The organism is Mesorhizobium sp. M7A.F.Ca.US.005.03.1.1 (genome assembly GCF_003997975.1).
Classification (GTDB): Bacteria; Pseudomonadota; Alphaproteobacteria; order Rhizobiales; family Rhizobiaceae; genus Mesorhizobium; species Mesorhizobium ciceri.
Map to the genome: position 1 here is coordinate 1 of NZ_RZRO01000005.1, position 105,292 is coordinate 105,292.

A 105,292-nucleotide genomic window follows, 5' to 3' on the forward strand; every position below is an offset into this window, starting at 1 on the left:
GCATCTTCCGCCCATGCCAGCAGCTACGCCGCCAGAGCGTCATCCGCAGCCTGCTTGATCAGCCATTCGATGTGATTTGACCACATCTGCAACACCTCGCGCTTCTCCTTGACGTTGCTATAGAGATCGTAGATTTCGCCAATGTCTCCGGTGCGGGCTCACAGCCCGTCCATATAGCCGCCAGTCTGCTGCCTTCGAGTGGCCCATGTTGGCCGCGGCCAGGAAGTGGCGACGATTGAAAGGACAAAATCAGTTGCCGAAACTCATCGCAGGTGACGGTCTGGTGGCAATTTGGGCACATCTTGTGTCTCGTCGCCAGTAAACACGGATGCCCGGCAGGAGCTGAGCTCGCTGCCGGCGGAAATCGTAGAGCGCCAGCGACGCATTCTGATCTTTCGTCAGGCAGTCGACCGCCTTGGCATACGCCTCGGCCTCCATCTCGATCGACCTGAACCGGTATCTTGTGCGCCATCCGGACGATCTGGGAAAGCTTGGCCGGGCCGGCGCCTTCCCAGGCGCACGGGAAGCGCGACGACCCATGTGGACCTTGGATTTCACTCCGCACTTACGCTGCTTTGGCCTTGTCAGCAGCCTGAGCATAAAGCGTGCTCAGCTTTCAGGCCGAGCACTCATCCATTGTTGACAGCACCTGTCGTCATTCAGGATCGCCCCATTCTCGCAGGCCGCTTGCAGCTTTCAGGCTGTTGTCAGCCAGGGCCGCCATAAAGGGTCTCGTTAAACAATTCAGGAGGCCGTTCCAATGAACAATCAGTTTGCGAGACTTTTTCGAGGACCAGGTATGCAGGCTTGTTTCAGGACAAAGAACTTTCTGGCGGCAACCACCGCGATGACGACGGTATTCCTGCCGGCTGTGTCTCTCGGGGTGGGTCTGGTAGCATTTCCAACTGGAGAAGCGTTGGCCGACGACCCGATTTCGATCCCGCTGGAGTATGTCGGGGAAGGCCATGACCGCCTGGGCATCTGGGCCAAGATCAACAATGGCAACGCGCAGCGATACGTATTCGACACGGGCTCGGACCAGCTCAACACGCAGATCGGGTCAGAGGTGACCGGGGTCCGCCCGATTGCCGACACGCCTTACGTATATACGTACGGGGACGGAACGTATGGTAATAAGCTTCAGAACGTGGAAATTGATAAATTTACATATGTCGATCCAGATCAAAAGATAACAATCGACGGGCCGTCTGTAAGCGATAAGAAATACCGGGCTGCTCGCATTCTCGATTTTGTCTATACCCATGCGTATTGCAAGGACAACAATCTTAAGTGCACGCCGGGATCCGTGACGGATGGACTTAAAGATATGTATGGTCAGGATCTCCAAGAACCTTATCACGCCGATAAGGAGCAGCGGGCGAAAATGACCGCTGGCAAGATGGCAGACGAAGGCGGCGATTTCGCAGGTACATTCGGGGCCGGCGATTTTCTTGGCAAGACAAGTGTCTGGGGCATGATGGGCAGTGTCACCAGGTCTGGCTACGTGGTCTCCGCCAATGTGAATCCGGATTCCGAGAGCGACCAAACGCCTGGCTGTTCCCCCTGCACGATTGTCAACCTCAATCCAAGCCTCCGGGCCCAATATACTAATGCCATGCCATGGGGAGAACCCGAGGAAAAAGATCAGGATTCTTATCAGAATTTTCCTGGCTCTGGCGCCAATGCCTCGACCGAATACGAAGGCAGCTACAATCTGCAGTACACGGTTAAGGATGGAGCCCCACCAATCACCGACCCCAACAAGACCGCGGTATTGCTCGACACCGGCACACCGGGCGGTGGCAGTCTGGAGATCAGTGATGCGATGCTGAAGCAATTTCAGGATGCGGGCGTCAAACTTAAAAATGTTCGGAGAAATGAGCAACGCGAGATCGTAAGCGCATCGGGCAACATCCCGAGCGTTACAATCGCAGGAACGGATGGCGATCCGGTAAGGCTGGACAATATCGACTTCACCTACACCAGCGGCACGACGGAACAACCCAATGACCAGACCAGTTTTGTTGCCGGTCTTGACTTCTTCAAAAACAGATCGGTCATTTTCGATCTGGAGAAGAAGTATACCGCTTATACGTCACATTTCGTCACTGCCAGCAACTTCTCTACCGATTCATCCGCACCCGAAGGGACCGGTCTGAGCAGGATCACGACGAGCATGGGGAATGAGGGCGGGTTCGGCATAGCGGGTGTCGTCTCCGGCTCCGGATCGCTGACGCTTGATACAAAGACGGTGGTCCGGATGACGAATGTCAACACCTACACCGGCGAGACGAATATTGCTCAGGATGCCTATCTCTCGCTTGCGGGGCTCGGCAACATCCAACGGTCAGCGAAAGTCGTTGCAGACGGCACGTTCGATATCTCCGAACATGGAAATGGCAGCGACTATTGGGGAATCTCCGACGCCTACAACGATGCCCGTATTCGTAGCCTGAGTGGCAGCGGAACGGTCGAACTGGGCAAGCGTACCCTGGTGCTAACGGATTCGAACGACACGTTCGCCGGCAGCATCAACGACCTCGACGTTGATAACAATAATATGGGCGGCAAACTATTCGTTGCCGGTGGCGTGCAAACGCTGAGCGGAAAGAACAATTTTTCCGGCATGACGACGGTCGGTTCCGGCGCGGGATTGCTGCTTGCCGATACAGGTGTGCTTTCCCATGATGCGACCACGTCCGGCTTTCTCGGGAATGACGGGCAGATCGGGGGCACGGCTATCGCAAACAGCGGCGGTGTCGTCGCAGGCGGCGGCACCTACGGTGCGGTCACCATTTCCGAGGGCGGCACGGTCGCTCCTGGCAGTGCGACCGATCCGAGCAGGATCGTCACCACACTGACTGTCACGGGCGATTTCGCGCAGCAGTCCGGATCGATCTATCAGGTCGACCTCGCAAGGTCGTCCGATCTCATCGATGTTGGCGGAGCAGCGGCGATCGACAGCGGCGCGCAGATCGAGCTGCTGCGGCAGGGAACGCTATCGGTCGATGCCCGATATACTCTGCTCTCCGCAGCAGGCGGCGTAAGCGGCACCTATGGCGGGCTGACGGGGGCTCTGGCGACAGACGCGACGCCCTTCGTCGATTTCCAGCTCGTCTACGATGCCAACAATGTCTATCTCGATATCAGCCGCACATCGACGGCGTTTGCCGATGTAGCCAGCACCTTCAATCAACGCTCGGTCGCCGCAGCGGCTCAGGCGCTTGGAAGCGGTAATCCGATCCAGGACAACATCCTGTTCCTGACGGCGCCGGAAGCCCGCAACGCTTTCGATATGCTATCAGGCGAGGTTCATGCTTCCATTCATAGCGGCCTCATCGAGGACAGTCATTCTGTACGCGATGCCGCGAGCGAACGGATCCGTGCGGCGTTCGACGGCGTCGGTGCCTCCAGCGTTCCGGTGATGACTTATGGGCTGGGTGGTCTGGAACTGGCCCCGGCAACGAGTGAGAATTTCGCCGTATGGGGCCGTGGCTTCGGCGCCTGGGGTCATCTCGACAGCGACGGCAATGCCGCCGGTCTCGATCACTCGACAGGCGGCTTTCTGGCTGGCGGTGACGCGGCTGTCGGCGAAAGCTGGCGGCTCGGCCTCATCAGCGGCTACAGCCATACCTCCTTGGAGGCGGACGATCGCGCGTCGTCGGGCTCGAGCGAGAATTACCATCTCGGTCTTTTTGCCGGCACGCAGAACGGCAATCTCGGTTTTCGTTCCGGCCTTGCCTATACCTGGCACAGCATCGAGACCGGCAGGTCCGTGGTCTTTCCAGGCTTCGCCGACAGCCTTTCGGCCGATTACGACGCCGGCACGTTCCAGGCCTTTGGCGAGCTCGGCTACCGTATCAATACGGCTTCGGCTTCCTTCGAGCCCTACGCTAATCTCGCTTATGTGAATTTTGACGCCGATGGCTTCACCGAGAATGGCGGCGCAGCCGCCTTGTCGAGCGGGGATCGCTCGAGCGACACGGCGTTTACCACGCTAGGTCTGCGTGCGTCGACGGTACTGACCCTCGGCACCGTGACTGCTACCGCGCGCGGCGGTCTTGGCTGGCGCCACGCCTTCGGCGACGTCAGGCCGGATACCGCTCTTGCCTTTGCTGGCGGTTCCTCCTTCGCCATCAAGGGCGTGCCGATCGCAAAGAACGCAGCTCTGCTCGAAGCTGGGCTTGACGTAAACATCACCGAGAACGCGACGTTCGGCATCGCCTATCAGGGACAGATCGCCTCGGATGCCCAGACACACGGGTTCAGCGCCAAGCTCGGCGTCCGTTTCTAAATCACCCGCAAAAGAGATTGGTTATGAAGTCAGTGAGTGCATTTTCTTTTACCGTCGTTCTCGGCTCAGCGACGGTGATGTCTGTGTCCGCCGCGCGAACGGACGATGCCTGCTACAACAAGGCACAAAGCCTATGATGACGCAATGTTCAATCGACGACCTGAAGCCAGTCGATGGCGAGCTTGACAAGCTCTACAAGGAGATGGAGACCCGGCTCAAAGAGTCCCGGCGCATGTCCAGGAACTGGTCGAGACCGCGAGGGGCTACAACGCCACCTCGGAGAACACGCGCGACGCCTACCCCAAGGATTGGCGGCATTTTTCCTCCTGGTGCCGGCGCGCTGGCTTCGATCCCCTGCCTCCGGGCTCGAAGGTGATCAGGCTCAATATCAGCGCCTGTGCCTCGGGCACCGCCGCCGGCGATCCGAAGCGTGGCGCCCCTGCCCTTTAGTTTGCGACCATCGAGCGGCGGCTTTCCGGCCTCGCCTGGAACTTTACCCAGCGCGGCCGGCCGTTGGACCGCGCGGAGCGGCATATCTATAAGGTTCTTGCCGGCATTCGCCGCAAGCACGCAAAGCCACCGCGGCAGAAAGAGGCGGTCCTGGCGACGATCTGCTGGCGATGATCGCCACGCTCGGCCACGACCTCAGGGCCTGCGCGACCGCGCTATTTTGCTCCTGGGCTGTGGCGGCGGCCTGCGGCGCTCCGAGATCGTCGGTCTCGACGTCATGCGCGACGACAACAGCGATGGCGCCAGCTGGATCGAGATTTTTGACGGCAAGGGCTGCTGGTCACCCTGCGCGGCAAGACCGGCTGGCGCGAGGTCGAGGTCGGCCGCGGCTCCAGCGACCACACCTACCCCGTAGTCGCGCTCGAGAGCTGGATCCGCTTTGGCCGCATCGCACGTGGACCCCTGTTCCGCCGCATCTTGTCGATCAGGTCGATATAATACGAAAAAGCCGCCGCCATTCGGGACGGGCGTCGGCTATCATGTCCAGCCATTATGCGGCGAGCGGATAGCTTTCGCCGGACCAGGCAGAGAACTTGGCGGCAAAAGCCTTCATCTCGTCGACCGCGAATGTGGTGCGCGGTTGCGAACTCGACTTGCTGGGCGAGAGGGACCTCGCCGAGAAAGGCGCTGACATGAGCGGGATGCTGCTTGGCCAAATCGAGATCCGCAAAGCAATCGGCCAGCGCCGCGTCGTCCAGCTGTACGCTGCAGGGCGCGTTCACGTCGTCAAGACGGATGCCAAATGCTTGCTCATAATGGCCGCAAGGTAATCGTTTCGGGTCGGAGACACAAGTTGCCGCCTCCTTCGCCGTAGAGTGGCCCGATACAATCACGATCGATATTGCCACCTCTTATCGATAGTGATCGCATAGTTCCCTGATTCGACTCTCAACCGCTCATATCAAGCGATTACTTCCATGTATCTGCTGCGCTAGCCCGTCCTGGCCTTGGAGTGTCGCTCCTCACCTCCTCCACCACTCACCAGCCCGATGGGAGTATCGCCCGCCAGCAGCTTCTCCTTGCTGAGCAGCGCGGCAACCTCAATCGCCTCGAAATCGGGCAAATCCCGCAGTGTGTCGAGGCCGAAGTGCAACAGGAAGGTCTTGGTCGTGACGTAGGTGTAAGGCGTGCCAAATTCAGCGGGCAGGCAGACGTTGACCCACAACAATCAAGGGGACGGTGCAGGCCAAGATTGCGGCAGGGCTTGGGCCCCCCACCCTTCTCCTCAGAACTCCGCTGCTTCCAGCTGGCGGCTGAAACTCACAGGCGCAGCCAGCTTGGTCTCTAACAGCATCGATCGCATCATGGTGTCTGCCATGAATCCGTGTGCGTGAAGCGCTCCAGAGCGAAGATGTTGGGCGTCAACCAGGTTCACTCCAATGAGCTTCACTTCTCGAGTTCTGCACAGTGTCCACGACTGGCGCCGGAGGTTGATCCGGTGATTAGGAGGAGCACTCGTTGTCGGATTCTCGACGATGTCGGACATGTGACACAACGCTTCCAGAGCGATCGCATTGTTCCGAAACGATTTTCCCAGTTGGCACGAAGGTTGCGGCCCTATGCGCAAAAGCACTGCGATGCCGCACCGACTGGAAGAACTCATCAATGATCACGCTTTTCGAACATGTGGGCGCCGCTACCGACACTGAGCGTTCCCGAGCCGACGGAAGCCTCTATCCCTTCTTTCTGAAGGCTGTCCGGACATGAACGCATTTGATGTCCGTCCAACGCTTGATGCTCCCGACGACGATCCCTATGTCTGGCTTGAAGATGTAGAGGGCGAGCGGGCACTTGCCTGGGCCGCCGGCCAATCGGCAAGGACTCTGAAGCACTTCGGTGGAACGCAGTTCGAGCGCGACCGCGCGGCTCTGACAGCCATTTTCGACAATCGCGACAATCTTCCCCTGATCGCGCGCCGTAGTCAGTACCTCTACAATTACTGGCGAGATGACGGTAATCCACGCGGACTGTGGCGCCGGACCACCCTTGCCGCCTACATGAAGGCGGATCCCCAATGGGAGCTACTGCTCGATCTGGATGCTCTCGCGGCTAGCGACGGAGAGGACTGGATCTGGGACGGCGCGTCCATCGAGCCGGAGAGACGGGAAAGAGCCGTTCTGCGCCTGTCGCGCGGCGGCAGCGACGCGGTCGTGCATCGCGAATTCGACCTGATTTCTCTGAGCTTTGTCGCCGACGGCTTCAACCTCCCCGAGGCCAAAGGCTACGTTAATTGGCTGGACCCTGACACGCTTCTGCTTTCCAGTGCGCTTGGTAATGGCATGGCCACCCGCTCCGGCTATGCGCGCACAGTTCGACTGTGGAAGCGTGACGCGGATCCCCTCACCACGCCGGCAATCTTCGAGGCCGGGTTCGAAAGCTTCCAAGTGTCTGGTCATTCGGACCGCACCGGCCGCAGCGAGCGCCTTTGGTTCATCGAGCAGCCGGCCTTCTTCGAGAAGATCAGCTGGATCGGCGATAGGAGCGGGCCGAGGAGGCAGATCGATCTTCCTCGCGACGCGTCGTGGCGGGTCTTCGGCGACTGGCTGGCGGTAAGGCCGCGCAAGCCCTGGACGGTGGGAGGCACCACCCATCCCGCCGACGCGCTGATCGTCATCTCGCTTTCCACTTTCCTCGCCGGCGGACGCCGTTTTGAGACCCTGTTTCAACCAGGGGAAAGGCGCTCCATGCAGTCATTCTTCTGGAATGACGGGAAGCTCATTATCTCTTACCTCGTCAATCTCGCACCGCGTTTCGAGATGTTCACTCCCGGCCACCAGGAATGGACGCGCCGAGTCCTGAACACCCTGCCCGCCGAAGGTACTGTCGACGTCTGGTCATTCGATGCGGCAGTTCACGAGACCAATGGAGAGGTCCTGATCTGTGCTCAGGATCCGATCACGCCGCCGCAGCTCTTGCTGTTCGATCTGAATGCCGCGCCGTCTCTCAGCGCTTCAGCAATCCTGAAGCGCAGCCCGGAGAATTTCGATGCATCCGGACTGGTGGTCACGCGCCACGAGGCAGTCTCTATCGATCATGAGCTGATCCCCTATACGCAGGTTGGTCCGGCGAACGGGAACGGAGATGCTCCGATTCACCTTTCCGCTTATGGCGGGTTCGGCGTATCATTCCTGCCCTACTACAACTCCCCGCTGGGCAAGCTGTGGCTCGAGCGCGGTGGCACGTGTGTCGAGGCGAACATCCGCGGCGGCGGCGAGTTCGGCACCCGCTGGCACGAAGCCGGGCGCAGGGAGGGCAAGCGTCTCGCCCACGACGATTTCGCCGCCGTTGCCTCCGACCTCGTGCGAAGGGGCATCACCCTGCCGAGGCGGATTGCCGCCGAGGGTGGCTCAAATGGCGGCCTGCTGATCGCAAACATGCTGACCCGCTATCCTGAGCATTTCGGGGCTCTGTTCTGCACAGCACCGCTTATCGACATGCGTCGCTACACCAAGCTCTTGGCGGGCGCGAGCTGGATCGACGAATATGGCGATCCGGACAAGGTTCACGATTGGGCTTTCCTGAAGGAAATCTCCGCCTATCACGCCGCAGCGCCGGGACAGCCCTATCCGCCTATCCTGATCGCCACCACGAAACGCGACGACCGCGTCCATCCGGGCCATGCGCGCAAGATGGCCGCAAAACTGCAGGCTCTTGGCTATCCCGCTTACTTCTACGAGGCCAGCGCAGGCGGGCACGGCTGCGGCGAGGACAATCGGGAGCAAGCCGCATTCATCAGTCTAGGCACCAATTTTCTCCGCAGCGCAATCGGCTTCAACGATCACCCTCCGGAGACGGCGGAACGCGTTGCAACGCAAGAGGGGCATTTGAGGTCCATCAACAATTCATTCGAGCAGGAGACGAAATAGTGCAGTGCATCCTTTCTGAACATCAAGGAGTGAATCTCATGGCGAGAACGCGAATGGGCGTAGCGCGGGCAACAGCAGCGGCGGTGGCCCTGATCATGGTGGGACAGCAGGCCGTCGCCGCGGAGCCTGCGCAAGCAGAGACCGTCCTGGCGGAGACGGGAGCCTCGGTCACCGAAGCGCCAATCCCTTGGCAGGTCCGCCTGCGGGCGTTGGGCGTCGTTACGAAAGATCTGGGCTACGTTGATACGCTTCCCGGCTCCGGTCTTTCGTATTCGGACACGGTGACGCCGGAACTCGATATCTCGTATTTCTTCACCGACAACATCGCCGCCGAACTCATACTCGGTACCACTTATGCCAACATCGCGGGCCAAGGGACGATCGGAGGGTTGGGCAACATCGGCAAAGTTTGGCTGCTGCCGCCGACACTCACGTTGCAGTACCATTTTACCGATCTCGGCGCGTTCAAGCCTTATGTCGGCGCCGGCGTGAACTACACGATCTTCTACAACCAGGACACTGGCAGCGCTGATGCTCTCAAGGTGAAGAACACGTTCGGCACGGCGCTGCAGGTCGGATTCGACTACATGGTGGACCAGCACTGGGGCCTCAACTTCGACGTGAAGAAGCTTTTCCTGAAGCCGGACTTCGACGTCACGGTGACCGGCGCGAAGCTGACGGGGAAGGCGGAGCTCGATCCCTGGCTGATAGGCGCAGGTGTCACCTACCGCTTTTGAATATCAGAGTGAAGTCTGCTTCCCGACTGCCGGTTTAAATGAAGGGCGCCTCGCGCGCCCTTTTTTACGGTCGACACTGCAGCGCAAGACCTCATGAAGCTATTGTCGGGCGGGGTTCTCTTCCGGCGGACCAAGAAGATGCACTGGCCAACCGGCCTTGCGCCTGAGGTGGAGTGCTTAGAAGCGCTTTGGATCGGGACGGGCTTTGGTATTGTGGGTGGAATGCTTCAGCCAGACCATTTGCCAGCATCGTCTCCCGGACGTCATGTGTGAGCTTCTTTGTCAGCGCAAGGCGAACACGGATCTCCTAGCAGGCCGTTGAAGAAGTGTCCCGTTTGGCCTTGAGGATTGCCTCGTCGCCGTTGTGATAGAAGGTGATGTCGATGGAGCCGTCGTCGAGCAGTTCAGCATGGCCGTCGCCTGTGACCTCGTCCATTTCGTCGAATCCGACCCATGTGAAGAAGACCGTCGACGGGCCGTAGCCGAGTTCGAGGGTTAGATGAGCCAAACGCCAGTGGGGCGTCCTGGGGACGACGCGCGCGAGATTCTGGTCGTGGTGGCCAGCCCAATACGATGTGAGAAGTTGCTGCCGGTGCGGGTACCGGAGGTCGCCGATAGTGACAGCCGATGTTCGACAGCGGCAAGGACATGCTCAGCCGTCAACGCGCCGAGGGCTTGGCCGGGAATGGTGGTGATGGAACCAATCCAGAAAGCGGCGGCTGCCCAGGAGAACGCCTTCGCGGGACTTTGACTCCAGTCCGCACACCCTGCTCAGATAGTCCGAAAAAGAGGTCAGAAGCGGAGCATCCGGATTATTATCTACACTGGGAACAGAAGCATGGAAGCGTTCTGGAGCCACTCGCCGCGCGTTTACCAGTGCCGACACTGCTCCAAGCTGACTATCTGCCATGACCACCTGCCGAACGTAGTCCGTTGATGCCACCGGTACCCTTCGCGGTCTGCTCCAGCGGGAAGATCGGGTCTGATCGACCCTGCTGACCTGTGCGGCGGCCTCTCTCGCTAGGGCGTCCCCCTTCCTGTCGTCCTCCTCCGCCGCTTTCGGCTGCTTTCGGCCCGCCGCCCTCGCCAAGGCGTCGTAGTCGGTAAGCGCGTCCTCCGTCTCCTTTAGGGGCTTCATCGCGTGACTAGAGTTTAGCGCGTGTTTGTAGGCGGCGGACCGAATGGTCGTCGAAATGCCACTCAGCGCCACCGCAAGATGCCCTAGGGCTTCCGCCTCATGATCTGACAGCGGCACGTCACGATTAGAGCCGATTGCCCTGCCTTCTTCCAGTTTCACAATGTTTGTAGTCATTTCCTGCTCCATCGCGTTGACTGAGATACGATGGAGACGGAAGTGGAGAACAAATTTTTACAAGCAACTAAGATGATATTCTCGTCAACGGGACAATAGTGGACGTTGAGGGCGGCGAACAGGGTGGTGGTGCCGTTGCGCTTGTAGTCGTGCCTCATCGTACCGAGCCGCCCCTTCTTCATCGGCAGGCCGGGTGGGTGCGGTCGAGCGCCGGATCTGGCTCTTTTCATCGACCGACAGAACGATGGCATGGGCCGGCGCATCGAGATAGAGGCCGACGACGGCGCGCAACTTGTCGACGAACTTCGGATCATTGGAGAGCTTGAACCTGGCGCCAGCGGTGGGGTGCGAGACCATGCGCCTTCCAGATGCGCCTGACGGCGCTGGCGCTGATTGCGGCGGCTTGCGCCATCATGTCGGCGGTCCAGTGGGTCCTCTCGCCCGGCGGATCGGCAAGCGTCAGTGCCACGACGCGCTCGCCGACATCGGGACCGAGCGGCGGAATGCGCCACTGTCGCGTCTTGTCGCGCAGCAGCCCGTCACAGCCTTCCGCGGCAAAGCGCTCCTGCCAGCGCCAGACGTCGGTCTTCGACTTGCCGATGCGGCGCATGACCTCGCCGGTGCCGACGCCGTCGGCGGGCAAAAGCACTATCTCGGCGCGCCAGACATGCTTTTGCGGGGCGTTGCGATCCCTGATCAGCGCCGTCAGACGGACGCGATCGGCCGACGAAACGGTGAACGATCTTCCTGTGCGCATGCGCCAGACTCGCACGCGCAGGCCAGAAAGGGAATCTCTGATTGGACTCCTATGTCAGGCGGGAACCACTAGACGCCGAGACCGCCGATGCAGACATGTTTGGTGTCGAGATAATCCACGATGCCCTGGAGGCCGCCTTCCTTGCCGAGGCCCGATTCCTTGACGCCGCGGAACGGCACCTCCGGCGTGGTGATCAGGCCTTCATTGACGCCGGTACTTCAGTCCTTCCATCACGCGGAAGGCGCGACCGAGATCGCCGGTGTAGAAGTAGGCCGCGAGGCCGAACTCGGTGTCGTTGGCGAGCGGCGTGCCCGACCTGAGACATGGGTGACGTTTTGTACCGGACACGGATGAAGTGCACCCCTCGGGTGAGCGTTTGCTCGATAATATCCACTGAAGTGAAGCAGTCGGTCTTAATGCTGGAACTCATGCCACCCGACCGACCCGGGAATTCGCAGCAGCGGCGCCGTCGAGTGCAGAACGAATGCCGTCAACCAAGGGGTCGATCTCGCTTTCGGTGATTATATAGGGCGGACAGATTCCAAGCACTTCTCCCATATTGCGGATCATGACGCCGTGCTCGCGGCACCGCCGCTCGACATCGCCGATCCTCAGCTCGGGCGCGAAGACGCGACGGGCGCACGATCCTCGACGATCTGAACCCCCGCGATGAAGCCGCGGCCGCGGGCTTCACCGACAAGCGGATGGTCGCCGAGCGCGTCCGCGAGGGCTCCATGCAAGTGATCGCCGAGACGACGCGCCTGGGTCACGAAATCGATCTCGCTGTAGATCCTGATCGCCTCGGCGGCGACGGCCGCTATCACCGGATGACCGGAGTAGGTGAAACCGTGACCGAACACGCCGACCTTGTGGGCCTCGTCAGCGGCGCATTGATAAATCTTGTCGAGATAATGACGCCGCCAATGGGCAGGTGACCGGATGAAAGCCCCCCGGCGATCGAGAGCATGTCCGGTTCCATCCCAAATGTCTGGCTACCAAACCAGTTCCCGGTGCCTCCGAAGCCGCAGACCACCTCGTCGGACAGCATGAGGATAATTTCTCACTTTCTTGCGAAGATCGGGGGTGTCCACGGTCATTCGTATTACGCGAGATCCGCGAGGCCAAAAACCATCATACCAGAGAGGCGAAACTGCTATCTAGGTGTTTAGATGCAAGAAATTAATCCTGCATTGTTCCCGCACCAGGAACACCCGAGAGGATACCAAGCAGTATTGAACCTTGTTGAAAATGCTCTCGGCGCGCTGGGCGTTATAATTTCTCGAAGGCGATCACAAGGACGTCGCGATAAGCGTACGGCATTTTCAGGTTTTCGGCCACAATCGACGATACATCGTGAAAGGTTTCGCGGTCGTTGCAGATCACAAAATCATTCGGGGAGTTCATTTCGACCTCGCCGAGGAACTCCTTTGAGGCGTCGGTGATCATGCTCATGCCGCCGGTGACGTTGACCCGCCCAATCATATAGCAAGCAATGAAGTCCACCCCGTCCTGGTGAAGGCCCTCGGGTGCCGGTTTGCCATTTACACCATCGCGCGCGACAATCCGGTAGGGATGGATCTTGATATTCCAACGATCATGTCGGGCGGCTTCACATAGAATTCTGCAGAAACCTGTCAGAATCTTTTCTAAGACGGGATGGTCTATAAAGGAGTTTTCAAGGGGCTCGAAGTGGCGCTTGAAGCCGCCATTCAGATGATTGACACTTTTTGATTGTTCGTAGGGGGCGTGGGGTAGGAGCCTAAAGATTCCGTCAGTCGCGTCATATTCAAAAGCGCTATAGCGCCGGTAACGATATGTTCCGCCGTCACGCATGTATTCATCGAGAAGAAGTCGATTCCAATGGTCAGCAAAGTTCTTCCAGGCTGCATCAATTTCGATGCCAAAGCAGGCTTCGGCGCGCTCGCCTTTTGAAAACCACCATCCATTTGTCACCAGACCGTCAGTGCATTGTTGACTGAGGTTGGCCGGCGCCTGGGGTGCGTTGTTTTCCACGGGTGTCTCCCTTTTGGTGACTTGGCGAGGACGGAACGCTTTGGACAACGCTATGTGGGTTGCGGCTTGGTATTCCCAAAGGTCGCGGTCCCTAATGTATCTCGGCGTCCTGGCTCGGATCGACCGAGGTAAAAAGCGTGTGTGATCGACTATGTAGCTGACGCTCCCGCTAACGCCCTCGAGGGCGGATGCAATGGCCCGTTCGCACATCTGGTGAATAGTACTGCCCCATGCACCTGAAACCGCCTCTTGGGACCAGGCTTGCTCAAGCCCTTGCTTCAAAACGATTGATGCCACGTCAAGAGAAGCGGTTTCGAGGTGACGCAGCGCGTCGAAGATAATGGCCGCGGCAGGGGCCTCGCGGACTTCGAGAACCTTTTGGCCGGTTGTGATGTGTTCAAGCCCGACAAAGCGGCCGTGCCCGAATTTGCCGACCGTGTTATTCAGGAACGGGATTGCGTCGACCAATGCAACATCACGGTCATCAATTGACACGAGACTTCCGTCTGCAAACCCGAGTTTGATCTCTACCGGCTGCTCTGCGGGAATGTGGCGCGTCCAAGCAAATGCCTCCTCGGGGATGGAAAAGTTCTCGGGATCTTCCAAAGGCCCCGACTCGAATTCCCGACACCAGAGGTTTTCGTCCGCGCTCCACGTGCGGTCCGCCACAAAAGTCGCTCCACACTTGGACAGGTCGGAGGTCTTCTGTTGTCGGGATATCACAGAGCATTCATACGGACTGCCGAAGTTGCCGGAAAATCCTGAGCGCTTAATGCTATTGTTAAGGCGCGGAAGACTGTTTTGAGAAAGGTTTGCTGTATGAAGAACCAGCCGTGAGTTGATTGACCTAGCATGATTAACAACCAAAGATGCGATTATGGGACGGCTCAACGAACTGCTCAACGGATAGATGCCAAGGTACTTGGCGTGGGCTCGAATGGCTGATTTCACGCCTTGTTCGACAAAGGCATCCCGCCCTTCGAGGCAGACAAAGCGCGCGCCGAACATGGCTGCCGTCCGTTCCAACAAAGGCTGATCGATGCGCGTTCCGACATCCGCTGCGACAGCTTCAATGTTCGCAAAGCCAAGGCTTTGCAGCTTGTAGAGAAGATAGGTGCTGTCGAGACCGCCGCTGAACATGGTTGCAACTGGTGCGGTTCGGTCCGGAAAAGCCTCCAGATCTTCAAAACTCGAAATGCCGCCGATGGCGGGTTTGGTGGAAGCCAAGATGGGGTTCATTTGGATGTCCTGCTCTCAAACCAGATGCCAGCAAACGTCGCAGCGAGGACGAGGCCTGCGCCTATCAAGCTCGGTACTGTCAAAGGCTCATTCAGAAGAAGGTGCGCTAGAACGAAACCAAAAAAAGGTTCTGTTCCCATCAAGAAGCCAACCCGTGTCGGTGTGGATTTTCTCACTGCGGCATTTTGAATGTAGAATGCAGCGAGGGTGCAGAAGAGTGCAAGGAAGGCAACAGCGCCCCAAAACTGAAGGGTGGCCCTCACAACAAGGCCTGAAATTCCGAACTGAGCGACGGCCAAAACGAAAGTAAGTGTTGCCACCGTCGATCCTTGGATGGCCGTCAGGGCTGCAGATGAAATCTGCCGGCCGGCCAGAAGGCGTTTGGTGGAAACGACCATAACCGCTCGCAGAATCGCGGCCCCCAAGACAAGCGCGTCACCCGGGCTGAACCTGCTGATCCCGCCAGTGAGAATGCCGACACCGATGCACGCTATGGCAGCACTTGCCAAAATGCCCGTAGGTGGAAGTCGCCGTGATAGCCCATAGTCGATGCTCGGCGTGAAAATCACACAAAGCGATATGATCAAGGCCGTGTTCATTGCGCTTGTCGATGCAACGCCGTAAGTTTCAGCAATAAAGATGCAAAAAAGTATTGTTCCCAATGCGAAGCCGCGGATGAAATCGCCCCAGGAGACCAATGCGATCTCATGTCTTGCAGCCACTGCCGTAATGATCGTAGTAATCAGGAAGCGATAAAGAACAAGTATCGAAACCGGCGCGTAGAACAGTGCGCCTTTCCCGACCGGATAGCTCGCCCCCCAAACGAATGCGACTCCCAGCAAGGCTAGATCCACCGAGAAAGATGGCGTCCGTGTTTTCCTGACAGGTATTGGAGAACTTTCGAAAACGTCCACCTTCAAAGTTTCCTTTGTGTTAGCCATCCACCCCTGCTGCGAGGGTCAAACAGATCAGGTCGTTCAGCCTCTTGGGCGATCCGTGCCGCGGCGTACTTGTTTTTGGTAACGCAAGTGCCGTGCCGATTCGGAAAACCATTGCTAGACAACAACCTGGTCGCCTTGATAGTTCGGCGGTTCATGTCCATTGTTGTCAGAATGCCGACAATGACTTCAACTGCAGGGATCCTACCGGCAGGGCCTCAAGGCGAACACGCGGCTCCAAGATGCCGACACGATGGCTGGTTCAGCCATGCTTCGACAGTTGCCTGTTTTTTCAGTTCCTTTGCTGTTCGTGCGCTAACCGCAACGCTCCATACTAGTCTCGCGTGGCTGTCCCCGTGGGGTGGGCGGCAGAAAGCGATTAGGCCCGCTGAAAGAGGCGAACCGCATCCGAAGGATCGTAACCAAGAGAAGGACCTGAAGCGAGAGCGAAGGTTGCGGGAGGCCGCGGCGGGCCTAAAAGGCAATGCCGACCGCCCCAGGAAAGGCTGACAAAAACCGCAGCGGCCGACTGTCCAATAGGGTGCGCCGGGCCAGGGCGAGCCAAATGGCAGGGGCTGCCGGGGGACCCTAAGAAAAGCCTGGGTTCACGAGCACCCGGCGCGCGCCATCAGGCGGCCAGCTACTTGGAGGGCGGGTGTATCATGCCTGTTTGTCGGGCCGAACCAGATCCATGTGGCTGACGCCGAGGGCCAATGCCAGTTCATAGATCGTGATAATTGTCGGATTTCTTCGGCCTTTCTCCAAGCCGCTGATGTACTGCTGACTGAACCCGGAAATCTCCGCAAGCTGCTCCTGCGTCAGGCGCTTCCTTTGCCTGATCCTCTGCACATTCCGTCCGACCAACTTGCGCATATCCATGCACGCAAGCCAGCGGATCAGGCGGCTTGAGTTTATCAACTATAATATGTAATCCACATTTAGCAGGCACAGGGCTTCGCGGGTCCATTGGCCGGAGATAGAATTAGCGATGTTGCAGCCCAGATCGAACACGCCGTTCGCCGACGAGGTCCCCTGGTCGGACCGCATTACAGCCTACGACAAGGACCACTTTACAACCTATATGAGGCTCCTGGACGCCTCGGCCGACAACGCCACTGAAGAGGAAATGGCCAAAGTGATCCTCGGCATTGATCCGGCACGCGAACCTGAGCGCGCACGCAACGTTCTTCGCAGTCATCTCGACCGTGCAAACTGGGTGGTGACGAGCGGCTACAAGGATTTGTTCGCCAGTTGACGAAATGGGCGGTGCGGTCGCTTCGCTTCAAGCAACGAAGTCGCGCAACCGCCATGCATCGACGTATCACCACAGCGCGGATGGCCCAGCGCTTCGCTGTCTCATCATTTTGTCCTCCGCTCGCCAATGGCTGCTTCCCAGGAATGGGTGCGGCGGCGAATCATGACAGGAACGGGTCCGCCGTCTGAGCCGCACCGCATCCGAAGGGCCGGATGGACAACCTACTGAAAGCTCACAGCTGGCTAAGGGTTGCGGGACGCCGCGGCGGGCCTAGAAGGATGCGGCGCCACCTGCTGAGAAAGGCACAAAACAGAGCGAATTGCGAGAGTCTAACGACGCGCTAGGAGGCGCAGCGGAATGGTCGAGACGCCAGAGCCAAGAAAATCGGGGCTCGACCCACCGGCACACGGCACGCGCGGTGATGGGCGCGGGCGCCCACTACGTGCGCAGGCTCAACAGAATCTCACACGGATCAGCATCGAGGGCCGCAGTTACGTCGAGAAACTCAATGACATCGAGACGCCGTTCGCCACCCTCATATTTCGCCACGAAAGATTGCGGACGACCAAGCTTCTCAGCCACCTGCGCCTGCGTCAGCCCTTTGACATTGCGCAGTGAGATCAACTGGGCCAGAAACCGCTGGTGGCGGGGAGATCGAAGAGATTTGGGCATTTAGGTGAACCGGCAGGTAGAGACCGGCTCAGCGACTAATCCCCGTTTCGGATTATCCCATTTTGGGATATTCTGCCTTGGATCCAGCGATCAACATGCGAGGTTCGCGGCAGACATGAATCAATCAACGGGAACAGATAGGACTCAAAGCTCAACACTGCTCGACGAAGTCCCTTGGTCTGACCGTCTTACCGCCTACGACAGGGCGCACTTTACCATCTATATGAGGCTCCTGGACGCCTCAGCCGATGAGGCGCCCGAAGAGGAAATGGCCCAACTGATCCTCGGCATTGATCCGGCACTTGAACCGGAGCGCGCCAGGAAGGCGCTTCGTAGTCATCTCGACCGTGCGAACTGGATGGTGACGAGCGGCTACAAGGAATTGTTCGCCAGCTGACAAATTCGCAGTGCTCGGTCATAGAAGCGTTCCTGTGCCATTGGTCAGGCTGATCGGGGCCTGCACCACAGACGCGCCGGCAAAATGGACCCGGTGGCGAGCACAATTCAGTTCCCAGGAAATCGGGGTTTGGCAACTGTCCGAGCGTCTGACGTGATAGAAGGTTCCGCTCTGTCTGGATGGGTATTAGCCCGGAGCAGCACTCCATATCGTACCGGCGCTCGACGAAGGGTCCACCTCTTCGCTTTCAAGCCGCATAACCGATAGCCATCGCCCTAAGTCAAGGGTTAGAGATTACCGGCAGGCAGGTATGCAAGCGGGCCATCCTCGGAAACTATATAACCGCACGACTAGCTGTGAGCTTTCGGGAGGTTGTCCATTCGGACCGGACCGGGGAGACTGGAGTTACCAAGCTTCAGCACTCACCGGAGGGTCCGAATGAACATCCATAAGAATGCCCGTCTCACACCGCTGCGTCGAGAGGAGATGGCGCTGTCGGTGATAGAAGGCGCTTTCTCCAAAGCCCATGCGGCGCGTGTCTACGGCGTGTCGGCCAAGATCGTGGCGCGCTGGGTCGAGCGCTACAAGTCCGAAGGGCGGGCCGGCATGATCGACCGTTCCTCGCGGCCCGCCAATATGCCGCAGGCCACCGCTGCGTTGATCGCCGAGCGCATCATGGCGCTGCGGCGGCAACGTTGGACCGGCAAGCACATCGCCCATGAGGTCGGCGTCTCGCCCGCCACCGTTAGCCGGGTTCTCAAGCGTGCCGGACTGTCGCGGTTGCGGGATATCGAACCGGCCGAGCCGATCCGACGCTACGAGCGCGAGCATCCTGGCGAGATGATCCATATCGATATCAAGAAGCTCGGTCGTTTCGAGCGCATCGGTCATCGCATTACCGGCAAGCGCACCGGCAATGCCAGCTCGCGCGGCAGCAGTTGGGAGTTCGTCCATGTCTGCATCGACGACGCCTCCCGCATCGCCTTCTCGCAGATCCTGCCCGACGAGAAAAAAGAAAGCGCCATCGCCTTCCTCAAGGCGGCGGTGGCCTACTACGCCAGCCTCGGCGTCACGATAGCCCGCGTCATGACCGACAACGGCTCCTGCTACAGATCAAAGGCCTTCGCCAAGGCCTGCCGCGATCTCGGCCTCAAGCACGTCAGGACAAGACCCTATACACCCAAGACCAATGGCAAGGCCGAGCGCTTCATCCAGACAGCACTGCGCGAATGGGCTTATGCCATCGCTTATCCGACTTCAGATCACCGCGCCGCAGAGTTGCCGGTCTGGCTGCACAGATACAATTGGCACCGTCCCCACGGGAGCCTAAAGTCCAAAACACCTATCAGTCGCCTCGCTCTAACCGAGGACAACCTGTTGAGGCTCCACAACTAGCTCGTCAGCGACGACACACCCGCTCGAGCACCCATAGACTATGATCACCGGCGCGGACTGGAAGAATACGGCTGCATCGCCCGAGCCGGCGGAACAGAAGATCTCGGCATCCAGTCAACGCTCGATACAAAGCGCGCGATCGAATGGCCCGAGCACAAGGGGATCAAAAAGCTTCTCAGACAATTGAGGACCCTTCGGACCCCAAAAGGGCTATAGCCTGATTTTGGGTTCGCACGCCTAGCTTCTTCTTGGCATTGTCCAAATGAAAAGCGATCGTGCGTGGCTTGATACCCAAGATGCGGCCGGTCACCCAGGCTGAATTACCCCGCGCTGCCCACCTCAGGCACTCATATTCGCGGGATGTCAGCGAAACCCCATCCACTGTTCGATCGCTCGGCAATTTGCGGCGAACGCAACGATGAAAGCAGGCCGCCATCAGTTGAAGAGCTTGTTCGTACCGCTCAGCGACCCGAAGAAATACTGGACGAGGCTCATCGGCGGCAAAAGTAACCGCAGCGATGCGGCCGCGGAGATCGACAATTGGGATCGTCAAACCGCAGCAGATGCTGAATTGAGCCGCCTCATCGAATAGCTGCTGTTGAGCCGGCGACATTTTATCGCCTCCCAAATTCGATCCCCAGTGAAACGGGCAGCCGCCATTTCGAGCACGCAAGACCACAGGATCGAGTTTCTCATACTGATTTTCCAGATACTGTCTGGTCCAGCGGGGTGGATAGTTTGAAATTAACCTCGGTTTGCCGGAAGGCCGTGCTGGCAAGGAGAGGTAGGCAAAGAAGATTAGGTCAAGTCGTCCGGCCGCCTCAGCCATGGCATCCCGGAAATCTGCCTCATCGATACTCTGTGACAGTCTTTCAAGGAATGTCTCGAAAACAAGTGGCATGTGCCTCGTCATCGTCGCGCTCGATTCTTCCTCTTTCTGCACGCCTTCCGGCTGCGTCGTGTATGTCCCGACAAACGTGATTGAATTCGCGGGCGTCGCTGGGCTGACCGGGCTCCAGAATGCTGCCACACTTTCGATCTTCGTCGGTCATCCCAATCATGCTGGGCTCACCCGATGGGCGTCTGGCAGACGCCTCATGATCTCAACAGCTCAATCAGAGAATCTCCATGCATTAAATCATGACCGCCCCTGCACCGACCAAATCAGGAGAAATCATCCTGCGCTGACCAAAAGCCATCATTGACCCCAGCTTTTGCAGGAATTTGGGTCGGCATTAGCATAACAATTCGGATAGCCGCTCATCCCCCACCCGGGGCGCCGTGATCCGCAAAGAAGTGTTGCGATGCTTTCTTTTCTTTGATAGGCAAATCGTCTCAACAATATTAAAATGCCTTTCCTTGTGAACGGGGTGGCGTGTGAGTATCGTCCTTCTATATACCTGACGTGATAAAATTCACCGCAATGATTATGGCCCGCTGCAATGATGTAAAGGGCACGTCTAAGCTCAATCTGCATCGGAACGTGCAGATGACCTTTACCAGACCCTCGATCCCGCACGGGCCATAATGATACTGATTACGTGGGTCAAAAAGGGCGCCCTGCCGGCGGGGAGGTACACCCGCAGGGCGCGCCGCACAGAGGTCCTGGTCGTTGGGCAACAGGACAGCGGCGGCAGAACTGATTCGGTTACAAATCGTGACTGAAATAGCCCGGAGCATGCTCAAGATCAGATATCTGGAATTCAACAGTTTTGGGTCTGCTCGGCGCAGTAGCGCGCAGGGACATGCCTGCCTCCGGACTCGCTCCTTCGCGATCGCAAAATCATACGGCACCCTCGGCCTTCAGCGCGCGATAGGTGGTATCGACCGACTTTACCGTCGCGTCGACAATGATGTCGATCTCTTTTCGGGTAATGATCAGGGGGGGGGCATAACCGAGGATGTCGCCATGCGGCATGGCCCGTCCGATGACACCATTCTCAAACAGAGCAGCTGCAGTGCGCACCCCGACCTGAAGGTCGGGTTCGAATGGTATCCTTTGTTTTGGGTCCCGCATCATCTCTACGGCCGACAGGATACCCACTCCGCGAACTTCACCAACGATGGGATGTCCCGCCAGCTCGGCCTTCATCCGGTCTTGCCAATACGGTCCAACATCGCGGACATGCTCCAGAATATTTTTTTCTTTAAGCAGTCGAATATTGGCGAGCGCGGCTGCGGCACAAAGCGTGTGCCCCGAATATGTCCAGCCGTGGCCGAGTGCGCCGTGCTTCTCAGTTCCTTGTTCCAAAACCGACCAGACACGGTCGCCAATGATTGACCCGGAGATGGGGAGGTAGGCGGAACTCAAACCCTTTGCGATGGTCACGAAATCCGGACGCATGTTATACAGGTGGGAACCGAACTTCTCGCCGGTTCGCGCGAAGCCACAGACCACTTCATCCGCGATTAGAAGGATATCGTATTTGTCGAGCACCGCTTGAATGGACGTCCAGTACCCTTTGGGGGGCGGCACAATACCTCCTGTCCCAAGTACCGGCTCTCCGATAAAAGCTGCAACCGTTTCCGGTCCTTCGGCCAGGATCAAGGCTTCAAGCTCATCGGCACAGCGCCGGGAGAACGCTTCCTCGCTCTCCTCGACACGCGCCTGGCGGTAATAGTGCGGCGTGGTTGTATGGCGCACCAAATCCAGAGGCAGGTCGAAGAAATTGTGAAAGAAGGGAAGGCCAGTTAGGCTACCCGTGACCAATCCAGACCCGTGATAGCCGCGATTTCGCGAGATGATCTTTTTCTTTTCGGGCCGGCCAAGAATGTTATTATAGTACCAGACCAGCTTGATGTTGGTTTCGTTGGCATCGGAACCGGAGAGGCCGAAATAGACCCTTCGCATGTTCTGACCGAAATACTCGACCACGGCCTCTGCCAACAGGGCGACCGGCTCCGTACCTTGGCTGGCATAGACGTGCGCGAACGGCAATTCGTGTGCTTGCCTGGCAATGGCCTCGGCGATCTCCGTGCATCCATATCCCATGTTGACGCAGTAGAGTCCTCCGAAACCGTCGAGGCTCCTTCGGCCTTCGGTGTCCCAGATATAGACGCCTTCCGCACCGGCCATAATCCTATTTGGCGTTTCGCCTCGGCTGTGCTTGGCCAGATGCGTAGAAGGATGGAAGACGAAGCTTCTATCCTTCTCCCGGAGTTGCTCGGTTCCCAGATTGCTCAAGCGCATGTCCCTCTCCTCGCGATAAATTGGCGGAGGGCACTCGGCCAGCCACCTGTTTAGCAAATAGCATACCGGAAACGTCCCTTGAGTTTCTCGGGAATGCAGGTTATTCGCCGTGAAATTCGCGGGATCGGCCCGAATTGCCGTGAAAACTAAGGCGTCACCTTCGCCTTAGCCGAGGGTCGGGGGCGCGTCCTGCAAACACGAACAGCTTACGACGCGCATGCGCCCAGCATAGTGCCCGATTAGCGGGCGATATTGACGGATGAATAGCGCTCGGGACGCTGTTCCCGCCGGCCGCGCGAGGCACGATAGAGCGCCGGCGGCCATGTTCCGCCGAACTGCCGGTCATCCCTTACATTCTGACGGTCCGGATCGGTCTTGCCCTTCCCAAGGGTGGTAATGAGGTGATCAGGGGCAAAGCACATTCGCCTCGATCAGCAGGCAGCGGGTTCCGTGCCGCGGCACAGGCTCCAACCTGGTTGGCCAGCGCTGAGAGGCTGAGGTCGTGCCCTCGCGCATATTGATAGCTTTGGCGGTGCGGCGGCTGGTGCTCGGCAGACTTCTCGAAGGAGCATAGCCAGAAGGTTCGGCCCGGCAAAGACGCGCGGCGAGAGCTCCTTGCCATTGACATCTTGATTCGCAGCCGACCAGCGCCGCCAAGTTCTATCGTCAGCGTGTTGCCTTTCTTGCGATCGCAAATTCGTGGTTGCTGCGCAGGGCGAGCCGAGCTGCGGCTCGCAGGAGGGGGCGAGCCGACAGAATTGCGCGGCCTGAAAAGCTGCCTCCATCAATGCTGGCCGCTCGTGCAGTCTCGAAACGCTGGATCAAGCCTCAAACATCGAACAGCCGCTCCTTTTCCTCGCGAAACCAGCGCCCTCGCGCGACATGATCTTGTCTGACGATCCGACGCTTCGAGCGGGGCTCCTCTAATAGGTTGCACATGACCTGCAGCTTTCAGCCAAACTCAGCAAATCGGACGTCGTGCTCTTCTTATCATCGCTCGGCAAGCTCGGAACACGCTGGCGGACGTTGCTAAGGCTAGTCGCCGCCAGCGGATGGCGAGGATGTTTGGGCGGCTAAGTGCTTTTAGGTGGCGATTATAAGCCGAGATCGCGATAGGTGCTTTCGCCATAGCTCCTGGCGCCATCGCCACGCTGAGCGTTTGAAAGCCGATGAAATTCGCTCGGCCAATTGGCTAGCGCGTGCTTGATGGCCTTCATCTTGAACGGCACGTGCACAACACATTTGTCCCTGATGATAGGCGGACAGCTCACATCTTGTTGCCGCGAGCCGTTAAGGTTTGCTGCGATTATCGGCAGACCTAGATCAAGAGCCAATTCCATTTCCCAGCGCACGAAGCGAAAAAGGTTTTTCGTCTTCTCACCGATCAGGACAAGTACCTGGCTCGATCCATTCATTCTGTTGCGAAGATTGCGTTTAACATAATCTTCGTCCTGTGCTCGGCTCGTCATATTGTCCAGATCGTGAGCGTTCGCGAATTCAAAACTCACATTCTCGCTGGCGTTCCACCCTTTCATAAAGCGGTATGCCCAAGCGTCTTCATCGCCGTCAAATATTACATAGGTCGGATCGCTGTATGCCATTGTTGTCTCTTAGTTGTTTTGACGAGCAACCCACTGGGTGTGCTCCCGTGAGAAAGCCAGTTCGGCTTCGTTCACCGCGGCGGAGAATGCCTCATCCGAGTTGGCGTCCGTAATAAGGTCGGCAGTCAAGCCGATCTCGTGAGCTGTCAACGTGTAAGCCGATGCCAATTCGTTAAATTTCTTGATCTGGGTCCACCCAATAAGGGAGGCGGCGATGACAATTAGCGGCTCGGTCGGCCAGCCTGGCATCGCGGGGTCAGCGATGCGTACTACGATGAACGAGAATCCCAGAGCGTATGCAAAAATACCAAGGCCCATCCAGACTTTCGCGGACCTCTTGTTCGAGCGCGCCTTCTTCTCGTACCACTTCCGTTGGTCGCAGATTCGTCTCTGCAGATATAGGTCTTTTCTTTCTTTTAGCGGGGAGTCCCTTATCGACATCATCTGGTCGGTTGTTTGGGGGGATGCTGAATCGGTGCCGCTCAACGCGCTACCAAGGTGACGATTGCTATCAAGGATACCTTCCATGAGCTTTCGAAAATCAGCTCTGGCGTCAGCGGCGCGCGCGTCATCGAACGGCTGTGCTCGCATCGCGAAGCGCCAAGTCAATGTCTTCACCGACTCTGCCAGAGCTCGAGCCTGATACCAGACCTGCTCGGGCTTTGTGACCGACCGGAAAATGAGGACTCCCATTGAGCAAAGAAATACCGCAGCATAGACACCGAAATAGGCTTTTGATGGCGACAAGTCCAAAGAGAGCACCGACGCTAAAAAAAGAAGAACGTACTCTGCCCGGATCAGGCGCAGAAACGTCGCCTGCTGCTCGTTGGATGCCACGTCGGCGCTATTATAGAGTCCAGGATATTTCATTTTTGAAGCACACCAGTCTATTTTGTGGCGGTAAATTCTTTAAGCCAGGATTTGGCAAACGTGAGGTTAGCAGTCGAGCTTACAGAGCCTATTCTTGAGCGAGGCGCGGTCCCTCTGTTCATAAACAGGAATGCAGGTCCTGTCCCATCAATGTAAGGGTATAGGCCCAAAAATTCTTGCCCGGAGAATGTTTCCGAAGAATTTTTTGCCACGGGCAGAACCGCTACCGCGGTCCGAAACCCATCGAAAAAGCCAAGCTCCCAAGGCATCCATCTGGATCCTGGAGAATTGTTTGAATGCACATAGATTAGCGTCTTTGACTGCCTCATACGGGTCCGCAGCAACTCGGCGGTGGCCGAGGAGACTTTTGTGCGGTCCAGTTGTGAATCTTCGACCCAATCTACGTAAGCAGTGAACCCAAGCTCCTCGAAAATTCGCTTCACACCGAGAACGATCTCTGCGTCCTTGAAAGAATGTGACAGAAAAACGTCGAATGACGATCTGGCTGTAGCTGCGGCCGTCTCTTCCTTTAGAACGATCGATGCGGCTCTATGTCCTCGACTGGCATTCGCAACTCTTTTCAGCTCTGCCTCGGTCAGTAGCACTATTCAAATCCCCCCATGATCTGTTCGCAATCTATGAACTTGACGCCCATTCGATTAAGCGACCCTTGTCTTGTGAAAACTGGCACCATGCTCTCCAGCCGGTAGCGCAACCTCCACCTTCTCAAAGACCACGTCGGGTGGCAGGAGTGACCGGCCTTGTCACCCACCTACGCGATCCCGGCACAGCCATGCTCCTCGCTTAGAAGGCTGCGGAGACCAGCAATGTCAAACAGGACAGACGATCTCCTAATCTCGAACAGCAACGAACTTAGGACGTAAAAACGCGATCTCCGAATGTCCGCAGGCGTCGAGGGCCGGGTTGGTCGCCAAGGCCGAGCGGGCCAGCTTGCACTCCCGCTACCCGTCGGCTTGCCAAACCCTCGCTGTAGATTTCGCCCCCTACACGGATGCGCTGACCGCGACTAAGCTCAATCGCCACTGATCGCCAATCCAGGGCGAAAGTTCCCCCCTTGAAGTAGCGGTAGAGGCATTTTTCGGCACTTCGCATCTTAGATATGGACGCCTCCTCAACCAGGCACGATCCGGTTTGGCTTCTCGCCGTAACCGTGCTGGGCAAGTGCGTCCGATGGCTGCTTCGATCCTCTCCTGGAATAGATCGGTTCCAGATTGCTCAAGCGCATCGTCCTTGCTCGCGATCAACTGGCGGATAGCGCTCGGCCACCTTTTTCCAGCAATTAGTATACCGCAAATGTCCCTTGAGTTTCGTCGGAATGGGTGCCTTTTGCCGACGAATCTACGGGATCCGTGCCAAACGCCGTTGAAACTTAGCTTTTGGGTTACCGTTGCCTCAGGGCGGACAAAGGTATCGGTGAATTGGACTTCACTGGTTTCGTGACGACAAGGCTATAGTATTGATCAATCCCCAAGCCTGCCTGCAGCAGTCCCTCCATGAAATCCTGATAGGCGGCCATAGAACGAGATGCGACCCGCATCAGATAATCCACGCGCCCCCCAATTGCCCAGCAGTCCAGGATTTCCGGAATGTCTTGGATAGCAGTTTCGAAGTGTCGTTGGTCCTCAAGACGATGACGATCCAGCACGACCTCCACCATCACAAAGATCATGCCGCCGATGAGGGCAGGACTCAGCCGCGCATAAAATCCCTCAATAATCCCCGCGGCCTTGAGTGCTCGGAGCCGCTCCGAACAGGCGGACGCCGAAAGATGAACTCGTTTTGCAAGCTCACTTTTTGAAATCCGACCGTCTGCCTGAATTTCGGAGAGGATCCGCAGGTCCCAACTGTCGAGTTGCACGGGATCGGGTTTCGACTTCATAACCTATGCTCTCAGCGATGACATCGCGTTGTGTGCCGATCAATTCTATCATCAATTGAAACGAGCGAATGTAGCAGTGGAAGGCATCCGTTCCAGGCCCGAGATGTGCCAGAATGGGGTACGAAAATCAGCTGAGGGTGAGCGATCCGCTGAGAAAAGCTGCAGAAGTAATTTGGCTATCGCCCCAACGCCCAACGGGGCAATGGTGCAGCTGGAGAGAATAGTCGGCGGCGGCGGAGACCATGATAAATAGATAACCGATTTTCTTGAATCTCGCTGCCGTACTTGATAGACGCGCGACTGCATTCGACCCTCGATCGCATGGACGGCATACTCAATGCAGTATTCACTCGCACATTCAACTATTAGGGTGAATTGAAGGCCTTGCTTGGCCGGCTCGCCGAGGCGCAGGGCACCGCAAATGCCGCTCGTCTTATGGCTTGCCCGATAATTTGGCGCTCGGGTCTGGCCGAAATCGCCCAACCGGAAAGACTCAAACACCGATGTTGCGTGCGATGCTGTCGGCTGCCATACGCTTACGCCACTCAAGAGGCCCGGAATTGTGAATGGAGTTTCCCTCAACATCGACAGCCATGACGACGGGCATGTCCTGCACATCGAATTCATAGATGGCTTCCATGCCCAGGTCTTCAAAGGCGACAATCCGCGCCGCCTTAATCGACTTTGAAATCAGGTACGCAGCGCCACCCACTGCAGCAAGGTATGGCGTTCTGTGTCTTACAATCGACGCGATGGCCGCCGGTCCCCTCTCCGCTTTGCCCACCATCGCGAAAAGGCCGGTTTCGGCGAGCACCTTGTCCGTAAAATCGTCCAAGCGGCTGGAGGTTGTTGGACCGGCGGGTCCAACGACTTCATTCCTCACTGCCCGGACGGGACCGACGTAGTAGATCACGCGGCCCCTCAGATCGACTGGGAGCGGCTTGCCGGCATCAATCAGTTCGACCATTCGTTTGTGGGCAGCGTCACGGCCCGTCAGCATCTTTCCAGAAAGCAGGAGCGTTTCACCGCAGCGCCACGATGCCGTCTCTTCCTTCGTAAGCGTATCTAAATTGACCCGCCGGACGCCGGCTGGGTTCAATTCGTCGGCTCCGATGTCGGGCCATTCGCGCAAATCGGGCGGCTGGAGGCTGATGGGTCCAGAGCCGTCCAAAGTAAACTTCAGGTGCCGGTTGGCGGCGCATTGCGGGATGAGCGCCACAGGCTTGGACGCTGCATGAGTAGGATAGGTCGCAACCTTGACGTCAACGACTGTCGTCAGACCACCAAGGCCTTGGGCGCCGATACCAAGCGCGTTGATCCGCTCATAAAGCTCAATCCGCAGCCCCTCTTCTGCGCTTGACGCCCCCCTTGCGATCAGTTCCGCCATATCTATGGGCTCGTTCATGGCCTCCTTGGCCAGCAGCATCGCCTTTTCAGCGCTACCACCGATGCCGACAGAGATCAGTCCAGGTGGACACCACCCGCTGCCAAGGGTCGAAACGGTATTGACCACCCAGTCGGAAACGGAGGCGGTGGGATTGAGGGTGGTAAAACGTGCCTTGTTCTCCGACCCGCCGCCTTTCGCGGCGATGGTGATCTCAATCTGGTTACCTTGCACCAGGTCGACATGGACAACTGCCGGTGTGTTGTCGCGGGTGTTGACCCGTCTAGCGAGGGGATCCGCAACGATCGATGCCCGAAGGGGATTGTCCGGATCGAGATAGGCTTGACGTACGCCCTCATTCACAAGATCCGCGAAACTGGCTGTTGACTTAATGCGGGCATCCATGCCGACCTTTGCGAAGACAACCACAAGTCCGGTGTCCTGACAAATCGGGCGCCGCCCAAAGGCCGCCATGCGGGAGTTCAGCAGAATCTGACCTATGGCATTCTTCGCCGACGGGCTCTGTTCTCGCGTGTATGCGTGAGAAAGAGACCGGATATAATCTGGAGGATGATAGTACGAGATGTACTGAAGGGCGTCGGCGACGCTCCTTGTGATGTCGCTACCGGCCATGGTCCGTGTTCTGTTTCCCACCGGATTTTATCCAAATGAACCGAGGCCATTGACCATTTTCAGAATCTGGAAGCTTCGCACCCCCTGCTCGCCGCCTTCATATCCATAGCCGCTTTGTTTGACTCCTCCATAAGGGGCATCAGCGGAAACCCCTTTCAGGTAATTCACACTAACAGCGCCCGCAGAAAGACCGCCCACAAGCCTCTGTTGCGTATCGGCCGCGCCAGTAAACAAGTAGGCGGCCAGACCGTACTCCGTGGCGTTGGCTTCATCGATCGCCTCTTCGATCGTATCGAAAGGAGCCACGGTGAGAATTGGTCCGAACGGCTCTTCATGAAGCACTCTCGCTTCCTTCGGTACGCCAGTCAGGATGGTTGGCGGCCAGTAAAACCCCGGTCGGTCAAGGGGGATGCCACCGGTCTCGATTTGGGCGCCGCCCTCTACCGCATCTTTGGTCAGGCGTTGCATGGCCTCGATTCGCCGCGCGTTTGCCATGGGACCCATCTGCGTTGCAGGGTCATCCGGTGGACCGATCCTGATTTTTCGGACCGCCTCCGTCATCCGGAACAGGAATTCCTCATAGCGGGATCGGGCGACAAGAATCCTGCTGGGCGCATTACAACTCTGGCCCGCGCACTCGAATTTGTATTCCGAAATAGCCGGTATCGCCGTTGCCAGGTCGGCATCTTCGCACACAATAACCGGGGAATGTCCACCGAGCTCAAGGATGCAGCGCTGCAGATTATTCGCGGCCAGTGTGGCCAGCTGTTTCCCAACAGCGGTCGACCCCGTGAACGTCAAGACTTTGACAATTGGCGAACTGAGCAGATGCCGTGATATATGCACAGGAACACCGAACACCAGGTTGACCACGCCTTCCGGTATCCCTGCTTGACGCAAAGATTCCACGACATGGACAGCCACGCTTGGCGTCTCTTCGGCCCCTTTGAGGATCACCGGGCAGCCTGCCGCCAGCGCGGGGGCGAGCTTGCGGGCGATGAGAACGGCTGGATAGTTCCACGGCGTAAAGGCAGCGACGACACCGAGGGCCTCCGGGACGATCATCCTGTTCGGACCCAACGGAATCGGGGTCGACAACTCATCGGCATGCCGGCCATTCCATTCCAGCGTTTCGACTGCGCGCGCGTACTCTCCTGTTGCTTCGGCAATCGTCTTTCCCTGTTCGGACGACAGGTCCCTGGCTGCGGCGCCAGCTTTCTCAGCCAGATTGCTGGCGGCAGAGACGAGGATCTCGCCACGCTCTTTGGCGGGGCGTGAGGACCACGCCTTGCGGCTGCGTTCTGCCGAAGCAAGAGCTTCATCCAAGTCTGGAACCGTAGCCGAGGCCACTGAGGCAAATACCTTCTCCGTCGCCGGGTTGATCACCGGCAAAGTGGCTCGGCTACCACCGGCTCGCCATTTGCCATTAATGAAGAGCTCGTAGCTCCTGGCGTGGGACATCGCGGGCTCCACTTGTGATTCTGGCCATGCGAGCGCCGTTTCAATTTTCGAAGCCGCTGAGCTCGCTTGAGCCAGTTTCATCGCGATGGTCGCAGCGGGTCAAATATCGATTAGTGCCTAAATCCATCTGGAATCCAGATCGATCTGTTCCGACAGGAAGGAAGTCATGCCGTTGTTTACAGATCGATGGTTCTCAGGTCGCGTCAGGAGCCGATGCTACCCAGCCCCGGCTCTCAATCAATTCTCTGGCGACCTTCGGAATGAGCTTGCGGACCGCAGAAACGGCCGCAGAACGCTCATCTTTGGGATTTACAGCAAGCACCACGGAGCGGGTAATTACCGGATCGACTATCTTGACCGTCCGGACCAGCCCTTGAGAGGCTTCTTTCTGAACGGCAGACGGGGCGAGAATAGAATGCGCTTTTCCCTCTACGACCATGTTGATGATCGTTGAGAGCGAGTCCACTTCAAACTTGACGTCCATCGCGCAACCGTGTTGTGCGACGACATCAGCCACCGAACGCCTGACATTGTTGTTGCGCATGGGAACCGCCAGGGGGAATGCATGCAGGTCGGCCAGAGATATCGCATCTTCAAACGGTGGCTCGCCGGACGGAACCACCAGACAAAGGTCTTCGCGCGCTAGCACAGTCATTCGCCCCACACTGTCCGCAGTGCGGTACAGAACCGCCAGATTGAAGCGTCCAGCCGCCATCCATTCCTCTAGCGGTCCCGTCATACCCTCGACCATCTTGAGGGACACCTTGGGCAGTTCGTGTCTTACCGTCTCAAGCAGCGGACCGCTCAGGACGCGAGCAGCTCCAGACGGAATGCCAATAGTCACCTCCCCGGCGGGGGAAGCGGCTGTGTTGGTCAATTCCACCTCGGTAATTCGAATTTCTTTGAGAATCGCCCGCGCCCGCTCCAGGAGTTTGGCTCCTGACGCCGTCACGCTCACGCCGGTCCTGTCGCGTATCAGCAGCTGAGTGCCGAAGCCTTCCTCCAATTGGCGCACATGCAGACTCAGCGCACTCTGGGCGACATTCAGAAAGCCAGCGGCCTTCGTGAAACTGCCTGCTTCGACCACGCCAACAAAGTATCTTAACTGCCTGATTTCCACGGGTACTCTTCCGAGGGCGGACTGCAATGATGTAATCTATCTCGAAATGTGATGGCGCGACAGCAATAATTGCAGAGCGACATGACGCCTAACTGTCGTGTCATCTCAGTGTGGTTTGACCAAAACCGTAACCTATGTGTCCAGAATGGACCCAACCCGCCGAGGCTTCAACCGGCCAACTCGGCGCCCTGATCCATGGAGATGATTTCTCGGACCCTTCGAATAACCGGTAGATCGACCATCTTCCCGTCCAATGTGAACGCGCCTTTGCCTTGCGCCGTCGCATCTTTTTCGCCGCGAGGACACGACGGGTCCCTCGAGTTCTTGTGCGCTTGGTGAAAAGCCCCATCGATGTTTAAATGGATCGCCTGCGGCCCCACGAAGTTATCATTGTCTAAGAATCGCCGATGCTTCCTATCGAGCCGAGACTGCCGCATGGGGAACAGAACGGAAAGGTTCGGCGTCAAAAGCAGGTCGAGTTCTGGGGCACCGCCAACAGCTGCACTGAAGTCTTCAGTACCAAGCGCCATTGCAACCAGCGGCGCTAACAAGATGGGAAAGGAGGTCATTGCTATTGCCGCTGGCGGACTTCGGCCGGCCACCCCATTTCCTCTTCCGAGAGGTGAATTGTCCAACCAACCCTGCTGACTAATGACGAGCATGATCGTATCGTCAACGTGTCACAGAATTGCTTGCAAGCTCACGGCCTCAGCTGGGCCAACGAACATTGAACTCCGTGGACGAAGCCTGGACCCGTCGTCATCCAAGTCAATCCGCGCCTCGATGAGGGGACAGATCCTCAATTGGTTCAGCTGGCTTGCAGTATTGCACCTAGCAGTCACGGCGAGGACTGGGATTTGCGAAGAAGGCATTCTCGCAGTGCGGCCGTACGGTACCTCATTCCTGGCACACTGGATTAGATCGCTGGCGACATTAAGATCAGGTGTGACCGAGGTGAAATTTTATGTCGAAAACCTGAAGGCAGGGCGTCAGGCAGGGCGATTACAGAGATCCTATCGGACATGTCATCGCAGTTTCATCCACCATTGCTCGACCGAGGCGACACTCATCGTCCCATCAACCTAATCCATTGGTCGATCACGCCGTTCACGACCCTTGGCGAAGAAGGAATCAGCAGCCCCTAGGCTCAATTGGAAAGCGGGGCGGGGTCCATACGTATCTTCGTTTCCGGGCACCTCATGCTAATGAAGCCGCGACAACAGGTTGGTTATGCACCCAGGTGCTGGCCAATCCGGCTTGACTGGAAAGTTTCATACCCAGGCCTGGCACAGGCGAGCGTGATGCCGCTCTCGCTATGTTGGACCGCAGACGCCGCGACGGCGCATCGACTGGCGCTGGCGAAGCCTAGGACGCGCCAGTCAAGGACCTGCAAAGAGCAAGATCACGCCGCGCGTTGCCTTCAACGCCCATTTGAGCAGAAAGCAACAAGCCTCGCGTATAGCGATCGATGACCGCACGAAGCGCCATCCGGGCTATGATCTCAGTCAGCACTGCCCTAAGGGGTCAGAGGAGGGTTCGGTCAGTCAAGACCTCAGACGGCATGGCCAAGGTCAAGCTGCGAGGATGTGCCACCGCGGGCGCGGCATAACTTGGCGGGCTACAATTTGGTTCGCTTGCCCAGGCTGCTGGCAGCGCCGGTAGTCGGCCGCGCCGGACTGGCACCTACGTCTGGTCCATGAACGGTTGCTTTAGCAAAACCGAAGTCCTCGCCAAAACTCTTCGCCGACGTGCGACGACCGCGCCGGTGCTCGTTCCGGGGTCGGCAAGACGAAGACAGGCCTACTCTGGATTTATGCCCGCGATGACTGATTAGGGAGGGAGCGGACCGCCGGGCGTCTTATGTCTATGCGCCGGACCGAAAAGGCCCAGCGTGCGATCGCTCATCTCGCAGGCTCTCTACCGGAACTTGCAGGTCGACGGCTATAGCGGGCCATCGCTTGCTGGCCGACGAAAAGCGGCTTCACGCTCGCCTTCTGCCATGCCGCGCCCGATCGAGGCGCTAAGAAGGATCCGCGAACTCTAAAAGATCGAGGATGACATCCGTAGCCGAGGCCAACGAGGCCTTGCTGCACGCAGGCAAAAAGTGCTCAACCATCACGGCACTGGACCCAGGGCGGCTAGAGAAGCTCGGCCAAATCAGTCAGAAGACCAAGCTCACAGCGGCGATCCCCTACACGCTCTCGCGCTGGGAAGCGCCTCTCGCGCATCCTGGACGAGGCCATATCAAGATCGACAGCAACGTGGTCGAACGCTCAATCATACGCAACTCTTTTTGCAGCTCCGGCGGTGGCGCTGAGCACTGGTCAGTCATCGTGTCGCTGGGTGATCGCCGGGATTGGCCGGATAGCCTGAAGCTAAGGCCGTCGAGCCAGACCCTCTGACCTGCCACTGAACTTTCAACCAGTGGCGATTAGCCTCGGCCGTTTCTGTTATGGCGCGGTTTGAGCAACGGGCGGAGGCGCGAAGCCTTCATTGAGTGCAGCGTCGGAGCCGGTTGCGGCGAGGGTTCCGGCGAAGACCGCCGGGGTCAAATAGCGAGCGAGGAATGCGGCCTCACGGTGTTGAACAACACCAGGAAAGAACACCCACAGGACCGAGGAACGCAAGTTTCTTTATCCGTGGCATCCTTGGGCCGGGCGTTGTGTTCACGTTCATGAGGTGATCGAGAACGCCGACCGGGAGGTTTTCCGCTGCAGTCTCTCCCGCCACGCCTCCGATCGGTGGCTGGAAGTTCCGGCCTGGATGTTTGATCGCGGTCTGCACCGCGTGGCGCATTGCCCTGCCCCACATATCGATCCCAGAACGCTTGGCGTCTTGGTGACACTGCTGCAGGACCCGACGGCCAATTCCCACACCCCATCGCAATTGGAGGATTCGGGCGCAGCATCGGGTCCTCACGAAGCGAACCGGGGAGAGGTCCATACCGCGCCAGCCTACGACATATCAGTTCGATCTTCTCCAACCCGCACGACGCGCAGACCGCGCAGATGCCGCCATTCGCTCGCGCAGCCGCCGTAAGGCGCGAGATGCTGGCGCTGATTCCGGGTGCACACGAAGGCTACGTCGGCTGGGAAAGGCGGAAGCGATCCGCAAGATGGTGAGCGACCACGTGCCCACGAGCCGGCATCACGGGGCGCCCAAGCATGGCGACGCTCTGCTCGCCGACCTTGTCCGCTGCCGGCGCTGCGGCCGCGAGCTGACGGTCCGCTACACGGGAACCAAGCACAACATTCCGCGCTATTCCTGCTGGCGTGGTCTGCTTGACAATGGCGAGCCGCGTTGCATCGCCTTCGGTGGACTCGCGTCGATCGAAGGCGTTCATCCTCTGCCGGACGGTCCATGGGTCTTCAGCCGATCAACGCTTGACGAACCGGCGGCTCAGCGCATCGTTCATCGCGCGCGGCAAAACCCAAAATACCCCATGGGATCGCATCCAGATCAGCAAAACCTATTCACTCAAATGACATAGACAGATGAGTGTTATGAACAGGATTTAGGTCCTGCCTCCATTCGGCAGTGGCACTGCGGGCGTGGTCGAGGCCGAAGAACAGGCCATCGTTCAACAGCTCGTCTCGCATTCGGCCGTTGAGGGAATCGCGTAGCCATTTTGCATCGGCTTGCCCGGCGCGGTGTAGTGCCATTCGCTCCTGTTCAGCCGCTGATAACAGGCCAGTCAGTTGTTGCCCACAAGAATCAGGATCTCGTGGGCGCGCCGCACCACTGGCGGATCTATCATTTTGCCATTCAACGAGAATGCGGACAGTCCACGCGTGGCGGCATCATTTGCCGCCGCGACAACTTTATGGGCCCACTCGAGCTCCTGGGCGCTTGGCGAGAAAGCCTCATTGAATATGGCCACCTGTGTCGGATGGATCGCCAAAGCTCCGGCAAAGCCAAGCCGCCGCGCCCGCACCGCGGCCTCACGAAGTTTATGCGTGTCCGAGAACTCGCCGATGCTTCCTATGAAGCCCAGCGGGAGCAAGCCGGCCGCGCGGGCGGCAAACAGAACAGAAAGGTTCGGCGTCAAAAGAAGGTCGAATCCTGGGGCGCCGCCAACAGCGGCGCTGAAGTCTTCAGGGCCAAGCGCCATTGCGACCATCCTTGGATGCGCCGACGCAATGGCCGCAAGCCTTTGCAAGGCGCCCGGGGTCTCAATCTGGGCAAGGAACCGGATGCCTCCCTGCGGAAGATTTCTTTCACGTTCTAGTTCCGAAACCGCATTCGCGATCTCTATAACCCACTCTGCCGAATCCGTCTTCGGAAGAACCAGTGCGTCAACACCCGCCATCACGGCTGCATCGAGATCGGCCGCCAAGGCGCGCAGACCATGATTCACGCGGACCAAAACAGATGCGCCTTTCCGGCCCACCTCTGCCACGCATTCAGGAAGCTGCTGCCGTGACTCTCCTTTCCGATCCTGGGGCACGGAATCCTCCAGGTCGAGAATGACGCCATCTGCGCCCCGCTCATGGGCCGTCTCTACAAAGCGCGGAACGTGAACAGGAACGAAGAGCAGGGATCTCCAGCGCGGTACAGACATCGCGCCTTCAACGGCCGCAAAGGTGTCCTTGATCATGGAGACGCCTTTGCGGCCGATTTTAGCGCGGGCGCTGCCAGTGAGCTTTCTAGGCGGCCGGTGCGCTGAAATGATCCGAGGTACACAGGCATTTTGTAAACCGCGAGCAGTCTCACCTTACTGAAACGCGCGCTCACGCTGACGCGGCTCTTTCGCGCAAAAGCGCCCGCACCTCCTCGCGGACAGCCTCGGTATGAGAGCCAAGAGCCGGGACTGGGCGAAGCGAGGGGAGCTCCGAGTTGAAAATCGCCGCCGGCGCTATCGTCTCGACGGCTCCATCGGGTGTTCCAACCTGCACCCTGCGAATGTGTGGATGCTTTGAAACATCCACCACTTCGTTCAGTCGGCCATATGCCAGGCCGGCCGCCTCGAGCTCCTGCATCGCATCGTGGCAGGATAGTTCAAAAAACCGCTGTTCAATGATCTCATCAAGTTGCGCACGATGAGCGAGGCGCTCCATATTGTCAGCAAAACCAGGTGCGCGTGTGAGCCCGGACTGCTTCAGGAATTTCTCGCAGAAATTCACCCATTCGCGGTCATTCTGAACCGAAAAGATGACCTCTTTGCCGTCGGCACAGCGATAGGCACCATACGGCGCGAGCGACGGGTGTTTCACGCCTGCGCGTACCGTCTGGTAGCCGCTGTAATCATTTTGCAAAACCGGCACGTTCATCCAGTCGGCGACGGCATCAAACAGTGACACCTGGATGCTGGTCCCTTCGCCGGTGACCTCGCGGTGGTACAGTGCCTGAAGAATGGCGCTGTGCGCTGTCATGCCCGCCGAGATATCGCAAACCGAGACCCCTACACGCGCAGGCCCCTGTTGGTTGCCGGTGATAGCGCATAGACCTGTTTCGGCCTGGACGATCAGATCGTAGGCCTTCAAATGGGAATACGGCCCTGACTCCCCGAAACCAGAAATGTCGCAGGTGATCAGCCGCGGATATCGTCGACGCAGATCAGCGGACGCGAACCCCAGTTTTTCTATGCTGCCCGGCTTTAGATTCTGGATGAAGACATCAGCACTGGCAATGAGCGTGTCGAGGACGGCGCGATCCGCCTCCAACCTCAGGTCTAGACAGACCGACTCCTTACCCCGGTTGAGCCAGACGAAGTACGCGCTCTGCCCCCGCACCAGCTTGTCGTAGTTTCGGGCAAAGTCCCCTTCGGGCCTTTCGACCTTGATCACCCGGGCGCCTGCGTCAGCAAGGCGAGACGATGCGTAGGGAGCTGCAACGGCCTGTTCGACCGCCACAACCGTGATGTCCTTGAGACTGTTTAGCATCAGGGCGCTTCCTACGCGGCTTTCAGGTTTTGTGCCCGACGCCGATCAAGCATGGCGAGCAACCGATTTTGTTCGTTGCCTACAATGGAAAGACCTTCGTCGATGCCCATGCCAGGCTTCGCGAGCATCATGTCCGCCTGTGTTGCCACCGAAATGTGAACCGTCGCTCGCGCGGAGAGATCCGTCTCGCTGCAGCTGCCTCCCACATAGGCGTCCACGTTGTTCTCTTTGCACAGAAGCACCGCACGGGCGCTGTCGGCGATCGAGCCCACGTCCGGCGTCTTGATCTGCACGAGATGGGTCGCCTTAGCCTCCGCAAACAGACGCACATCCTCTAAGGTGTTGCAGCGTTCATCGACAACGATGCGCGCACGTGACGCGCGCGCATTCAGAATGCCGACGATCTGCCCGTAATTTTCGACCTGCGCCGGCGTAGACCCGAAGTCGGCTGGCGATTCGATATTCACCGTGAACTCCGGAACCGCGTCAGCAACCTTACTGATGAAGTCGGCGATGCGCTGGACGTCGAGCCCGATCTCCATACCGATCCAGCCGTACACATCGAAATGCAGCACCGGAGAATAGTCTGGTTGGCCGATTTGCTTGACGCGGTGCGCCACCCATTTGACGAAATCCAGAAAGGTTTCTCCCCCAACGCCGAATTTGCTACGCGAGTTGATGAGGCCATGCGGGATCACATCCACCCCCTTCAGGATCATTTTATCGACATTGATTTCGCGCGCATCACCGCTCTGGCAATAAATTGGGACACGACGATGCGGCATGGATAGGCAAAATTCCGAACAAACCACCTCCGCCATGGTACGACGCGCAGCATGGGCAGCAGCGCTTAAAAGGGCTTGGCTGACCCCATATTCGATGCATAGTGGGAGTCGTTTCCCAGTATGGAGATCGAAGACACTGGAGCAGGCTGTCAAAAAGCTGGACGCATCAATGTTTAAGAGCCGCGGGACAACAACACGTGACGTGAGATCCATGATGGCTCCGACGTCAAACAGGGGGTCACGCCCGCCAGCCCCTGAGTATTGCACTCCCATCATATCGCCCCAGGCGACCATATCGTCTTCCAGGACAAGCCCGACGCTTAAGCAAGCTGCCGGAACACGGATATCACGGAAGCCGGGCGTCAATGGCTCGCCGACGTAAACAAAACCGTCCTGGCCAACCCCTGCCCTAATGGCAGCTTGATCGTCATAAAAGAAGGCGCCGTTGCCGGGCGTGAGAATGACGTCTTTGATCTGCACTGAATTATACTCGAGTTTGGCCAAGCTATGAGCTGCGGCCGGATTTGCGCGCTCTGTCCTAAGTTATGCCCCGTTCGGAATCGGTTTTGCCAATATAAAGCCCCGAACGTGCCCATCTCGTTTTAAGATACGATAAAGTTGTTTTACGGGCGTCAGCGGGGACGGCACCGTCCGCCTCCCCTCTTGGTCGCGGTGCGCCGGATCGTCGCCCCTGCTTCCATAACAGAAGCTAGGCGATCAATCCGTCCGGCCAGCTCCCATCTCGGACCGCCACTTTCAACCATGGTTAGTATAAACCAAGCGATCAAGGATCAAGCAATCTTTTTGGCATGATTTTGGAAGACAGGATCAGCCGCTGATCGATCCGAGGAGCTGGCCTATAAGCTCCAGTCGAGGCCAGTGCCTTCATACCGGAGTTACTACAGCTGGCCAAGGCGCGGCTAATCTGTACCTCTAGTTATGCAGCGGCCGCGCAAGGATGGCTACCCCTTCATTGCGGTCGACATGCGCGCCCGATCCTATGGCTAGGACGATTGATGGCCCAGGCGCTCGGATGTCAATGGACGGAGCGGAAACAGAATCCATAGAGTGTAGGATACCTATAAGATCTCCCGACCTCACTTCATCCAACACAGAGCAGCGAGGTTCGAAGATACCCTGCGCGGGCGATTTCAACTCGTCTGATATCAGCGTCTCAAGGGTCTGACTGGACCTTTTGTTACGGAAAGACACGTCCTCGACTTTTCCTTCGACGAGTCCAAGCATAACGAGCGCGTTGCGAACTCCAGCTTCATAAATCGCTAGAGCTTCTGCGCTAACCGTACCACCGCCGAATTCCGCGCAAACGAATACCTTCCCTAGGCTATGTGCCCAACTGTCGAACATCCCAGCCGTGTCGTCATGTTGCCAGAGCAATGTTACGGGCAGCTTAAATGCCGCTGCCATTGCGAGCGTCTTAGCCATGAGATCCGCATCAGCAATTGGATGCGTGATGACCGCCGGGGGAAAATCCCACGTTGGGCCGAAGCTGTGCAGATCGAAAACGATGTCGGCATTTGGCAACAATACGCGTGAAACCGCATCCGCGATTCGTTCCGTAACAGACCCGTCGGCACGGCCCGGAAACACGCGGTTCAGATTCAAACCATCAAGCGGAGTATTGCGGCTCCATGCTTGAACTGCCAATGGATTAAGCACTGGCAGCACGATGATCCTACCACTGGTTTGCGCTTGTGGCAGCCACTCGATAAGCCGCCGCGCGACTAATGGCCCCTCCATTTCATTGCCATGATTCCCACCGGTGATAAGAAGGCGCGGTCCATCGCCCTTATTAAGACTAAAAACCGGAAGCGAGAACTCTTCATGGTCGGCGCCTCCCGGCACAACGAGGTGTCCTCTGCTCACGCCATGCGCATCGAGATCAAACGTAAGATGTGGTGCTTCGTTCATTGCTTAACCTATTGCGGGTGATCTGGCGACTTTGACCGGGCATATGGTCTTGTACACGGCTATTTTTTTCGCCTGGAACTATGCACACGCGGTCACCACTTCGCCAATATAATGTCCGAGACGGCACCATCGCGTTTTCAGATGACCAGGGCTCGCTCTGCTGACCTGTCCCTTGGTTCGTCACCTTGATCCCGGTGCACTAAGGGAGGAGGAAGGTCAAAGTCGCGGTGGGTAGCCGATTTCAGAAATCGCGCGATCAGCCGGTTGACGTTGGCTAGCTGTTCGTTGTTCAGACGGGCGAAGGATCTGTGCGATCCGGTCAGCGCCGTTGACCTCGAATTCCATCCTGGCGCGCAGCAAGAGGATCGGCAGGTCTGAGCTTGCTGGCGAGCAAGGCCGGCCGATCCCAGACATAGTCCGAATCCTTGATCCGCATGTGCCAGATGATAATTGCAAGAGCTTTACTGGTTTCCGTTTTGGACCAGGTGGCCATTTTATCCGCCCGTTGAAGCCCCGAACAGATGCTTGTCGCCAGTCCGTAGGAATAGGTCGGACGCATCATCAGGAAGTGGATCTGCCACGCCAGTTAGGCAGCGGCTTCCTGTAATGTTCGCTGCATGCTCGGTCGAGAACGCCACCAGACGGCATAGAGGACAAGCATCCAGATTAAAGGCAGAAGCATCAAAAGAGAAGCGACTGCAGCAATCGTCGGGTCGATTTGGTGGCGGATATTCTCCAGCATCTTCAAGGGCAACGTCCGCACCGACAGACCGCCGACCAAAGACGTTATGACCGCTTCATCGAATGACTGGAGGAATGCGAACATGGCGCCGCCGATCACTCCCGGCCTGATTAACGGCAGTGTTACGCGAAAAAACGTTTGCAGTGGTCCGGCACGCATACTCTTGGCCGCCTGCTCTAACGTCCGATCGAAGTTGGCCAACGTCGCAGAAACGATCACCACCACAATTCCAACAGCGCCGATACTGTGAGCGAGGGCGATACCACCCTTTGTGCCGATTAGACCAATCTGGATGAGACCCAGATAAGTCGCGATACCGACCACGATAACTGGAAAGGTGATAGGCGTGATTATGATCATTGTCAGCACGCCGCGAAGTCTTGCGCTTATTCGGCTCAATCCGAAAGCAGCAAGTGTTCCCAATAGAGTAGAAATAACAGCTACCTCGACACCAATCTCGACGCTGGTCCAAGCTGCTCCGCTCCAAGATGCATCGCCGAAAAACGAGCGATACCATTGAAGCGACAGGCCCGAAGGCGGAAATTGCAAAAATGCCCCGGAACTGAACGACATGATGACAACGATTATCCCTGGGAATAAAAGAAAGGCCATCACCAAAACGATAAAAACGATCGCGACGACTTTAGGCCATCGCCTTTCCGCCCCAGGCACGTAGCGCCGTCCCGTCCACCGTTTGACACGATAGGGACGCAGAATTTCGCTGAAGTTTCGTTTGATAACAAGAACAATGGGTAGTCGGGACATCGAGCCCTTCGGAGCTCGAGTTTGGCTTTGCTCTTGTTTGCCGGAGAGGTCAAGCCCGACCATGGAAAGCACCACAATGGCAAACCCGAGAAGGATGAAGGACGCAGCGGCAATGCGCGGAATATCGAACGAGCTATTCACCTCGGCCGCAATGAAGGTTGAAAGCATGGCATCGCGCAATCCCCCAAGTGCCGCCGGCGTGATATAGAATCCTAGGCAGAACACAAAAACTAGGAGCGAGCCACTCCGTGCGCCTGGAATGCTAAGGGGGAGAAATACACGCCTGAAAGCGGTGAAAGGTCCCGCTCCCATACTGCGTGCAGCAGCCATCAAGGACCGATCGATCCCCATCATCGCACTAACCAAGGGAAGTATCATCATCGGCAGCATGATGTGGACCATGCCAATATAGACCGCGGTTCGGTTATAGATGAGTTGCAGAGGTCGATCGATCAATCCGACGTCCAGCAAGATGTTGTTGATGACCCCGCGATCCCCAAGAATAACAATCCATGCGTAGGTACGCGCCAGCCCACTGGTCAAATAGGGGATGATCACGAGAGCGATGAGCGTCATGCGCAGAGTCTTGGATGCCGTGACGATCAGATACGCGGTTGGATAGCCTACGATTAAGCAGATGGCAGTTGCGACCAGACTTATTTCTATCGTTTGAAAGAGCACCCGCACATTAGCTGGCTGGGCGAAAAACGCTCCGTAGTATTGGAACGAGAAATCGGGGGCATTGACACTGCTTAGGAAAAGCAAGGTTATAGGGGCACCGAAAACCACAAGCAAAAGCGCGAACGCGGGCGCGGTTAACCCAAGTGGCACCTTGGCCATTCTGCGCAAAAGCTTCATGGATATCCCTTATCAATCGCTTATGGCGAAACGAAGCGAATGTCTGACCGCAGCCACGTGAGGCAAACCTCCTCGCCTGGCTGGAAAACAGGTTGGTCTGCCGCGACATGTTCCCGGACGATGAGAACATTGTTGCCAACGCGAACATGGTATTTTCGCAGAGGGCCGGCAAAAATCATATCGTCGACCGCACCGGCAACATATTGCCGCTGGTCCGTTTGAGCCCACTCCGCAGTCTTCGGAAGTACACTGATGCGCTCTGGCCTTATCATCGCAACGGTGCCGATTTGCGGCGCGTTGCCCCCTCTGGCCAGCAACAAGGCATCCTCGAGAATGTTCGCCTCACCCAGAAATTTAGCGACAAAGCACGATGATGGCCGATCATAGAGGGCCTCTGGTGTATCGATTTGCTCGACACGTCCTGCGCGCATTACAACAATCCGGTCTGACAGAGTAAGCGCCTCCTCCTGGTCATGCGTAACGCACACCGTCGTGATACCGAACTCCTTGTGCAAGCTCTTCATCTCGATCTGCATCTGCTCACGCAGGTTACGGTCGAGTGCGCCAAGCGGTTCATCAAGTAATAGGAAGGGTGGATCGGCAATCAGCGCGCGGGCTAGCGCCACGCGCTGCTGCTGACCGCCACTCAATTGGGATGGCATGCGACCGCCGAATTCCCCTAGATGCACGCGCTCAAGCATACGGGCTACCCGAACCTTCCTCTGATCGGGAGCCATGCCCCGCATTTCGAGAGGGAATTCCAGGTTTCGAGCCACTGTGAGATGCGGGAACAGCGCATAGCTCTGGAACACAATTCCTTGATCGCGCCGGTAGGACGGGACCGAAGCCACTGAATGGCCGGCGATCATAATATCACCCGAACTCGGGGCCTCAAAGCCGGCCAAGAGCATCAGGGTAGTGGTCTTACCCGAGCCGCTCGGGCCGAGAATCGTCAAGAACTCGCCGCGACGCACGGTCAGCGACAGATCCCTGACCGCCGGAACACTCCCGTACATCTTGGTAACACTGCTGAACTGAATTTGTGGCACCGATTGGTTCACATCTGCAGCGTCAACTTCCGAACGGGGGGCGGTATTCATTGCGTGCATGTTCACTGTGGCTCCTCCACCATCGCTGGCGTGCATTAGCAGGCATTTGCCGTACCTTCTGCCGTCGTACCCGATGCCGTGAGCGGAGAGGCTAGTGGGCTACCCCGCTCCCCGTCACATTTTCAGCATCAGTTTCGACTTTAGCCCGGTATGGAGTTACCCCGACCGGACTTTCGCACTTCAACCAACCCTACTGCAGGATCCACTCATTCCACCGCTGGATAAGCATCTCAGTGTTGGAAACACCGCTGGGGCCTACCTCATTGTACCATTTGCCGTTGATGGAAACGCTGCTCTTGATGTAATCTGGGTGGGTAGGGAGCTTGCGCGCAACTTTCTCGGGAAGAAGTTTGAACGCATTGCCGTTGCTTGGTCCCTCAGGAAACAATTGGCAAAATGCTGCCTGACGTTCCGCGCGAGTGGCGAATTCGATAAACTTCTGCGCAGCCTTCGCGTTGGGTGAACCCTTTGGAATGACCCAATAATCCCACTGCAGCTTCGCCTGGTTTCGATTGATCTCCGTCGCGGCGCCCTGATCGATCAACAGTAGAGCTCTTCCGTCATACGATTGAGCGATGTCAACGACCTTATCATGCAACATCTGTTGAATCTCTGATCCGCTGCTCCACCACTTACGGATGTGCGGCTTTATTTTGTCCAAACTGGCAAACACCCGGTCGATATCCATCGGGTAGAGCTTATCGGGAGATACACCGTCCGCTAACAGGGCCTCTTCCCAGGGTCCTTCTGAACCAAACTGGCCGGACACCAAGGTGCGAACGCCGGGAAACTTATCAGCATCCCAGAATTCAGCCCAGTTTGTCGGCCGGGGTTTATCAGCTGGGAATACGTCTGTGCTATATACCATATTATATGAGTAAATCAAATTTGCCACGCCAAACGGTTGCTTGGCAAATTCATAAATTCCGTCTAGCTCTTCTTTCCTGAACAAGGAGTAATCAATTTCTTCAAGAATTCCTTTCTTAGCTGCGACCAAGCCGGACCCTTGCGTAAGCGCCCCGACATCTACCGTGACATTGCCCGATTTTACCATCAACTCGACCTGTCCCATACCCATGTCGTCGGTGATTGGGTTGACCTTGATACCGGTCTCAGCTTCAAATGGCTTAGCGTAAGCCTCAATGTTAGCCTTTCCCCAATCGCCGCCGCCTAGCACTACGTTGATCTGGTTGGGTGTTTGGGCCGCAACGCGGCCCGCAATTGAAGACAGAGCGCCAGCCGCCATGGCGGTCGATGTCGCCTGCAGCAATCGTCGGCGATTTATTTCGTATTTCATGTCGTTACCCTCTTCTTGTGATCTCAGCCTTGATTAGCCAAGGTTGTTTTGCTTGGACAATGTCATGGTGCTAGAGCAGCCTCGGCCAAGTTGACCCAGTATCCAATGCCGTATGGCAGTGCTTCATCGTTAAAGTCGTAGGTTGGATTATGGAGAGCAGCAGTCGATCCATTTCCAAGCAGTATACATGCCCCCGGCCGCGCCTCTAGCATGTACGCGAAGTCCTCTGACCCCAAACTAGGTTTGACTTTGGGGTTCACCGATGAATGGCCGACCAGAGCACGCGCCACCTCTGTTGCCCGACGCGTTTGATCGGGATGATTGACAGTGAGGGGCTCCAGGCGGCGATGCTGAAACTCGACCTTCGCCCCGGAAGCGCGTGCAATATTTTCCGCGCACGCCTCAATCTGTTTTTCAGCGAAGTCGCGCAAAATCGGTGACAGTGTCCTGACTGTTCCGGCAATCTCCGCGCGTTCGGGAATGATGTTGTAAGCTTGTCCGGCGTTCAGCTTTGTGACGGAGATCACCAGGGACTCGGTGGGGTCCGTGTTGCGTGAGACTAGTGTCTGCAAGCCTAAAATGATCTGAGCTGCAACAACGACGGGGTCAATTGTCAGATGGGGAGCGGCCGCGTGACCCCCTCTGCCTTTGACCACAATATCGAACTCGTCGAGCGCGGCAAAAATCGAACCTTCGCAAATGCCGAACGCACCAACCTCCATGCCTGGCCAATTGTGCATGCCAAAGACCTGAGATATCCCGAAACGGTCCATGATCCCCTCCTGGACCATTCTTTGGCCGCCGCGGCCATCTTCCTCGGCAGGTTGGAAGATCAGGGCAACGGACCCTTTGAAGTTCCGGGTCGCGGCGAGGTATTTCGCGGCGCCAAGGAGCATTGCAGTATGCCCGTCGTGACCACACGCGTGCATCTGTCCGGACCTTTTCGACGTCCAAGGTTTGCCTGAAGCTTCGAGTATAGGCAGAGCGTCCATGTCGGCCCGCAACCCGATAGTGGGCCCATCTCCGAGTTGACCTTGGATCAACGCAACCACGCCGGTTTCAGCTATCCTGCACTCGATGTGGTTAATCCCGAAGGAAGCCAGCTTTTCCGCCACAAATGCCGCTGTGTCATTCACCCGATAGTCAAGCTCCGGATTCTCGTGCAGGTACCGGCGCCAAGTCATCGCTTCGATCTCGATCTCCTTGAACCTGTCAACGCCAACCATAGGCACGTTCCCGCATTTGAGTAATTTGGATCAGGCGCCGGTGCGTAATTAATGATCGATGCCACCGGTGTTTTCGTCAAATGCAGTTTGGATATCGTAACCATCTAGAACCGAGATAGCCCCGCGTTCAGGCCTCGGTGTTGGCGCCGGCGACTGCGACCCGATAACAAGCCGTTTGCCCTCAAATGGATAAGCTTCGGCCTTAGAGGACCAGCTGCGAAGTGCTGGCAATCATAAACTCTGGCTCTGCTGGCAACGGCCAATGGCAAAGGTCTGAGTAGGAAGAGCTGTCACCATCGCGACACTCCTCCCCCTCCCACGACCTACTTTCCAGGACTGCATGCGCTTTGCCACTCAATCCGCAAACCGCAGACCCTAGGCGGCGTGGACAAATTCGATGTTAGCAGGGTCGCTTTCCTGCGATCGGGTTGTTAGCATTGGGAATGACACTGGAAGAAGAGAGCGAACGAGCTACGTCGATGCTGATTGGCAAGGTTGTTCGCCGTGTCATGCGCCACCGCGATGGAGAGGTGGTGATCGAGTTTGAGGATGGCAGCCGATTTTTCGCGGATAGCGACAGCCCTCTCGAACTGTCCATCACCTTGGCGGAATAGTATATCCGCCTTACGGAATTTCGGACGTCGATGCGATTGACGTAGCCCAAGAGGATTGATTCAAGGCTGCTTTTTGGAGGCAGGTTTGAGCAGGGGCGATCTCACCGAAGCAGAATGGCGTGTTCTCAAGGGCTTGCTGCCCATCGACCCTGACAAACGCGGCCGAGGTAGACCTCCCAAGCAGAATCGTTCGATCATCAACGGCATTCTCTGGCGGCTCCGCTGCGGCGCTCCATGGCGGGATGTCCCGCCCAAATACGGCAGTTGGAACACCATCTATCGTCGGTTCCGACGCTGGAGCGAGGCCGGGGTCTGGGAGACCGTGGCGGTAATGCTCGCCGAGGTCATGGCGGACAGCGGCCACTACAGCATCGACAGCACCACAGTTCGCGCCCATGTCTCGGCAGCGGGCGGAAAAGGGGGACTCGTGCACCGGACGCCTTCCTTGCGGACAAGGGCTACGATGCCGATACCATTCGCGCCGATCTCGCCGAGCGGAAGATTAAACCCGTCATACCCGGCCGATCAAACCGCCGCGTGAAGATCGAGTATGACCGGGCGCTCTACAAGCAGCGGAACCGAATCGAGCGCATGTTCGGCCACCTCAAAATCAACCGGGCCATTGCCACCCGCTACGATCAATTGGCCAATAGCTTCCTCGGAATGGTCTACCTAGCCACCGCCAGATACTGGCTCAAATTTGTCCACGCCGCCTAGCATCACGCCCGATAAAGTGTTGGCGGGATTTCGCTCAGGAGTTCCGCGCCGCGCTCTGTCACGAGCACGTGTGCGCCGGCACCAAATAGGTAGCCACTTTCGCTGCACAAAATGTTTGGCATGTGCAGGGTCATGCCAGCTCGGAGTGGTTCATTTACATCGGGCTCCAGGCTTAGGTCGCCGCGCTCAGTCCAATTGATGCCAGTTTGGTATCCTGTTCGTTGGCGGAAGACGCCCTTGCGTCCAGATCGCTTCAACACCTCGCCCCCAGCAGCGTGAACGTCCGCCGGCGTAGCACCTGGTCGAATCGAGGAGACAAGGGCCGCAATGACCTCTTCAGCCAAGCCGTGCAAAGATTCGGTTTCGGGATGTTTGCCAAGGACTGCGCATCGAACCATTCCCACTGTATACCCGTGTTTCGAAGCCCCTATCTCCAGAAAGGCAGGTTCGTTGTTGCTGAGAGGATGATGGGTCGCTGGCGCATGGGGCAACTTCACTCGCTCTCCAAACAAAATGGTACCCGGCGCAAGCCCGATATCCCCAGCGGCGTTGCTGGGGTCGTTTGTTACCGCCGCAGCTAGGGCCGCTGCCATTTCGATCTCCGTAATGCCGGGACGAAGCGATTGCTGAAAGGTTCGAATTGCCACGTCAGTGAGTCGAACAGCATCGCGCATACACGCCAACTCAAGTTCTCCTTTCACTGCTGACACTGACGAGACCAGTCGGGTGACGTCAGTAATCTTCAGATCCGGGAGCTGGTCTTGGACTGCGCGCACGTCGGCGGGCGCGAGATTCCAGCAGCCAAGCTCGAAACCGACTCGCTTATTGTCCAGTCCGAGTCGACGCAATACATCGGCGCAGACCCTGCCAAAATCAGGCTGATGTGTATAGGTTTCAATTTCCTCGATGCAGCTATATGAACGTACTGCCTGCTCGTCATATTCTCGGACAACAAATATCGGGACCCGACCCGGCATCAGAATAAGAGGGAAAGGCGCGAAATATCCACCGCTCCCATCGTAGCCGCTGAGATACTTCAAGTGGCCGTGCGCCGTTACTACGATTGCGTCCAAGCCTGCCGTAGCAACCGCATCCAGCACATTGTTTTGCCGGCGCTCATACTCTGATATCGGAAACGGTACACCAGTCAGAGGAATTGCGGAGCGTGTCGTCGCCATATCTCACCTCAATCAGTGTGTCGTGGTTTGGTTGCGCAAAACGCGCGATCGCGTCCATGTTCGAAATTGAACAAAAGCTTCGCCGGCTCATGCGGGGTGACAATCCCCTTTCCTGGCGGCTAGCGTCAAATGCTGTTTTTATATCGGCTGCATCTCGCAGCGAGATGCGCATAGTGCCTTCATCGGCCGCTCAATGCAGGCAACGCTGGTCTCCGACAGCTTTGTTCTCGCCAGAGGATCGCCGACAAAGGCGCCGAGTTGCTCGGCAAGCTCGTCAGCCTCGGCCAGAAGAACCATGCTGACGACCTTGAGCTTGGCAGCGAGTCGGCGCGCCTTCGCATTCTTGCCGGCGAAGCCGCCGACGCCGGGGGAACTGTGCCGGCGCCACGCAACAGCATGTTTGCACTGATGTAAGGCCGCTGCGACACCAGCGACGGCTCTCCGCCGCCACCTCCGCATCTCGCTACCAGATGACACTAATACAAAGACTGCATTTGGCGCATCCGACGTGTAAGAGGATCGTGTCGCGCGAAGTGGTTAAGCTTGGCGGAACCGAATCGGTCGGAGCAATGAGCAAAGCGGCGGGCGCAGATGCGGATGTAGTTTCGCCGAAGACGTTTGCGCCGCTCAGGAATACGACATTTCGCTCAATCTGGTTTAGCCTCTCAAGTCTCTTCCCTTGGCTGGCTGATGCAGACCGTTGCTATCAGCTGGCTAATGGCAACGGTTCCGACCTCCGATCTGATGGTTGCGCTCGAGCAGGCTTCGTCTAACCTGCCCGCTTTCATTTTGTCCATTTTCGCTAGGGGTTCTCGCCGACAACTTCAGCCGTCGAAGAGTCATGTTCGCCGGCCGATGCCTAATGGTAATAGCATCCGCGATGCTACGGCTTCAGTGGTGCTGGGCTTTATCGCCCCGTGGATGATCTTCGGCTTCAGCTTCTTGATCGCAAGTGGTGCCGCGCTCAACGATACCGCCTGGCAGGCTTCTGTTGGCGATATTGTGGACCGACGCGAAGTTCCCGCTGCCGTCACCCTCCTCTCCATTGGCTTCAACACTGCACGGACCGTGGGACCGGCGCTCGCGGCATCATGATTGCGTCGTTCGGACTTATGACGGCTTTCGCTATGTTTACACTCACCTATATGATCCCTTTGGTCACCATATGGCGATGCAAATGGAAGGTTCGCTCCTCACTTCTCCCACGTGAGTCAATGAGGACGGCCATCTATGACAGGCTGCGCTTCACAGCGATGTCATCGGAAATCAAGACGGCGATCGCCCGCGGAACCTTCTTTGGCCTGTCGGGCATCGCCATACTCGCACTGCTGCCATTGGTTGTCCGCGATCAGCTGGGCGAAGGACCGCTCGCCTATGGCACCATCATCGCCGGCTTCGGCACAGGCGCCGTCATGGCTGGCGTCGCCAACAGCCTATTAAGACGGAGCTTGTCAGAAGAGCAACTAATGACGCTGGCATGCGTCGCCTGTGCGGCGTGCTCCCTTTTTCTGGCACTGCCTCTTCCATTGCGAGCGGCGTCCTGTTTCCCCTTCGCGAGGGTCGCGAGGCCGAGCCCGACCCTTTGGAGGAATTCGACGCGCCGGCAGTCGCCCTCAGTCTCAAGCCGAGAAGCGGCCCCATCGTGGTCAAAGTCGAGTACCTCATACTCGTGGAAAATCTAGAAGAATTCCTCGCCATGCGCGGGTGCCGGCATGTACAGAGTCGCGTTGGTGCTCGGCACTGGACTCTCCAGCGCAACCTTCAGGAGCCTGTGCTATGGACGGAGACATTCCGTACGCCGACCTGGACCGACTACCTTCGCCTGAATCATCGCCTTACCGAGGCCGACAAGGAACTGGACGAGAGAATCATCCTCCTCCACAAAGGAAAGCATTCTCCACGAATAACATTGTCAATCGAGCGCCCCACGAGTGCTCCACGCAAGCCTGAGTCATCAACGCCTTTTTTCCCCCGCCATTCAACGAAACGGCCAGCGTGCCACCGCAGGCTGAATGAAGATACATAAGAAGGCACGTCAACTGCTAACCACATCGGGCGGGCAACAAGCATCGCCGCCTTCGGGTATATGACAGACAGAATGTAGCGGACTTGAAAAATGAAAGGCGCTCACCCACCGCCAACATTTCTCGGCTGGTTCCCGGCATTCAAGGTCCTGCGGCTATACGCGAAGGCGGCAAGCCGCGTTGAAGTCGTCGATATTCAGTCGCATCGAAGGACAATGACGTGTTGCCCTGATGCCACTCTCTGCGAGGTTAGCTTGTTTCTCGGATGAGGAGACAGACAATGGTCTGCCCCCTGAAAGGTCCTCCCTGAGGTATGTGTCCATTCTTGAACTCGGCTCGACAATGATAGCGAACCCTGTTGACCGTCGCACTGTCAGTCTCGAATCAAGTGCTCTCCTACAGCAGATGCGATTATCGCCAATGCGTACTGGTAGCGCCCGAAGCGCGCGTTATCGGCAGCCGCCGAGGGCCGTGATGCGGCCGCGATCGAGCCTTGTAGTAACAGACGCGCTCTCCGGTGGTCGGGCCAGCACCTTACCCCTCTTCCCTATGGCCCCAAGGCAGAGCAATTGCCAATGCGGGACATCCCGCTTCTAAGTCTCCTGCAACATTATTGGAGGCCGCGACGGCCCTGCTCGTGACGATCAGGGGTGGTCGCCGCACACCAGCGGGATCATTGCCCCACAAGCGCATCCAGATTCCGGCCGGGCGTTCCGCTGTCAATATCAAAGTCGGCCGGCGGGCGCTAAAGTGTCGATCCTCACCTTGCCGCCAGGTGAGTTCGACCGATATGTTCCTGCTACAATGGTAAGCGGCCTATACTGTCGCATCCTCAACAGTCAGCGGGAGACAGGACGACCCTATGTTCGAGCTCCCTCCGTATGGACTCCTCTGAATATAACAAGGGCTTGTATTCGCCCCGTTGCCAATCGTGATTGAGGTCACGATAATGACTTGAGATCGGAACACCCGACTGACCTGGATTGTTAATAAAGAGACTGTCATCCCATGACCCAACGTCCATGATTATCCGCACTGACGGTCCTTCTGAAACAGAGAATTGGCCGCTTCGGTAACTCGAAAAATTGAGCGTTGAGCTACTTCCGCCGAGGGCTATGGCGCCCAACGACCATTGTTCAGACGTCAGTGCCTGCAGAGGGTGGCGCAAATCAAGCTTATGTATACTGCCCCATGCCCATGAGGCAGAATCGTCGCCAAATCGACATATGCATTCACTCCAGGCAGAAGTTAGGGATTCCATTATGGAATGCTTCAACTTTTCACTAGGCTCTGCCTGTTCGAGCCAAGAGGCTATGGCCGAAGGCTGTAAAGGCACGAGCAGTGCCAACACTTCATCGTCAGCGCTTTCTAAGCGAGCTACTGTCGGGCCAAGGTGTTTGCTAAGCCAAATCTCAAAGAACGCGGCGGCTGGCGAACTCGCATCCAAATGCCGGTCCCAGTTAGAAAATAAGTGCAACGCAGGCATGTTTGCAACCGAACCGAGAAGAGTGTCTAGTTTCGCAAGAATACGAACTGCTATCGGCGAATACACCGAACATTGCAGCGACATGCAGTCCCGCAACGAGATCTTCTCTGATCGTGAGAGAGTTGTATGAAGGGTATCATGTCTGCTGCTGTCAGACCACTCGTAGCCAAAAGCAGGATGCGATCTACTCCATTCCTCCGGAACATTCATTGCGTTGGCAGTGGCGACAAAACCTTTGGCGGGGTTCATCTCGAACGGCCCATCGTCCGGTGACAAATACCCTTCCCATTCGAACCGACCGTCTCCTGGAACCGGAAGCAGGCCGTCCCAATTTCTTCGGACCGGAGCCGCACCTGACGGTTTCCACGCAATTACATTCGACGTGTCCGCATAGATGTGATTAACTGAAGGACAACCCCAGTTTGCTAGACTGGAGGTGTATTCTGAAAATGTCTTAGAGCGCATTACGGCCAAGCTGGCCATGTAAGGTGCCATGCCGGGATCCATCCATACGGTTCTCAGTGCGAAGGCGCGGTCTTTTTCAGCATTTTGGTTTAAAATGGGTCCATGGCGTGTGAACTGAAGCTTTACCTCCTGGTCGGTGTGGGCGCGAACTGGAATTTTCTCGTGTATAGTCTTCACCTGCTCCCAGGCCCCTTTATATAAGTATTTATTTCCCTCACTCTTGGTTTCGTAAACATAAATATCTTCTTGGTCAGCGCCGAAAATAGTCAGACCAAAGGCGGCTGTCCCGTTGTGACCCATGGAGATTCCTGGGATCATAGGCTCTCCAGCGCCAATTACATCGAGCCCGGGCATACTCAGGTGTACAAGATACCTGATGGACGGAAGGACGTGCTTGCGATGCGGGTCTAGAGCAAGGATTGGTCGCTCCGTTGTGGTTTTTGTTGCGGATATGGCCCAGTTGTTTGAGCCCTCTTGGAACACCGTCTGCATGATCTCATCACTCGGTGTTACGCGGGTCCAACGGTCAGCTTCCTGAAGACTTGCTGCAAGTCTTTCCCTCGAGAATGAGACGGGACAGATTGCCAAGCGAAAATCCTGCAGTACTCGATCTGTCATAAAGGCGAGGTCAAGGCCCTCCGCTGGTCGTGGCGCTATCGGAGGTGACAATTCTTGTCTCAACCTGTCGAGGCGGGTACCTCGTTCCACACCTGCCAATGCCATCACCCTGCAGCGCAGAAGCTCCGAAATCGCATTTCGGGTTAGTGAGTGCGTTCGCACGCGAACGACGTCTTCGGGTTTCCAATAGTCGGGAGTGTGACCGAGGAGGCCAAACTCGGGTGGCAAGGCAATCAAACCGTCATGGCAACTGTCTACGTAGGAATTGATCCCCTCGGCAAACGCTGAGCATATCTCTTCGGAATCCGGGCCGTACGCCTGCCATTCTGCACTCATGGCTCCGCGAAATAAAAAGAGACGCGCCGCCCGATCCTGCTCCAAATATCCGGGGCCAAAGTCTCGTGACAGGAGACCGAGACCTCGTTTGCGCGCAATATCAATTTGCCAGAGGCGGTCTCGAGCTGCATTCCAACCCTGCGCGAAAAATAGGTCGTGCAAGTTCTGAGCCTTGATATGAGGAACCCCCCATTTATCAATGTCGATCGTGACCTCACTCTTAAGCTTGTCGGAGCTGTGGCGGTCGAAGGTTATGTTCTTTAACATGTGTTGATCCGTTTGGTTCACCCAAAGATGGTCGGGAATCTGCCAGAGGACGACGTCTGCAGATTGTGGTCGGTTGCGGGCAGAGGGTTGAGGCCGCACTCTTGCAACCTGATCATGTGTGGCGAGCCAATCCTCAGCGCGCCTGGACGCGAACTGGCACGGTGGGCTGCGCACAAGCTCAGCGGGATCCTACTCTCGCGCTTCCGGGAACGAGGCGCTTGCCGAGAACGCTCTGATGTATGTCAGCCAATACGTACGAATACAATATCCGCACATGTTGTCTCGCTGGCCTGAGGCAACGCATTCGATACACAGTAACTCGGTCGAACGGCCTCGTTGAAGGATGGCTCCCTCAATGCGACAAGATCTGGCTGAGAAACAATTTCGTTCTTTCGTGCTGCGGGTTTCTGAAGAAGTCGTGCGGTGTACCCTCTTCGACGATCTCACCTCGATCCATGAAGATTACTCGATCGGCCACGGCGCGCGCAAAGCCCATCTCGTGGGTGACGCATACCATGGTCATGCCGTCGCGTGCGAGTCCGGTCACAGTCTCGAGCACTTCAGCGACCATCTCTGGATCGAGCGAGGAGGTCGGCTCATCGAAGAGCATGACTGCAGGCTCCATACAGAGGGACCGGGCAATTGCGACGCGCTGCTGCTGTCCCCCGGAGAGCTGAGCCGGATATTTGTTCGCCTGTTCGGGAATGCGCACGCGCTCTAGGAATTTAAGCGCGATCTTTCTAGCCTCACCCTCTGGAACGCCCTTTATCCACATCGGCGCCGCCATACAGTTCATCAGCACGGTCATGTGCGGGAAAAGATTAAAGTGCTGAAAAACCATGCCGACGCTTTTGCGAACTTCAGCTACGTTGCGCATTTTGTTATGTAACCTAATCCCAGTGACGGTAATCTCGCCATCCTGGTGCGCTTCGAGCCGATTGACGCAACGGATCAGCGTCGACTTTCCCGAGCCTGAGGGCCCACAGATGACGATACGTTCGCCCTTGCGGACGGTTAGGTTGATGTCAGTTAGTGCTCTGAAGGCACCATACCATTTGGATACATTCTTAGCTTCGATGACTTCGTCGCTCAATATTGCATCTCTCTTGTTCATTGGCGCATCTGTAAGTGCCTTGAAAATGGCCGAACCAACTTAGACGTCTTTTTTAGCTTGACCAATGAATTCACGATCATCGCTTCTTACTTCTGGCAAAATGGTCCTCGATCCGGGATTGGACCAGTTCCAGGCAGGCGGATAAAATCCAATAAATCATTGCCGCTGTTACTAGCATCTCCATAGTATGGAAGGTTGGCTGGCCGAGTGAGTGAGCTAGATACGTCAGCTCCCAAACGCCAAGAACCGAAACGAGAGAGCTGTCTTTGAGCATTGAGATGAACGTGTTTCCCATCGGGGGAATGATAACCGGAAGCGCTTGCGGCAGAATGATTCTGCGCATTGTGAGCGCAAAGCCGAAACCTAATGACCGGGATGCCTCCCACTGGCCGCGATCGATGCTGGCTATGCCCGAACGGAAGATCTCCGTCATGTAGGCACCACTGCATAGCGAAAGCGCCAACACGCCTGCAGGCACGGCATTAATAACGTAACCTACCTGGGGCAAGCCCATGTAGATCAGATAAACCTGCATGAGAAGCGGCAGACCCCGGAAGCATGAAGTGTAGAAGCTGACTATCGCGTAAGCCATGCCGTTGCTTGACAGTTTCGCAATCGCGCCGATTATTGCGATAGCCGACGCAAATAGCAGTGACATCGCTGATACGTAAACTGTAGTAACTACCCCCTGCGTAATTAGAAATGGCAGGTTTGCCCAAATAAATGGCATGCTTAAGTCAAATGCCGCGAAGAGCGAAAGGAACAGTAGCACCAACTCAAACCATACGATCCCGATTTGGATTTTGAGCGGGACAAAACCAATCAGCACGAGGTTGAGGCAGAACATTGCGGCAATTACAAAAGCGATCGCAATGCGACTGTAAAACTTCACTTGTGCGTGATCGCCAATCACGGGCCGTAGGAGTTCGCCCATCGTGGTGCCCGCTACGTTGAAGATAAGAAAAACCGCGAGCACAATTGCAAATATGCAGCCGATAAACCATGGCTTGTGGACGAGCACCTCAGATTCAACTGTATCGTGGTAAAGCATAAGCATTTTCTTCCTAAGAAGAGGCGCCCCCGGGAAGGGGACGCCCACGATTGTGTCATGTTATTTATCGACGCTGAAATCCCCCCCGAACCACTTGACCGAGAGTTTAGCAAGAGTGCCGTCATCCTTCATCTTCTTGACCGCGGCAGCGACCTTGTCGATAAACTCCTTATCGCCACGCTCGATTGTGACAGCGCCCGGGGCGTAGAATAAGGGATCGCCAATAACCTTCAATGGATAGCCAGATTTGATTGCCGCAGCCGCCGTCGTTCCTTCAGTAATGACGCCATCGAGACGAACACCATCGCCGAGGCGCAGGTCGTCAAGCGTAAGAGAGTTAGCACTTGGATAAGCCTTCACTTGGCCCGCTGTAAATTGATATTGTATTGGCTTAGCGCCGATCCATGCCGGTGTGAGCTTGTGATTGGCATACAAATCGCCAAGAGTTCCCGCTCGGACGCCGACGATCTTGCCCTCCAGGTCGGAAGGCTTCGTCGCTTTGCTATCCTTGTGAACGACAGCGACTTCGCCTTCGTAGAAGTACATGGCCGGGAAGGCGAATTTTTTGGCGCGATCGTTGGTCGGCGTCATTTGACCCATGGCCATGTCCCAACGCCCCCCCCACTGGCCTGCCTGAATGATATCCCAGCCCGGGGTCACGAATTTGATCTTCACGCCCAAGTAGTCCGCAATGCCCTTCGCGACCTCTACATCATCACCGTCGAGTTCATGTTGGTCGTTCAAGTGAGACAAGGCTCCCCAGTCGGACCCGACCGCTACCGTCAATGTCTGTGCCGCGAGCACACGATCAAGGACTTCGCCGGCGCAAGCCTTGGCTGACAAAGACATCGACGCAACCGCCATGGAGACTGCAACTACGACCGTCGTTACATGATTGTTCATCTATAGTTCCCTTTTTTCTCGTTCTTATTTTCTTGAAAGCTACCTTCGTCGCCACCGAGAGGAGTGTCTTAGCGGTGCGCCATTGCTCCCTGCTGATTGGACCCATCCCGGTCCGTCATTTAACGAACGACACCTTATCGCTCTGCATTGTTGGCATTCAGCGAAATCGAGTTCGATGATGCAGGTTTCCTGCGAACTACCCTTGGCTTTCGCCGGATCGCTCTGGCGATTTCACAAAGCACGGATACCCTGGCCTCAGAGAGGTCGGCGAACTCGCCAACTCGCTGGACTCCGAAGGCTGCAGATTGCATCGCCACAAGACGTCTTGTTTGGAAGGATCTAAACTGGACTGGCGCGTTGAATTACACCTTGCAGGGCTGACTCTGGTCACGTGGGAACTGCGGTCCAAGCCCCTCTCTCTCCCTAATCTCGACCTCCCTAATCTCGACCTCCCTAATCTCGACGACCTCTTCGCCGGCCGTGTGCGCACCCGCTACTCAACCGTCGGGGCGCTCGAGGAAGAATGCTTCTCTGCCGACATCGTGGTCGGGGCCGTGCTGATCGCCGGTGCTGCCGCGCCAAAGCTCGTCACCCGCGAAATGATGTCCGGCATGAAGAAGGGCTCGGAGCTGGTCGACGTCGCTATTGACCAGGGCGGTTGCTTCGAGACGTCGCATGCGACGACTCAAGCCGAGCCCACCTACGAAGGCGACGGCGTTATCCACTATCGCGTCGCCAACATGCAGAGTCGCCCATGCCATTTCGCGATTTCTTGCCTTGCGAGTTCGCACGTATCCCTCTGGGTCAACATCGTTGATAGACCAGAGAATTTTTGACTCATCGTAGCTCGGACAGCGGAGACGCGTTACAATTGTCAACCCGTTCGGACCCGGTTTAATCGAGATGTACTCGGCATACTGCGCATGATGGCTCATGCCTCTTGTAGCTGGAAGCGTTCGGCAAGTTAGGTCCTACTTGCCACGCGAGAGCGGGGCCGCAAGTATGCGCCGGCCGCAATACAACGCTGATTTGCTGCGTTGTCGAGGACATTTCGCATAGAATGCGCGCCTGCCGCTGCTATGATCATAACATGTTGTGATTTAGTCCAGTCCGAACTCCCGAGGTTGGGTCGCAACTCTCGATAGCCAGCTGGCGCCGGGGGCGCCTAGGCATGAAATTGGATCCCATGTATGACAGAATTCAAACAACGGCAAACCGTCGGTAACGCGTCGGAGAGCGTACTCGAATTCGACGGACAGCAATACCTGGACGGCCGTGCATCGGATCCTCGCGAATTTGGCTGGATGCGCGGTGCGCCGCCGCCGCCAGACAAGCGTGTAACATTCGAGAATGAAACTGTTTGGACCTTTCCTCAGCTTCGCTGGTCGCTATCGCATATGCGTGAGCTGCGGCCCACAGTCCAAGTGTGGCGAGGGCGGGGCGGACCGTCGCAGCTTGAGTGCAGCAACAGGTCTACCGAAATCGATGGGCTCACGTTCGTCGACATGGACGACCGCACCAACCGGTTCGAGGAGGCGCTATTCGACACCTACACCGACGGCATTTTGGTCCTGCATCGGGGGCGGATCATATACGAACGATACTTCGGCGCACTCGCGCCGCACGTACAACATTCGTGTCAGTCAATCACCAAATCGTATGCGGGCACCCTAGCCGCGGCGTTGGTGCATGAGGGCATTCTCGACGACAGGAAGACAATATCGCAGTTTGTGCCGGAATTACGAGGTACAGGGTGGGAAGATGCAACGCTCCGCCAAGTCATGGACATGCAAACTAACGTTGCTTTTACTGAAGATTACACAAGTGTAGACAAGTCATATAGATGCGAATACCTGCGTACCATACGAAAGGAAGGGGCGCACGGCAAATTTGTCTACAAAGGCGTCGATACCAATGTTATGGCTTGGGTTATGTCGCGCGCAACGGGCCGGTCGTTCGCACAACTGTTGGAGGAGCGCTTATGGTTGCCACTGGGCTGCGAAGAAGACGCCTATGTCGAGATCGACCCGACAAACGGTATGCCGAGGGCGCATAGCGGACTCAATGTGACGTTGCGCGACTTGGCGCGTTTCGGCGAGCTGATGCGATGTGAAGGCTCGTGTAATGGCAAGCAACTGGTTCCCGCGAGTGTTGTCTACGACCTTCAAGATCTCGACCACCCCGCCAAGCCGGACCTCCCATTCGGCTATACATACCGAAGCCAATGGTGGGTATCACACGACGAGCTTGATGCTATTGAAGGTCGGGGCCTTTACGGCCAGAACCTGTACATAGCGCCAAAGGCGGAGATGGTGATTGCGCGCTTCGGGTCGCACCCCGCTTGCGACCACATTGATCGGATTAGAAGGCCGCAGATGCAGGCATTGGGGAGGATGCTCCGCGCGTAACTTGATGCACTAGACGGTCACCGCGCTTGTTTAGGAATTTCCTGCAAATTCGCGGTTGAAGAACTGGGGCGCCTACGCCGAATTCCTGCGTTCGGCTAGGGGGCAATTGGCGCAAAAGGCCTGTAGACGCTGCTACGCTTATGAAGTAAATACCAGAAGCCTCGCTTCCCATATGCATAATGCAGACCGATCTGGCTCGCTTTTGCTGAGGAAACAATGATCACCGAACATTGCATATTGATTGGGGCCGTCGCGACTTTGTATTGCGAGAATGGAACCGGTGGACCTATTGTATTCTTGCATGGTGCCGCTTTCGGGCTTATCCGTCAGCTTGACCTGAAACAAAACCCAACCCAAACATCAACGAGACCCAGGATCAGACCGAAAAATGGCCGCCTTCAAATCGGAATGCTGGCCGGAATGAAATCGGAATGACTGGCCGGCTTCAAATCGGAATCGGTGGCCGGCTTCATCGGAATACGCAGGCAATGGTATCGGCATCAGTGGCAGCGCTCTTGCGCTGCTTCTGGACGGTGAGATCGGCGGTTACCTGGGAAAGCCGGGCGACCAGCGCCTTGAGCCGCTGCTGGGCCGCGCTCGGCGGCAGCGTCGGCTGCAGCCGTTTGACCTCGCTATAGCGGGCGATGACGGCGGCGTCGATCCTGTCGGTCTTCTCCAGGAAGCCCATCGCCTCGGCGAATCAGCGTACGCTCCTCGCATTGGCCATGCCGCAGGCTACTCCCAACTCCCACGACAGCAGGAAGGGAAGCCGTTCGTAGCCGCCACTGGCCTCCATGACGACGAGCTCGACACCATTGACCTAACACCAGGCAGCAAGCTCGGCTATGCCTGCCGCATCGTTGCGAAAGCGGCCCGCCGCTCCGCTCGGCACGACATGGGTATCGAGCCAGTCTTTCGAAACATCCACTCCACAGATAGTCTTGTTCACGGTAACCTGCCTTGTGCGTGCGATTGGAGCCAAGCGACTATTCGGTCGTACGTGACGAAGGCGAAGATCCCAGGCTCACCCACGGTTGTGGCCGGAGGGGTGTCGGGCGACTTCGCCTTGCTTCGAACCGGATGGCCATCCGGTTCGAGGCTCAGTCGCTTCCATCGCACAAAGTCCTCTGCGTGCAGATACAAGGGGTTAACCTCGAAGAGTCAGTGTCGGAGAAAATAACGTGCTGATTCATCGGACTTTAGGGCCGAGCTTGTTGGTCGCTCGATAAAAAGCATGATTTTAGGCGGAAGCTGTCCTGCATGCAATTTCAGCACTTGTTTACCCAATTCCTTGTCTGCTTCCGTGAGACGATGGTTCAGGCGAAGGTAGTCGGTCCAGGTCGGCGTGCGGAATGTCTCTATCCATTGCATAGGCTCCTGAAGGTTGCGCTGGAGAGTCCAATGACGAGCGCCGACGCGACTGTGCACATGCCGGCGCGCCCGCATGAGTTCCAGGAATGCTTCGCGATTTTCCTCGGGCACTAGGTACTCGACTTTGACCACGATGGGACCGCTTCTTGGCTTGAGATTGAGGGCGACTGCCGGTGCGTCGAAGTCCTCCAAAGCATCTGGATCGGATTCGCGGCGCTCGCGAAGGGGAAACAGGAGGCCCGTGGCGGCGACCAGCAGAAGGGCTCCAGCGGAGCCCTCCAGTGCCAAGGTCAGTGAATGGTTCTGGGCCACCGTGCCCCACACCCAACTGCCCGCTGCGATGCCGCCATCGATCAATGCATAGTAAATCGAGATGGTGCGCCCCACGACCCAGCGCGGGCTTGCCAGTTGCACGGTCACGCCGACCCCGGACCAGGCGGTGACCCAGCCCGCGCCACCCATGGCGAGTGCAATTGCCGCCACTGCAATCGAAGAAGTCAGCGCAAGCGAAAGGGAGCATGCCGCGCAGGCGACGCATGCGAGCGTCATCAGCCGCTCTTGTGACAAGCTCCGTCTGAACACGCTGTTCGAGATGCCGGCGAAGACGGCGCCTGTCCCGAATCCGGCCATGAGCGTGCCATAGGCGAGCGGTCCGCCTCCCAGCTGGTCGCGGACAACCAGCGGCAGCAGCGCGAGAATGGCGATGCTCGCCAGACCAAAGAGGGTTCCGCGAGTGATCGCCGTCTTAATCTCCGACGACATCGCCGTGAAGCGTAGCCCGTCATAGATCGCCGTCCTCATCGACTCACGTGGGAGAGGTGATGAGCGAACCATCCACTTGCAGCGCCATATGGTTACCAAAGGGACCAGATAGGTAAGACTGGTTACGGCGAAAGCCGTCATCAGCCCAAAAGAGGCAACTACTATGCCACCGAGCGCCGGGCCTACGGTCCGAACAGTGTTGAAGCCAACGGAGAGGAGCGTGACGGCGGCGGGAACGTCGCGTCGGTTCACCATATCGCCAACCGAGGCCTGCCAGGCTGGATCGTGGAGAGCGCCGCCGCATGCGATCAAGAAGCTGAAGCCGAGGATCATCCACGGATCGACAAAGCCCAGCACCACAAAAGCCGTCAGCATCGCAGATGCCAATACCATAAGGCACCGGCCGGCGAACATGACCCGGCGCCGGCTGAAATTATCAGCCAAGGCCCCGGCGAAGACGGATAAGATGAACGCTGGCAGGTTTGAAGAAGCCTGAACCAGCGCGACCATCAGATCGGAAGTCGAAATCGTAGCCATCAGCCAGCTGATGGCAACAGTCTGCATCAACCAGCCGAGCGAGCTGACCTGCGTGGCGAACCAGATTGAACGAAAGCTCGGATTTCTGAGGGGCGCAAATGCTCCTGGCGAATTTGGATCGGCGACTTGGTCCGCAAGACTGCTCATCAATCTAACTCTTGCCTATGAGCCAGTTTTACATTGCTCCGACAGCCAGCAGCCGCCCAACCCGTTGAAGGTCCGAATCGGCCAATGTGCGCAAATAGTTACAACGCCCGGCAGGAGATTGAACTCGCTGCCGGGCCGATGCGCCTTGGGAGGAGGCGTAGTTGGAACCTTTGTGAAGACTTGGAACCAGCCGCATCAGGCCAGCCTACACTTACAATATGAGGATCAGACCACTCCAGGATTTTAGTGCATTGAATGGGTACTCTTCCAGCAATCCTCGCCAACAAATGCAGGAGATCGGCGTCGAGCTCCTAAATCTGCATAATATCGGTGATTCGCGGGCGAGCAGTGCAGTGGGCACATTCTCCAAGCTAAACGCTGAACGGGCTTTTTGCTTCTCAAATCGCCATAACAGGGAGAGATGGGCAAATACTACTTCAATATGCTCCCAAGGACGCTGAGTTGACTGCAGCCTCAGCAGAGCTCTCCGCGTGCCTTTTTGCGGCTCCCCGCGGTGCTCGCGCCCGCCGCGCCTGCAAAGGCTTTCCTCAACAGTCGTTCAGTTCGAGCAGCCTTTGCCAACTCTGACTCAAAAGCTGCCCGACTGGATTGACGGCCTCAGCTTCTTCGGCGGGTCACTGAGGCGATCCGTCTGCTACAACCTGGTGTGGCCAAGGCGCTGTGGTTCGCGCCGACGCTGAACGCGACCGTTGCGACAATGACCGAGCAGTACGACACTGCCATATTGATCGCTGGGAAGCGCGCGAAGGGTAAATTCAACTTGCCCACCACCGCGATCAAATGTGCGCCGGGTAATGGCGCCGCTAACAGGATCGACCACCGGAACCGGTTACCGGCAGAGTCGGTCTGCATCCGGGAATTGCAGGGCCATCCTGTGTATAGGCTTAAATTGCGCTATTCTTCTCTACTGTGACAGGCGGGAGCCGCCGTCGACGGGGATCACTGCGCCCGAGACGTAGAACGCGTCGTCCGAAGCAGGAAGGCGATCACCGCCGCCTGCTCCTCCGGCGAGGAGACGCGCTCGAGCGGATTGGCGCGACCATCAGGCGTTGGTAGCTGCGTACGTGCAGCGCTCGAGTCATGTCGGTGGGGACCACGCCGGGCGCCACCGCATTCACGGTTATACCCTACAGGCCCTGCTCGCCGGCCTGCTGGAGCGTGAGATACGCGATCCCGGCCTTGGCCACCGAATAGCCTACCGTTCCGGGATAGCCCGTAAGCCCGAGGATCGAGCTGACATTAATGATCCGCCCGCCCGGCTGGCGCATCCGCGGCCGCAACTCGCGGGTCAGGCTGATGACTGCACGCAAGTTGATATCGATCAGCGGGAACAAAAGGCATCGTCAGTATCGGCGAGCGACTTCGAACCGCCAATGCCGGCATTGTTCACGAGGACGTCGAGCGTCTCGATCCTTGCGGCATCCAAGGCGGCCAGAACCCGCCCTGCGGCGTCGGGCATGGCCAGATCGCAGACGAGCGCCGTCTGGCCAAGGCCCGCAGCTGTGTCGTGCACTTTATCCAGAACATCCACTAGCAACACCCACGCCTCTTCCGAGCCAAGCCACGCCGCTGTTGCGGCACCGATCCCGCGCGCCGCGCCGGTGACGACGACAGTGTTTCTGACCGGAGCTTAGGCAAGGCTGCCTCCGTCGACCGTAAGCGCGGCGCCGATGGTGAAGCCCGCCGCATCGTCCAGCAGATAGCCGACAGCTGTCGCCACCTCGGACGGCAACCCCATTCGGCCCATCGGATGCGCAGCGATGATCTTCGTCCGGCGCTCGACCTGTGCCGCTTCTCCCCGGGCGAAGGCGACGCCGGCCTCGGCCAACGGCTGGCGATGGTTCCGGGGCAGACACAGTTTGCGCGGATATTTCTGCCGCGTGGTTCAGCGCCAGCGTGCGAGTCATCATCACAACCGCCGCCTTGGTCACCGAATAGATCGGCACGTCCTTCGAGGCCTGCAGACCAGCAGTCGAGCTGAAGAGCACCACCGATCCGCGGCCAAGCTCGCGCATCTGCGGGATGCAGCTTGCAGATTCGCCAAATGGCCCCGACGTTGAAGCTGAACATGGCTTCGTACCCTTCACGTCTATCAGCCGCTTCATCGCACCGTAATGCCAGCGGCCGCGACCAAGCCCTCAACCGGCCGGCCAAAGCTCTCGCGGGCGAGGTCGACCAGCCCTTCCAGCATCGCCGGATCGGTCACGTCGCAGACAACTCAACGGGCACCAGGACAGGCGGCCAGAGTTTGGTCCAGAGCCTCTTGCGACAGGTCAGCCAACACCAAATCCGCTCCACCCGCCGCCAGCAGTTTGGCACTGGCCGGGCCAAGCGCGCCACCCGCCGGTAATCAGCACCGTTTTTCCGGCAAAGGTCGTGTCAATCAAGATTGTAGTCCTCCTCCAAGATAAGAACTCCCACTGTACCCGCTCTGAAAGCGAATACCGGACAGCGGATGATCCGCGTCATTCCAAATCCATTGGTGACCGCCGCAACGGTCGAGGCGCAGGACGGCTTGCGCCGCCCCAAGAACACCGCACTCTACCGGCGTTCCTGTCTGAGAGTTTTCAGAGACATGAGGACGCACGCTCGGCGACCTGATGATGTGTGGCGAACCAAACGTCACCCTTTGCTTTGGCGCGTCGAATTAATTCTTCTACGATCCAGATCCGTGAGCGATATCCAATGACGTGTGGATGCAGAGTCAGCTGAAATAAATCGGCATCTTGATAGGCCCCTTCGAACTCCCGAATAAATACAGAAAGCACGTCGTCGACTGATAAATCTGGCCGTGAAGACCCATCGGGACTCATCCAAAGATAAGTGGCATCGTCTCGAATCCATTCGACCGGTATTTCAATCACTCCCGTGGGTTCCTCGTCTTCCAGCAGCTCATAGCAACTATCATCGGCCATAAGGGATGAGTCGTATGTCAATCCGGTTTCACGTATGATCCGTAGAGTTGCGTCGGAAAAATCCCAGGAAGGCGTTCGAATTCCCGTCGGGCGTTTGGAAGTGATTTTTTCAAGAGTGTCGGCACTCCTCATCATTAAAGAGCGCTCGCTCTCTGCGCTCAGTTCCGAGTTTAGCTCGTGTATCCAGCCGTGCATGCCAATTTCATGGCCTTCATCGACAACTGCGCGTTGCTCGTCTGGATACAACTGAGCGATCACAGCGGGAACGAAAAAACTCGCCGGAACGTCGTACTTTCTCAAGAGTTCCAAAGCCCGAGGCATCCCTCGTCGGCTCCCGTACTGACCCCAGGATAATCTGCTTAGCGATCGCCCTCCCCTGCGCAATTCGTTCGACTCATGATCGACGTCGAACGAGATGGCGAAGGCACAGCGTTTACCGCCGGGCCACATTGGTCTTAGTGCCTTGCCCGCTCTGACTTTGTTGATGCGCCGCCGCCAATGGCTTTCAGGCCATTCCCAGGGATTGAGTGCGGTCGAATTGGCCACCAGTTCCTCCTGAGCAGTGTCTGCATTGAATTCCGCCGAAAACTCAATGAGCGGAACGCGGCACCAGCTCAGCTGGCAGCCCCGCAAGCCGATCAGGCCGTCGCTTGAGTTTGCGCCTTGATTACGACAAGATGGCCCAACTCATTCAGATTTTCTCACTCTCGCGAACAAGCTCATCCATAACCGAGCGCACGGCGCTTTCTGCGATTGCAACAATCTCCTCCGCCTCAGCTTTGGTTGTAACCAGCGGCGGAGCAAAGCCCAAAATGTCCCCGTGCGGCATGGCCCGAGCGATAAGACCACGGTCACGGGCGGCCTTCGAGATTCGCGCACCTACCTTGAGCGCCGGATCGAAACGCTTCCGATTGTCGCGATCGGCAACGAACTCGATTGCGCCCATAAGACCGACGCCCCGCACTTCGCCGACGATCGGCAACTGCGCGAACCTCTCCTGCAACTGCGCCTGGAAAAACGCGCCGACGTCACGCGCATTGCCGGGGAGGTCTTCTTTCTCGACAATATCGAGGACCGCGTTGGCCGCGGCGGCGCCGATCGGATGACCAGAGTAGGTGTAGCCGTGCGAGAATGCCCCGACCTTGTCGGCTCCATCCTCCAGGACTTTATACACCTTCTCACCGACGATTGCCGCTGAAAGCGGGAAGTAGGCCGACGTCAAACCTTTAGCGATCGTGATGAGGTCTGGCTCGATGCCATAGTGCTGTGAGCCGAACATGGAACCGGTGCGGCCGAACCCTGTGATCACTTCATCGGCAATCAGCAGCACATCATGTTTTTTGAGGACCGTCTGTACCGCTTCCCAATAGCCTTCCGGCGGAGGCGTGATACCACCTGTGCCGAGGACGGGCTCGCCAATGAAGGCGCCGACGTTGTCCGGGCCGAGCCGCTCGATCAACTGATCAAGCTCGGCGGCGCGGCGAGCGGAGAATTCGCGCTCGGTTTCGCCCGGGGTTGCGCCCCAGTAATGATGTGGAACACCCGTGTGAACAATCTGCGGAAGTGGCAGGTCCATGTGGTCGTGATAAAAGCTCATGCCCGTCATCGAGCCCGACACGACGCTGCAGCCGTGATAGCCGCGTTCACGGGAGATGATCTTCTTTTTGGTCGGCTTGCCACGCAGGTTGTTGTAGTACCAAACAAGCTTGGCCTGGGTCTCGTTCGCATCCGAGCCGGACATGCCATAGAACACCTTGCTCATCTTGCCCGGCGCCATCTTCACAAGGCGATCGGAGAGGATCGCAAGCTCGTCGGTCGTGTGCGCCGCATAGGAGTGGTAATACGCCAAGCGATAGGCCTGACGCGAGATCGCATCGGCGACTTCCGTGCGGCCATACCCGACATTGACGCAGTATAGGCCGGCAAAGCCATCGATAAATTGGTTGCCATGCGCGTCCTGGATGCGGATCCCCTTCCCTGTCACCACGATCGTTGGGTCGCCGAGCTTGCCAGTGGCGAAATCTTTAAGCTGAGTGAAAGGATGCAAGACCGAGTTGCGGTCCTTTTCGGTGATCTCTTTGATGTTGATGGTCATTGAATGCTTCCTTTCAGGCCGCGATGTTGCCGATGCAGAGGTATTTGGGTTCGAGATATTCGATAAGACCGTGCCTTGAGCCCTCGCGACCAAGGCCGGATTGTTTCCAGCCGCCGAACGGAATGCCCGGCCCCGTAAATTTTGGAGTATTCACGGCAACCATGCCATATTCGAGCCGGTCGGAGAGCCGCATGGCTCGGTTGAGATCTTGGGTATAGACGTAGGCCGCAAGTCCCATCTCGGAATTGTTGGCTCGCGCGACCACCTCCCGTTCGTCGTCGAAGGGCAGGATTGCAGCGACAGGTCCAAACGTTTCGTCCTTCGCAATCACCATGTCATCGGTCACATTAGCAAGCACGGCCGGCGTGACGAAGTTCCCGCCAAGCGAATTGTGCTGTGCGCCTGCTACCATTCGAGCCCCGGCTGCTAGAGCCTCAGAAACCTGGTGCCTGCATTTGTCAGCACCAGACGTCTTTGTCATCGGACCGATGTCGACACCTGGCTCCAATCCGTGCCCGACCTTTAGTTTACTGGTGGCCTCGGCAAATTTTTCCGTAAAATGCTCGTAAATCTCTCGCTGCACATAAATCCGGTTTGCCGCGAGACAGTCCTGACCGGATGTCGCGAACTTGGCTGCCATGCAACCGGCGACCGCAGCGTTGATCGGCGCATCGCCGAAAAGGATGAAAGGAGCATTGCCGCCAAGTTCGAGCGAGACTTTCTTCACTGTCTTCGCGGATTGCTCGAGAAGGATTCTGCCGACCTCGGTGGAGCCCGTAAAAGAGAACGCACGCACGTGGGTATGCAACAACAGCCGTTTGGCAAGTGGCGGAGCTTCGCCCGTGATCACCTGAAACACGCCGGGCGGAATGCCAGCATCCCCGGCAAGGCGGGCAAGCGCGAGGGCCGACAGTGGCGTTTCGGGTGCCGGCTTTACAATCATTGTGCAGCCAGCGGCCAGTGCAGCTCCAGCCTTTCTGGTGATCATTGCCGCTGGGAAGTTCCATGGCGTAATGGCGACAGTCACCCCGATCGGCTGCAAATGCACGGCCAGCCTGCTTGCGGGGAGATGGCTGGGAATCGTTTCGCCGTAAGCCCGCTCCCCTTCCCCTGCAAACCAATCTAAAAAGCCGGCAGCGTATGAAACTTCGCCGCGGGCTTCAGCAATCGGTTTTCCTTGCTCGGCCGTTATGATGACAGCCAGGTCTTCGGCGCTCTCCCGCATGCCTGCCGCCCATTTCCGCAGATATGCACCACGCTGTAACGGAAGCATGTCGCGCCACTTGAGGAACGCTGCTCTTGCGCAATGGACCGCGTCGTCAACGTCGGCGTCTGCGCAAGCCGCAACTTGAGCGATCTCGTCACCGCTGGCAGGATCAAACACGGCAAGAGTATCTGATTTGGAGAGCCAGGCGCCGTTCAGATACGCATCACCACGCAAAAGGTCTGGCCGTTTGAGCCTGCGTAATGCCGTGATTGACGTACCCCTCATCTAAGACTCCAATGGTATGCTGATGCCTTTAGGTTATTGCTGCCACAGCGCCGATCGGCAGCGCAGTTGATGCCCCTTTAGCTGCATTCCTGCAAACAGCAGCCAATTCGCGTAGAATTGGACACGGCTCACAACTTCACTTGCCAGGAGGCTTAGCGACCGCGAGCGAAGGTCGCGCTGGTCGCCGGCGGCGCGGAAAGTAGTTGGTTCCAGCGCCGATCTCCCGATCCCGAGTTCCCGATCTGGCCTCGTGGCATTAAGTTCTCGACCGACACCGATCAGGCGCACTGACGCAGGCGCAACCGCCTCGAATCTTAGACGGAACTCGCCGCAAGGCTACTTTCGTCCGGCACTGTGCAGGGTGACCGCGACCGCTTCAGACACGATGGCATCGCGGACGACTTCATTCGGAAGGAGGTCTTGGGGTCCCGAAATTGAGGTCCCCGCGATAACCCAGACATTCACTTGGTGAAGTGGTGAAGTCGCACGAAACAGCAGAAAAGGATGAAGCGAGCCCCGGGCAAAAGGCGAGCTTCGCTGCCGAGCCATCTATCGGGAACAACGTGTGCTGATGTCGCGACGTGTTGCACGGACGGGGCGGACCATACTCGCGTTCCCACCGGCGCGCAGGGTTGGCAAGAGCCCGCTTCAGGCGCGCGTAAACTCGTCCTCAATGCTCCTCAAAAGCTAAGTCCTCTTGCGTCATCCGCGCATTTGTAGAATGGGGCAACGTTCACGCCGCGCTCGCGTCACAGGTGGCTCATTTCGGCCTACGGATCTTAATCTCCGCTGATGCAGAGAACTCATGTGCTAGGCGAGATTCTCCTGTCCCAGAGGTTGGGCATGCCGCACCTCTCAGACAGCGCCGTCCTTAAGCTAGATCCGTTCATCCGCTCGCCGCAGAAACAAATTTCAACCGGCTTCGAACGGACCCAGTGAGATCGCAAAACGATTTGGGTCACATCCAAATCACCTAGTCCACGACGATCAAGCGGCGATCAACATCTGCCAATCGCTCACCGCCCCTTTCGGTTACAATAAATGATTCAGAGATGGCGGCGCCGAACCCTTCGAGCCTAACCCCCGACTGAAAATGGAAGCACATTCCTGGTTGTAGGATGGTCTTGTCGCCCGCGCGAATACTAACCGTGCGTTCGCCCCATTCCGGCGGGAAGTTGAGTCCGATTGAATAGCCGGAGCGGCCTATCTTGATATACCCGTTCCGCTTGAGGATATCTTGCCACACCGCATTAAGCTCCTCAACGACGGTACCAGGCTTTGCCATCTCGAGCACAGCATCCCCGCCTTCCACTATAACCTCAGCAAGACGCGAGACCTCTGCGGGTGGCTTTCCGATGTGGACGGTGCGGCACAGCGGCGCACAGTAGCGGCGTCGGGTGGCGCCGAACTCCATGAGAACCAGGCCAGAGGTCGGCAAGGGCTCCTCGGTCCAACTGAGGTGCGGAGCGTTCGTTTGTTCGCTAGTCTGGATAAGAGGAGGACCGCTAGAGTCGCCATATTTACCGTCCACCCCTCGTGTCTGGGCCCGGTACACCTCCGCGACGACCTCATGTTGCGGCACTCCAGGCCTTAGGTTAGCGATTGCCGTCTGCATCGTATGCGTTGCAAGGTGGCCCGCTTCTCTCATGTAGACTAGTTCAAGGTCAGATTTTATAAGCCGTGCCCAATTGACTAATTCGCGGCTATCAGAGAATTTTGCATTCGGAAGGCCTTTGACGAGATGTTGATGTGCTCGGGCAGTATAGAAGTGGGCGTTAAGCTCGACACCGATTCGATCAGATCCCCAGCCGCGCGAATTGATAAGCTCGCAAAGATCGTCAAATGGATGTAATTCTGGATGTTGAAGTCTATGATCGGAAAATGAGCTTATATTTTCTCTAGGCAGATCCGTCGTTATATAAGCGGAATTTACATCGACGAAACGTCCGAACCAGAGGGGCATGTCCGACTGGAGATGCACTAAGACCACCTGAGGCACGTAGAACGAATAGCCGTCAAAGCCGGTAAGCCAATACATATTCGCGGGATCCTGGCAGATCAGCAAGTCCAGCCCCGCTCGCTCCATCCGCTGCTTCACGTCATGAACACGACGCCGAAACTCCTCGGGCGGAAATGGCTTCTCATATTTCATCTCGTCGAGTCCTTCAAAACAGGCATTCCTCGAACGGATCAGGCATTCGTCCTGTCCGCATACTTTCTCTTCGTATCACGTCACAAGAGGCTGTTTTCCCCGAGGATTTCTTCTTGTCGCGGAAAATCTGCATTTCCTAGGCACTTGCCGTACGTTATCCGCATATGAGCGCCAAATTTTCGGTGGCTCTGCGTCTCCGGTGGAAGATCATGCCCTCCCTATGGTGAAGACGCACTCTGCCTGTCGCAACAGAATTTCAAGCACGGGCGGCAAGATCTACGTGGGAAGCGCCGACGAGACCAGCGAAGATCGGGACGTTGCGGCCGCCACGCTCATGCAGCATCCGGGGCGTCCGCGGCCCAATGGACGGGGTTTGAGCACCCCCATCAGGCCGGCCACTCCTAATATGTGAGCATGATTCTCTGGTACAAATCAGCAGCCTTGGTCAGTTGATCGATTTCAACGAACTCGTTGTTCGTATGGGCTTGGGCAGTACGCCCGGGTCCGATAATCACACACGGGATCCCAGCCAATGACAGCTGATTTGCATCCGAGCCGCCGGTGGCTCCCTTCTGCTCTCCGGTCCCCGCGACGTGGGCACAAGCCGCTCCTGCGACTGCTGCAATTTTGCTCGACCCGGAACTGATTGGAGGCGGGTCTTCCAATGCGGGAAGCAATGACCGAACATTGATCTTGTCTTCGCCCTGGCGAAGGCCTTCCAGTATGCTTTCTACCTCCGCCAACGCGTCCTGCGGCCGCTCCCCGGGTATGAGACGCCGATCGACCCAGATACGGCATACCGGCGGTACAGTGGTAAGTTCCAAACCTCCTTCGATGAGGCTCACGGTCAGCTGTGATGACCCTACCAATGGGTGCTGCGCCCGAGACACAAGGGATCGATGGTGCTCATCAAGTGCCAATACCACCTTGGCCATGCCCGTGATCGCGTTCACTCCGAGATGAGGCTTCGACGTATGAGCCGGTACACCCTGAACCTCGATTTGCCAGCGGACAGAACCCATGTGAGCTACAACGAGCTCTAATTCGGTGGGTTCACCGACTACCGCACCCTCATAAGCGACACCGGAATCGGCTATAGCGCGGGCGCCAAGTTTGCGGTACTCTTCGTCAATGCTGGCTGCCACAACAACCGTGGCCCGGGGCTGCCGTTCACCAAGTGAGCTAAGCGCAATCAACATAGCTGCAAGTGAGCCTTTTGTGTCGCAGCTACCTCGCCCATATATTCGCCCGTCCCGTTGCTCACCCGAGAATGGATCTGATTCCCACCTATCGATAGGAACGGTATCCATATGAGCAATGAATAGAATACGCCTATCGGGTTCTTTCCCAGGTACCCAGGTCAGGAAATTCGAGCGACCATCGGCCACCTCCTGTATCCCGTAAGCCAGCTTCCGCTCCTTGCAAAAACCCTCGAGGAACTTGGCTACACCTTGCTCTCCACTACCTTTTGGCGACAGCGATGGATTGATGCTCTCGATCTTTATAAGATCTTGGAGAAGTCCGATAGTCTCGGCGCTCTGGGTCGACATGTACTCTCCTGTGTGCATGAACTAGCCGTGTCGCTCTTACTTCGACCAGCTCTTGGCCAGATTGATTACGCGATCGACTTCATCGGCGGTGTTGTAAAGATGCAGGGAAAACCGGAGCATGCCTCTGCGTATTGAGACGATTACCCCGTTCTTCGTGAAATGCTCGTGAAGCGACCGAATGCGGGCGTCGACTGGGCGCCCTTCAACAAGATCGCTGGAATCGCCAACGGCTACGATACTTCCAGTGTGAGCGCCTGGTGGCCCGCCGCAGACCGGAAGCCCGATATCTAAGAGACCAGTGGCCATACGTTTTGCGAGTGAGGTAACGCTCTGGTCGATCGCCTCGGTTCCGATATCAAGTAGCTGGCCCATTGATGCATATGCAGCCAACATGCCAGGGAAGTTGTAATGCCCGATATCAAAGCGGGGCGCGCCAGAGCGCAACTTTACAAAACTAGGTACCGGAGCTGATTCTGGCGCGTTTCCGAAATCTACGCTGAAGCGCGCAAGATAGGCCGGGCTCAGCCGATCGGCCCATTCTTTACGGCAATATAAAAAACCCGATCCATAAAGACCCATCAAACCCTTCACAGTGGACACTGCTACACCGTCTACGCCAAGTCGATTGACGTCGGTGTGGAGTATCCCAACAGATTGCGTCGCGTCCGCCAAAAGAAATGCACCGTAGTGCCTACAGGCTTCGGATATCTGCTCCATGACGGTCCGAAACCCCGGAACCATCGTCACCGTCGCCAAGGCAACAACGCGGGTATGAGAATCAATCGCCTTTACGAATGCATCAGGGGGAATTGAGCCGTTATCCGGCTCTACGACTCGCAACTCGACATTGTAGCGGTCTCTGATCTGAATCCATGGCAAGATATTATTTGCGTGTTCCAATTTTGGGCATAGAACGACGTTGTCTCCATCTCTCCAATCGATCGCATTAGCGATGATGTTGATGCCTTCCGATGCATTCTTGGTAATTGCAATTTCATCGTGATCTGAATTGATAAATTGTGCGAACCTAGCGCGAGTACGCTCGACGTGTTCGAGCATTCTTTCTTCGTCGTTTAGGCCATGCAGCCGATTGTTCAAATGAGGCTCGATTGAAGCCAATGTTGTGCTTGATATGAGGCCCTGGTTCGCGACATCCATGTAGATGGCGTTTGCTGTGGCTGGAAACTCCTTTCGGAGGATGTCCAAGGGAAGCATATGGCTTTCTCTCCTGGGAGTGCGGACGGCGGTTGAGCTACCTTGTTCAGGCGATCGTTCCGGCAAGGGTAAGAATGCCGCCAGACTGGTCTGCGCTGACCTGCCCATTTTACACGGTGCTCGTGCCGACTTTGGTCTAACATTCGGTCTCCCACGCCGCATTCCTGCGCCAAACCGCGATTCACGCAGAGATCGCGAGCCATTCTCGCGGATCACTGAAGCGTCTCGACGGAATGCAGCTGCAACAACTGCCTCACGAGAGATCAATTTGGGTAATTCTCAGACCGCGGATAGGGCTTCTTACCAGTGCTTGGAGCGACGTTAGCCTGACTGAGCCGACGACCTTCTCCTCCAGCCCCACACCCATGCGGATCATAGTTCACTCGCGGCCGACGCGCGAGGGCCGTAAGGCATCCGAAAGCCGGGGCCGGTTCATAGCCTGACTCTCATGGTCTCCGATTTATGCTGCAACGCCGACACCCTTGGTGATGTCGCTCCCTAACACGCTTGCCTCGAACTGATGCGAGCGTGCTGCAACTCATGTTTTCTGCGCCTGAGCAACGAGATCGGTAGGATCTTTTCGACCGGGGATCGCCCCCACCCGATCGAATCTGCCGTTCTTGCGCTGGCCCGCAACTGCTCACCAGCAACGCCCATCGATTCAGCGGCACCCCTCAGATAGTTATACTATGCCGGTATTGTGCGCAGATGGCGAAAGAAACGCCGATTTTCTGCGACTTGGACCGACTTTAGCGCCGAGAGGGCGTTTGGCACTTGCTACATTTTGGACGTACGGACTGGCGGCCTTGGCATTGGCCGATATCATCATGAGCAGAGATTGTGAATGGATCTGGATCGAATTGACCGGAAGATTCTCAACGTCGTGCAGCGCAACAATCGCCTTACGACAGAGGAATTGGGCGAACTTGCCGGACTATCGGCTACCGCTTGTCAGCGGAGATTAAAGCGACTTCGAGACGCTGGCGTCATCGAAGCGGACGTTGCCATAGTTTCACCGGAAGCCGTCGGTCGGCCCCTGCTCCTGCTGGTATCCATCACTCTCGAGCGCGATCGCGCCGATATCATCGATCGTTTCAAGCAGGCAATTCGGCGGACGCCTGAGATCATGAACGCTTACTACGTTACGGGTGAAGCGGATTTTATTATTACGGTCTCTGCTCAGGACATGGCCGAGTACGAGGCGTTTACCCGTCGTTTTTTTTACGAACATCTTGAAGTAAAGGGGTTCAAGACAATCGTTGTAATGGATCGGATCAAGGCGTCGTTTGCTCTGCCAATTGCTGAAGAGTAGCCTTCAAAAGAGCCCGCCCAGGCAACCACCACGCGCCTTCCGCGGGTCGCAGTTGTCCCGCACTTCTGAATGTCGGCTGTCCTATTTTGAATGGTCCCGCATATATACCAGGGCACCTCCTCTCAGCCTGCAGGTGTTATGCGCCAATGACCAAAAAACGATGATATTCTGCGGGACCAAGGCGCCCTTCGCGCAACCAAGCTCTTTGGCACTTGCTACATTCTGGGCGGAGCGGAATTCAGGATTGTCGGTCCCCGGCTAATTGGAGCGGCTTCAGTCGGCGGAATAGCTGGGGTGCCTACGTCGCACAGAGGATGCTGTGCTCCCGGCAGCGCGGAAACGGGTCTCCCGGCTCTCGCAAGGACAAAGCGTGAAATTCGCCTGCAACCGGCAAGAAAGGAAAGTCCCCGTGGCAATTCTCAATAGCGTCGCAGAGTTTCTCCCCGAGATAGTGGCTTGGCGCCGGGACATCCATGCACATCCCGAACTGGGCTTCGACATCCCCCGTACTTCGGCATTTGTCGCCGAGCGCCTGCGCGAATTCGGCTGCGACGCCGTCGCGACCGGCATCGGCAAAACCGGCGTCGTTGGCGTCATCAAGGGCAACGGCGTCGTGAGCGACGGTAACCCAAAGGTTATCGGATTGCGCGCTGACATGGATGCGCTGCCGATCAACGAAGCGACCGATCTGCCCTATGCGTCCAAGAACAAGGGCTTGATGCATGCGTGTGGGCATGACGGCCACACCGCGATGCTGTTGGGTGCCGCGCGCTATCTTGCCGATACTCGGAATTTCGCTGGAACGGCGGTCATGATCTTCCAACCTGCCGAGGAGATCGGTACCGGCGCCGTTGCCATGCTAGATGACGGTTTGATGGAGCGGTTCGGCATCGAGCACATCTACGGAATGCACAATCGTCCGGGCTTGCCGGTAGGTGTCTTCGGAATCCGGCAAGGTCCAGTGATGGCGGCAACTGATAGCATAGAAATTAGCATTGAAGGGCGAGGGGGGCACCCTGGAAGGCCTCATGAATGCATCGATCCGATTCTGGTCGGCGCTCAGCTTGTGACGGCCCTGCAGCATATCCTGGCTCAGAACATTGACCCTGTCGACTCGGCAGGAATTTCGTTCCACCAGTTCCAGTCCGGGCAGAGACTAGTCCCCGTCGTTCCGCAAACAGCGGAGTTGGTGGGCACCATGCGGACGCTAAAGCCGGAGGTGCGCAAGTTCGTGAAGGAGCGGGTGGGCGAAGTGGTCGCCGGCATCGCCCAGATAACCGGCGCGAAGATAGATATTAAATTTCAGAGCTTCGACGCAATTCTCTTCAATGAGGTCCAGCAGACCGACCTTGCGAGAAGCGCGGCCAAGGGCGTGGCCGGTGAAAACAATGTGCTCGAGACGCCACCGGTAATGGGGGGGGAAGATTTCTCCTTCCTGGCGCAGGCGCGGCCGGGTGCTTTCGTCTGGTGCGGGAACGGTGACAGCGCCGGCCTGCATCACCCTGCCTACAATTTCAACGACGAGGCGATTCCTTATGGAACATCGTACTGGATCAAGCTCGTAGAGAACACGTTGGGATCCCGTCCGACGTCTTGATGATCGGTCTGACAAGGGCCGCAGAACGAATGAATAACTGCCGTCTTATGCCAGGCTTGAATGTAGCGGACCTCGTAAAATGAAAACTCGTTCATCCGTGCCAACATCTCTTGAGGGTCTGTCGGCGTGCGAATGCCTGGAACTCTACCGAAGGCGGCAGCTCTCGCCTGTTGAAGTCGTCGATGACTGTCTCAGCCGCATCGACGCCAACAACCCGGCGCTGAACGCATTTTGCCTCGTCGACCACGAAGGGGCCAGGTCTGCTGCCCGGGCCTCGGAGGGTCGATGGATGAAGGGGGAACCAGCCGGAGTACTAGATGGCATTCCGGCCACCATCAAAGACCTCACCTTGACACGAGGCTGGCCGACAAGACGTGGCTCATTGTCCGGCAGCACCGAGGGACCCTGGACTGAAGACGCCCCTGTTCCAGCCCGTATCCGTGAGACCGGTGGCGTTATCCTGGGCAAGACAACCACTCCAGAATTTGGCTGGAAAGGGGTAACAGACAGCCCGGTCTACGGGATCACCCGCAATCCCTGGAATCCTGACCTGACACCAGGCGGGTCGTCGGGAGGGGCGGCAGTTGCGGCTGCGCTCAACCTTGGCTTTCTTCATCAGGGTAGCGACGGCGGGGGATCAATCCGGATACCGGCGAGCTTCACGGGGACCTTCGGCTTCAAGCCAACCTTCGGCATCGTTCCGCAATGGCCAGCTAGCGCCATGACAACGCTGTCTCATTTGGGGCCGGTGACCCGCACCGTTGCGGATGCGATCCTGATGATGAATGTGATTGCACGAAAGGACGCTCGCGATGGCTATGCGGGTCCGGCGTACCTAGGTCTCGACCCCGATCCAGCAAAGACCACCATCAGGGGCCTGCGGATCGGCTACAGTCGGAACCTCGGCTATGTCAAGGTGGCGCGAGATATCCAAAACGTTACCGATAATGCGATCGACCAGCTTCGAGCTCTTGGGGCCGAGGTGGCCGAAGTCAATCCGGGATTTGCGGATCCGGTGGAGGTGTTTTCTACATTCTGGTTCGCTGGCGCCGCCCGTATTGTGTCACGAATGAACAAACAGCAAAGACAATTACTAGATCCTGGCTTTCTGGAAGGTGCCGAACGCGGGCTGAAGATCACCCTTACCGAATTTCAGGAAGCTGAGGCGATGCGGTTCGAGCTCTCCGCTCTGATGGCGAAGTTCCACGAAAATTACGATCTCTTGGTCACACCGACGATGCCTATCGCGCCGTTCCCCGTCGGGCGAAATGTGCCGGATGATAGTTACAAGGGGTGGGTGGACTGGACGCCCTTCACCTACCCTTTCAACTTGACCCAGCAACCAGCAGCATCGATTCCATCGGGCCTGGATGATCAAGGGCTGCCCGTCGGGCTACAACTGGTCGGCGCGCGCTATTCCGACACCTCCGTCCTAGCCGCGGCATATACGATCGAAAGTCGCCTGGGGCTTCCTTCTTTCGCGAGGAGCAGATTCCACGCTGCCACCCCTTAAAACTTGAGACTGCCGCGCTCAAGCACCTGACGGCCTCCAAGCGGTCAAGCCACGGACGCGAATGTCATTCGATAAAGGGGCGCGGCGTCATAGATGGGCAGTCCTGTCCTACGACGGATTGCTGACGTCACCATCGGGGACAATGTACATTCAAATAGGAGTGCGTCAATCTTGGGATGTGCGGCGCGAAGTCGCGACACAGACTGCAACCCGGGGACTCCATTTCGGTAACACTAGCCGGCCGCGTATTACCTTCGATGCCGCCGATGGCTACTCTTGCCCCTGCGGATGAATCCATGCCCAGCAGCTCTTCGCCGCAGTGTCTTGAGTCTGCGGCCAGACGGCGAGCTTTGCGCCGGCCGGAAGCTGCCGGAGGAGCGTGGGCGCCAGTAGCAGGCTCGACATGGCCACGGGAAGTTTGACAGACGTGGCCAGTGCAGCCTGGCACCAGATACTGAAGCCGCAGTCCCTGGTTATCGCGACGGCTCCGCGCTCAACCAACCGCCTGGCAGCTGCAATGTAGGCCGGCTCGAGAGAGGCATCGCCAGGACTGACCCTCTCCGCCAAAGCCCCGGCCGCGGTCTCTATTATAATTGGGAAGTCGAAGTTGCCGGGTTGAAGACCGACCCCGATGCGGTGGCGGAAATTCACCAGGGCGCAAGTCCGATCTCCAGCCTGTGATTTTTGCAACACTGGCCATCCAATGAGGATCCAACTGCCGTCTGATCGTGACAATTCAGCTGCGTCAAATGCCTTTGCCGCCAAGATGGCGCGTATCGTCAGGTTGTGCTGACCAAGCTGGGACGCTCTACGAGCGCAGGAATCCTGCATTCGCCTGACGCTTCCGGCTCGGTTGCAAGGCTCGGGAATAGTAATGACGAAACAGTGGATCAGCACGCCGTAAGCCCAGTGCAAAAAATGCGGGCTTCGTGCCGAACCTTTTTTTGGAACGGCGGGCGCGGATCTCATCATTGAGATTACCGGAAAGCCTGTCCGGACTTTTCCGAAGCCGCACTGTTATCCTGTTCGAGAGCGACGCATCGATGGTTCCTTTCCCCGCCTCATCGACAAGCTCACCCGTGTCCACTTGGCTCATCCACGACGACTTCGGCAACCATGCTCTCTCCGATCAGCAGCGCTTCCACCTCTTCGAAAATCGTCGAGGAGCGCTATCAGAGAAAATCCACCCTGATCACCGCCCAGGTCCCCGTGGCAAGCTGGCACGACCTTATTAACGACAGCACGGTCGCCGACGCTATACACGACCGCTCGTGCACAATGCACACCGCATCGCCCTTCAGGGCGAGAGCATCCGAAGAAAAAAGCCTCGGCCCTCTTGACCGACTCCGAGAACACCGAAATCAATCAGCCCTACAGCAACCAGGCTGCCGAGGACCAACCTCGACGAACTGTCGGACTTTTGTGAAAACGCTGTCCGGGAATTAGCGGAATCGCTGTCCAGCTTTTGAAGCGCGCAATAACACTATGGCCGTCATCGAAATGAGCAAGGCGAAGTGCTGATTGCCGCGTTTGTTCCGGGATTAAGCGCCAGCCTCTCAAGAAGATTTATGCCGACTCGCCATCATTGTTGAAACTGCTGCAGCGCTCGCACGTTGAAGCCGGCCAGGCCGGGCATACGATTATGCGGATCGCCTTCGCCCAACTTCAATTCTGGACGCCAGGGCTCGATGTAAGGGACCGGCGAGCGTCAAAAGACTGCGGATGGGTCGCCGCTCGTCCCCTGGGATACGATCTCTGTCGGATTTTGTCGCGCCTGCGACATAGTGGTTGTGCGGGCCAGTTTAGTACCTGATATGACCGTAAGTTTGATATCAAACTCAAAGCACTGGCCGACGTGCATTTTGCGAGGTTGGCACGGTTTTTGAAGCGATCATTTCGCGTCGGAGCGCTCTCATCCGCCGGTTATCATCTGTTTTGGCATAAACCCTGCATAAGGCTTTATTGATGGTACCGCAACCCAACTCGCCGTCTTTCGAGCTACTTGGGCAAAAAGAGCACCGCCAGCGGAAAGGGTCGGGAACCGGAGAGGGAACCGGGTGGTGGACCTATGTTTGTGGAGGGGGTTGTGAAAAGGGTCAGCCATGGTGCTTCGAGCCTCTTGTACTCGTGCAGGTCGTCAATGTTGATATAGCGGTTGGCCTCCATCCAGTTTTCATTGGTTTCGTGACAGCAGACAAACGTCAAAGGAGATAGCTCATGCGAGTAGCCATCGTAACGAACAGTGATTTCAACGGTGTGATTAACCGGTTCGGTCAGCCTTGTCCGCAGCCGCCGCAGCCTTGGCCGCATAGCGGCACGTTGGAAGATGTGGTGGCGGCACTTCAAGAGGGCGGCCACGAGACGGTAGTGTGTGAAGGCGATAAAGGACTGCTCGCCAGTCTCGAGCGGTTCATGCCACCTGATCCGCAAGGTCGCCCCTCGGGAATGGTCTTCAACTTGGCGGAGGGAATTCAGGGCGAAAAGCGTTACACTCATGTTCCTGCCATGCTTGAGATGGCCGGTGTTCCATACACTGGATGTAGCCCCTTCGGGATTGGGCTGACGGGAGACAAAGTCATTACCAAAATGCTCATCCGCGATCAGGGCGTGCCGACTCCGAACTTTCGCGTGATGCGTCGCGGCACCGAGAACACCGGCGACCTGAGATTCCCAGTGGTAGTGAAGCCGCGGGAGGAGGACTGCAGCTTCGGATTGCAGATCATACATGAACACTCTAAGTTGCGGCAGGCCGTCGAAGTGATCGTCACGCAGCATGCTCAGGATGCGCTAGTGGAGGAATACATCGAGGGGCGGGAAATCTGCGTTGCGTTGCTCGGAAACGGGGAGCCCGAAGTTTTGCCTCTAGTGGAGCAGGACTTCGGTGACCGCGAAACGCGTGTTATGAATTGGGATGCGAAGTACGTGGCGGCCGCAGCGGTGCCCAAGATTTGCCCGGCGAAAATCGAGAGCGGGCTTGAGACGATGTTACGGGATATTTCGGTTGCGACCTTCCGTGCCTGCCACTGCCGGGACTATGCCCGCGTCGATTTCCGGATCGATCGCTCAGGCCAACCGTTTGTCCTAGAGATGAACTCGGTGCCGGCCCTTGGTATACACTCCAGTTATGGCACAGCTGCAACGGCCGGCGGACACAGCTTCGTAAGCTTGATCAATCGCATCCTCAATGTCGCCCACACCCGCTATTTCGGAATCGGCGTCTCATAGTGGATTGATCGGATCAAAAGAGTCCGATTTCGGGATTCCGTTTTGCGGTTTGGCGTGCGAGTTAGATGCATGCGCAATAGCATCCCCCTTCACCGTTTTGGCCAGCGACCGTCAGCGCCTGCAAGCGCTCGTCGCGGCGCCAGGAAGCCCGCAAGCACGTTCGGGGGCCGCATCGTCGCGCTGTGCTTCGAACCACGAAGCCAAAGCATACTTGGACCACCGGCTAGGTCGAGCGAATGAACCGCACCATCAAGGACGCGACGGGCAAGCGTTTCCACTACGACGATCATGACCAACTGCGTCGGCATCTTGCCGACTTTGTTGCGGCCTACAAATTTCGGCCGCAGGCTGAAGGCCCTCAAAGGTCTCACCCTACGAGTTCATCTGCAAGGCATGGGCTTCCCAGCCCGAGCGCTTCACTCTCAATCCGCTCCACCAAATGCCTGGACTTGTCTATTCGGCGTGTTGAAGTCAATCCCATTCAAGCTTCCTAGGCTGACCTGCCGACGCGATTATCCTAGCCTGATTGATGTAACCGCGGCGTCAAACCGAGATACGGCCCCACGTCCTTCGAATTCCTGAAGGGGGCAGGAATATCGACCGTGGCGTTGAAACCCAGTGCAACGATAGGGCCGACGCCCAGCACGGTCATCAACCGCCTGCAAACCGTGTCACCCCTCACGATCGACAACAGTCTTTCGTGTAGCACCGTGAACTGCTCGCAAAGTTTCCGACGGGCGGTGAGCAACGTCTCCATGATGTCTCGAGTTCCGGAATGTCACCGGAAGGGTCCCGGATGCGATCCGCGAATTTGCCGGCCGTCGACAATGCCAACTTTGAGACCGAAGTTACGAAACAGGCCACGGATGTCGTTCTCGATGGCGATGGCCTTTTCCTGAAGCGACTTGAGGGCCGTCAGCAGCGCCCGGCGATTCTGGGTCGTCAGCGTCTTGACAGTAAGACCGTATGTCCGCCTCTGCCGATGAGGTGGCTCGCCCTACACTGCGCGTCCGAGGGTTGCTCGGACGGGCCGAGCCGATCCTCACCACAGGAGGACGAGCCGTGGCGGATTATAGAGAAGCATTTGTCGGAATCGATGTTGCGAAGCTTAAGAACGCTATTGCGATTGCGGAGGCAGGCCGGGAAGGAGAGGTTCGGTTCTTCGGTGAGGTCGACGCGTCGGCGACCAGCATGCGGCGGGTCATAGGCCGGATCGCCAGCCGCTTTGATTACGTGCATTTCTGCTATGAGGCTGGGCCGACCGGGTACGGCCTTTATCGCCTGATCCGGTCGCTCGGGCACGAGTGCACCGTGGTTGCACCATCATTGATACCAAGGAAGCCCGGCGATCGGGTGAAGACGAACCGTCGAGACGCCATTTCCCTTGCCCGACTATTGCGCGCCGGCGAGCTGACCGCGGTGTGGGTTCCCGATGAAGGGCACGAGTCCATACGGGATCTTGTTCGCGCGCGGGCGGGCGCGGTCGAGACGCTGCGGGTCCATCGCCAGCAGGTGAGCGCATTCATGCTCAAGCACGGCCGTAGCTATCCGCGAAAGAAGAGCTGGACGATGCGCTATCTACGCTGGCTTCAGGAACAAGGTTCGATCATCCCGCGCATCAGATCGCACTCCAGGAGATGGTCGAGGCGGTGCGCGTCTCGAAAGAGCGGGTCGAGCGGCTGGAGCGTGTGATCGAAGAGTTCGTCCCGGCCTGGTCGCTGGCACCGATCGTGTGGGCGCTTCAGACATTGCGTGGGGTAGACCTAATTGTCGCCGTGACGTTCGTCACCGAAGTCGGCGACGCCAGCCGGTTCGAAAGCCCACGCCAGCTCATGGGATATCTCGGTCGGGTCCCCGGCGAGCGCTCAACCGGGGAGACAGTCCGGCGCGGCGGCATCACAAAGGCAGGCAACGGTCGGGTTCGCCACATGTTGGTCGAGAGCGCCTGGACCTATCGACATCCGCCCAAGGTCGGGAAGGCGAAGCTATACCGGTTGGAGCAGGCGTCACCGAAGGTGCGTGAGATCGCCTGGAAGGCGCAGTCCCGCCTGACAGCCCGCTACCGCATGCTGAGCGCTCGGGGCAAACGGACAACGGTCGTCTGCACCGCGATCGCCCGTGAACTGGTCGGCTTTATGTGGGCAGTCGCAAGGGAGGCGCGCGTCACCTGATCGCTCGCCGCGATGGCGCACATATCGCGCATGGGCGGAGGCGGGACCACGGCAGGGGAATGCCCGTCAGACGCTTTGTGGCCGGCAAATCGACCGACGCCCGCAGTAAGATAGGAACAGCCCCGGACGCACAATCGGGAATGCGGTAGCCAACCCGCGCATCAGAGCTTGATCACCGACGTCCTTCAGTTCCGCCTCCCCACCCATGCGCGATCATCAGAATGAGCAGCCGTTCCTCGGATCGGGCGACCTCATGCGTTCCAAACCTTGACAGCGGACATCAGAGCGGTGTTTCCGGACCACCTTTCGGGAGTGGTCGCGATCTGTGAGGTTGCCGATCCTGTATTGGGATCGGAGATCGGCTTGTGTCTGGACTTGACCTTACGCTTGACCCGGAGCGGCAGCTTCGGCGTTTCGAGGTGATCAACGGTGCCGGCGGTCGGCGTCACTGGTCGGTGGATGACAAGGCGCGGATCATCGCAGAGACGCTGGAGCCGAATGCGATCATTTCCGAGGTCGCCCGCCGTTATGGTCTCAGGCCGCAGCAGGTCTTCGCCTGGCGCCGCGAAGCGCGCAAACAGGCCGCTTCGGTGCAGCAAGATTCTCCTGCCTTTGTGCCGGCGGTTGTGGCGGCGGCGGAACCTGCAGCCAGCCGTTCACCGAAGCAGCGGAAACGGCAAGCCACCCGAGATGCCGGCATGATCGAGCTTGAGATCGACGGCATCGCGATGCGCGTCGGCCGGGGCGCCGATACCAAGACGGTGGCCGCAGTGATCCGCGCGCTGAAGGCGACGTCGTGATCGGGCCGACGGGTGCGGTCAAGGTCATGGTGGCGACGAAGCCCGTCGACTTCCGCAAGGGTGCGGAGGGATTGGCGGCGCTGGTGCGAGAGACAATGGGGGCCGATCCGTTCAGCGGGGCCGTCTACGTCTTCCGGGCGAAGCGGACTGACCGGATCAAGCTGATCTTCTGGGATGGCACCGGGGTTTGCCTGCTAAGCGTTTGGAGGATGGGGAGTTCCGCTGGCCGAAAGTGCATGACGGCATGATGCGGCTGACGGCCGCGCAGCTCTCGGCGCTACTCGAAGGTCTCGACTGGCGGCGAGTCCATGAGGCGCGCCGGACCCGCGTGCCAGCCCAGGCGGGCTGACCCGCGACGAAGTGAATCAGCCTAGATTCCGCTGTCGCGGGCTGTCGGCGAATATGGTCTGATCCGTTCATGGCGATGACGGCTGACCAGCTTCCCGACGATCCGGACGCGCTGAAGGCGATGGTCCTGGCGCACGACGTCGAGAATGCCCGTCTGATTCAGATCATCAAGGAATTGCAGCGTCACCGCTTCGGCCGGCGTGCCGAGACGCTCCCCGAGGATCAATTGCTGCTGGGGCTCGAAGAGGCGGAGCAGATCGAGGCCGCCGGTGAGGAAGAGAAGGAGCAATCTGCTCCCGCCGAGCGGCAAGCAAAGGCCACGAGGCGCCGGGCCAACCGGGGCGCGCTGCCACCCCATCTGCCGCGCGTGGAGATGGTCGTCGACATCGAGGACCATGCCTGCCCATGCTGCCGCAATGGCTTGCATCGGATCGGCGAGGACGTGAGCGAGCGGCTCGACATCGTTCCGGCGCAGCTGCGTGTAATCGTCGTGCGCCGGCCCAAATATGCCTGCCGCGCCTGCGAGGACGTCGTGGTTCAGGCTTCCGGCGCCGGCCCGGCTGATCGAGGGTGGTCTTCCGACCGAGGCAACGGTCGCCCAGGTGCTGGTCTCAAAATATGCCGATCACCTTCCGCTCTATCGTCAGGCGCAAATCTACGCCCGGCAGGGTATCAATCTCGATCGCTCTACGCTCGCCGACTGGGTCGGCCGCGCCGCCTGGCACCTGCGTCCGGTGCATGAGCGGCTGCTTGGCAAGCTGAAGTCCTCGGCAAAACTCTTCGCCGACGAGACGACCGCGCCGGTGCTCGATCCCGGCCGCGGCAAGACTAAGACAGGTCAACTCTGGGCCTATGCCCGCGATGACCGACGATGGGAGGGGAGCGACCCGCCGGGCGTCGCCTATGTCTATGCGCCGGACCGAAAGGCCGAGCGTCCGATCGCTCATCTCGCAGGCTTCACCGGAATCTTGCAGGTCGACGGCTATGGCGGCTATCGCGTGCTGGCCGACAAAAGCGGCGTCACGCTCGCCTTCTGCTGGGCGCATGTCCGTCGGCGCTTTTATGAACTGGCAGCAGCCGGTCCCGCGCCGATCGCCAGTGACGCGCTGAGACGGATCGCCGAACTCTACAAGATCGAGGATGACATCCGTGGCCGATCGGCCAACGAGCGCCGCGCGATGCGTCAGGACAAAAGCCGCGCCATCGTCGCCGATCTCGAACCCTGGCTGCGTGAGAAGCTCGGCCTGATCAGTCAGAAGACCAAGCTCGCAGAGGCAATCCGCTACACGCTCTCACGCTGGGAAGGCCTCTCGCACTTCCTTGACGACGGCCGCATCGAGATCGACAGCAACACCGTCGAACGCTCGATCCGTCCGATCGCAATCTCGGGGTCATTCTGCCCATGTTGGGCAGGAGGTCGAAGTCCCGTGCGCAGCAATGGATCTGGGCTCCCCGCGCGCGTCGCTTGCTGCACTGCTTGAACTGAACAAGCTCTTGATCCAGCGCCGTTTCCGGCGAGGCTCTCCGGATGGTTTCATCATCGGGGAGACTCAAAATGAGAACCTTGCCGCCACCGACACGATCTCTCGTGATCGTTCGCCAGCTCAGCATGCGCTCGACTCGCACAAGCTAGTCGGGCTGAGCGCAGCGCAACGAACGATCGTGATCGCCCGGCTCGCCAATGTGCTGATGGCCGCCGCCGGTATCGTGACGGAGGAGAGCCGCGATGACGAGCCGTAATCTGATTCCGGCCACCATCCTCAAGCGCAAGGCCGTTGTCTATGTACGTCAGTCCACGCAGGCGCAAGTGCAGCTCAATCTTGAGAGCCAGCGTCGGCAATATGAGCTGGTCGACGTCGCGCGGCGCTGGGGATTCCGCAAGGTTGAGGTGATCGACGAGGACTTGGGACGCACCGCAAGTGGAGCTGTGGAACGTCCCGGTTTCGAACGCCTGGTCGACGATCTGTGCACCGGTCATGTGGGCGCTGTGCTTTGCCTGGAGGCGTCCCGCCTGTCTCGCAACGGACCGGACTGGCATCGGCTGCTCGAGTTGTGCGGCGAAGTCGATGCACGGGTGATCGATCTGGACGGAGTCTACGATCCGGGACTGCCGAACGATCGCCTGCTGCTCGGCATGAAGGGGAGCATAAGCGAGTTCGAACTCGGGGTGCTGCGTGCTCGCATGTACGAAGCTGACCGCGCCAAGGCACAGCGCGGCGAACTGCGCATCTCTGTGCCCTTCGGCTACGTCTGGCACCGGGATTACGGTCTCGGGTTCGATCCCGATATACGCCTGCAGGAGACCATTCGCCTGATATTCGCGCGTTTCCGCGAACTCGGCAGTGCCCGCCAGGTCCTGATCTCGATGATCGACGATGGCGTGCATTTCCCCAGACCCTCCGACGGCAAGAAGATGGTGTCCTTCGCCTGGGTTCCGGTCCGCTACCGCAACGTGATCTCCGTCCTGAAGAACCCGTTCTACGCCGGCGCTTATGTCTATGGTAAGAGCGAGAAGCGCACCGAGATCGTGGATGGCCGCGTCCGCAAGAGCTATGGTCATTACAAGCCGGCCAGCGATTGGGCGGTGGTGCTCAAGGAGCATCACGAAGGCTATATCGGATGGAGCGAGTACGAACGGAACCAGGAACTTCTCGCCGCCAACGCCTATGGCAAAGCCGGCGGCGTCAAGTCGGGCCGCGGCGGTCGCGCGTTGCTCCCGGGTCTTCTCTCCTGTGGTCGATGCGGGCGAAGACTGGTTGTCACGTATGCCGGACGTGGCCAAGGTTACCCGGTCTATCGTTGCGAGAACACCATGATGGCGCAGGCGCGATGCATGTCGTTCAACGGCTTTCGCACCGATGCGGCGGTGGCCCGCGAAGCCTTGGAGGCGGTTGCGCCGATGGCGATCGAGGCGGCGTTGGAGGCTGAACAGATGCAGCTGGAGAGCGAAGCCAGGCGGCGGCAGATGATCGAGATGGACCTGCAGCAGGCACGCTATGAGGCATCGCTCGCCGAGCGCCGCTACGCCGCCTGCGACCCGGAGAACCGGCTTATAGCGGCCCAGCTCGAGAGGAACTGGGAAGCTAGGCTCAGGCGCGTGGAGACCTGCGAGGCCCGGCTCAGTGAAGTCCAGCGTATGGAGCCTGTCGACGCGATCCCTGACTTCACCGGCCTCGCCCAGGATCTCGAAGCCGCCTGGAATGCGCCGGGTGTCGATATGCGGTTCCGTCAGCAACTGCTGCGCGCGCTCATCAAGGACATTGTGGCGGACGTCGATGACGACGCGCGCGATGTGATCCTGACCATCCATTGGCATGGGGGCCAGCATTCCCAGGTAAGGGTTCGCAAGTCCAAATCCGGAGAGCATGGCCAGAGTACGCCTGAGGAGGCTCTGGCGGTCATGCGATCCATGGCAACGCGATGGTCGGATGCCGAAATCGCCGCCACACTCAACCGCATGGGCATGAAGACGGGTCAGGGAAAGACCTGGACGGCGCGACGCGTCCAATCCCTGCGCACGGTGCACAAGATCAGCGGCTATCGGTCTTCCGACAAGAACGGCGAGTGGCTTACCATGTCGGACGCGGCCGCGAAGCTTGGCGTGTCGCACGTCAAAATCCGCCGGTTCGTCAGGGACGGCATATTACCAGCCGAGCAGGTCATGCGCGGCGCGCCCTACCAGATCCGCGCCAGCGACCTTGAAGATGAACGGATCAAGGCCGATTTGGCGCGCAAATCTCCGCGTATCATCAACGACGATAATCAGAAATCGCTGTTTCCCGCCATTTGAAGAGGGGGTGCATAATGAATCAGTCTTCGCGCTCAACCGCAAGAACGCGCTCTTCGCAGGCTCTGACGGCGGCGCCGAACACTGGGCAGTCATCGCCTCGCTGATCGAAACCTGCAAGCTCAATGGTGTCGAACCGCTCGGCTTATCTCGCCGATGTCCTCACCAGGATCGTCAACGGCCACCCCAACAGCCAGATCGACGATCTCCTGCCTTGGGTCTACATCAACAAGCTCGAGCTCAAGGCCGTGGCCCGAGAATACCGCTTACTCTTGACATGCACGGGCCGGAACAGGTTAACCCGCATATCTGCGCGATGCCGCGAGCATGGTTGCGGTCGGTCTTGTTGACCTGTGCCTTGAGAACGCCTTGGAATGACGGGGCTCGATACAGGTCACGTAGTCCGGCTGCCGCCAGACCAACCATTGGGATAAGGGGCCGGCTTCAAGCCTGATCCGGGCGAGATTCCATGCGGGGTTCTTCAATGCGTCAGCAAGATCGTCCGGATGACTAGCAACCTTCATCTCTCGGCAAATTCGGCGCCCTTCTCACGATGCAAACGGTGGTCTCTTTCACGGAGACGTCCAGTCCGGCATAATTTTTCATGCTGCGCTTCCTTTCCTGATGCTTGTGGCTGTTCACACAGACCACGTTTTGTCATCATCTCGAAGCGCAGCACTTCAAAACAACCCGTTCAAGGCGGGGGGCAAAGCCGAATACCACAATCTAAACACCTAGCGATGCTGTTCAAATTCGCCTTGCCGGCATGGGACCCCATCGCTGTCATCACAGGAAGCAGTACGTGGGAGGGGAACTGCTCGCAGTGATGAATCGTGTTCCGAGCCACTACCCATTCAGTTTCGTCCCAGTTGTTACCTCCCGTATTCAGGTTGCGGTCGAACCGCGGGAAGGCCGAACTAGTGATTTCCAGGCGAATTTGATGGCCGGCCGGAAACCAATTACTTGTGGCGTCGAGATCAATCTCGATTTTGCATATAACGCTCGGTTCCATGAAAACAGCCCGATCAAAGCCCTCGCGATAGCGGACGCGCAGTATCCCGTCCACCACGTCAATCGCACGGCCATCGGGATGTACGTCCAACAGTCTGGCCACGAAGTCCGTGTCCGGGGCCGAAGAAGAGACGAAGAGGACCGCCCGGACAAATCCGGTAACCTCCATGCCCTCTGTGAGGGGCGGTGAAGTGAAGCAGAGGACGTCTGGACGAAGCTGGACGTCCTGGTAATCGCGGGGTCCTATAGTAGTTCCACTTGACTTCCCGCCGTCCATCCCCAAGAACGGCGCCGGATCCCCAGGGTCGTAGGTAAACGTGTCAGCCGGCTCGTCGGCACTCGGAGGCTCTACATCAAGAGTCCCGTCGCCTAGACGGGTCGCGGCATTCCCGCCGCTGCGGAGGAACCAGTGCTGCAGTTCCACACCAAGAGGGGGCCATTCTGACGCGGCACGCCACTCGTTGCGACCCATCACGTAGTACTGGACGCGGGGCATTCCCTCGATCCGGTCGGGCTTGTCGTTCAGCCAGCAGTCGAACCAGTCCAGGTAGATCTGCCAGCAATCCAGGCGCGCGTCGCCCAGCTCGCGCTCGCCGATAACCGTCGGGGCTTTGAGACTCTCGGTGCCACAATGCGTGGCTGGCGACAGAATGATATGTTGGTGATCGCGTGCCGCCGGGCTCAATCCGCGAGCACTAAAAACGCGCTGCTGGTGAAGCGCGTCGGCAGCCCCCACGTCGTACCACGAGTTCACGAACAGGGCTGGGACGTCGATGGTCGAGTCCTCGCTAAGCATCCCATTCCGATCCCCCCAGGGATCGCCTGGGTCACGCGAGACCCAGTCCTCCCAGTCAGTCGGCGGTCCCCCAAGGCTCTTAAGCATGTTGACGAGCGGCAGCGACGCGAAAGCCCGCTGATACTCCTCATCGCTTTTCGGTTGCACTCGGGACCGGTCCTTCGCTGCGGTTTGGTGGAACCAGGGGACAAACGCGGCAACCTCCACCGCACCGCCGAGACGGAGATCCCCGTTGCGATATCGCCCTCCGGCAGAGCCGTTCGCGCCGCCCGATCCCTGCGCAATTGCGCATCGGTGGGCTGGATGGCACAACTGCGCCAGCAAAACCTGCGCGATACCAAGCGCCGAGCACCCATATGTGCCCACGCGTCCATTCGACCATGGCTGCTGCGAAATCCAGGACAGCGTGTCATAACCGTCGTCCCCTATATGTTCCCTAGCGTATACGCCGCCGGAATCGAAGACGCCACGACGCTCCTGCACAAGTACAGCGAACCCTTGTCCAGCAAACATTCTTGCCACTTTGTGGCGAGGCTCAACCGGACAGCGATAGGGCGTCTTACCGTATTGAGTTCGGATAAGGATTGACCCGAGTTCCCCAGTGTAACCAATAGGCCGATACAGGTCCGTGGCGAGCTCAACGCCGTCCCGCATTGGAACGCGCAAGCCGGTCTGCAAAACCACTTCGTATCGCGGCGTTGGCGGTTTAATCGGGCCTAGTTCATTACACACTTCAGAGTGCCTCCCAGACATTGAGACTGATTCAAGATGGAGTGGCCAATTTCGACGGGTCTCAGCATTCTATCTGCATGGTGGTGTTCCAGCCCACCTGCCTGTGCAATACCAGATGGAATACGCTCATTGGGGTGGCGCTGATTGCATGCCTTTCACTTAGCGAGCCAGCAGGCTGACAGGTGCTGTGGTCCAACTTCGATCGCCGGCGGCTCCTCAGCTTTGCAACGGTCGAAGGCAAGCGGGCAACGAGGATGGAAACGGCAGCCCTTCGGCACGCGCGCGGCACTTGGAACCTCGCCCTGCAGGGCCGGCAACTCGGCGCGACCTGCGTTGCCGCCAATCTGCGGTGTGGCGTTGCGCAAGGCGACGGTATACGGATGGCGAGGGTTGAATGTGATCTCGTCGGCGCTACCAATCTCGACCAATTTTCCAAGATACAAGACCGCAATCCGGTCGGCGATCAGCCAGGCAAGGGGCAAATCGTGGGTGATGAACAGCAGCGCCATGTTGTGCCTGTCGCGCAAGTCAACCAGGACCTGAAGAATCTGAGCGCGTATCGAGACATCGAGCATCGATACAGGTTCATCAGCAACGATGAGTTCCGGCCGGACGGCAAGCGCTCCTGCAATCACGACGCGCTGGCGCTGCCCGCCGGATAGCTCGTGCGGGAAGCGGGCGAAGAAATCGCCGGGAGGATTGAGCCCAGCGGCCGCAAGCGCTTCACTCACCCGGTCGGCGAGTTGAGTGGCGTTACCGACCAGCCGCAGGGACTGCAACGGCTCCGCCACGATGTCGAACACGGTGTGTCGCGGATTGAGGGCCTGATAAGCGTCCTGGAAGATCATTTGCACGCGACGCCGGTACGGACGTAGAGCCGAGAAGCCCTCTACCGACCTCATGTCGCGGCCTTCGAACAGCATTCTGCCGCCAGTCGGCTTGGCAAGCTTGGTGATGACGCGGCCCACAGTGGTCTTGCCGCTTCCCGATTCGCCGACCAGGGCGACGATCTCGCCCCGCCCGACGTTGAGGTCGATCCCGTCTACCGCGCGCATGGCGCCGACAGATCGGCCCAGGACACGGTCGAACAGACCGCCCTGGATAGGAAAATGAACTTGCAGGCTCTCGAGACGCAGGATGCCGGCAGTGTCAGGCATGAACAGCGACCTTGTCTTCTTGCGTCAAGGACCGGTGAAGGTGACAGGCGACACGTCCCCGCCCGAACTTATTGAGGCTGGGGACTTCGGTCGCGCACCCCCCCATGACCGACGGGCAACGCGGATGGAAAGCGCAGCCCGAGGGTCGATTCACCAAGTTGGGAGGATCACCCGGTATTGGCCGGATCATCTTTTTGCCGCTCGCTGGGTTCGGGATCGATTCGATCAGCTGTCGGGTGTAGGGATGTTTGGGCTGGGCGAAAATCTCGGCGACAGTGCCATCCTCGACGATGCGGCCCGCGTACATGATCATTACGCGATCACAACACTTAGCCACCACAGAAAGGTCGTGGGTGATCAAAATCAGGGCGAGGCTCAACTGCGATCGCAAGTCGCCTAGCAGGTTAAGGATCTGAGCCTGAGTGATGACGTCGAGCGCTGTGGTGGGCTCGTCACCAATGATAATCGAAGGTCGACACGCGAGCGCCATGGCAATCATCACCCTTTGTCGCATTCCGCCCGACAACTCGTGAGGGTAGGCGGAACCACGATCCGCCGGGATGCCGACCAGTTGAAGCAACTCACTTCCCCGCTTGGTCGCCTCGCCCCGCGACATGCCGAGCTTCAGCATGCATGGCTCGGCGATCTGCTTGATAATGCGGTGAACAGGATTAAGTGCGTTCATCGCGCCCTGGAAGACAACGGACGTTTCGCTCCAGCGATGTGGCCGCATCGCCGCATCATCGTCGATCGGCAGTCGGTTGCCACGATAGCGCACTTGGCCGCCGCTGACCCGCGCGTTGGGTGATAGTAGACCAGCGATCGCCATCGCGGTCGTGGTCTTGCCACTGCCCGATTCTCCGACGAGGCCCACGGCCTCTCCGGCTCGGAGCGCGAAGCTTACGCCGTCGATTGCTCGCAATGAAACGCCCTTGAGCCCATAATCGACAGAGAGCCGGTCTATTTCCAGAAGCGGTGTTTTGTCCTGGGAGGAGCTGGTCATGGGATCACCCTCCGCCGTGGATTGAACGTGTCGTCAAGGGCACTGCCAATCAGGACGAAGCTAAGCGAAACCGTGAGTACGCACAGTCCTGGGGCGCCGAGGTACCACCAGGCTCCAGCACTGGCCGCGCCGGCGCGCTGAGCGAGCGAAAGCAAAGTGCCCCATGAAGGCTGCAACGGGTCCCCGAGTCCAAGGAATGAGAGCGATGTCTCGACATAGATTGCGCTGGCGACCACCAGCGCACCATTGGCTGCGATTTGCGGCACGAGATTGGGGAGGATGTGCCGCACCATGATGCCGAAATTACTGCTACCCGCAACGCGCGCACGATCAATGAATGGTCGCTCCTTAAGCGACAGTGTCTGACTCCGGACGATACGTGCAACAAAGGACCAGCTTGTCATGCCTATAACGACAATGATCACGAAAAGAGAAGGACGGAAGCCCAGGATTTCTCCACCGCGCCCCATCACCTCGAGAACCACGGGTGTAATGACCAGCGCCAGCACGAAGGACGGCATGACAAAAAAGAAGTCTGTCAAGCGCATCAGCCAGACGTCGACCCTGCCACCATAGTAGCCAGCGGTCGTACCGATTGTAGTCCCAACGACGAGGCTGATCACAGTCGCGAGTAGCGCAATCGTAAGCGAGATCCGGGCACCATGGAGGACCAGATTGAGCACGTCCCGCCCGATTTCGTCCGTGCCGAGCAGATGCTCGCCTGATGGGGGTGCGAGGAAATCGCCAGTTGCATTGATCGCAGTCTGGAGCGGTCCCGCCAGAATATTGGGGACCGCTCCCACAACAAGAAAGAATACCAGACATACGAGGCCCACCTGAGCACCGCCATAGCTGAGAAATTGACGCAGAAAGCCTTTTATTGCGCGCGCCCGGCCTCGCGGGCAATATCGAACAATATTGTCGCTCATTGTCGGACCCTCGGATCTAGAAGGCTGTAGGCAAGATCGGCTACGAGGTTTGCGAGAACAATTGAAACGCCAAGCAACAGGAATATGCCTTGAAGGACTGGGTAGTCCCGTGCGTTGAGTGCTTCCACCGTCAGCCCGCCGATACCCGGCCAGGCGAAAACGGCTTCGACAGTGATGGCCCCGGCGACCACATAGCCAATATTGAGGGTGATCAAGGTCACGACCGGTAGCATTGCATTGCGAAATGCATGACGCATCAGCATTTGACCGTTGGTCAGCCCTTTCGCCCGTGCGGTTACCATGTAATCCTCGGTGAGTACGTCACTCATTGCGGCACGAGCGACGACGACGTACTGGCCGATTAGCCCAAGCGCCACCGCAGTGGCGGGAAGCGTGAGATGTTGCAGGTAGTCGAGGAACGAACCAAGAGAGCCCGTGATCAGGCCGGGCGAGTATGCACCATAGCCCGGGAGCCAACCCAATGCCGTGCTGAAGATTACCACCAGGATCATGCCGAGCCAGAAAGCCGGCGTAGAATAGAGCGCCAGAGAGGCTCCGGTTGCGATACGGTCGCCGGCTCCTCCCCGGCGCCAGCCTGCGTAGATCCCAAGCATCACCCCAATAACGATTGCCATTATCTGAGCAACCCCGACTAGGACTATGGTGTCCGGCAGGCGTTCCGCTATCAGGTCTGCGACATGCCTGCCCCTGAACTTGAAGCTGTAGCCGAAATCGCCGCGGAGTGTTGCCGACAGGTAGTCGACCGCCTGGTCCGGGAACAGCGGCCGGTCAAGGCCCCAACGTTGGTTCTGCGCCTCAATCTGCTCGGCGGTGACGCTGACGCGCGCCCCGCCAAGCAAAAGAGATGCAGGGTCACCTGGAATAACTCGGAATAGGATGAAGTTCAGGACTGCCACCATCAGGAGGGTTATAGAGGCCCTGACGATGATGCGCAGGATGTGACGGCTCCCTCCCCCTCCGTTCACGGCGCGGGCACCGGCTTCAAGCGATCGAATGGGAAGTAGCTGTCCATCGACATGATGCCTTGCTTTCCCCAACCCTCGAAGCAATCCCTCCGGTGGGCTTCGAGCAGGGTGGGGTAACATAGTACGATGTAAGGCGCTTCAGTATAAATTAGTCGCGCTGCCTGGTCGACCAGCTTTTGGTTTTTCTTGAGGTCAACGGTGACCTGCACCTCCGCGAACAGTTTGTCGAACTCCGCATTCGTCCAGTACGCCTTGTTCTTGATGCCGATGGAATTGCTGCTGCCGAAGATGAGCAGGTCTTTAGGTGTTGGGCCTTGCCAGGTATCGGAAATGAGCAGATCCCACCCTCCGCCGCCTTTCGCCGGAGCTGCGGCGCGGGCGCTCAGCGCACCGGAGTCGAGCCGAGTCACCGATACAGGGATACCGATTTGCTCCAACCAGCCAGCGATAAACTGCACTGCCGCGACCGGCATCTCTATATTTGCTGAAGGTCCAGACACCAGCTCTAGCTGGAAACTCTTCCCGTCCTTGTCCTCCCGAATGCCATCGCCGTTCGTGTCCCGGTACCCTGCGGCGTCAAGCCGGCGGTTGGCTTCGGCGAGATCGAAGTGGCGCCTGATGTCGTTCAGATCTGAATAGTAATCGGCCGCCACCGGCATTGCGAGTCCGACACCAGGGTCGGCGTGTCCGCGCATGGCTCGATCGACGATGGCCTTCTGATCGATCGCGTAGCCGAGCGCATCGCGAAACGCCGGATCCTGCAGAGCCTTGGTGCTACCTGCGCCATCTCCCGAAGCGGTGTTGAAGGCGAGATAGGTTTTCTGAGCTATGCGGGATTCACCGACTACAATGTCGGGATCCTTCGAGAGATCAGCCCACTGGGCGGACGTCAGGTAGTTGCCATAATCGAGTTCCCCGCTCTTAAGACCTTGCGCAATCGGATCGGCGGCATCGAAGGACCGCAGGATCACCCCCGCGATTTGGGGCTTCCCCGTACGGAAATAGGGGTTCGGCGTCAGGCGTGTAAACTGGCCCTGGTGAAACTCCGAAACGATCATAGGTCCCGTACCCACCAAAGGCGGATCGTTGCGGAAGGTTACGCGTGCGTCAGCATAGCTGATGTCCTTCCAAATGTGCTCGGGAACGATCATTATGATATTGTCTATTGGCCAGGTCGCGGGGAACTTGGTCACGATCTGCAAAGTCTCGTCGTCGAACGCTTTGATGGACTCGACGTTCTCAAGACCGCTGGTGCTGTTCCACCCGACGTTTAGCTCGTCGGGCTTGCCTATGGAATCGTGCAAATAACTATAAGTGAACGCCGCGTCCCTAGCGGTAGCAGGCTGGCCGTCCGACCACTTCATGCCGGGCCAGATCTTGAAGGTCCAAGTGAGGTTGTCGTCGGCGACGGACCAAGATTGGGCAAAGCCCTTTCGATCGTCGTATCGCTGGGCGTCTATGCAGACCAAGAAATCATAGCAAATAGCCAAGGGCCAAAAGGAGCCCCAAGTGGCGAAGGGGTTCATCGAATCAGGGCCTCCACCCAGTCCGCCGATTCGCAGGATGCGATCGTCGCACGACGAGGCGAACGCCCTCGAGTTAATCCCCCAAGGGGTCGCCGAAATCGCCAGCATTGCCTTCATAAGCGCACGACGATTATATGAGTATTGGCTCATTTTATCCTCCCTGTTTGCCGGCTTTATCATCACTTCATGTTCACACGACCACGATGATCTACGGCCTCAACCCGGAACATCTGGCTTCCTTTTGACGGAAGCTCCACAGTCCCCTCATTCCAGATAAGTAGCAGTGCCCAGGGGGGTGGTTCCTGCAAATTGGCCGCTGTGCCTGCATGAATCCGGCGTTTTTCTCGATTCTGGGCACAGCTAGCCAGAATTAAAGTCGATTGGCCGGTTCCAGCTCCTGGCGGCGCCCACGGACAATTCGCATATAGCAAACGAGGCAGTCATTCAGGTTCTGTTCGCGACCTCGGGTTGGAGGGTCCCGTCGAGCCGCAAACGCCTTTATCACGGATGTGTGATGTCGGAATGTCGATGCCGAAATTCCAGAGGATATCCTCTTCCGGCACACGACGGTCTAAGAGGCGTTCGACAAGCTGCGCGCCGCGCAACAACACGGAGCTTGAGCCGCCCGTTGAAAAACGATGTAAACGCTGATGGATCTCCAGCCTGATGCGTGGCCGCCAGCTCGTCGACCGTGAACTATCCGCAAGCCATTGATCTGGCCTTTTGATTGAGGCGGATAGCGTCTTTTGAATTGCAGGATTAGCGGTATTTGGACGCTGTTTTCCTGCAATTCGGTTTTGCGATTCCCTTGTGCTGCGGAGCGTGATTCACTCGGTTCGGCGGCGGCGAATCGAGGGGACGGCGAATGTCCAAGCCACGCGAGACGGGAGAGCAGGACCTGTTCCGCTCCAGGCTCGATCAGATCATCAACATGAAGCAGGCGATCGACCGGCCGGTGCTGGAGGAGCGTTTCGGCGCCGTCTATTCGGACGGCCCCGGCATGCCGCCGCTGCCGACCCGGCTGATGGCGGGGCTGGCGATCCTCAAGCACACCTTCAACCTGTCGGATGAGGTGCTGTGCGAGCGCTGGGTGGAGAACCCTTACTTCCAGTATCTCACCGGCGAGACGTTCTTTTGCCATACGCTGCCGTTCGACCTCTCGTCGATGACGCGCTGGCGCAGCCGCATGGGCGAGGAGCGGATCGTGGCGCTGTTGCAGGAGAGCCTCAGCCTTGCGGTCAAGACCGGGGCGATGAAGCCGGCCGACACGCGCCAGGTGATCGTCGACACAACCGTGCAGCCGAAGAACGTCATGTTCCCGACCGACGCCAAGCTCATCAACCGGGCGCGCGAACGGCTGGTGCGGCTGGCCAAGAGGGAAGGAGCTCCATTTGCGCCAGAGCTATCAGCTGGCGCTGATCAGCCACCAGCGCTATGCCCACGCCAAGCAGTTCAAGCGGGCCAACAAGGCGCTGCGCAGGCTCAAGACCTATCTCGGCCGGACCATTCGCGACATTTCTCGCCAGATCGCCGGCGATGCGGGGCTGGACGCGCTCTTCAAATGGCCGTTCTACCAGGCCGCCACCGTTCTCTAGCAACGCCAGCGCCAGCGCGGCCGCAAGATCTACAGCCTGCACGCGCACGAGGTGGAATGCATTGGCAAGGGCAAGGCGCATATGCCCTACGAGTTCGGTGTGAAGGTGTCGGTGGCCACCACGCTGAAGCGCTCCAAGGGCGGCCAGTTCGCCCTGCATGCAAAAGCGCTGCCCGGCAATCCCTATGACGGCCACACGCTGGCAAGCGTCATATCGGCCACATCAAGAACGAACACCGCATGGGCCGCAACTACCTCGCCGGCCAGCAGGGCGACGCCCTCAACGCCGTCCTGGCCGCCGCCGGATACAACTTCTCCCTCCTGCTCAGGTGGCTGAAGTGATTTTTGTGGCCCTTGATCGCCCTGCTTCAACTCCGGCCGAAGTCGGTCGCCGCTTAGCGTCTGGATCACGGTCGACCAGCACGAGTTCCAAAAATCCAACCTGCATCTCAGGCACCGCGTCCTGACCTCGGAAATCGAGGATCCAGTCTCGACAGAGTATTCGACAAGATGCGGACGTGTGTTACAATAACGAGCCGCAACTCATACCAGACATGAGCTCATATTTTGGGATAGTGGCCTCCAAGCGGTCAAGCCACGGACGCGAATGTCATCCGATAAAGGGTCGCGGCGTCATAGATGGGCAGTCCTGTCCTACGACGGATTGCTGACGTCACCATCGGGAACAATGTACATTCAAATAGGAGGGCGGCAATCCCCGGATGTGCGGCGCCAAGTCGCGCGACACAGGCTGCAACCTCCGACTCCATTTCAACAACACCAGCCGGCCACGCGTCACCTTCAATGCCGCCGATGACTACTCTTGCCTCTGCGGATGAATCTATGCCCAGCAGCTCTTTGCCGCAGTGTCTTGAGTCTGCGGCCACAACGGCGAGCTTTGCGTCAGCTGGAAGCTGCCGGAGTAGCGTGGGCGCCAGTAGCAGGCTCGACATGGCCACCGGGACTTCGACAGACGCGGCCACTGCAGCCTGGTACCGGATACTGAACCCGCAGTCCCCGGTTATCGCGACTGCTCCGCGCTCGACCAACCGCCTGGCAGCTGCAATGTAGGCCGGCTCGAGAGAAGCATCACCGGGAATGACCCTCTCCTCCAAAGCCCCGGCCGCGGTCTCTATTATAATTGGGAAGTCGAAAGTTGCCGGGTTGAAGACCGACTCCGGTTGCGGTGGCGGAAATTCACGAGGCGGAAGTCCGATCTCCAGCCCAATAATTCCGAGGGCCCTTTGTTGAGTTGTCACGGAAGCATCCTTCTTCTGGAAGCAGCTAAGATGGTGATTTCGGCAGCAAATGCCCATCACCTGCGCGATACAGGTTCTCTCTGAATGCACGAATTTAACAGCGTCGAAACGGCTGTTTCAGAGAAACATGCCTTTCCAGGCGCAGTAAGTCGGCATTGTTTTGGTGCATTCGCATGAAAGCCGTAAAAACTGGGAAACCGCAGAACGCTTGTGCGACCCTCCCCGGGCCTGTAGGATACCGGGTTTGCGTCCGCCGTCAGACAATCGTGTTAGGGCACTTTCCAGAGCCCAGATGCCCTGAATGGCAGATTGAACGCACATCAGATCTTCAAGCTCGCAACTGCCGAACGGGCAGCGCTATTTACCTAACTCGACCAATCTGGGGCTTGGACCGGACGATCCTAGTTATGCAGTCCTGAATGAACTGGGGCAGTAACCTCGACATCAACCCGGCCCTGAAAAACCGCGCGTAGGTTCGTCGCAGGGCAGCCTGCTCCGAACGGACCAGTTCCTGCCCGGAAGCCACCCACGGGATAACTCAACTAGCGGCACAACCCGCAACTCACCTCGTCTCCAGCACCGCATTGAGAAACTGCTGCGTTCGCTCGTTTTGCGGATTGCCTAAAAGCTGGCTGGGCGGGCCTTGCTCGACAATCTTACCGCCAGAAAAGAAGCACACGCGATCGGAGAACTCCTTGGCAAAGCCCATCTGGTGCGTGACCATCAGCATTGTGAGGTCATGTTCGGCGCTGAGCTTGCGGATGACGTTGAGCACCTCTCCAACCAGTTCCGGGTCAAGCGCTGATGTCACCTCGTCAAACAGCATCACCTTGGGCCGCATGGCCAACGCCCGAGCGATCGCCACGCGTTGCTTCTGGCCCCCGGAAAGCTGGATCGGGAAATGGTTCTTCTTGTCGCCGAGGCCCACCAAGTCGAGCAGCTCTGCCGCTCGGGCCTCCGCCTCCTTCTTCGAGAGCCCAAGGACGGAGATCGGCGCCTCCATGCAGTTCTGCAGAGCAGTCATATGCGGGAACAGGTTAAAGTGCTGGAACACCATACCGATCTTGGCACGCACGCGACGGAGATGACGCTCGCTCGCCGGCACTATTTGGCCGTTCTTCTGCGTATGCGTCAACGGTTCACCGTCGACCCATATCACCCCCCCGTTGATGTGCTCAAGCGTCATCAGCATGCGCAGAACGGTGGTCTTGCCCGAGCCGGACGGACCAATGATGGACACCTTCTCGTTGCGTGCGATCTCGAGATTGAGTTCGTCCAGCACCGTCAACGCGCCGTAGCGCTTTGTGACGTTCTCGAAGCGAACTATGGGTTCGTTCATGACTTTTTCGCTGCGCCTGATATCGAGGTCAAGCTCGTCCCGCCTGGCTGATGCCCTAGGGCGCTTCGTGAGATCGTCCTCGAAGCGAAGCACAAATTCGCTCATAGTATAAGGCCTCCCTATTGCAGATGGTAGCGGCGGTTGAGCCAGACGCGGACCGACTGCACGATAGCGGAAGCAACCAAGCTGAACACGTAGTAGAAGAAGCCGCACATAGTGATCGCTTCTATGTATCGATAGTTATTGCCCCCGAAATTTTTCGCCTGCTGCAGCATCTCGAAGATCGAGATTGCCGCCAGGACCGGCGTGTCCTTGAACATGCCGATGAAGTAATTGCCCAGAGCTGGCACCATGGGCGGGATCGCCTGCGGCAGAATGATTGTTCGCCAGGTCCGCGTTCGCGAAAGGTTTAGTGCCGTACAGGCCTCCCACTGGCCGCCATCCACATTCTCGATGCCGCCGCGGAAGACTTCGGAACAATAGGCTGCATAGTGGATCCCCAGCACGCCAACTCCCGCCGTCCAGGCAGGAATGAAGATTCCGATCTGCGGACCAACGAAATAGACAAAGAACAACTGCAGCAGCAAGGGCGTTGAACGGATAAACTCCACGATCTCCGCCATGGTGGTCGAGACGTAGCGGTTTGGCGACTGGCGAATCATCGCGAAGACAAGACCCAATATCAGCGCGATCGCAAACCCGAGCAGCGTAGCCTCAATGGTGACGATCGCTCCCTGATAGAGATATGGGAAAGCCTCCCATACGTAAGACCAATCCCAGATCTTCAAGCCACCTGCTCCCGAACGAAACCGCGCGAGACGCGGCGTTCCAGCCAGCGCACGAAAGGAGTGATGAGGGCGCGCGCGATGATGTAATAACCGAATAGTGCAACCGCAAAGAACAGCATATAATCGCCAGTTGCGTCGGCCGCCTGCTTGGCGGCGCTAGTAAATTCGGGAATGGTGATGAAGAAGACGAGCGAGCTACCCTTAAGCACATCGATGAGCATGTTACCCCAGGTCGGCAGCATGGCGCGCATTGCCTGTGGGAGGATAATACGCCGCATCATGGTGAGCCGCGAAAAATTGAGCGCTGTAGATGCCTCATACTGGCCCCTATCAACGGCCTGAATGGCGGCGCGGACATACTCGGCTGCGTAGCCAGAGGCATTCATTCCGATCCCCAAAATTCCGACAGTCCACGGCGACAGGAAAATACCGAAAATCGGCAATACAAAGAACCACCAGTAGAGCTGAACCAGCATGGACGTCCCGCGGAAGAATTCGATGTAGGCGATACTGAACCAGCGCAACTGCCGACGGGGAGAGACTCGGGTCAGGCCCACGAAAAGCCCAAGGACGATCGCTACGACGCAGGCGCCAAGAGTGACGATGACCGTAGTCATGACGCCCTTGGTGAGCACGGCAAAGATAAAGCTGAGATCGACCTTACTCATATGCCCTCCCCACTGACCGCCTACCGGCCAAGGGCCGGGGAGCGGTCAGACGCATAGCTTCAGCCCTTGCAAAGATCAGCGGTCTTGCTGCCATCCGGGAGATCGCGTTTGGTGTAACCATATTTGCCGACCGCGGCCATCATTTCGTCAGAGCCAATATAGTCTTTCAACACAGCATTGAACGCGTCTACCGCAGCCTGTTCGCTGAGCGGGAAGGCTATGGCGGGATGTTCATTCGGTCCCGGCGGGGTATACGGGTCAGCCACCTCAATGCTGGGATCCTGCTCGGCAAGAGTCGTCGCGTTCAGACTATAGAGCGAGCCGGCAGCGGCGCGGCCGGCCTTTACAGCCTGTACGACCTCGGGCGGTCCGGCGACCTGCATAACCTTGTCGTCAGGGAAACCTAATTTCTTCGCCTGCTCGACTGCGGTGGTACCCGTCATGATGGCCAGGGTAAGCCCCTTCTTCTGAGCGTCATGGAGGGAATGCAGCGCTTCCGGATTGCCCTTCGGCACGATCATCGAATCATTGCTCGATGCGATCGGTTCGCTGAACAGGACGTTGCGGCACCGCTCCGGCTTAATCCACATGCCGCCCGTGATGATGTCAAAGCGACCAGCCTGGAGGCCCGGGACAAGGGAACCCCAATCGGTTACGACCGGCTCGATTTTGGTCGTTCCCATCTTTCTCAGAACGTCCAGTGTCATCACATTGACCAGGCCAAGCGGCTCGTTGTTCGCACCAGGATAGGCACTGGGAGGCTCATTGGTGAAGCCAAGACGGATCGTTTCTCCGTTCTTAATCTTATCGAGCAGCGACTCCGCCGAGGCCGAACCGGCAAAGGACGAGATTGTCATCGCCGCCAGGCCGAGCGCGGCAATCCTCTTCAAGATTGCAGCCTTAAAGCATTCGTCGAGTTTCCACTTGACCACTGGTTAGTCCTCCGTTTTCGCATCGCCGATGGTCTCCCGATATGCCTCGGGAAAAGACCATTGCATCATTTGTTGAGCTTGTAGTCCGGCGGTTCCCATCATCGTGTGAGCTGCAGGGTCCCCACTTAGGTATAGATTCCTCCAGTCGATCCTTTGCTACGCCACTTGTGCATGCTTCGTGAGCGTAGCAGCGCAGCTGTGGTGCTTTGTGCGAGAAATGCAAGTTATTCGCAGAAATTCGGTGATTTTTGGGTGCATACGCACATTTCCGTCATCCCCGTGGTTCGTTGGAAGTGAACAATCGCGAGCTGTGGTATGGCCAACTGAGGCACACCACGTCTTGCATGACTCCTGCCCTGCCCGGTTGGATGGGCGCCACCGCCTGGGCTATGCCCTTGTTGCCATGGCAGGGCACAAGTTCGTCGTATGCGACACGCCGCTGAGAGATTCGCCTCGGAGACGCTGGCCCGAGCATTGTTCCCGTCACAGTTGATCATTCGTGCCATTGACGGATGAGTCTGTTCACGGCTTCGCTCCGGATCAACCTGGACGGAATCGCCGGCATTATTGAGCAGATGGAAATCTGAATTCCTGATCAGCTTCGCCAGGTTGATCCCTTGCTCCGGCGTCGCGGTAGGGTCGTTCTTGGACCAGATGATCAACGTCTGGGCCTGAAGCTGATCAAGGTAGGGGAAGATATACTTCTGCTGCAGCAGTGGATAACGATGCAGGTTTGTCTCGTCTTCCGGCAATCTCTGCCAGATCTCCCATTGTCCCCGAGCCGCGGCCCGCCGATAGGCTTCTCGCTCGGCGCATTCCACATCCTGCCCGTGGGCGCGGCAGCTTTTCCGCCGTGCGGTGATGTATTCCTCTTCGCTCGGCATCGGGCCGGAACAGCCGTAAGCCTGCCGGCAGGCCTCCAGCCAAGCTTCGTCACGGTCATCTCCGAACGCCGGCGACACGGAGTTAGCGGTCAGCAGGACAAGCTTAGAAACAAGATCGGGACGCACGATCGCGACCCGCGCGTCGACGAATGATCCTTCTGAATGGCCGACTAGCGTGATCTGCTTCAAACCCAGTTGTTGGAGGAAGCTAATTACATGATTCACACGACCGAGCCGGTTAATGTATTTGCAGTCAGCAGGATAATCCGTTCCCCCAAAATGGAGTTGATCAATCGCTACTACCGTAAATTGATCGGATAGCCCGTTCAGCTGCCGAACAAAGGAACTCTTAGCCTCTGCACGGAAGCCCGCCCCCTGCAGGAAAACAATCGGCCTACCAGCTCCGTTCTCGCAGTACGATGTCTCGACACCATCAACCGATACGCGATGCTTGGTGATCATCGGTTCCTCGGCAAAAGGAGGGGCATCAGGTCGGCATTGCGACATGCGAGATGGACTGCCATTGCTCACTCCTGAGCGTAGCAGCCTCACATGCCACGTTGCCGAACTATCTCGTCTGAATACCGGAAATCGGCACCCCGGAGCCTCGCGTCTTGTCACTTTGCTCTGTCGTCGCCCAGCCACTGCGGCCGGGAGCCTTTTAGGTGCATGGGTGGCATTCCCCGCAAGATTTCAACCCTTGCACAGGTCGCCGGTCTTGGTGCCGTCCGGCAGATTGATTTTGGTGTAGCCGTATTTTGACCGACTGCATCATTTGGTCGGAGCCGATATAAGTATTCAATACCTCGTTGAAGGCATCGACCGCCTGCTGATTGGGCAGGAAGGCGAGACTTGGGTAGCCGGCCTTCCCAGCCGGCGGGGTGAACGGATCTGCCATTTCAACGCTGTCGACCTTGTCAGCGAGCTCCTTACCGTGAAGTAGTTTAGCGACCCCGCCGCCGCGCGGCCGACCTTCACTGCCTGCAAGAATTCGGCCTGGCCGGCGACCTGCATGACACGATCCTCCGGAATGCCCGCGTCTTTGGCGGTCGTGACCGTGTCGGAACCGGCGGTGGTGACCAGCGTTAGGCCCTTATCACGAATATCGTCAAAGGAGTGCTGGTCTTTTGGGATTGCCATTCGGCATGAGCAGGGCTTCGGTGAACTTAGCAAGCGGCTCGGTGAACACCACATTGCGGCAGCGCTCCGGCAGAATGTACATGCCGCCTGGCCTAGCTCCGTCTGCCGTCTCTCAAGGTTGTGTCGGCCAATTTCTCAGCCACCATAATCGTCGGAATGTTTGTGTTCGCCCGAGGGCAAAATGGCATGACGGAAGCGTCGGCGATCCTCAAACCCAAAA

76 protein-coding genes and 20 pseudogenes are annotated in these 105,292 nt (G+C 57.9%); 31 read left to right on the forward strand and 65 right to left on the reverse strand.

Going from position 1 to position 105,292, the window contains the following annotated elements; translation table 11 throughout:
- The first annotated feature begins 760 nt into the window (after window positions 1–760).
- From EN990_RS03540 to EN990_RS35365, 3 genes and pseudogenes are all read left to right on the forward strand, one after another.
- Window positions 761–4,294 (forward strand): autotransporter domain-containing protein, encoded by a 3,534-nt coding sequence (locus EN990_RS03540; protein ID WP_082826570.1) that lies wholly within the window; start codon window positions 761–763, stop codon window positions 4,292–4,294.
- Window positions 4,295–4,537: 243 nt separating this feature from the next.
- Window positions 4,538–5,221, forward strand: a pseudogene (locus EN990_RS35935) (integrase); the annotation flags it as partial.
- A gap of 116 nt (window positions 5,222–5,337) precedes the next feature.
- On the forward strand, window positions 5,338–5,574 hold the full coding sequence (locus EN990_RS35365; RefSeq protein WP_063169293.1) for a hypothetical protein: 237 nt from the start codon (window positions 5,338–5,340) through the stop codon (window positions 5,572–5,574).
- Window positions 5,575–5,735: 161 nt separating this feature from the next.
- Here EN990_RS35365 and EN990_RS03555 read toward each other — a convergent pair.
- Window positions 5,736–5,936 (reverse strand): annotated as a pseudogene (locus EN990_RS03555) (SMC-Scp complex subunit ScpB); the annotation flags it as partial.
- Window positions 5,937–6,029: 93 nt separating this feature from the next.
- The gene (locus EN990_RS03560; protein ID WP_095769041.1) at window positions 6,030–6,290 is read right to left on the reverse strand and encodes a hypothetical protein; all 261 of its coding nucleotides are present in this window, start codon (window positions 6,288–6,290) and stop codon (window positions 6,030–6,032) included.
- A 217-nt stretch (window positions 6,291–6,507) separates the two neighbouring features.
- On the opposite strand from EN990_RS03560, the gene EN990_RS03565 reads away from it, so the two are divergent.
- Both EN990_RS03565 and EN990_RS03570 read left to right on the forward strand, forming a co-directional pair.
- Window positions 6,508–8,670, forward strand: a complete 2,163-nt coding sequence (locus tag EN990_RS03565; RefSeq protein WP_082826571.1) for a prolyl oligopeptidase family serine peptidase — start codon at window positions 6,508–6,510, stop codon at window positions 8,668–8,670.
- Between the two features lie 38 nt (window positions 8,671–8,708).
- A complete protein-coding gene (locus EN990_RS03570; protein WP_063169295.1) occupies window positions 8,709–9,407 on the forward strand; it encodes an OmpW family protein in 699 nt (232 codons plus the stop codon).
- A 307-nt stretch (window positions 9,408–9,714) separates the two neighbouring features.
- Here EN990_RS03570 and EN990_RS03575 read toward each other — a convergent pair whose 3' ends face one another.
- The 9 genes and pseudogenes from EN990_RS03575 to EN990_RS03610 all read right to left on the reverse strand — a co-directional run bounded on the left by EN990_RS03575 (window position 9,715) and on the right by EN990_RS03610 (window position 16,545).
- Window positions 9,715–9,915, reverse strand: a complete 201-nt coding sequence (locus EN990_RS03575) for a hypothetical protein (protein ID WP_244514237.1) — start codon at window positions 9,913–9,915, stop codon at window positions 9,715–9,717.
- Window positions 9,916–10,059: 144 nt separating this feature from the next.
- A complete protein-coding gene (locus tag EN990_RS35940) occupies window positions 10,060–10,719 on the reverse strand; it encodes a hypothetical protein (protein WP_063169296.1) in 660 nt (219 codons plus the stop codon).
- A gap of 101 nt (window positions 10,720–10,820) precedes the next feature.
- Window positions 10,821–11,476, reverse strand: a pseudogene (locus EN990_RS03585) (IS630 family transposase); the annotation flags it as partial.
- 68 nt (window positions 11,477–11,544) lie between these two features.
- Window positions 11,545–11,779: pseudogene (locus EN990_RS03590) on the reverse strand (aldehyde dehydrogenase family protein); the annotation flags it as partial.
- Window positions 11,780–12,087: 308 nt separating this feature from the next.
- Complete coding sequence (locus EN990_RS36565) at window positions 12,088–12,336, reverse strand: aminotransferase class III-fold pyridoxal phosphate-dependent enzyme (RefSeq protein WP_063169297.1); 249 nt, start codon at window positions 12,334–12,336, stop codon at window positions 12,088–12,090.
- Entirely contained in the window at window positions 12,297–12,524 is a 228-nt protein-coding gene (locus EN990_RS36570; protein WP_263485461.1) for an aminotransferase class III-fold pyridoxal phosphate-dependent enzyme, read from the reverse strand. The genes EN990_RS36565 and EN990_RS36570 overlap by 40 nt, the downstream gene beginning before the upstream one ends.
- Before the next feature lie 221 nt (window positions 12,525–12,745).
- Window positions 12,746–14,728: an argininosuccinate synthase-related protein gene (locus EN990_RS03600; RefSeq protein WP_063169298.1), complete on the reverse strand. Its 1,983-nt coding sequence runs from the start codon at window positions 14,726–14,728 to the stop codon at window positions 12,746–12,748.
- The gene (locus EN990_RS03605; RefSeq protein ID WP_082826572.1) at window positions 14,725–15,669 is read right to left on the reverse strand and encodes a DMT family transporter; all 945 of its coding nucleotides are present in this window, start codon (window positions 15,667–15,669) and stop codon (window positions 14,725–14,727) included. The genes EN990_RS03600 and EN990_RS03605 overlap by 4 nt, the downstream gene beginning before the upstream one ends.
- Before the next feature lie 657 nt (window positions 15,670–16,326).
- Complete coding sequence (locus tag EN990_RS03610; RefSeq protein ID WP_029354714.1) at window positions 16,327–16,545, reverse strand: helix-turn-helix transcriptional regulator; 219 nt, start codon at window positions 16,543–16,545, stop codon at window positions 16,327–16,329.
- A 109-nt stretch (window positions 16,546–16,654) separates the two neighbouring features.
- On the opposite strand from EN990_RS03610, the gene EN990_RS03615 reads away from it, so the two are divergent.
- A complete protein-coding gene (locus EN990_RS03615) occupies window positions 16,655–16,921 on the forward strand; it encodes a DUF2285 domain-containing protein (protein ID WP_063169299.1) in 267 nt (88 codons plus the stop codon).
- 438 nt (window positions 16,922–17,359) lie between these two features.
- Here the strand turns inward: EN990_RS03615 and EN990_RS03620 are convergent, their stop codons facing one another.
- Window positions 17,360–17,593, reverse strand: coding sequence for a helix-turn-helix transcriptional regulator (locus EN990_RS03620; protein ID WP_082826573.1), 234 nt, complete (start codon window positions 17,591–17,593; stop codon window positions 17,360–17,362).
- Between the two features lie 115 nt (window positions 17,594–17,708).
- On the opposite strand from EN990_RS03620, the gene EN990_RS03625 reads away from it, so the two are divergent.
- Window positions 17,709–17,990, forward strand: a complete 282-nt coding sequence (locus EN990_RS03625; RefSeq protein WP_063169301.1) for a DUF2285 domain-containing protein — start codon at window positions 17,709–17,711, stop codon at window positions 17,988–17,990.
- 438 nt (window positions 17,991–18,428) lie between these two features.
- A complete protein-coding gene (locus tag EN990_RS03630) occupies window positions 18,429–19,385 on the forward strand; it encodes an IS481 family transposase (RefSeq protein ID WP_063169302.1) in 957 nt (318 codons plus the stop codon).
- Between the two features lie 175 nt (window positions 19,386–19,560).
- On the opposite strand, the gene EN990_RS03635 is transcribed toward EN990_RS03630, so the two are convergent.
- The 10 genes and pseudogenes from EN990_RS03635 to EN990_RS03680 all read right to left on the reverse strand — a co-directional run bounded on the left by EN990_RS03635 (window position 19,561) and on the right by EN990_RS03680 (window position 32,113).
- Complete coding sequence (locus EN990_RS03635; RefSeq protein WP_082826574.1) at window positions 19,561–20,298, reverse strand: LuxR family transcriptional regulator; 738 nt, start codon at window positions 20,296–20,298, stop codon at window positions 19,561–19,563.
- Between the two features lie 870 nt (window positions 20,299–21,168).
- Complete coding sequence (locus EN990_RS03640) at window positions 21,169–22,575, reverse strand: aminotransferase (protein WP_063169303.1); 1,407 nt, start codon at window positions 22,573–22,575, stop codon at window positions 21,169–21,171.
- A 190-nt stretch (window positions 22,576–22,765) separates the two neighbouring features.
- Window positions 22,766–23,186 (reverse strand): annotated as a pseudogene (locus tag EN990_RS35945) (transposase); the annotation flags it as partial.
- A gap of 483 nt (window positions 23,187–23,669) precedes the next feature.
- A complete protein-coding gene (locus tag EN990_RS03645; RefSeq protein ID WP_063169304.1) occupies window positions 23,670–24,176 on the reverse strand; it encodes a TIR domain-containing protein in 507 nt (168 codons plus the stop codon).
- Between the two features lie 9 nt (window positions 24,177–24,185).
- A complete protein-coding gene (locus EN990_RS03650) occupies window positions 24,186–25,046 on the reverse strand; it encodes a DUF4231 domain-containing protein (protein WP_063169305.1) in 861 nt (286 codons plus the stop codon).
- A gap of 1,402 nt (window positions 25,047–26,448) precedes the next feature.
- A complete protein-coding gene (locus EN990_RS03660; protein WP_063169306.1) occupies window positions 26,449–26,946 on the reverse strand; it encodes an Lrp/AsnC family transcriptional regulator in 498 nt (165 codons plus the stop codon).
- 493 nt (window positions 26,947–27,439) lie between these two features.
- Complete coding sequence (locus EN990_RS03665) at window positions 27,440–28,963, reverse strand: fumarate hydratase (RefSeq protein ID WP_063169307.1); 1,524 nt, start codon at window positions 28,961–28,963, stop codon at window positions 27,440–27,442.
- Window positions 28,964–28,990: 27 nt separating this feature from the next.
- Window positions 28,991–30,424 carry an NAD-dependent succinate-semialdehyde dehydrogenase gene (locus EN990_RS03670; protein ID WP_063170369.1) on the reverse strand — a complete coding sequence of 478 codons (1,434 nt, stop codon included), beginning with the start codon at window positions 30,422–30,424 and terminating at the stop codon, window positions 28,991–28,993.
- A gap of 193 nt (window positions 30,425–30,617) precedes the next feature.
- Entirely contained in the window at window positions 30,618–31,544 is a 927-nt protein-coding gene (locus tag EN990_RS03675) for a LysR family transcriptional regulator (protein ID WP_063169308.1), read from the reverse strand.
- Between the two features lie 167 nt (window positions 31,545–31,711).
- Window positions 31,712–32,113 (reverse strand): hypothetical protein, encoded by a 402-nt coding sequence (locus EN990_RS03680; RefSeq protein WP_063169309.1) that lies wholly within the window; start codon window positions 32,111–32,113, stop codon window positions 31,712–31,714.
- 1,485 nt (window positions 32,114–33,598) lie between these two features.
- On the opposite strand from EN990_RS03680, the gene EN990_RS03685 reads away from it, so the two are divergent.
- Complete coding sequence (locus EN990_RS03685) at window positions 33,599–33,946, forward strand: transposase (RefSeq protein WP_063169310.1); 348 nt, start codon at window positions 33,599–33,601, stop codon at window positions 33,944–33,946.
- Between the two features lie 48 nt (window positions 33,947–33,994).
- Here EN990_RS03685 and EN990_RS35950 read toward each other — a convergent pair.
- A pseudogene (locus EN990_RS35950) lies at window positions 33,995–34,131 on the reverse strand (IS3 family transposase); the annotation flags it as partial.
- Window positions 34,132–34,659: 528 nt separating this feature from the next.
- On the opposite strand from EN990_RS35950, the gene EN990_RS35955 reads away from it, so the two are divergent.
- Entirely contained in the window at window positions 34,660–35,034 is a 375-nt protein-coding gene (locus EN990_RS35955) for a zinc ribbon domain-containing protein (protein ID WP_063169311.1), read from the forward strand.
- A 55-nt stretch (window positions 35,035–35,089) separates the two neighbouring features.
- Here the strand turns inward: EN990_RS35955 and EN990_RS03695 are convergent.
- The 10 genes and pseudogenes from EN990_RS03695 to EN990_RS03735 form a co-directional block, all read right to left on the reverse strand.
- Window positions 35,090–35,214 (reverse strand): annotated as a pseudogene (locus EN990_RS03695) (integrase core domain-containing protein); the annotation flags it as partial.
- A gap of 24 nt (window positions 35,215–35,238) precedes the next feature.
- A complete protein-coding gene (locus EN990_RS03700) occupies window positions 35,239–36,141 on the reverse strand; it encodes a CoA ester lyase (RefSeq protein ID WP_210326668.1) in 903 nt (300 codons plus the stop codon).
- Window positions 36,142–36,274: 133 nt separating this feature from the next.
- Window positions 36,275–37,426 (reverse strand): CaiB/BaiF CoA-transferase family protein, encoded by a 1,152-nt coding sequence (locus EN990_RS03705; RefSeq protein WP_063169312.1) that lies wholly within the window; start codon window positions 37,424–37,426, stop codon window positions 36,275–36,277.
- A gap of 11 nt (window positions 37,427–37,437) precedes the next feature.
- Window positions 37,438–38,691: a methylaspartate ammonia-lyase gene (locus tag EN990_RS03710; RefSeq protein WP_063170371.1), complete on the reverse strand. Its 1,254-nt coding sequence runs from the start codon at window positions 38,689–38,691 to the stop codon at window positions 37,438–37,440.
- Window positions 38,692–39,144: 453 nt separating this feature from the next.
- Window positions 39,145–40,140 (reverse strand): succinylglutamate desuccinylase/aspartoacylase family protein, encoded by a 996-nt coding sequence (locus tag EN990_RS03715; protein WP_063169313.1) that lies wholly within the window; start codon window positions 40,138–40,140, stop codon window positions 39,145–39,147.
- A 319-nt stretch (window positions 40,141–40,459) separates the two neighbouring features.
- Complete coding sequence (locus EN990_RS35370; RefSeq protein ID WP_164548525.1) at window positions 40,460–40,633, reverse strand: hypothetical protein; 174 nt, start codon at window positions 40,631–40,633, stop codon at window positions 40,460–40,462.
- 93 nt (window positions 40,634–40,726) lie between these two features.
- Complete coding sequence (locus tag EN990_RS03720) at window positions 40,727–42,505, reverse strand: ABC transporter permease subunit (RefSeq protein WP_063169314.1); 1,779 nt, start codon at window positions 42,503–42,505, stop codon at window positions 40,727–40,729.
- Between the two features lie 20 nt (window positions 42,506–42,525).
- Window positions 42,526–43,614 (reverse strand): ABC transporter ATP-binding protein, encoded by a 1,089-nt coding sequence (locus EN990_RS03725; protein ID WP_224570037.1) that lies wholly within the window; start codon window positions 43,612–43,614, stop codon window positions 42,526–42,528.
- Between the two features lie 190 nt (window positions 43,615–43,804).
- Window positions 43,805–44,911: an ABC transporter substrate-binding protein gene (locus tag EN990_RS03730; protein ID WP_063169315.1), complete on the reverse strand. Its 1,107-nt coding sequence runs from the start codon at window positions 44,909–44,911 to the stop codon at window positions 43,805–43,807.
- A gap of 62 nt (window positions 44,912–44,973) precedes the next feature.
- Window positions 44,974–46,137, reverse strand: a complete 1,164-nt coding sequence (locus EN990_RS03735) for a M20 aminoacylase family protein (RefSeq protein ID WP_063169316.1) — start codon at window positions 46,135–46,137, stop codon at window positions 44,974–44,976.
- Between the two features lie 443 nt (window positions 46,138–46,580).
- On the opposite strand from EN990_RS03735, the gene EN990_RS35375 reads away from it, so the two are divergent.
- Both EN990_RS35375 and EN990_RS03740 read left to right on the forward strand, forming a co-directional pair.
- Window positions 46,581–46,751 (forward strand): hypothetical protein, encoded by a 171-nt coding sequence (locus tag EN990_RS35375; protein WP_164548526.1) that lies wholly within the window; start codon window positions 46,581–46,583, stop codon window positions 46,749–46,751.
- Between the two features lie 85 nt (window positions 46,752–46,836).
- Window positions 46,837–47,468: pseudogene (locus tag EN990_RS03740) on the forward strand (IS5 family transposase).
- A 2-nt stretch (window positions 47,469–47,470) separates the two neighbouring features.
- Here the strand turns inward: EN990_RS03740 and EN990_RS03745 are convergent.
- Window positions 47,471–48,646, reverse strand: a complete 1,176-nt coding sequence (locus EN990_RS03745; RefSeq protein ID WP_063169317.1) for a Xaa-Pro peptidase family protein — start codon at window positions 48,644–48,646, stop codon at window positions 47,471–47,473.
- A 258-nt stretch (window positions 48,647–48,904) separates the two neighbouring features.
- On the opposite strand from EN990_RS03745, the gene EN990_RS35380 reads away from it, so the two are divergent.
- Window positions 48,905–49,060, forward strand: coding sequence for a hypothetical protein (locus EN990_RS35380; RefSeq protein WP_164548527.1), 156 nt, complete (start codon window positions 48,905–48,907; stop codon window positions 49,058–49,060).
- A 155-nt stretch (window positions 49,061–49,215) separates the two neighbouring features.
- Window positions 49,216–50,672 (forward strand): annotated as a pseudogene (locus EN990_RS03755) (MFS transporter).
- A gap of 830 nt (window positions 50,673–51,502) precedes the next feature.
- Here the strand turns inward: EN990_RS03755 and EN990_RS03760 are convergent.
- From EN990_RS03760 to EN990_RS03775, 4 genes are all read right to left on the reverse strand, one after another.
- Window positions 51,503–53,842: a penicillin acylase family protein gene (locus tag EN990_RS03760; RefSeq protein WP_063170375.1), complete on the reverse strand. Its 2,340-nt coding sequence runs from the start codon at window positions 53,840–53,842 to the stop codon at window positions 51,503–51,505.
- 352 nt (window positions 53,843–54,194) lie between these two features.
- On the reverse strand, window positions 54,195–54,938 hold the full coding sequence (locus EN990_RS03765; protein WP_135921822.1) for an amino acid ABC transporter ATP-binding protein: 744 nt from the start codon (window positions 54,936–54,938) through the stop codon (window positions 54,195–54,197).
- A gap of 94 nt (window positions 54,939–55,032) precedes the next feature.
- Window positions 55,033–56,007 (reverse strand): amino acid ABC transporter permease, encoded by a 975-nt coding sequence (locus tag EN990_RS03770; protein WP_063170377.1) that lies wholly within the window; start codon window positions 56,005–56,007, stop codon window positions 55,033–55,035.
- A gap of 60 nt (window positions 56,008–56,067) precedes the next feature.
- The gene (locus tag EN990_RS03775; RefSeq protein ID WP_063169318.1) at window positions 56,068–56,910 is read right to left on the reverse strand and encodes a transporter substrate-binding domain-containing protein; all 843 of its coding nucleotides are present in this window, start codon (window positions 56,908–56,910) and stop codon (window positions 56,068–56,070) included.
- Window positions 56,911–57,368: 458 nt separating this feature from the next.
- Here EN990_RS03775 and EN990_RS03780 point away from each other — a divergent pair.
- Together EN990_RS03780 and EN990_RS03785 are read left to right on the forward strand one after the other, a co-directional pair.
- Window positions 57,369–57,746, forward strand: a pseudogene (locus EN990_RS03780) (alanine dehydrogenase); the annotation flags it as partial.
- 354 nt (window positions 57,747–58,100) lie between these two features.
- Window positions 58,101–59,318, forward strand: coding sequence for a serine hydrolase (locus EN990_RS03785; protein WP_063169320.1), 1,218 nt, complete (start codon window positions 58,101–58,103; stop codon window positions 59,316–59,318).
- A 505-nt stretch (window positions 59,319–59,823) separates the two neighbouring features.
- On the opposite strand, the pseudogene EN990_RS03790 reads toward EN990_RS03785, so the two are convergent.
- Both EN990_RS03790 and EN990_RS03795 read right to left on the reverse strand, forming a co-directional pair.
- Window positions 59,824–60,210: pseudogene (locus EN990_RS03790) on the reverse strand (transposase); the annotation flags it as partial.
- Between the two features lie 269 nt (window positions 60,211–60,479).
- Window positions 60,480–62,135: an MFS transporter gene (locus EN990_RS03795; protein WP_063169321.1), complete on the reverse strand. Its 1,656-nt coding sequence runs from the start codon at window positions 62,133–62,135 to the stop codon at window positions 60,480–60,482.
- 581 nt (window positions 62,136–62,716) lie between these two features.
- Here EN990_RS03795 and EN990_RS35960 point away from each other — a divergent pair.
- Window positions 62,717–62,883: pseudogene (locus EN990_RS35960) on the forward strand (IS21 family transposase); the annotation flags it as partial.
- A 400-nt stretch (window positions 62,884–63,283) separates the two neighbouring features.
- Here EN990_RS35960 and EN990_RS36575 read toward each other — a convergent pair.
- The 9 genes and pseudogenes from EN990_RS36575 to EN990_RS03835 form a co-directional block, all read right to left on the reverse strand.
- Window positions 63,284–63,490: an SDR family oxidoreductase gene (locus EN990_RS36575; RefSeq protein WP_199489648.1), complete on the reverse strand. Its 207-nt coding sequence runs from the start codon at window positions 63,488–63,490 to the stop codon at window positions 63,284–63,286.
- Window positions 63,478–63,759 (reverse strand): annotated as a pseudogene (locus tag EN990_RS36580) (SDR family NAD(P)-dependent oxidoreductase); the annotation flags it as partial. The pseudogene EN990_RS36580 and the gene EN990_RS36575, both read right to left, overlap by 13 nt.
- Before the next feature lie 27 nt (window positions 63,760–63,786).
- Entirely contained in the window at window positions 63,787–63,984 is a 198-nt protein-coding gene (locus EN990_RS36585) for an SDR family oxidoreductase (RefSeq protein ID WP_063169323.1), read from the reverse strand.
- A 739-nt stretch (window positions 63,985–64,723) separates the two neighbouring features.
- Window positions 64,724–65,617 (reverse strand): polysaccharide deacetylase, encoded by an 894-nt coding sequence (locus EN990_RS03810; RefSeq protein ID WP_224570030.1) that lies wholly within the window; start codon window positions 65,615–65,617, stop codon window positions 64,724–64,726.
- A 145-nt stretch (window positions 65,618–65,762) separates the two neighbouring features.
- On the reverse strand, window positions 65,763–67,166 hold the full coding sequence (locus EN990_RS03815; protein WP_063169325.1) for an aspartate aminotransferase family protein: 1,404 nt from the start codon (window positions 67,164–67,166) through the stop codon (window positions 65,763–65,765).
- 13 nt (window positions 67,167–67,179) lie between these two features.
- A complete protein-coding gene (locus tag EN990_RS03820; protein ID WP_063169326.1) occupies window positions 67,180–68,658 on the reverse strand; it encodes an NAD-dependent succinate-semialdehyde dehydrogenase in 1,479 nt (492 codons plus the stop codon).
- Between the two features lie 973 nt (window positions 68,659–69,631).
- A complete protein-coding gene (locus tag EN990_RS03825; RefSeq protein WP_063169327.1) occupies window positions 69,632–70,810 on the reverse strand; it encodes a Xaa-Pro peptidase family protein in 1,179 nt (392 codons plus the stop codon).
- Window positions 70,811–71,211: 401 nt separating this feature from the next.
- Window positions 71,212–72,360, reverse strand: coding sequence for a M20 family metallopeptidase (locus EN990_RS03830; protein WP_063169328.1), 1,149 nt, complete (start codon window positions 72,358–72,360; stop codon window positions 71,212–71,214).
- 36 nt (window positions 72,361–72,396) lie between these two features.
- Window positions 72,397–73,575, reverse strand: coding sequence for an aminotransferase class V-fold PLP-dependent enzyme (locus tag EN990_RS03835; protein WP_063169329.1), 1,179 nt, complete (start codon window positions 73,573–73,575; stop codon window positions 72,397–72,399).
- A gap of 844 nt (window positions 73,576–74,419) precedes the next feature.
- Here EN990_RS03835 and EN990_RS03840 point away from each other — a divergent pair.
- The 3 genes from EN990_RS03840 to EN990_RS03850 all read left to right on the forward strand — a co-directional run bounded on the left by EN990_RS03840 (window position 74,420) and on the right by EN990_RS03850 (window position 77,997).
- Window positions 74,420–74,887 (forward strand): Lrp/AsnC family transcriptional regulator, encoded by a 468-nt coding sequence (locus tag EN990_RS03840; protein ID WP_063169330.1) that lies wholly within the window; start codon window positions 74,420–74,422, stop codon window positions 74,885–74,887.
- Window positions 74,888–75,296: 409 nt separating this feature from the next.
- Window positions 75,297–76,484, forward strand: coding sequence for a M20 aminoacylase family protein (locus EN990_RS03845; RefSeq protein ID WP_063169331.1), 1,188 nt, complete (start codon window positions 75,297–75,299; stop codon window positions 76,482–76,484).
- 79 nt (window positions 76,485–76,563) lie between these two features.
- On the forward strand, window positions 76,564–77,997 hold the full coding sequence (locus EN990_RS03850) for an amidase (protein ID WP_063169332.1): 1,434 nt from the start codon (window positions 76,564–76,566) through the stop codon (window positions 77,995–77,997).
- An 808-nt stretch (window positions 77,998–78,805) separates the two neighbouring features.
- On the opposite strand, the gene EN990_RS36590 is transcribed toward EN990_RS03850, so the two are convergent.
- A complete protein-coding gene (locus tag EN990_RS36590) occupies window positions 78,806–79,093 on the reverse strand; it encodes a hypothetical protein (protein ID WP_164754281.1) in 288 nt (95 codons plus the stop codon).
- A 20-nt stretch (window positions 79,094–79,113) separates the two neighbouring features.
- Here EN990_RS36590 and EN990_RS03860 point away from each other — a divergent pair, with 20 nt between their 5' ends.
- The 3 genes and pseudogenes from EN990_RS03860 to EN990_RS03870 form a co-directional block, all read left to right on the forward strand.
- The gene (locus tag EN990_RS03860; RefSeq protein WP_272482847.1) at window positions 79,114–79,443 is read left to right on the forward strand and encodes an ATP-binding protein; all 330 of its coding nucleotides are present in this window, start codon (window positions 79,114–79,116) and stop codon (window positions 79,441–79,443) included.
- A 771-nt stretch (window positions 79,444–80,214) separates the two neighbouring features.
- Window positions 80,215–81,222, forward strand: coding sequence for an ATP-grasp domain-containing protein (locus EN990_RS03865; RefSeq protein WP_063169333.1), 1,008 nt, complete (start codon window positions 80,215–80,217; stop codon window positions 81,220–81,222).
- Between the two features lie 188 nt (window positions 81,223–81,410).
- A pseudogene (locus EN990_RS03870) lies at window positions 81,411–81,691 on the forward strand (integrase core domain-containing protein); the annotation flags it as partial.
- Between the two features lie 48 nt (window positions 81,692–81,739).
- Here the strand turns inward: EN990_RS03870 and EN990_RS36770 are convergent.
- Window positions 81,740–81,979, reverse strand: coding sequence for an IS110 family transposase (locus EN990_RS36770; protein ID WP_063169335.1), 240 nt, complete (start codon window positions 81,977–81,979; stop codon window positions 81,740–81,742).
- A 209-nt stretch (window positions 81,980–82,188) separates the two neighbouring features.
- On the opposite strand from EN990_RS36770, the pseudogene EN990_RS03880 reads away from it, so the two are divergent.
- The 7 genes and pseudogenes from EN990_RS03880 to EN990_RS03905 form a co-directional block, all read left to right on the forward strand.
- Window positions 82,189–83,393 (forward strand): annotated as a pseudogene (locus EN990_RS03880) (IS110 family transposase).
- Window positions 83,394–83,812: 419 nt separating this feature from the next.
- Window positions 83,813–84,193 (forward strand): transposase, encoded by a 381-nt coding sequence (locus EN990_RS03885; RefSeq protein WP_199489649.1) that lies wholly within the window; start codon window positions 83,813–83,815, stop codon window positions 84,191–84,193.
- Window positions 84,190–84,542, forward strand: a pseudogene (gene tnpB / locus EN990_RS03890) (IS66 family insertion sequence element accessory protein TnpB). The gene EN990_RS03885 and the pseudogene tnpB overlap by 4 nt, the downstream one beginning before the upstream one ends.
- Window positions 84,543–84,611: 69 nt before the next feature.
- Window positions 84,612–85,929, forward strand: a pseudogene (locus tag EN990_RS03895) (IS66 family transposase); the annotation flags it as partial.
- A 49-nt stretch (window positions 85,930–85,978) separates the two neighbouring features.
- Entirely contained in the window at window positions 85,979–86,281 is a 303-nt protein-coding gene (locus EN990_RS35395; RefSeq protein WP_063169337.1) for a hypothetical protein, read from the forward strand.
- The gene (locus tag EN990_RS03900) at window positions 86,268–88,331 is read left to right on the forward strand and encodes a recombinase family protein (RefSeq protein ID WP_063169338.1); all 2,064 of its coding nucleotides are present in this window, start codon (window positions 86,268–86,270) and stop codon (window positions 88,329–88,331) included. Before EN990_RS35395 ends, EN990_RS03900 begins: the two co-directional genes overlap by 14 nt.
- Window positions 88,332–88,359: 28 nt before the next feature.
- A pseudogene (locus EN990_RS03905) lies at window positions 88,360–88,552 on the forward strand (transposase domain-containing protein); the annotation flags it as partial.
- 44 nt (window positions 88,553–88,596) lie between these two features.
- Here the strand turns inward: EN990_RS03905 and EN990_RS35980 are convergent.
- From EN990_RS35980 to EN990_RS03940, 7 genes and pseudogenes are all read right to left on the reverse strand, one after another.
- A pseudogene (locus tag EN990_RS35980) lies at window positions 88,597–88,934 on the reverse strand (IS110 family transposase); the annotation flags it as partial.
- Window positions 88,935–89,022: 88 nt separating this feature from the next.
- Window positions 89,023–90,888: a CocE/NonD family hydrolase gene (locus tag EN990_RS03915; RefSeq protein ID WP_127262115.1), complete on the reverse strand. Its 1,866-nt coding sequence runs from the start codon at window positions 90,886–90,888 to the stop codon at window positions 89,023–89,025.
- 134 nt (window positions 90,889–91,022) lie between these two features.
- On the reverse strand, window positions 91,023–92,024 hold the full coding sequence (locus EN990_RS03920; RefSeq protein WP_063169341.1) for an ABC transporter ATP-binding protein: 1,002 nt from the start codon (window positions 92,022–92,024) through the stop codon (window positions 91,023–91,025).
- Window positions 92,017–93,027 (reverse strand): ABC transporter ATP-binding protein, encoded by a 1,011-nt coding sequence (locus EN990_RS03925; protein ID WP_063169342.1) that lies wholly within the window; start codon window positions 93,025–93,027, stop codon window positions 92,017–92,019. The genes EN990_RS03920 and EN990_RS03925 overlap by 8 nt, the downstream gene beginning before the upstream one ends.
- A complete protein-coding gene (locus EN990_RS03930; protein WP_063169343.1) occupies window positions 93,024–93,956 on the reverse strand; it encodes an ABC transporter permease in 933 nt (310 codons plus the stop codon). The genes EN990_RS03925 and EN990_RS03930 overlap by 4 nt, the downstream gene beginning before the upstream one ends.
- Window positions 93,953–94,942 carry an ABC transporter permease gene (locus tag EN990_RS03935; RefSeq protein ID WP_063169344.1) on the reverse strand — a complete coding sequence of 330 codons (990 nt, stop codon included), beginning with the start codon at window positions 94,940–94,942 and terminating at the stop codon, window positions 93,953–93,955. The genes EN990_RS03930 and EN990_RS03935 overlap by 4 nt, the downstream gene beginning before the upstream one ends.
- Window positions 94,939–96,618, reverse strand: a complete 1,680-nt coding sequence (locus EN990_RS03940) for an ABC transporter substrate-binding protein (protein WP_063170379.1) — start codon at window positions 96,616–96,618, stop codon at window positions 94,939–94,941. Before EN990_RS03940 ends, EN990_RS03935 begins: the two co-directional genes overlap by 4 nt.
- Window positions 96,619–97,333: 715 nt before the next feature.
- Here EN990_RS03940 and EN990_RS03945 point away from each other — a divergent pair.
- Window positions 97,334–98,404 (forward strand): annotated as a pseudogene (locus EN990_RS03945) (IS5 family transposase).
- Window positions 98,405–98,652: 248 nt separating this feature from the next.
- Here EN990_RS03945 and EN990_RS35740 read toward each other — a convergent pair.
- The 7 genes from EN990_RS35740 to EN990_RS36595 all read right to left on the reverse strand — a co-directional run bounded on the left by EN990_RS35740 (window position 98,653) and on the right by EN990_RS36595 (window position 105,290).
- The gene (locus tag EN990_RS35740; RefSeq protein WP_176477193.1) at window positions 98,653–99,321 is read right to left on the reverse strand and encodes a hypothetical protein; all 669 of its coding nucleotides are present in this window, start codon (window positions 99,319–99,321) and stop codon (window positions 98,653–98,655) included.
- Between the two features lie 562 nt (window positions 99,322–99,883).
- Window positions 99,884–100,660, reverse strand: coding sequence for an ectoine/hydroxyectoine ABC transporter ATP-binding protein EhuA (ehuA, locus tag EN990_RS03955; protein WP_063170381.1), 777 nt, complete (start codon window positions 100,658–100,660; stop codon window positions 99,884–99,886).
- Window positions 100,661–100,779: 119 nt separating this feature from the next.
- Entirely contained in the window at window positions 100,780–101,448 is a 669-nt protein-coding gene (gene ehuD, locus EN990_RS03960; protein ID WP_063169345.1) for an ectoine/hydroxyectoine ABC transporter permease subunit EhuD, read from the reverse strand.
- Window positions 101,445–102,116, reverse strand: coding sequence for an ectoine/hydroxyectoine ABC transporter permease subunit EhuC (gene ehuC / locus EN990_RS03965; RefSeq protein ID WP_063169346.1), 672 nt, complete (start codon window positions 102,114–102,116; stop codon window positions 101,445–101,447). Before ehuC ends, ehuD begins: the two co-directional genes overlap by 4 nt.
- Window positions 102,117–102,175: 59 nt before the next feature.
- The gene (ehuB, locus tag EN990_RS03970; protein WP_082826582.1) at window positions 102,176–103,048 is read right to left on the reverse strand and encodes an ectoine/hydroxyectoine ABC transporter substrate-binding protein EhuB; all 873 of its coding nucleotides are present in this window, start codon (window positions 103,046–103,048) and stop codon (window positions 102,176–102,178) included.
- Window positions 103,049–103,272: 224 nt separating this feature from the next.
- Window positions 103,273–104,394, reverse strand: coding sequence for an alpha/beta hydrolase (locus EN990_RS03975; protein WP_063169347.1), 1,122 nt, complete (start codon window positions 104,392–104,394; stop codon window positions 103,273–103,275).
- Window positions 104,395–105,164: 770 nt separating this feature from the next.
- Window positions 105,165–105,290: a GMC oxidoreductase gene (locus EN990_RS36595; protein ID WP_348628041.1), complete on the reverse strand. Its 126-nt coding sequence runs from the start codon at window positions 105,288–105,290 to the stop codon at window positions 105,165–105,167.
- Between the last annotated feature and the right edge of the window lie 2 nt (window positions 105,291–105,292).

Coding starts and splice junctions, on each gene's coding strand:
- ehuC (WP_063169346.1), bottom strand. CDS start 102,116: ATGAGTAAGGTCGATCTCAGCTTTATCTTTGCCGTGCTCACCAAGGGC.
- EN990_RS03635 (WP_082826574.1), bottom strand. CDS start 20,298: ATGACGAGGCACATGCCACTTGTTTTCGAGACATTCCTTGAAAGACTG.
- EN990_RS03840 (WP_063169330.1), top strand. CDS start 74,420: ATGGATCTGGATCGAATTGACCGGAAGATTCTCAACGTCGTGCAGCGC.
- EN990_RS03630 (WP_063169302.1), top strand. CDS start 18,429: ATGAACATCCATAAGAATGCCCGTCTCACACCGCTGCGTCGAGAGGAG.
- EN990_RS03625 (WP_063169301.1), top strand. CDS start 17,709: ATGAATCAATCAACGGGAACAGATAGGACTCAAAGCTCAACACTGCTC.
- EN990_RS03760 (WP_063170375.1), bottom strand. CDS start 53,842: ATGTTAAAGAACATAACCTTCGACCGCCACAGCTCCGACAAGCTTAAG.
- EN990_RS03860 (WP_272482847.1), top strand. CDS start 79,114: ATGCTCTCTCCGATCAGCAGCGCTTCCACCTCTTCGAAAATCGTCGAG.
- EN990_RS03670 (WP_063170369.1), bottom strand. CDS start 30,424: ATGTCCCACGCCAGGAGCTACGAGCTCTTCATTAATGGCAAATGGCGA.
- EN990_RS36570 (WP_263485461.1), bottom strand. CDS start 12,524: ATGCTGTCCGACGAGGTGGTCTGCGGCTTCGGAGGCACCGGGAACTGG.
- EN990_RS03850 (WP_063169332.1), top strand. CDS start 76,564: ATGAAAACTCGTTCATCCGTGCCAACATCTCTTGAGGGTCTGTCGGCG.
- EN990_RS03730 (WP_063169315.1), bottom strand. CDS start 44,911: ATGAAATACGAAATAAATCGCCGACGATTGCTGCAGGCGACATCGACC.
- EN990_RS03615 (WP_063169299.1), top strand. CDS start 16,655: ATGTTGCAGCCCAGATCGAACACGCCGTTCGCCGACGAGGTCCCCTGG.
- EN990_RS03540 (WP_082826570.1), top strand. CDS start 761: ATGAACAATCAGTTTGCGAGACTTTTTCGAGGACCAGGTATGCAGGCT.
- EN990_RS35375 (WP_164548526.1), top strand. CDS start 46,581: ATGACACTGGAAGAAGAGAGCGAACGAGCTACGTCGATGCTGATTGGC.
- EN990_RS03975 (WP_063169347.1), bottom strand. CDS start 104,394: ATGATCACCAAGCATCGCGTATCGGTTGATGGTGTCGAGACATCGTAC.
- EN990_RS03820 (WP_063169326.1), bottom strand. CDS start 68,658: ATGAGGGGTACGTCAATCACGGCATTACGCAGGCTCAAACGGCCAGAC.
- EN990_RS03650 (WP_063169305.1), bottom strand. CDS start 25,046: ATGAAATATCCTGGACTCTATAATAGCGCCGACGTGGCATCCAACGAG.
- EN990_RS03900 (WP_063169338.1), top strand. CDS start 86,268: ATGACGAGCCGTAATCTGATTCCGGCCACCATCCTCAAGCGCAAGGCC.
- EN990_RS03940 (WP_063170379.1), bottom strand. CDS start 96,618: ATGAGCCAATACTCATATAATCGTCGTGCGCTTATGAAGGCAATGCTG.
- EN990_RS03700 (WP_210326668.1), bottom strand. CDS start 36,141: ATGATCAAGGACACCTTTGCGGCCGTTGAAGGCGCGATGTCTGTACCG.
- EN990_RS03825 (WP_063169327.1), bottom strand. CDS start 70,810: ATGAAATATGAGAAGCCATTTCCGCCCGAGGAGTTTCGGCGTCGTGTT.
- EN990_RS03835 (WP_063169329.1), bottom strand. CDS start 73,575: ATGCTTCCCTTGGACATCCTCCGAAAGGAGTTTCCAGCCACAGCAAAC.
- EN990_RS03600 (WP_063169298.1), bottom strand. CDS start 14,728: ATGAACCCCATCTTGGCTTCCACCAAACCCGCCATCGGCGGCATTTCG.
- EN990_RS35370 (WP_164548525.1), bottom strand. CDS start 40,633: ATGGCCACCTGGTCCAAAACGGAAACCAGTAAAGCTCTTGCAATTATC.
- EN990_RS03725 (WP_224570037.1), bottom strand. CDS start 43,614: ATGCACGCAATGAATACCGCCCCCCGTTCGGAAGTTGACGCTGCAGAT.
- EN990_RS03815 (WP_063169325.1), bottom strand. CDS start 67,166: ATGACCATCAACATCAAAGAGATCACCGAAAAGGACCGCAACTCGGTC.
- EN990_RS03645 (WP_063169304.1), bottom strand. CDS start 24,176: ATGGCATACAGCGATCCGACCTATGTAATATTTGACGGCGATGAAGAC.
- EN990_RS03930 (WP_063169343.1), bottom strand. CDS start 93,956: ATGAGCGACAATATTGTTCGATATTGCCCGCGAGGCCGGGCGCGCGCA.
- EN990_RS03775 (WP_063169318.1), bottom strand. CDS start 56,910: ATGAACAATCATGTAACGACGGTCGTAGTTGCAGTCTCCATGGCGGTT.
- EN990_RS03920 (WP_063169341.1), bottom strand. CDS start 92,024: ATGCCTGACACTGCCGGCATCCTGCGTCTCGAGAGCCTGCAAGTTCAT.
- EN990_RS36770 (WP_063169335.1), bottom strand. CDS start 81,979: ATGGAGACGTTGCTCACCGCCCGTCGGAAACTTTGCGAGCAGTTCACG.
- EN990_RS03680 (WP_063169309.1), bottom strand. CDS start 32,113: ATGACCTCCTTTCCCATCTTGTTAGCGCCGCTGGTTGCAATGGCGCTT.
- EN990_RS03865 (WP_063169333.1), top strand. CDS start 80,215: ATGCGAGTAGCCATCGTAACGAACAGTGATTTCAACGGTGTGATTAAC.
- EN990_RS35955 (WP_063169311.1), top strand. CDS start 34,660: ATGGTGAGCGACCACGTGCCCACGAGCCGGCATCACGGGGCGCCCAAG.
- EN990_RS03735 (WP_063169316.1), bottom strand. CDS start 46,137: ATGGTTGGCGTTGACAGGTTCAAGGAGATCGAGATCGAAGCGATGACT.
- EN990_RS03610 (WP_029354714.1), bottom strand. CDS start 16,545: ATGGATATGCGCAAGTTGGTCGGACGGAATGTGCAGAGGATCAGGCAA.
- EN990_RS03785 (WP_063169320.1), top strand. CDS start 58,101: ATGACAGAATTCAAACAACGGCAAACCGTCGGTAACGCGTCGGAGAGC.
- EN990_RS03640 (WP_063169303.1), bottom strand. CDS start 22,575: ATGCGCTTGAGCAATCTGGGAACCGAGCAACTCCGGGAGAAGGATAGA.
- EN990_RS35395 (WP_063169337.1), top strand. CDS start 85,979: ATGGATCTGGGCTCCCCGCGCGCGTCGCTTGCTGCACTGCTTGAACTG.
- EN990_RS03620 (WP_082826573.1), bottom strand. CDS start 17,593: ATGCCCAAATCTCTTCGATCTCCCCGCCACCAGCGGTTTCTGGCCCAG.
- EN990_RS35940 (WP_063169296.1), bottom strand. CDS start 10,719: ATGACTACAAACATTGTGAAACTGGAAGAAGGCAGGGCAATCGGCTCT.
- EN990_RS03915 (WP_127262115.1), bottom strand. CDS start 90,888: ATGTCTGGGAGGCACTCTGAAGTGTGTAATGAACTAGGCCCGATTAAA.
- EN990_RS03795 (WP_063169321.1), bottom strand. CDS start 62,135: ATGAGCAGTCTTGCGGACCAAGTCGCCGATCCAAATTCGCCAGGAGCA.
- EN990_RS03745 (WP_063169317.1), bottom strand. CDS start 48,646: ATGGCGACGACACGCTCCGCAATTCCTCTGACTGGTGTACCGTTTCCG.
- EN990_RS03570 (WP_063169295.1), top strand. CDS start 8,709: ATGGCGAGAACGCGAATGGGCGTAGCGCGGGCAACAGCAGCGGCGGTG.
- EN990_RS03665 (WP_063169307.1), bottom strand. CDS start 28,963: ATGGCCGGTAGCGACATCACAAGGAGCGTCGCCGACGCCCTTCAGTAC.
- EN990_RS03605 (WP_082826572.1), bottom strand. CDS start 15,669: ATGGCTAACACAAAGGAAACTTTGAAGGTGGACGTTTTCGAAAGTTCT.
- EN990_RS03830 (WP_063169328.1), bottom strand. CDS start 72,360: ATGTCGACCCAGAGCGCCGAGACTATCGGACTTCTCCAAGATCTTATA.
- EN990_RS03560 (WP_095769041.1), bottom strand. CDS start 6,290: ATGTCCGACATCGTCGAGAATCCGACAACGAGTGCTCCTCCTAATCAC.
- EN990_RS36590 (WP_164754281.1), bottom strand. CDS start 79,093: ATGAGCCAAGTGGACACGGGTGAGCTTGTCGATGAGGCGGGGAAAGGA.
- EN990_RS03685 (WP_063169310.1), top strand. CDS start 33,599: ATGACATCCGTAGCCGAGGCCAACGAGGCCTTGCTGCACGCAGGCAAA.
- EN990_RS03720 (WP_063169314.1), bottom strand. CDS start 42,505: ATGAAGCTTTTGCGCAGAATGGCCAAGGTGCCACTTGGGTTAACCGCG.
- EN990_RS03660 (WP_063169306.1), bottom strand. CDS start 26,946: ATGAAGTCGAAACCCGATCCCGTGCAACTCGACAGTTGGGACCTGCGG.
- EN990_RS03770 (WP_063170377.1), bottom strand. CDS start 56,007: ATGCTTTACCACGATACAGTTGAATCTGAGGTGCTCGTCCACAAGCCA.
- ehuA (WP_063170381.1), bottom strand. CDS start 100,660: ATGAACGAACCCATAGTTCGCTTCGAGAACGTCACAAAGCGCTACGGC.
- EN990_RS03715 (WP_063169313.1), bottom strand. CDS start 40,140: ATGAACGAAGCACCACATCTTACGTTTGATCTCGATGCGCATGGCGTG.
- EN990_RS03925 (WP_063169342.1), bottom strand. CDS start 93,027: ATGACCAGCTCCTCCCAGGACAAAACACCGCTTCTGGAAATAGACCGG.
- EN990_RS03705 (WP_063169312.1), bottom strand. CDS start 37,426: ATGCTAAACAGTCTCAAGGACATCACGGTTGTGGCGGTCGAACAGGCC.
- EN990_RS03565 (WP_082826571.1), top strand. CDS start 6,508: ATGAACGCATTTGATGTCCGTCCAACGCTTGATGCTCCCGACGACGAT.